The following is a 115,343-nucleotide window of genomic DNA, read 5'->3' on the forward strand; positions in this document are numbered from 1 at the left end:
AGTCGACTATTTTTTTGAGAGTCGACTTGCATGGCTGTTCGGATCGCCCATAAGGTCCTGGCGTACCACCCCACCAGTCAGGGAGACTTCATGGCCAAGGTGTCGATCACCGGTCCCGGCGAGGGCGAGCTCATCGTCAACGGCCCGTCGACCATCCGGATCCTCGAGGACGGCAGCAACACCAACCACCGCCTGGGGATGGGTGAGATCACCATCCCGCCGCACACCGCCGGCCCTCCGCAGCACCGCCACGCACAGCACGACGAGGGCTTCTACATACTTTCGGGCAGCGTGCGGTTCACCGTCGGGCAGGACGACCACGACGCCGGAGCCGGTACGTGGGTCATGGTCCCGCCGGGCGCACCGCACACGTTCGCCAACGTGAGTGACGAAACGGCGGTCATGCTCAACACCTTCACTCCGGACCTGTACGTGCAGTACTTCCGTGACCTCAAGGCGATGGTCGAGTCCGGGCAGCCGTTGTCACGCGACGCCGTCGCGGAGGTCTGGACGAAGTACGGCACCGAACCGTCGACCGAGTACGCCTCGTGAATCTTCTCCTGGGGGCCAACACTGTCGCCGCGGTCGCCAGCATCGCTTTCGCGCTGGTGGGAGGTGTACGCCCGGCGGCGCTGAGCGAGAGCGGTACGCCGACCGCCGGGGAACGCTTCTACGGCTGGATGTACGCGACCCGGGGAGTGCCACTGGGGGTGGCGGCCCTCGTCGCACCGCTCGCGTGGTCGGGTCCCGCCAGTTCGCTCATCCTGTGCGCGGCCGCCGCGGCCCAGGTGGGCGACGCCGTCATCGGAGTCGCCACCCGGAAATGGACGATGATCGCGGGCGCCTCGCTCCTGACCGCCGTACACGTCGCAACCGCTGTCGCCACCACGTGAGCGCGGCTCACTCGCGACAGGAGACCGGAGAAGCTCCGCAACCGGCGCCGCTGATCGTGGTGCCGGGGCCCAGCCCAGTCCCATGTGCCGGGCCCGGAGGAACACGTGTTCACGGGACGCTGACGGAGAGACGCCGCCGTTCCGTCCGCCCCGAAGAGACACGCGCTCAGGCCGGGGGATGCGGGCTTCTGTCGCGCCGTCACCGGGGTGGTGACGCTCGACCGGACCTCCGCCCGGGCTTGGTGTGGCGGGGGTCACGTCGGGGGTAAAACCTGCGGCCCGGCTCGGGCGTCTGGTGGGTGTGAGATCAGTCAGCGCGGTGACGCACGGGCCGGACGAGGAGCGCCTCGTCCGGTCGATGCGTCCCGGCGCCAGGCCCACCACGCGGAGCCGCCCCCCGCGGCGGCTCCTCGGCCGGCGGTGCCCTGCATCAAGGTGCGGGCGGCCGTCAGTGGTGACGTCGGCGACGCGCCGCGGCGGCCCGCGTCGGAGTTCGGACACGTACCCCGGCCATCGCGCCCGCGGTGCTGTCCGTCCGGGAGACCGCTGTCCCGTAGACGGTCGGTCTGCCCGTGTGCGGCTGGTCCTCGCGCCCGGCACCTGTGTCGTGATCGCCCGCAAGGGCGCGTACGCCGTGCCGGGAGCCCATCGTCGACCATCGGAAAGGACCACCACATGATGCCCGCGGTGAGCGCGGCCGACATCGCACCGACGCCCTACGCCTGGGAGATCCGGGCCACTGGGCTGAAGGTCAGGGTCGGCAGGAAGAAGATGGCCGTCGACGGGCTCGACCTGTCGCTGGGCACCGGCGTACACGGTCTGCTCGGGCCCAACGGGGCGGGCAAGACCACCCTCATCCGGGCGCTGGCCACCGTGCTGCGCCCGGCCGCGGGCACGCTGGAGTTGCTCGGCGAGTCCGTGGGCGGCATGGGCGAGCACCGTGCGCTGCGCCGCCGGACCGGCTATCTGCCGCAGGAGTTCGGCTACTACAAGCGTTTCACGGTGCGCGAGTTCGTCGAGTACATGGCGTGGTTGAAAGAGGTGCCCAAGGCGGACATCCCCGCGGCGGTGCAGCGCGCCGTGGAGCGGGTCGGCCTGGCCGACCGTGCCGACAAGCGGATGAAGACCCTGTCCGGCGGCATGGTGCGGCGGGTCGGCATCGCCCAGGCCATCGTCAACGACCCGTCGGTCCTGCTGCTGGACGAGCCCACGGTCGGCCTGGACCCGGCGCAGCGGCTGCGCTTCCGCGAGCTGCTGCAGGAACTGGGCAAGGACACCTGCGTCGTCGTCTCGACCCACCTCGTGGAGGACGTGGCCGCCGCCTGCACCGATGTGGTGCTCTTCGCCGAGGGGAGACTGGTCTTCCAGGGCACCCCGGACGATCTGGCGGCGGCCGGCGGCCCCGAGCACGTGGGCGACAGCCCGCTGGAGCGCGGCTACTCGGCACTGCTGCGGGGCCCTGGCCAGGGAAAGGGCGCCTGGTGAACCGCGTGCTGCGCACCGAGCTGAAGCGCTCCGTCGCCCCGTGGGCCGGTGCCGTGGTCCTGGCGACGGCGCTGGCGTTCCTGTACCTGGTGAACGCCGCGTGGGGGGAGGGCACCACGGCGTGGACGGCCCAGTGGACGTCCATGGCCCTGTGGATCCGCGGCCTGCTGTTCTACCTGTGGCCGCTCGCCGTGGGTCTGGGTGCGTTGCAGGGCCTGCGCGACCACCGTTCGAAGATGTCCGAGCTGCTGTCGAGCACACCGCGGCCGGTCCGGCACCGGGCGGCGGTGCCGGCGGGCGCGACGGCGATCACGCTGGCCTCGGCCTTCGCGCTCCTCGTCCTCCTGGGCGCGGTCCAGGTGTTCGCCAACACCGAGTACACGCACCTCGGATGGCTGCCGATCTCGCTGGTGGGGGCGCTCTCGCTGGTGGCGGGGGCCGTGCTCGGCATGGGGGCCGCGCGAGCCCTGCCGTTCGTGCTCACCCCGCCCGCGCTGGCCATGGGCGCCTTCGTCTTCACGGCCCTCATGCACACCACGCTGGGACGGACGGAGACGGACACGGCGACAGGGATCCCCATCACGGAGCCGAACCGGCTCTCGCTGCTGTCACCGGCGGTGCAGGAGGTGCGCGACGCGCTTGTCACACTCTCCCTCTCCGTGCACGTCGGGCAGACGATCTGGCTGCTCGGCATGGCCGCGACCGGCTTCGCGCTGCTGGTCGCCGCCACCCCGCGCACCCGGCTGATCGCCCTGGCACCCGTCCTGGCGGGCGCGGCGATCGCCCTGCTCGTCCTCCCCTCCGACCCACGCCGGATGTACGTCCTCGACAAGGCCGCCGCGGAGTTGGTGTGCGACGGCCCGGTGTGCGTGACCACAACGCAGCGGGCACACCTCACCGACCTCGCGGGCCCCGGAAAGGAGGCGCTGCGCCTGCTGCACGGCGCGCTGGGCGACCAGGCGCCGGTCTCGGTCCGGGAGAACGCCACCGTACCGCCGGAGGGTTCCACACCGCGGTGGTCCCGCGAGACCGTGCTCTTCGACTTCGACGACGACATCGTCGCCGCCGCGCGGGGTGAGGAGCTGACCTTGGCCCTGATCGCCAAGGGCATGGTGCCGGGGTGCTCCCCCGTCGGCTGGAGCGGCACGGGCGGAGAGGACATCGCGCGGACCGTCGCGGTGGGCTGGGTCCTCGGGGACCTCAGGTCGCTGCCCGGCACGGACTTGGCGGACTTGCGCCGCCAGTTCGACATCGACGCCCGCGAGGTGTGGAAGGACCTCGAGGCACTGCCGCGGGCCGAGCAGCGCTCGCGGATCGACGCGATGCGCGCCGCCGCGTTCTCCTGCGAGGGAGACGCGCTCGACGCGCTGTCCGGCGGTGCCTCCCGGTGAGATGGCTGAGGCTGTACGCGCGCTCGCGACAGATACCCGCGTCGATCGCGGCGGTGGTGATCGGCGCGGTGGCGGTGTGGGCACTCGGCCGGGACGGGGGCGAGGGGCCCGGCGATCCGCGGCTGCCCGTGCTCGTCCTCGCCGCGGGCGCGATGGCGGCCTCGATCGGGCTCAGCGGGCAGGACCTCGCGCTGGACCGGACGGCCGCGATCCGCTGGGTGCCCCGCAGAGCGGCGCACGTGCTGCTCGCCGGAGCGGTCGTCGCCGCGGTGCTGCTGGCCGTGCAGGCGGTGGGCGGGGACATGGCCACCACCGCGTTCGTCGTCCGGGACACCGCGGGGCTGATGGGACTGGCCGCCCTGGGCGCGGCGCTCTCGGGCGGCCAGTACGCGTGGACGCTGCCGTTCGCCTGGCTCTCGTTCACGTTCTTCGCCCCGCCCCCGACGAGTACGCCGATGCGGATGGCGACCTGGATGCTGCTGCCGCCCGGCACGGCGGCGAGCACCTGGACGGCCCTGGTGCTGGCGGTCGTCGGCACCGCGGCCTACGCCGTCGGGGGACCGAGGCGGTAACCGGCTCGGGACACGGCCGGGATCGTGCGCGGCCCCGACCTCGTGAGCGCCGCGGCCCCGCCGCGGCGCTCAGTGGTGACGTCGCCTGCCGTCTCAGGGGCCGGCGCGCAGTGCGTCACGGCCTCTCGTACCGCCTCTTGACGCTCTTCCGCCCCGTTGCCAGACTGACGGCCGCGCCGTAGAAAACGCTTGCTGCAGCAGCGCTCGACCCGCGCTCGCCGTGCCGAACGCCTGGCCGCCCCAGGTCGAGTCGCTCACGACGGCCACCTGCTCCGGTGACCACACCGACGCGTACGGAACGGGCGTCGGCACGCGGTGGGAACGGGACGGGAGAACCGCGGAGGACGACGACCACGGACGCGAGCACAGCACGCTTGTCCCTCTGGCCCCGCAAGCGCCCCTCCCCCCACAGGAGAAGACGACATGGAAAAGCACAGAGCCACGGACCGCCGTGCCGGCACGGCGGCAACCGGACGCGGGAGACCGGGCGTTGTCCTGTCCTCCTTGGCCGCTGTCCTGTTCACCGGCGCCGCCGCGCTGACGGGTCCCCCGAGCGCGGCGGCGGATCCGGCCGCCGACCCGGCTCCCAGGCGCGCGGCGGCGTGCGGCGACGGCTCCTACCAGGCGGAGGCCGTGCTCAGCGGCAACACCTGGACCGCCCGGCGCGGCAGCGGTGTGGTGTACACCGGAACGGACATGCGCGCCGCGGTTCAGGCGGCGGTCAACAGCCTCACGGCGGGCCGGACTTCGAAGGAACGGGTCGTGGTGCGGGGCTCGGGCTCCATCGGCGCGGGTTCCAGGATCTCCCTGCCGAGTTACACCACGCTCGACGTCTGCGGCACGATCAACGTCACCGGGTCCGGTTCCGGTGACCAGGCGCCCGTCTACGCACGCGGCGCCCGCGACATCGAGGTCCAGAACCTCAGTGTGACGGGCACCCCGCTGTACGGCATCTTCATGCGCAACGTCCAGAACGTCGTGCTCGGCCGGATCGACATGCGCCTCGCGGCCGGTCTGGGCGTACGCATCGACAACCGGGGCGACACCACCCAGTGGACACGGAACGTCCGGATCGACAACGTCTACGTGTCCGGCGCGAGCAGCCACGCCGTGGAGACGTACGGAGTCGACGGCCTGACCATCGGCACGGTCACCGCCCGCGACGTGGGCGAGTCCGGCCTGCTGCTGAACCAGACCGTCAACGCCACCGTCACCAAGGTGGACGCGGACGGCGCCGGTGCGGGCACCGGCTACGCGGCGTTCCGTATGGCCAACCGCAACGGGCGGGTGGGCAGCGGCTATCCCACCAACATCCGCGTGGGCGAGGTCGTCGCCCGCGGTGGCGGACGCGGGGTCTTCTGCGTGTCCGAGAGCGGTGGCGCGGTCATCGACCGCGTCAATCTCTCCGGAACCGGCAACAACGCCATCCTGATCGAGAACTGCTACAACGTGAACCTCGCCGCGCAGAGCGGCAGTGTCACCGGCGGCGGGGAGATCCGGCTCGCGGCCCGCTCGGAGTTCGCCAACAACTCCGACATCACCGTGCAGAACCTGACGGTGACCGACTCTCAGATAACCGAGAACCCCTGCGGCATCAATACCACCTTCCGCAACATCAGGCTTGTCAACAGCCGGCAGAACATCTGCTAGCCGGACCGCTGTTGGGCGAGGTCGCGCGCATCCGGCGTCGTCCGTCCCTGTGGCACGGGGGCGGACGACGTCCGGTGCGCGGGTGCCCGGCCGACGGGCCCGGGGCGTCCACGTGGATCACCCGTACCCGGTCGGCATCCGTCGGAGCGGCGCCACGGCGCCGGCCGGGACCTCTCGCGGGCTCGGGCCGCCGGCACGGCGGGGTCCACGCCATCGCGGCGGCCATCACCGCGTGCAGGGCGTCGTACCTCCGCTCCGCGCGCCTCGCGTTTGCCGCATTCGCCCCATCTGCCGTGTCGGACGCGCCCACCTCACGAACACCGTCACCCGCACCCGCACCGTCCTGGTCGGCCCCGTGAGTACTGCGACCAGGTCAGGCCGGTCGGCCGACAGGAAGCAGAAGCCCGCCGCGGCCCACGGCCTACGTGCGGGCGCACACGCGGCACATCCGTGCCGAGGCCGCCACCATGCCGTGCGCGACGGCCGTGAGCCCGCAGGCGAACGTGATGAGCGGCCAGTTCCCGGCGGACGGGGAGGCGATGGCGAGGGTGAGCGTGGCGAGAACCATGGCCACGCCGGCTGTCGTCCCCGTCCACGCGACCGCCAGGGGCAGCCCCCGCGGCACCGGCAGCCGACGGGCGAGCGGGCCGGTCGCGGCCAGCGTCACCACGGCGAGCAGGGCGGCGACTGCCGCCACACCGGCCAGCTGAACGGCCAGCAGCCGGGCCGGGCCCGGCAGTTCCCGGCCCGGGCCGTCGCCGGCGGCCAGGAGCGGGTACCAGCAGACGATCAGAAGAGGGGCGCTGAGGACGACGGTCCGGGCAGTGTGCCGGGTCTGCGCGACGGTCAGTTCCCGCTGGCAGCTCGGCGCGACCTCGTCGACCGTCCCGAACTCCCGCACCGCGAGGTCGACGGCCCGACGGCGGGGCGTCCCCTGCCGCGTGTGCGCCTCCGCCGCGTCCGCGAGGCCGTCGCGCATCTCCTCGACCATCCGGGCCTTCGCCCGGGCCGGTCCGCGCAGGGCCGCCGCCAGCGTCGCGGCGTACTCCTCGACGGGGTCGGCCCGTCGGCCGGCGCCGCTCATACGGCGTGCCCGGGACGGGCGACGGGGTCCAGGACGGACCCGATCGCCGTCGTGAACTCGCGCCAGGCCGTCCGCTCCTCGGCGAGGCCGGCCCGTCCCGCGTCGGTGAGTTCGTAGCAACGCCGTCTCCGCTCCCCGACCGACTGCCAGTTGCTGCTCAGCAGTCCGAGCCGCTCCAGCCGGTTCAGTGCCGGGTAGATCGTGCCCGTGCGCAGTTCGAGCGCGCCTCCGCTGCGCCGCTGCACCGCTGTGATGATCGCGTAACCGTGCAACGGGCCCGGCTCCAGCACGGCCAGCAGCAGCCCGTCCAAGTGTCCCCGTACCGCGTCCGACTTCATGAGTAGGCAGCCTACCTATCGAAGCCATAGGCGTGCTATCTATTGGCAGCCAATATATGCATCCGGAGGGGTTCCATGACCAAGCTGCTGCTGTCCGTGCACGTTCTCGCGGCGATCCTGGCGATCGGTCCGATCGCCGTGGCCGCCTCCCTCTTCCCCCGCTACGCGCGGCAGTCGGCACCCGGCGGCGAGAACCGCGGGAACGGCGAGAACCGCGGGAGCGGCGGGAGCGGCGGGAACACGGACGGACGTGACGCCAGCGCGGACGGACGGGCCGCCGGGATCGCCGCGTTCCTGCACCGGGTCTGCCGGGCTTACGCGGTGGTGGGGGTCGTCGTCCCGGTCTTCGGCATCGCCACCGCTGTACAACTGGACGTGCTCACCGACGCCTGGCTGATCGTGTCGCTCGTGTTGACCGCGATCGCGGCGGGGGTCCTGGCGCTGGCGATACTGCCCCAGCAGGAACGCCTGCTGGAGCGGCCCGCGGACACCGCCGACGAGGGGTCCGGGTCCACCGCGGCGGAGGCCGGCCCCGCGGCGGCCCGGCTCTCCGCGCTCACGGGCGTCTTCAACCTTCTCTGGGCGATCGTGGTCGTCCTCATGATCGTCCGCCCCGGCTCGACCACCGGAGCGTGACACTGCCCGGGTCTGTCGGCGGTGACCACCGACGACTGGGCCCGCGCGGTCCCGGGAGAGAGTCACTGCCGTGCGTCGCGCAGCACGAGAATGTACGTCGCGGTGAGCGCGACGGCACGGTCCTTGTCATGTGACAGGTCCGCGAGGGCACGTGCCGTCATGTCTCCCGGGATCCCCGCGAGGGCCTGTGTCAGCCGTCGGCGTGCGGACGACCCAACGGTGCCGTGGGCCAGGTCGACGAGGACCGCAGCGATCCGGTCCGCCAACGCGGGTTCGCTCGCCAGCGTGGTCAGCGCGTCGGCCGCGTCGGCGTCGTTCCTCCCCTCGACGATCAGGTCGATGAGCGTGGGGACCGCGTCGGCCACGCCACGTGCCCCGAGCTCCAGAGCCGCGTAGCCGCGGACCACGATGTCCGGGTGCGTGAGGGCGTCCCGCAGCAGTGCGGTCGCCTGACCGTCCGGAATCTCGGCGAGAGACCGGACAGCGCGTTCCCGCACTTCGGCCTCGGGTGAACCGAGGCCCTCCGCAAGCAGTGCCGGCGCGTCCTCGCCCGATCGCGCCAGAGCCCAGCGAAGGGCTCCGGCGACGTTCGGGTCCGACTCGCTCAGCACGGCCTCGACCAGTGCGTCCACCGGCACGGGGACCGCCTCGACCGCGGACAGGGCCGCGCGCTGCCGCGCCCCCGCGCTCTTCGACCCCAACGCCTGGAGGAGCGCGACGGCCTGGAGGACGTCCTCCCAGCCGGCGGGCTCCGCGGCACCGATCCGACGGAGGCGGGTGAGCAGTGCCGTCTCCGCCGCGATACGGTCCCGCGTCCGGCGGACGAGGTCGTCGACGAGCTCCGCGGGCGCGAAGCCGGGATCGTCCAGCGCACGCCCGACGTCGCGCAGCGACAGCCCCAAGGACCGCAAGCTCTCGACGTGGAAGACGCGCCGGATGTCCTCGGCGGAGTACTCGCGGTAGCCGGCGTGGGTACGACCCGTCGGCCGCACGAGGCCGAGCGATTCGTAATGCCTGAGCATGCGGGCGCTGACCCCGGACCGCCGCGCGACATCACCGATCAACACCGCCTACCTCCCCTGCCGGCCGACCTCGCCGAGGGCCACGACGCGCTTCGCCTCCTCGGTCGCGAACTCGAACCCGGCATCCGGGTCGCGCCACAGCCGTTCCGTGGCGATCGCGTGCGCGCGCACGCGGGGATCGGGATCCGTCGTCGCCGCGCCCAACGTCGGCAGCATCACCTCCCCGAGCGAGATCAGCGCCCGGCTGAGGCTCAGCCGCGTCGCGTGTTCGCCCCGCCCGAGCTGTGCCGCCAGCACTACGACCAGCTCGCGCTCCTCGCCTTCGGGCACGAGCACGACCGCTGCCCGCCAGGCGCTCCTGGCCACCTCGTCGTCGGCGTCGGACAGCAGCGCCGGTGTGATCGCCGGCCACGCCTGCCGCCCCCCGATCTTGGACAGCGTGTGCAGTGCCTGGCTCCGCGCCTGAGCGCGGTCCGAGCGGACTTCTCCGAGAAGCACCGGGACCGTCAGCGATGCCGCGTGGCGGGTGAGTGCCCACGTCAGCATGTCGCGGACGTAGAACTCGGGTTCGACCGCACATCGCTCGACGAGCTTGCCGATGACCCCCGGGTCGGGGGTCGTGCCGGCCGCGAGCGCCGCCCGCAGCCGGACCGACGGGCTGTCGTCCTCCAGCCCCTGGAGAGCCCGCATCGTGTTCGTGTCCTCTTCCGGCATGGCCATCAGGACCACCTCCCTGGCCACAGTGAAGGCCTTGTCACCGTGTCAAGGTCAAGCGGAGCCGGGCCGTCCGGAGGCACGGTGTCACTTGAGCAGGTACGCCTTGATGACGGTCACGTCATAGGTGTTGCCCTGCTTGTCGGTGAGCCTCGCCTTGAACGACACCGACTTCGCGTTCTTCGGGTGGTTCAGGGCGAGACTCCTGGCACCGTCCTTGCCGGTGGCGACCGGGGCCTTGGCCCACTTCTTGCCACCGTCGTAGGACACCTGGACGGCAAGGGACTTCAGCCCCTTGCCCGCGGCCGGTCCCTGGAGGGACAGCGGCACGGTGACCCTCTTCCCGGCCTGGGCGGTGCTGGTCAGGTCCAGCTTCGGGTGGAAGCGTACGGTGGACAGCGGGAGCGTCACCGGCTTCTCGCCCGTGGTCCTCTTCGAGGTGAACGACCAGGCGGCGGAGAGCCGCGTGGTGACCCCGGCGACCGCGGTGGAGCGGGTGGCCTCCGTGCTGAGGCGGTACGTGGCGGAGGCCGCCGGCAGGCCGTCGGCTCCCGAGCAGAGCGGCCCCTTCTCGTCGATGATCTTCTTTCCGCCGACGGTGACCACCGTGCGCTGCGCGCTCACCTCGGAGCTGCCGGAGTGCCCGGCGCCATCGGTGAACTCGTTGACGCAGTAGTCGAGTTGGTTGTCCAGCCGACGCGCCACGTCCTCCCCGCCCACGCGGGGGCCGAACACACCGACGTTGTACGTCTTCGTGTAGGTCCCGCCCGCCACGTACTCCCTGGCCGGGTCGGACCTGAAGGACAGCCCGTAGTCGTCCTCCGTGGCGCCGTCCTGGCCGACGTTGAACTCCCAGGAGAAGCCCTTGGGCGTGGTGACGTACGTCTTCGCCGTGGCGGGCAGGGGGAACGACGCGGTGCCGGTCCCGATCCCGTAGCCCGCGTGGTTCCAGAAGCCGTTGACCGATCCCTTCGCCTTCTTGGCGGAGGCGCCGACCTTCAGGTCCACGCGGGCCAGTTCGGCAGGGGTCGCCCGGTGGGTGAGCCCCGTGTGGAGCGAACCGGTCCGGTTGTACAGCAGGTTGTAGCTCGTGCTGCCCTTCTGCCACACGCCGCCGAGCTGCGAGCTGAACTCCTTCGCGGGCACCGGGGCACCGACCTGGCCGGTCCGGTACCCCTTGAACGAGTCCAGGTACAAGGAGCTTCCGAGACCGCGGCCGCTCGCGTAGTCCGACTTGAAGACGTGGTACGCCTCCCCGGGGCGGGCGGACTCCGGCGCGGTGATGTTCACCGGCTTGGCCTGGCGCGCGTCGAAGGTGAGCGTCGTGTCCCGGGTGACCGAGAGCTTCGGCCGGGCCATCGTGGCGATCTCGGGTTCGGCGTCACCGCCGACCGGGGTCTCCACCGCGGCCGAGACCAGGAAGTCGCCCTTGGGCACCCGGAGGGTGGTGACACCGTCGCCGTCGGTGTCGGCCGGATCCTTCCAGAAGTCGGTGTCGTGTCCGTAGACGGTGGTGTCGGCGGTCTGCGCGGGCCTGCCCTTGGTGTCGATGAACTTCAGCGTGAGGTCGTACGACTCCACCTCGCGGTGCGCGCCGAACGTGGTGCGGACGCTCTGGCCGCCCTTGTCCGCGCGCGCGACGACCGCGCCGGAGAAGGCGCCGTCCACGTCACCGACGCGGGTGTCGGCGGTGAGGGTGACGCTCTCCGCGCCGCCCGCCGGCACGGTGACCCGCCGGGCCCCGAGCGCGAAGAAGCCGGCGGGGGCGGGGTCGCCCTTGGGGCCGACGGTCTCCAGCGACAGGTCGAGGGTGACGGGCTCCTTGCCGGTGTTGCGGTAGGTGAGGGACTTCGTCACCGGGGTGTCGTCGGTGTGCGGCCAGGGCTGCCCCCCGAAGCTCACCGAGGTCTGCTCGGACACCACCGTCTGGCTGATCGCGCGGGTCAGGTCGGTGCGCCCGGCGCCCTGCTGACCGGCCGTCAGTCCTGCGGTGGGCTTCGCGGACGCGGTGAGCGTCTGCTTGATGCGCTGCCCCGGCCAGTCCGGGTGCTGCTGGGCGAGCAGGGCGGCGGCGCCCGCGACATGCGGGGTCGCCATGGACGTACCGGACATCGACACGTAGCCGTCGGCCGCCGGGTCGCCGAGATCCCCCTGGGCCGCCTTCGCCGCGACGATGTCCACGCCCGGCGCGGTGATGTCGGGCTTCAGCGAGCCGTCGGCCGTCGGGCCGGTGGAGGAGAAGTCGGCGATCCGGTCCGCACGGTCCACCGCGCCGACGGTGAGGGCGGAGGCGGCGCTGCCCGGGGAGCTGATGGTCCCCTCGCCGGGGCCCTCGTTGCCCGCGGCGATGACGAAGAGGATCCCCTTCTCCGCGGAGAGCCGGTCGACGGCGGCCTCCAGGGGGTCGACCTCCGTGGTGTCCCCGCCGCCGAGACTCAGGTTGGCCACCTTCGCGCCCTGGTCGGCGGCCCACTGCATACCGGCGATGATGCCCGAGTCGTCGCCGAACCCGGCGTCGTCCAGCACCTTGCCGTCCAGGATCTTCGCGCCGGGCGCCACGCCCTTGTACGAGCCGCCCGACCGGGCGCCGCTGCCCGCGACGGTGGAGGCGACGTGCGTGCCATGGCCCACGTGGTCCACGGTGTTCCCGGAACCGGAGAAGTCCTTCTGGGCGATCTCGGCGTTTTTGAGGTCCGGGTGGGTCTCGTCGACGCCGGTGTCCAGGACGGCGACCTTCACTCCCGTACCGTCGTAGCCGGCCTGCCAGGCGGCCGGGGCGCCTATCCGCGGAACGCTTCTGTCGAGAGCGGCCTTGCGCCGGCCGTCCAGCCAGACCCGCTCGATGCCCGGTGCCGCCGTGCGCGCCGCGCCGGTCCGCGGGCCGGGGGTGGTCAGGGCCCGCCAGACCTCGGCCGTGCCGGCCTTCGGCGCGGTCAGCGCCTCGCCGCGCACCGCGGGCAGGGTCCTGCGCACGGCGACATCCGCCGCCGAGAAGGCCGCCTTCGCCCGCGCCTTCGAGGCGTTGTACGACACGATCAGCGGCAGTGTGTTCCGGTGCGCGTCGTCGTACTCGTCCTCGACCAGGGCGGTGACGTTGAACAGCCTCCGGTCCAGGGTGCCTCGGGCTATCAGCTTCGCCGCGTCGGACGGTATGGCGTAGGTCGCGCCCCCGGCCCGCTTGACGGCTATGCGGACGTGCTCGCGGCCCTCGCCGCGCTGGACGCGGGTCACTTGGCCCTTGGCGTCCAGGTGGACCCGGTCACCGGTGATCAGTGTGACGACGGAGGGTGCGGGCCGTTCCTGCCGCCCGGCGGTCGTGCCGTTCCCGGTGTCCCCGCCGGCGCGGGAACCGGAGTCCGTCGCTCCCGAGGCGGCCCCGGTCGTGAGCCCGGCTGTGAGCAGGGCGGCCACCACGGCCGCGCCTGCCCTGCGTGTGTTTCTCGGCAACTCTCCCCCAGGGATGAGGTATTGACAGGGTGAGATCGCCCTTGGGAGCGGAGCGGCGCCCGTGTACATACTCGGTATGCTCCGTCCCGCCCTCGGCCGCTTCCGAGTGGAAGGGCGGCAGAGGGGTGGCGTCCGCACGGAAGACGTACGACGGCCGCGTCGGGTTCATCCGGACACTGATCGAATTCCGGCAACTTCCCGCGTCGCGGGGGATCGCGGGCAGAGGACGGGCCGCGCGGCGGCCCGAACCGGGCGCCGAGGAGGCGGACGCGCGGCGGCCCGAACCGGGCACGGCAAGGGGCAGCCGCGCGGCGATCCCTGCCGCGGAGGGCTCCGCGTGCGGCGGCCCGCGTGCCCGTTCCGCCCCGTCCGGCCGCCCGTTTCCGGCAGTACGCGTGTCTGGGCCCGCAACTGGGCCCCCGGGCCCTGCTGATGGGCCCGGACCCATCCCTAATCTGCTCGGGACCCCCCTCGTCCGCTCGGACCCGGGACGGGCGACGCGTGGACAAGGAGTGCGTGGTGAGACGAGCCAGAAGCTTCCATGTTTGGCATGCTCCTGCCCGTAGGGACCGCGGGCAGGGCGGCACCGAGTACGCCGCGATGATAGGCGTCGTCTCTCTCGTCATCGCGGCGATCCTGGGCCTCACGATCCCCCAGGACGAGGCCACCGGCCTGAAGTACTGGGTGTGCCGCGCACTCAACCCGATGGACGGGGCCGGGGCGTGCGACAAGGGCGACGAGGCGGGCGGCCCCGGGGACGACGGCGGCGGGCCGGGGGACGACGGCACGCCCGGCCCGAACCCCGACGATCCGTTCCAGCCGGCCAAGTGCCTGCTCTCCTCCGAGGAGACCAAGACCACCGTCGTGGTCGAGGTCCTCTTCATCAAGATCAGGGGCTCCGAGTACGTCAAGGTGCAGCAGTGGTCCGACGGCACGGTCACACTTGAGCGCGTCACCGAGACCGGTGGCGGGGTCACGGCCAGCATCTCCACCGGCATCAAGGGCCTGGAGGACTGGGGCGGCAGCGCCTCGCTGAGCGGAAGCTACGTCAAGAGCAGCGGCAGCGGCGGACAGTGGCTGTTCAACGGGAACAAGACGGGCGACACCAACGCCGACCTCAAGGCCAACCTGGAGGACGCGAAGGAGTTCGCCGAGTATCTGAAGGCCCAGGAGAAGTGCAACAACAAGACCGGGGCCAGGGCCGCCGAACTCGGCATGATCTGCAGCCACGGCGCGAAGGACAAGCTGCCCGACCTCCCGCCGGAGAAGGCACCGGACGTCGACATCACCAAGTCCACCACGGAGAAGGCCGGCGGCGTGAGCTTCGGCAAGAGCTTCAAGAGCAAGAACCAGAAGAACGACAAGGGCGAGCCCAAGGACCTCGGCTCCATCAGCACCGAGGGGCTCAACGCGTCCATGACCGAGGACGTGGTGGTCATGCGCGCCAAGACCGGACCGGACGCGGGGAAGATCACCTTCATCTACACCTTCACCGTCAGCGGTGGCGGCGGCCAGGGCGCCCAGGCCAAGGGCTCCCGCATGCAGCAGGTGTCGGTCACCTACGACGCCGCGGCCTATGACGAGGAGGAGAAGAACGGCGACCCGCACCACCCCGAGAAGCTGACGATCACCACCAGCGAGGAGGCCGGCGCGGGCCCGGGCGCCAAGGCCGGCGCAGGTGCCAACGCCGGTCCGGTGACGATCGAGGTCGGCGGCGGTGGCGGCACCATCGAGTCCCAGGTACACGTCGAGTCGGCCGAGGTGGCGCTGGACAACGACGGGGACAGCAAGCTCGTGGAGGACTGGCTGCGCGGGCGCGGCGACTTCCCCGCCGGTGACGCGCTGCCCACCCCCTCGGACGCCGCGGAGGCACCGGACTCGGACACCGGCCCGCTGGAGCGGCTGCTGCACGACAAGGGCAAGCTCACGCGGATCGACTACAAGGCCAACACCGACTGGTGGAACGCCTCGGTGGGCATCGGGTTCGGCATCTCGGCGGGCAGTGTGACCGCGGGCTTCAAGCTCTTCGGCATCGACATCACGCACGAGGAGCGGGACCAGGTCATCACCGGCGACCCGACCTACGCGACGGGCCCGCAGAACGGCGGCGCCCGGCCGTGGGTGGAGTTCAAGAACTGCACCAAGACGGACCCGATCACCAGCTGACGACCCCTTCCCCGCCCGGCGTTCCGCGGCCATGTGCCCCGGCCACGCCCTCACCGACGTCTCCTCCCGGCCCCCCACCTCGGCGTCCCGCGTCTCATCGGCGCGGGACGCCGGGCCGCTTGGCCGCTTGGCCGCTTGGCCCTCGGTAACAGCATCGGCATCGGCATCTGTCGGCGTTGTCGTCGGCTGCCCGCTGGCGACTGCCGGCCTACGGAAGCACCGCGATGCCGTCCAGCTCCACCAACGCCTGTTCGTCCCAGAGCCGTACGACCCCGATGACCGCCATCGCGGGATAGTCCCGGCCCGCCAGGCGCCGCCAGACGCGGCCCAGTTCGGCGGCGTGGGCGCGGTAGGAGGCGACGTCCGTGGCGTAGACGGTCACCCGCGCGAGGTCACCCGGCGTGCCGCCGGCCGCGTCGAGGGCTGCCAGCAGATTGGCCAGGGACTTCTCGAACTGGGCGGGCAGGGTGTCCCCCACCACCCGCCCCTCGCCGTCCAGCGCGGTCTGCCCGGCCAGCAGGACCAGCCGGGTCCCGGTGGCGGTGACGGCGTGCGAGAAACCGGTGGGCGGGGCGAGGTGCGCCGGATTGACGCGCTCCAGGCTCATGCGTACAGCCCCTTGGCGACGACGGAGCGCTGCACCTCGGTGGCGCCCTCGTAGATGCGCGGGGCGCGCACCTCTCGGTAGAGGTGTTCCAGCAGGTGTCCGCGTTGGAGCGCGCGTGCGCCATGGAGCTGGACGGCGGCGTCGACCACGTACTGCGCCGTCTCGGTGGCGAACAGCTTCGCCATGGCCGAGCGGGCGGGTACGTCCGGCGCGCCGTCGTCGTACGCCGCTGCCGCCGCGTACACCAGCAGCCGGGCGGCCTCCGTGCGCGTCGCCATCTCCGCGACCTGGTGCGCGACGGCCTGCAGGTCCTTGAGCGGGCCGCCGAAGGCGGTACGCCGCCCGGTGTGCCGGACCGTCGCGTCCAGGGCGGCCCGCGCCATGCCCACGGCGAAGGCGCCGACGCTGGGGCGGAAGAGGTTGAGGGTGTTCATGGCGACCCGGAAGCCGCCGCCCACCTCGCCGAGGACATCGGCGCGGGTGACCGGTACGCCGTCGAAGGAGAGGGCCCCGATGGGGTGCGGAGAGAGCATCTCGATGGGCTCCCCGGTCAGGCCGGGCCGGTCGGCGGGGACGAGGAACGCGGTGACGCCCCGGGCCCGTGCGCCGGCGCCCGCCGCCTCCCCTGCCGCCCCTGTTCCCTTGGCCCTCTCCGCGTTCTCCACGTTCTCCGCGTACTCCGTCTGCTCCGCCTTCTCCGTCTGCTCCGCCTTCTCCGTCTCCTCGCGTTCCGTCCCGCCGGTCCGCGCGAAGACCACGTAGAAATCCGCCTCGGGGGCGTTGGAGATCCAGCGCTTCTCGCCGGTCAGCCGCCAGCCGACCGGTGTTCCGGACGACGTCTCGGACGACGACCCGGGCGATGTCTCGGGCGCCGCCCGCAGCGCGAGCGCCGCCGCGTCCGAGCCCGCGCCCGGCTCGCTCAGCGCGAACGCGGCCACCGCCCGCCCCGCCCGTACCGGGGGCAGCCAGCGCGCCCGTTGTTCTTCCGTGCCGGCCTGGACGATCGGGTGCGTGCCGAGCCCCTGGAGCGCCAGCGCCGTCTCCGCCTCGGTGCAGCCCCGGGCCAACGACTCGCGCACCAGGCACAGCTCCAGGGCGCCCGCGTCCAACATGTTTGAAAGCAGGCCCTGTTCGCCCAGTTCGGCGATCAAAGCACGGTTCACCCGGCCCGGTTCGCCGCGTTCCGCGAGCGGACGGAGCCGTTCCACGGCCAGGGTGTGCAGCCGTGCGCACCAGTCGGTCTGTGCCGGATCGAGCGAGAATACGGGCATGCGAGCCCCCACTTCCAGCGCCTCTATCGCGGACCGTTGACTGTCGTCACCTTCACGATACGCTCGTTGGGCGACCCCACCGTGAGAAGGGGGGCGATCCATGGCGCTGACGCCGTCGGCCCATCTGGACACCTTCGCGCGCGACCATCTCCCGCCCGTCGAGCAGTGGCCCCGTCTCCTCCCTCTCGCCTCCGGCCCGGACCGGCCCGACCACGACCACGACCGGCTCAACTGCGCCGTGGAGCTGCTGGACCGGACGGTCGAGCGGTTCGGCCCGGACCGGCCCGTGTTCCGTACGGCCACGACGGGGGCCCGTGCGTACGCCTCCGACGGCGGAACCCTCTGGACGTACGGGGACCTGCGCGACCGCGTCGACCGCATCGCGTACGTCCTGACGTCCGCCCTCGGTGTGGTGCCCGGCAACCGGGTGCTCCTGCGCGGCCCCACCACCCCCTGGCTCGCGGCCTGCTGGCTCGCCGTCCTCAAGGCGGGCGGCGTGGCGGTGACGGTCCTGGCACAGCACCGGGCGGAGGAACTGGCCACCATGTGCGCCATCGCGCGCGTCAGTCATGCCCTGTGCGACGCGCGGTCCCTGGCGGACCTGGTCGCGGCGCGGGTGCCGGGGCTGCGGATCACCCCGTACGGCGGGGACGGCGCCGACGATCTGCTGCGGCTGGCCGCCGACGGACCGGCGCGGCGGTACCCGGCCGTCGAGACGGCGGCCGACGATGTGGCGCTGATCGCCTTCACCTCGGGAACGACGGGCCGGCCCAAGGGCTGTGCGCACTTCCACCGCGATGTGCTGGCGGTCGCGGACACGTTCTCGCGCGAGGTGCTGCGCCCGGAGCCCGGCGACCTGTTCGCCGGCAGCCCACCGCTCGGTTTCACCTTCGGCCTCGGCGGACTGCTGATATTCCCGATGCGGGCGGGCGCGTCGGCGCTGCTGCTCGAACAGGCCCGGCCCGCCCAGTTGCTGGCGGCGGTGACCGCACACCGGGTGACGGTGCTGTTCACGGCGCCGACCGCGTACCGGGTGATGCTGGACGCGCTGGCGGGGACGGAGCCGTACGACATCTCCTCCCTCCGGCGCTGTGTATCGGCGGGCGAGAACCTGCCCGCCGCGACCTGGCACGCCTGGCGGGAGCGGACCGGCCTGCGCATCATCAACGGGATCGGCGCCACCGAACTGCTGCACATCTTCATCGCGGCGGCGGACGAGGCGGTCCGGCCGGGCACGACGGGGCTGCCGGTGCCGGGCTGGCAGGCGCGCGTGGTGGACGCGACGGGCGCGCCGGTGCCCGACGGCGAGCCGGGACTGCTGGCCGTACGCGGCCCGGTGGGCTGCCGGTACCTGTCCGACCCTCGCCAGCGGGAGTACGTACGGGACGGCTGGAACCTGACCGGCGACACCTATGTGCGTGAGCCGGACGGCTACTTCCGCTACGTCGCCCGCGCCGACGACATGATCATCTCGGCCGGCTACAACATCCCGGGCCCGGAGGTCGAGGACGCGCTCCTGGCCCACCCCGACGTCACGGAGGCGGCCGTCATCGGCCACCCGGACGAGCTGCGCGGCCAGGTCGTCGCCGCGTACGTGGTGCTCAGGCCGGGCGCGGCGCGGGACGAGCGGACGGCCGAGGCGCTTCGGCGCTTCGTCAAGTCGCGGCTCGTGCCGTACAAGTGCCCACGCGCGATCGTCTTCCTGGACGCCCTGCCGCGCACCCCCACCGGAAAGCTCCAGCGCTTCCGCCTGCGCGCGGCGGACACGTACCGCGGCACGCCCTAACATGATCACGTGGCCGAGCAGCACACCCCCCGTTCCCTCATCGTCACCCTGTACGGCGCGTACGGCCGCACACCGGACAACTCGCCCGTGCCCGTGGCGGAGTTGATCCGGCTGCTGGCCGCCGTCGGCGTGGACGCGCCGTCCGTCCGCTCCGCGGTCTCCCGCCTCAAGCGGCGCGGCCTGCTCCTGCCGGAACGTACGGCGGACGGCGCGGCCGGGTACGTCCTGTCGGAGCAGGCCCGGCAGTTGCTCGACGACGGGGACGGCAGGATCTACGCCCGGCCGGCGCCCCGGCTCTCCGACGGCTGGGTGCTCGCCGTCTTCTCCGTTCCCGAGGCCGAGCGCTACAAGCGGCATCTGCTGCGCTCGCGGCTCGGCCGGCTGGGCTTCGGCACGGCGGCGCCCGGGGTGTGGATCGCGCCGGAGCGGCTGTACGAGGAGACGCGCAACACCCTGCGGCGGCTCGGTCTCGATCCGTACGTCGATCTGTTCCGGGGTGCGCATCTGGGTTTCGAGGCGACGGCGGAGGCGGTGGCCCGCTGGTGGGACCTGCCGTCGATCGCCGAGCGGCACGACGCGTTCCTGGCCGCGCACGAGCCGGTGCTGCACGCCTGGGAGCGCGCGAGCGAGGGAGGCGACACGGCGGCGGCTGCGTCCGAGGAGGCGTACCGCGACTATCTGTTCGCGCTGGACTCCTGGCGCCGGCTGCCGTACGCGGACCCCGGGCTGCCGGCCGAACTGCTGCCCGCCGACTGGCCGGGCGAGCGCTCCGCCGCCGTCTTCTCGCGCCTGCACACGCGACTGCGCGCGGCCGGGCTGGAGTTCGTCCGGCGACGCGCCGCGGCCCCGGGGTGAGCCGCGGCCCCGGGACGACGCCGACGGCCCCGGTGCCGGGCAGCACCCGGCACCGCGCCGTTCAGCGTGGGGCGAGCCGTGGACCGGGCGCGGCGGTGCGGCCCGTCGGCGGGGGCCGGCTGCCGGCCCGGTAGGGAGCCGGCCAGGGCACCGCCGGGCCGCTGTACCCCTGCTCGGCGGCGGCGTGCAGCGTCCAGTGCGGGTCGTACAGATGCGGCCGGCCGAGCGCGCACAGATCGGCGCGGCCCGCCAGGATCAGCGAGTTCACGTCGTCCCAGGAGGAGATGGCGCCCACCGCGATCACCGGTACGGACGCGGTGGAGCGGATCAGCTCCGCGTACGGGGTCTGGTACGAGCGGCCGAACTCCGGCCGTTCGTCCGCCACCACCTGGCCGGTGGAGACGTCGATCGCGTCGGCACCGTGCTCGGCGAAGGCGCGGGCGATCCCGACGGCCTCCTCGGGGGTGGTGCCGCCCGGCGCCCAGTCCGTGGCGGAGATCCGGACCGTCATGGGCCGGTCCTCCGGCCACTGGGCGCGTACGGCGTCGAAGACCTCCAGGGGGAAGCGCAGTCGGCGCTCCGGCGAACCGCCGTAGGCGTCGGTGCGCCGGTTGGTGAGCGGGGAGAGGAAGCCGGACAGCAGATAGCCATGCGCGCAGTGCAGTTCCAGCAGGTCGAACCCGCTGCGCCGGGCCCGCCGGGCGGCGGCCGCGAACTGCTCGCGCAGTTCCGCCAGTTGCCGTCGGTCGAGCTGGTGCGGGACCTGGCTGACACCCGGCCGGTACGGGAGCGGGGAAGCGGCGACGAGCGGCCAGTTGCCGGTGGGCAGCGGCTCGTCCATGCCCTCCCACATCAGCCGGGTGGACCCCTTGCGCCCGGCGTGGCCGAGCTGGACGCCGATGGCCGTGCCGGGAGCCGACGCGTGCACGAAGTCGGTGACGCGGCGCCAGGCGTCGCCCTGCTCCCGGGTGTACAGGCCCGTACAGCCGGGGGTGATCCTGCCTTCGGGGCTGACGCAGACCATCTCGGTCATCACGAGCCCGGCGCCGCCGAGCGCGCGGGAACCGAGGTGGACGAGGTGGAAGTCGCCCGGAACGCCGTCGCGCGCCACGTACATGTCCATGGGCGAGACGACGACCCGGTTGCGCAGGGTCAGCGCGCGCAGCCGCAGTGGTGTGAACATCGGCGGGGTGCCGGGCGGGCAGCCGAACTCGTCCTCGACGGACCGGGTGAACCCGGGGTCGCGCAGCCGCAGGTTGTCATGGGTGACCCGGCGGCTGCGGGTGAGCAGCCCGAAGGCGAACTGGCGTGGCGGCCGGCCGGTGTGAGTGGCCAGTTCCTCGAACCAGCGCAAACTGGCCAGCGCCGCGCGCTGGGTGGACGCGACGACCGGGCGGCGCTCGCGCTCGTACGCGGCGAGCGCGGCCGGCAGGTCACGTTCCTCCTCCAGGCAGGCGGCCAGCGCCAGGGCGTCCTCCATGGCGAGCTTGGTGCCGGAGCCGATGGAGAAGTGGGCGGTGTGGGCGGCGTCGCCGATCAGGACCGTACGTCCGTGGCTCCAGCGTTCGGTGACGACGGTACGGAACGCGGTCCAGGCGGAAGCACGGGCGGCGCCGGGTGTGGGGGATGCGGCCGGGCGGGAGAGCAGCGGGCGCCCGCCGAGCGCGTCGGCGAAGACCGCGGCACAGCGGTCGGCGGACGCGCGCTCGTCGAGTCCGGCGAACCCGGCGGCCCGCCAGACCTCTTCCCGCATCTCCACGATGACGGTGCTGCGGCCCGCCGTCGCGCTCCGCTCGTAGGGGTAGCCGTGGAGCTGCATCACGCCGTGGTCCGTCTCGGCGATCTCGAAGCGGAAGGCGTCGAAGGCGCGATCGGCGGCGAGCCAGATATAGCGGCAGCGGTGGGTGGTGACCGTGGGGCGGAAGATGTCGGCGTGGGTGTGCCGGGTGCGGCTGTGCACCCCGTCGGCGGCGATCACCAGGTCGTGGGCGGCGGCGAGTTCGGCGGCGGGCGGGGCCTCGGCGCGGAAACGGAGCCGGACGCCGAGCCGGGCGCAGCGCTCGTGCAGGATCCGCAGGAGCGCGACCCTGCCGAGGGCGGCGAAGCCGTGGCCGCCGGAGGTGAGGGTACGGCCGCGGTGGACGATGTCGATGTCGTCCCAGCGCACGAACGCGTCCTGGAGCGCGGCGTGCACGGCGGGGTCGGCGTGGGCGATGCCGCCGAGGGTCTCGTCGGAGAGGACGACTCCGAAGCCGAACGTGGCGTCGGGCGCGCCGCGCTCCCAGACGGTGATCTCGCGCTCGGGGTCGAGCCGTTTGAGCAGGGCGGCCGCGTACAGCCCGCCGGGCCCGCCTCCGATGACGGCGATTCGCCGGACGGCTGCGGTCATGATCAGCGGCCCTGCCACCTGGGAGCGCGTTTCCCGGTGAAGGCCGCGTGGAATTCGGCGTAGTCCTCGCCGGTCATCAGTAACGCCTGGGTGGCGGCGTCGAGTTCGACGGCGGCGGCGAGCGGCATGTCCAGTTCGGCGGTGAGCAGCGCCTTGGTCCGCGCGTACGCCAGGGCGGGGCCGTCCGCGAGGTGCCGGGCCAGCTCGGCGGCGCGCGCGTCGGCGCCGCCCTCGCCGGTCAGTTCGCTGATCAGGCCGATCCGTTCGGCCTCCGCGGCGCGTACCGGCTCGCCGAGCATCAGCAGCCGGGTGGCGTGCCCGAGCCCGACCACGCGCGGCAGCAGATAGGCCGCGCCCATGTCACCGCCGGACAGGCCGACGCGGGTGAAGAGGAAGGCGAACCGCGCCGAGGGGTCCGCCACCCGGAAGTCGGCGGCGAGCGCGAGCACGGCGCCCGCGCCGGCGGCGGCCCCGTGGACCGCCGCGATCACGGGGAAGGGGCACTCGCGGACGGCCCTGACCACCTGCCCGGTCATCCGGTTGAAGGCGAGGAGCCGCGCGGTGTCCAGGGCGAGGGTGGCGCCGATGATCTCTTCCACGTCCCCGCCGGAACAGAATCCGCGCCCCTCCCCCGCCAGCACCAGGGCGCGTACGGAGCCCTCCCGGGACAGCTCGGCGAGGAGGTCGCGCAGATCGGCGTAGGCGCCGAAGGTGAGCGCGTTCAGTTTCTCCGGCCGGGCGAGGGTGACGGTGACGACACCGGCTTCCCGGGTGACGCGCAGGTGGCGCCAGGTCCCGGTGGGCGAAGCGGATCCGGTGAAGTGCCCCGGGGAGGCGCTCCGGGCTCGAGGCGCCGTTGGGCGTTCCGGGGACCGGTCCTCGGACGGGCTTTCCAGGGCCGGGTCCTCCGACCGGCCCGGATCCTCCGACCTACCCGGGTCCTCCGGCCGAACCGGGTCCTCCGGCCGGCCTTCCGTGCGGTGGCTCATGGAGTACGGCCTCCTTCAGCGGATGCTGCGGACGCGCTGTCGCCCGGTGCCGGTCGCGGCGGTACGGACCGCGCCGGTACGGGCACGTCGTGCCGGGTTGCTCATGCCGGGTGTGCGCACCGCCCAGGTACGTACCACCGGTACGCGCCGCCCGCCGCCCGCCGTACGCCGTACGCGAACCGCCGGGGCCGGGCGCGGGGCCGAACTTCCCCGACCGTATCACTCGTGTGTGACTATCGTCACGAGTGCGCGATACGTCCGCGACGCTTCCGTGACATGTCCGTGAGATGACGTCCGTAGGCTGCCGAAGGTCCCTGTCGCCGCGGGACGGAAGTCCTCCGCCCGGCAGGCCGCAGCCTCTTGCCCCCGCGCTCCCGCTCCGTATGGTTGACCCGAGAGTAATGTGCCCATTCGCACCCCGACGCCCCTTGCGCCCCCGATCGGACCCGCCACCATGCCCGAAGCCGTAGGCTCCTCCCCCTGGCGAGTCACGCTTCCGCACAGTGCCGAAGCCGTGCCGCTCGCACGCGCGCTGGTCCGTACCGCACTCGCGCATCTGGAGGAGCCGACCCACAGCCATACGGCGGAGCTGCTCACGGCGGAGCTGGTCGCCAACGCGATCCAGCACACGGACGGCGGGCAACCCATCGAACTCGTTGTCGAACTGCTGCCCACTGGCTGTCAGGTGGAGGTTCACGACGGCGACCCGGCCCCGCCGGGGGACCTGGCCCACCCCGGGTCCATGCCGGATCCCCTGCAGGAGAACGGCCGGGGTCTGCTGTTGATCAGCACGCTCAGCGAGGCGTGCGGCCATCGGCCCACGGATCAGGGCAAAGCGGTCTGGTTCACGCTCCCCACGCCTGAGGCCTGCTGAGCACAGGCGCGGCGGAGCGGCTGGGCAGCCGGGGGGCCGGGGCTGCCGGACGGGCTGGGCCGGTAGGTCTCGTGGAAGAGGTCGGCGGCGCCGTCCGGCAGCAGAATCGGGCGGCCCCGAGTCGGCCGGTGGGCTCGGCCGGTCAGTCGCGGGCCAGCGTGGCGACCAGCACGGCCTTGATCGTGTGCAGCCGGTTCTCCGCCTCGTCGAAGACCACCGAGCGCTCCGACTCGAACACCTCGTCCGTGACCTCCAGGGCGGTCAGCCCGTGGCGCTCGTACAGCTCCCGGCCCACGGCGGTGCCCAGGTCGTGGAAGGCGGGCAGGCAGTGCAGGAACCTCACGTCCGGGTTGCCCGTCGCCCGCAGGACGTCCATGGTCACGGCGTACGGTCCGAGGGCCGCGATCCGCTCGTCCCAGACCTCCTTCGGCTCCCCCATCGACACCCAGACGTCGGTGGCCACGAAATCGGCCCCGGCGACGCCCTCCTCGATGTTCTCCGTCAGGGTGAGGCGCGCCCCGCTCTTCCCGGCGGCCGCGTCGGCGAGCGCCCGGACCTCCTCCGAGGGCCAGTAGGCGCGCGGCGCGACGATCCGTACGTCCATGCCCAGCAGCGCGCCCGTGACGAGGTAGGAGTTGCCCATGTTGAAGCGGGCGTCGCCGAGGTAGGCGTAGCCGATGTCCGTCAGCGGCTTGGCACTGTGCTCGGTCATCGTGAGCACGTCCGCCAGCATCTGGGTGGGGTGCCACTCGTCCGTGAGGCCGTTGAACACCGGCACGCCCGCGTGCGCGGCCAGTTCCTCCACGGTCGCCTGGGCGTCTCCCCGGAACTCGATACCGTCGAACATCCGGCCGAGCACCCGGGCGGTGTCCTTCGCGGACTCCTTGGTGCCGATGTGTGAGCCCGCCGGGTCGATGTACGTCGTCGCGGCGCCCTGGTCGGCCGCCGCCACCTCGAAGGCGCACCGCGTCCGGGTCGAGGACTTCTCGAAGATCAGCGCGATATTCCGGCCGCGCAGCCGCGGCACCTCGGTGCCGGCCTTCTTCGCGGCCTTGAGTTCGGCGGCCAGTTCGATCAGGCCGCGGAACTCCTCGGCGGTGAAGTCCAGCTCCTTGAGGAAGTGGCGGCCTGCGAGGTCTATCGCCATGGTGGCTGCTCCTGTGGCGCGAGGGTGCGGGGCGGGGTCGCGGAATCATGAGGCCACGACAATGGAACCATATACGAGGCTCTGTATCGCTATACAGCGACCGTCCGGGCGATCCCGACGTCGTCGCCCTGAGCCTTCCCCCGGAGTCTGCCTGAGCCTTCCCCTGAGTCCTTCCCCTGAGCAGGAGAGCGGGGAACGGGAGCGTCCCGGTACCGGAAGAGGAGAGTTCCGGTCACTGACCCGGCGCCGCGCCTCGCATGTCAGCTGAGCTCGGCGCCGTACACGTGGTCGACCGTCATCGTCATGAGCACCCTGCGCTCGGACACCATCACCGACCGGTACTCCTCCCAGTCCGGGTGCTCCCCGGCGGCGGCGCGGTAATAGTCCACCAGTGCCTCGACCTCGGGGCCATGGGGGTCGGTTCCCGGCCCGACGAGTGTCGCCACGCCCTCGGCGGTGGCCCACGCCCGGCCGTCGGGCCTGGTGACCTCCAGCGTGGCCCGGGGGTCCCGGCGCAGATTGGCCGTCTTGGCGCGTCCCTCGGTCATCGAGACGCGGATGACACCGGCCTCCTGGTCGTAGAAGGGCAGGACCGGGGAGAGCTGGGGGCGGCCGTCCGACTTGATCGTCGCGAGGACACCGAGCCTGCTCTCCGCGAGGAGCGTGCGCGGGGTGAAGGAGGAGGCGGTCATATACGGGCCAAGTCCCGGGCACACGCGGGTATTCCCGCCCGGCCGTTCGGGCCCCGCGGTCGTGCGTGACCGCACCCGGTGCCGACGCACGTGCCGACCGCACGTGGCCAACCGGTGAAGCGACCCCCGCGCGCCGTGCGCGCCACGCGACGCCGGACGCAAGAGAGCGGTTGGAGCGGCTCGCCGCGGGAGCCGTGCCGTCCGTGGGCAGGACCGGGGCCCGTGCCTCCCCTGGGCGGAACCGCCTGCGCGGGGCCCCGGCCGGGCGGCCGGCCGGAAGGCCCAGCCGGGAGCCCGGCCGGAAGGCCCGGCCGGGCGGCCGCCACCGCGCGACCGAGCCGCACGCGCGACCGGGGCTTCGCCCCGGCGCGTCTCGGCCCCCGCCCACCGGCGGCTACGCGGCGTCGCGCTCGACGGGGCAGCTCATGCAGCGCGGGCCGCCGCGGCCCCGGCCCAGCTCGCTGCCGGGGATCTCCAGGACCTGGATGCCCTGCCTGCGCAGGTGCGTGTTGGTGGTGACGTTGCGCTCGTATGCGACGACCACCCCCGGCTCCACGGCGAGCACGTTGCAGCCGTCGTCCCACTGCTCCCGGGCCGCCGAATGCACGTCCTGGGTCGCGGTGAGCACCCGGATCTCGGGCAGGCCGAGAGCCGCCGCTATGGCGCGGTGCATGTGCTCCGGCGGGTGGTCGGTGACCTTGAGCTCCCGGCCGTCGCCGCCCGGTTCGATGGTGTACGAGCGGAGCATGCCGAGCCCCGCGTACTGGGTGAACGTGTTCTGGTCCACCATCGTCATCACCGTGTCGAGGTGCATGAACGCGCGCCGCTTGGGCATGTCGAGCGCCACGATCGTGGTGGCGGAACCGGCGGCGAACAGGCCGCGCGCCAGCATCTCGACGGCCTGCGGGGTGGTGCGCTCGCTCATCCCGATCAGTACGGCGCCGCGGCCGATGACCAGGACGTCACCGCCCTCGATGGTGGACGGGTAGTCGTCCTGCCCCTCCGACCAGTGGTGGAAGGAGCCCGCGGGCGCGGCGGCGCCGGCGAAGAGCGGGTGGTGCTTGTAGATCGCCTCGAAGTGCACGGTCTCGCGCTGCCGGGCCGGCCAGCGCATGGCGTTGATGGAGACCCCGTCGTAGATCCAGGCGGAGGTGTCCCGGGTGAAGAGGTGGTTGGGCAGCGGGTCGAGCAGGAAGTCGTCCAGGTCCATCGCGTGGAACCGCACGGAGACCGGCTCCTCGAACCGCTCCAGGAACTCCCGTTTGGTCATCCCGCCGACCAGCGCCTCGACCAGCTCGGCCGTCGGCAGCCCGTCACAGACCTCCCGGAGGTGGCCGGTGGCGAGCGGGCCGTACTCCTTCTCGTGGAACACCCGGTCCAGCACGAGCCGCCGCGCCTCGGGGAGGTCCAGCGACTCGCGCAGCAACTCGCCGAAGAGATGGACCTCCACCCCTCGGCCGCGCAACAGCTCCGCGAACGCGTCGTGTTCCTCCTGGGCCCGGCGCACCCAGAGGACGTCGTCGAAGAGCAGTGCGTCCTTGTTCGCGGGGGTGAGCCGCTTCAGTTCCAGACCGGGCCGGTGGAGGATGACGCGGCGCAGCCGTCCGGTCTCGGAGTCGACGTGGAATCCCATGCCCCCATCGTGACGGGATCACCTGGCCAGCACCACCACCAGGGCCACGATGGCCAGTACGAGGATGCTGCTCAGCGCCATGAAGACCAGCCGGCCGTCCTCGGTCGCCGATACGCGCGGCTCCCGGGCCCGGCCGGGCGGGGCGGACGGTGGAGTGGACGGCGGGGCGGACGGTGGCGGTGGCAGGGGGGCCGCCGGCCGCGCGGACACCTGGGCGGGCGGTTCCGCGGGAGGCTCGGTGGCGGACCCGTGGCCCGGGGCCTGGCCAGGGCCGTGGGCCGGGCCGGCAGCGTCGGCCGGCCTCCCCGGCTCGTAGGACTTGTGGAGTTCGGCGGGCTTCCCGGTCTCGTCCGGGGCGAAGGATTCCTCGTACGTCGCGCGCCTCTCCTCCCGCCCCTGGTGCTCGTACGACCGGGGCTGCTCGTGCGAACGGGGCTGCTCGTACACCGATGGCCGCTGCTCGTACGCCTGGTCCCGCGCCTGGTCGTACGGTTCTTCGGCGCGTGCCGGCGGGCGCGCGCGCATCGGTTCGTGGGACCTGGGCGTCTCGTGGGAGCGGAATTCGTACGGTCCGGACTCCGGCCCCGGCTCCGGCTCCGGCTCCGGCTCGTAAGGGTTGGGCTCCACCTGCGGGAAGGCGGCGGGCGGCGGCTCCGGCAGCCGTCCCTCCGAGCCGTGCCACGCGGCGTCGAGCAGCGCCAGCCAGACCTCGTCCCGTAACTTCGCGCCGTCCTTCGCCTCCAATATCTGCCGCACCGCGGAGCGGCCGACCGGGTCCTGCCCGCCGGCCAGCCGGGGCAGCAGCGCGACGAGCCGCGTGCTGTTCCGCGGCTCGCGCGCGAGGGGGCGGACGGCCCAGAGGTACAGCGCGGCGGCGTTCGCGGCCTGGGTCTCGTCGGACGGCCGGCCCCCGTACGGCGGCCAGGGGAGGCCGGCCGCGAACAGCCCCCGCTCCAGCACGGCGTCGCACAGCGCCTGCCGGCGGTGCTTGTTCCACTCGCCGTAACGGGAGGCGATCTCCTTCACCAGCGCCGTGACGGCCACGTAGGGCAGACCGGGCTCCCGCACGGCGGCGATCAGGTCCCCGTCGGAGCTGCCGCGCACGGCGCCGCTGACGTTCCGCGGGATCTCCCCGGGCGCGGCACCGGACTCCTCCGGGGCCCGCAGCACGGCGTGCAGGCGCGCGGCCTTGACGGTCGTACGGCGGCGGCGCCAGGGCACCAGGCTGCCGCGGGCCGACTCCATCGGCCAGTCGGGCTGTACCCGGCGCAGGAGCGGCGGCGCGGCGGGGACCGGGGCGGTGGGGCGCGGCGGGTCCTGCCGTACGGGCCCGGGGCGGTACGGGCCGGAGGGGCCGGGCGGCCCGCCCCGGGTGTCCCGTCCGAAGGGCTCCGGCCGGACCGGGCCGGTCTCACGCCCCGTCGGCCGGACGGGATCCGGACGCCCGGCTTCCTGGCGGGAGGCTTCGGACGGCTTCGGCCCCGGGCGGAAGGGATCCCGGCGCGGCGGCCCCGCCACGCCCTGGTTCGAGGACGTGCCCGGATCGGACGGCACGCCCGGACCGGACGACGGGCCCGGGTCCGAGGACGCGCCAGGGCCCGAGGACAGGGGATCGGGGCGGCCGGAGTCACGGCGGAACCCACCCGGACGTGCCGCCCCGGGCCATCCGCGCCCGCCGGATTCCCGGCCCCCCGACTCCGGGTGGCCGGGGCCGTTCCGGCGCGCCCCGCCCGGCCGCCGGTCCGGGTCCGGGTCCAGGTCCGGGTCCAGGTCGGGGTCCGAGTCGGGGCCCGAGTCGGGGCCCGAGTCGGGGCCCGAGTCGGGGGCCACGTCCGCGTCCGGGCGGCCGGGGAGTCCCCGGGCCGAATCGGGAACCGCCCGCGGCGGTTCCGGACGTTCGGCATCACGCCCGGGCGGCCCCGAGCCCGTACGAGACGGATCCTCGCCCCCACGGGGCGGATCCGGAACCGCCCGGGGCGAGCCCGGGACCGTACGGAACGGTGGATCCTGGCCCGCCCGGGACGGCCCCGGAACCCCACGCGGCGGGTCCGGCAACTCGCCGTCACGCCGGACCGCGTCAGACCGCCCGTACGCGTCCGAATCCCCGCGCCACGGATCCGGACGCCCGGCATCGCGCCGAACCGGGCCCGAGCCCCCGCGCGGCGGGTCCGGGCGCTCGAAGTCCCGCCGCGTCGGGTCCGGACGTGCGGGGCCCCGGCGCGGCAGGTCCGGCCGGCCCCCGTCCGGCCGGTAGAGCCGGCGCGGACGGGCCGCCAGGCGGTCCAGCGCCTCCGCGGCCATGTCCAGCAACGCGCCGTCGTCGAAGGGCGACCGCGACCGCGCGACCGAGGCCAGCGCCTTGGCGACCTCGTACTCGCGCTCCTCCCCCTCCTCCGCCCCGCGCAGATAGTGGTCGACCAGCCATGCCGCCACCTGTTCCGCCCGGTCGCCCAGTCGCTCGCGCGGGTCCGTCCGCGTCCACTCCGTGCGCTGCGGCGCGGGCCCGGGCCAGCGGCGTACGAAGACGAACCGCAGCGCCCGCGTCTCCGCCGTGTCATGCGTGGCGAACGTCCAGCCGGCCGGGAGCAGCCCCCGGAAGATCCCGTACAGCCCCCACAGCACCCGGAAGGCGCTGTCGCCGCCCCGCCCGTCCAGCACGGTCAGCTTCTGGCTCGGCCGGCGGAGCAGTTCGCCCGCCACCGCCGCCAGCGTCTCCTCCTCGTCGGCCAGTCCGCGCATCAGCGCGCGCCGGCCCCGCTCGGCACCCGCCAGCAGCGCCGCCACCCTGACCTTCGCCAGGTCGCCCCGGACATCGCCGAGCGGCAGGTCACCACCCTCCCACCGCCAGTGGTGCAGGCCGAGAGAGGTCTCCACGTCCAGGGTGTCGGACGCGCCGATCAGCGCGTGGCAGACCGTGCTCGGCTGTCCGTCCGGGTCCGGCCAGGCGGCCCGGTGGATCAGCAGGACGCTGCCCTTGCTCTCCAGCCGGATCAGGGCGGGCACGGTCTCCGCCGCCGTCGTCCGCAGCAGCGGTGCGATGTGGCCGAAGATGGTCTCGGCCCGCTCCCGCTCGCAGGACCAGGCCACCGGTCCGAAGCCGGTGGTGCCGAGCGTGTTGTCGGCGTCCCAGCGGAAGACGATCTGGTCGACCGACTCCTCATGACGGGCCATCAGGTCCCCACCTCACTCAGTTCCGCCGCGGGGAGCAGCCCGCACATGGCGAAGATCGACAAAAGGGGTGCGAGGACCCGCCGTGGCCGGACGCCGTGCGGGAAGGTCCCGCCGCGTTCCTGCGCGCCGGTCGCCGCCACGAAGTGCAGGGTGCAGCGCGCGCAGTCGTCGAACGGCTTCAGCCAGGCGGGGCTGCCGTGGTGCGCGGCGAAGGCGTACACGTCACGGCTCTCCGCGCGGAAGGTCTCCTCGTCGAGCGACACCGGCAGGGCCCGGCCCAGCCACCGGTCGACCACCGGGTCGAAGCGGACGAGATCGCTCTTGTTGAGCGCGACGGCCGCCGGGGCGGCGATGTACGGGCCGGTGCGCGGGACCCGGTTGAGGACGGTGGTGAACGCCTCGTCGCCCAGGTCCCGTTGCTGGAGCCGGGTCCGCGCGCGCACCGGGTCGAGCGTCCGCAGCCGCAGCGCCCGCAGCGGGTCGAGCACGAAGACGAACGCGCCCACGCCCATCAGGAAGCTGGTCACCTCTCCGTTCTGGGCCAGGTCCTCGCCCGCGAGGTCGAAGAAGACGACCGGCCGGGTCCCGGCCGGTCCCGTGATCAGCAGACCGTCGGTGAAATGGGCGAAGGACGCCTGCCCGGTCCGCTCCAGCACCTTGCCCCGGTGCAGCGGCTGGACCCGGTCCCGCAGGAACTCCCGGTGCGTCTCCGGGTTGAGGGGCAGGCTCTTGAGGCCGTACGGCTCCAGCGCGCCCTGTTCGATCTCGCCGAGCATGGCCGCGAGGAGGTGGCTCTTGCCCGCGGCCGAGCTGCCGACGAGCGCGATGGTGAGCGGTTCGCCGTTGGTGAGGTACGGCACGGGGAGGTAGTGCGGCGCGGCCGCCGGCGCGTGCGGGCAGGTCTGGTACGCCTGGCGCAGCGCGTCCTGGCGGTGCATGGGGCGCCGCTCCGCGCTCAGGTCCAGCGGGTTGGCCACCTTCTTGGAGTCGAGGGTGACCAGCCGGCTCTCGTCGTAGGAGACCGGCAGCAGACAGTGCGGGCAGAGGGTGGGCCGCCGGACCGGGGGCGGGGGTTCGGGGGCCGGCTCAGGGGCGGGCTCGGGCACCGCGGCGGAGGCACCGCCGGTCAGCCAGGAGCGCAGGGAGCGGCGGGGCGGCGGGGATTCGTAGGCGGCCTCCGCCCAGTGCTCCTCGGGCTCCTGACCGCGGTTCAGTTCCTGGCGTTTCTTGGCGCGCTGGGCGTCGAACTCGGCGCGGGCCCGGCTCAGCGGGTCGGCCGAGGACGACGCGGCGGCCAGCGGGTCCGCCACGTTGAGCAGCCGCATCAGGTCCGCCGCCAGGGGCCGCCCGTCGGCGTACGGGGCGAACGCCCCGCCCTCGTCGAGCGCTGCCAGCCGACGGAACTCGCGGAGGTCCGGCGGCGGGCCCGAGGCCGCCCCCGGCCGCCCGGCCAGCAGGAAGTAGACGAGCTGGGCGACGGACCACAGATCGTCGCGGGTGTCGGTGGTGCCCACCCCCTCGCGCTGCTCGGGCGAGGCCCAGGGCGCGGTGCCGTAGGCCGCCCGGGGCTCACCGGTGCGCAGGACGGCGTACGGCTCGGCGAGCCGCACATGGGTCCCGTCCCAGCGGACGGTGTACGGGGTGATCGCCCGGTGGACCAGTCCCACGTGGTCCAGCAGGCGTACGGCCAGGACGAGTTGGGCGATCACCTGCTGCTGCTCGGCGACGGTGAGCGTCCCCTGGCGCCGGGCGATGGGCTCGCCGTCCGTCGCCCGGTAGAGGACGAAGGGCTCCGGGGCCTCCAGGTCGAAGCCGACGAGACGGGTGAACACCTCGCCGTACCGCTCCGTCCCGTACCGCCGCTCCAGCGCGACCCCGGCGCTCACCTGGCGTTCGAACGCCGCGTACGCCGCCGGGTCGCCCTGCGCGTCGGCGGGCAGCCGGTACTGGAGGACGCGCCACCCCTCGCCGAGGGTCACCGGGCGGACCAGCAACGGGGCGGGGCCGCCGGGCGCCCGCCGGTCCCCGTGGAGCAGCGCGGCGAAGCGCACGGCTTCGCCGCCGTGCGTGCTGAACTCCAGCTCCACCTTCTCGGCCCGGGTGTCCGCGCGTTCGTCTCCCGAGGTCATGACTCCTCCCCCTGCCCCCACCGTTCCCGTCGCTCCTCCTGCTCCGGTCGCTCCTCGTGCCCCCGTCGCTCCTCCCGCTCCCGTCGTTCCGACTGCTCCCGTTGCTCCCGTTGCTCGCCCCGGACGGTTCTGACGATCCCGGACCGCAGCGGCACCAGGCGCAGGACGCCCGCGTGCCGGCCGCCCGGGGTCCAGACCACGTCCTCGCCCGCCGTGTACCAGCCGTCGTACGGCAGGTCCGCCTCGGTGCCCCGGCGCATGGCCTCGGGCGCGAACCTGACCTGACGTACCGCTGTCGGGTCCTTGGAGAGCATCCGCCGGTGTTCGGCCGCGCACAAGGGCACGGTCTCGTCGGCGCCCCCGGTGCCACCGTCGGGACCCAGCAGCCGCCCGGCGCGGTCGGCGGACACGCCGAGCAGTTCGGCGGCGCCGGGCCGCCGGCCCGGCTCGCGCGCGAAGAGCGGCGCGGAGGTTGCGCCGTCGCGCTGGAGCAGCGCGTGTTCCGCGTCCAGCACGTCGGTCATGGGCGCGCGCAAGGAGGCCCGGCCGGCCTGGGCCGGGTCGGCCTCGACCGCCGCCCAGTGGGCGGCGAGGATGGCGAGGGCGCCGTCGGCGAGATCGCCGTGGAGGGTGTCCACGAGGGCCGCGCCGCCGTCGCCGCGTTCGCGTTCCAGCCAGGGCGGATCGGCCGCGGGACCGGCGCCGCGGGGGTCCCGGGGCCACGGTCCGCGGGCACGTCGGGACGGACGTGACCGGCCGGCGGGCCAGGCTCCGTCCTCGTCGGAGACGTCGTACTCCAGCGGGCCGTCGGCCGGTTCGTCGTACGCGTCCCGGCTCGGCGGCCGGCGCTCCCCGGCCGCGGCGGCGGTCTCCGCACGGCCGTCGTCGGTGGCGCCGCCCCTCAAGTCCCCGCGCGCCCGGTCGTCGTCCCCCCGGGCGGGCCGTGCCGTCCGGCCCTCGTCGTCCCAGCCGCCGTCCCCTCGTGACCAGTCGGTCCCTTCCGACCAGCCGTCATCACCGTCACCACCGTCGGCGCCCGGCGGCCAGGCGCCGGCGGGGGCGGCGGCACGGCCGTCACCGGGGCGGTCGGGGCCGGACCGTTCGTACCACCCGTCGTCCCGGTAACCGTCTTCGTCGTCCTGGGGGCCATCCTGGTAGCCACTCCCGTTACGGTGGCCCCGGTCGTCCCGATGGCTCCCCTCGTCCCGGTAGCCACGGTCGGTCCGGTAGTCACGGTGGTCGTAGTCACCCCGACCGTCCCGTTCGCCCCGATCACCCCAGTCGTTGCTGTCGTTGCTGTCGTCCCGATGGTCCCGGTGATCCCGGTGGTCACCGTCGTCCCGTGTGGTCCCGGAGCGGGTGACGCTCGCCGACCAGCCGTCGTCCGCCGCGCTGTCACCCCAGTTGTCCCAGCTCCAGGGCTCGGCGCCGGCCTGTCCGCCCGCGCCCGTCGCCGTGTCCGTGACGGTTGCCGGGGCCGCCGTCCAGCCGGCCGGTTCCGCGCGGGTGCCACCGGTGATCCGGTCCTCCGCCGTCCCGGCCAGGTCCCGTACGAGCCTGGCGACCGCGCGCGCCCCGTCCGAACAGTGGTACCGGGCATCCGCGAACAGCCAGTCGTGGACGACCGTCCGGGCCAGCAGGTCGTCGATCTCGGTGAGTGCGCGCGCCGCCCACCGGACGTCCGTACGCGTCCACCACTGGTCGACCGCGGCCGACCAGTCGCGCAGCAGCAGCGCCCCCAGCCCGGCCACGGCCACCACAAGGGCCGTCGCCCCGGCCCAGACCGGCACCTCGGTCAGCCGGCCGGTCACGGCTCCCGCGGCCCCGCCCGCCAGCCCGGCGAGCAGCCGGAGGCCCGAAGGGGTGCTGCCGCCGCCGTCCAGCCTGCCGTCGTACGAACGGTTGGGCCTGCGCCGCAGCATGAGCAGCGTCAGGGCCGCCGCGACGACCCCGACGGCCGGCCCCAGCACCCAGCCGGGCCCCGGCCACAGTCCCGCGAGGAGCGCCAGCAGGAAGACCGGTGCGACCTGGCCGAACGCCGAGCCGCGCAGCCGGAACGGCACGGGCGAGGCCAGGTCGTCCAGCCGCCCGGGCGGACAGATCTCGTCCAGCCTGGCGAGCCGCGCCGCGCTGCCCGCCGGGGCGGACAGGTCGGACAGCGCGCCGAGGCGGGCCGCCACGGACCGCAACGGCAGCCCGAACTCGATCAGCCGCTCGGTGTACGTGCGCAGCCCCGGGCCCACCGCGCCCCGCGACGCCTCGGGGATCTCCGGCAGGTCGATGCCCCGTTTCAGCAGGCGCCCGCGCTGGTCCGGACGGAGCCGGTCGCCGCCGCCGTCGCTGAGGGCTCCGGCGATCACGTCGCGGTAGCCGCCGAGTTCGTCGGCGAGCCGTTCCAGCCGCTCGGGCAGGTCGACGGGGCGCGCCCGCCGGCCGGGCAGCCGCCCGAACAGCCCGGAGAGCCCGCGCACCCGCTCGTATCCGTCCTCGGCGTCCTCCAGCGCCCGGCCGCAGGCCCGCTGCCGGGTCTCGGCCGGCGCGCCCGGCACCAGCCAGGAGCGCCCGGCGAGGCTCCGGGGCATCGTGTGCCCGAGCAGGGGGGCCAGGGCGGCCGGGACCGCGTCGCCCGCGCCGGGACCCGAGCCCGGGGTGCCCTCGGCGACCAGAGCGGGGGTCGGGATCTCCTGACCGGTCAGCCGCTCCAGGGCCTGGCGCCAGGCACGGGTCCTGGCCTCCTCCGTCAGATCGTGTTCGAGCACCCGGGCGGCGGGCACGCCCACGCCGTGCAGGACGTCGGCGAGTTCGGTGAGCACGGCGTCGAAGACCAACGGCTCGCCGAGGAGTTCGAGCAGCGGACGCAGCGCGTCGTCGTCCTCCGGTCCGTCCGTCTCCGCCCCGCGCACCGGGCCGGCGCCCGCGTACGCCTCCGGGATCCACAACACCCCGGCGGTCGGGGGCCGCAGTGCGTGCGGACGGCCCAGGGCGCGCAGGTCCCGGCCGCCGACCGCGAGGCAGAGCACCTGCGCGGGTCCGTGTTTGTAGAGCCGTTCGTAATGGAGCTGATGGGCCACCAGCCGGGCGGCGTCGTCGAGTACCAGGAAGCGCCGGACGTCGGACGACCTCGCCCGCGCCAGCGCCTCGGTGACCGGGTCCTCGGCGGTGCGGTCGTGGCCGTGTCCCGAACCACCGTGGGGGTCGTCGTGGGGCACGGCACAGTGGCGCAGGTCGAGGAGGACGACCCCGGCGGGCGGTCGGCGGTCCCTGCTCACAGCCCGGTTCCCTCCTGCCCGTTGTCCCACTTCGTGCTGCCGGTGCCGGTACCTCTGCCGCTGCTGCTGCCGGAGCCGCGGGAGGAGTCCGTACCGGGGTCGCTCTCGCCCCAGTCGTCGACGTCCCAGGGGTCGGCCCCGGCGGGCGACTCCGGCGCCTCCTGATGGCCGGCCGCCGCGCGGTCGCCGTGGCGGTCGCGTTGGTCGTGGCCGTCGCGGTCACGATCGCGATCGGCGTATCGATCACGTTCGTCGTAGCGGTCACGTTCGTTCACACGGTCGCGGCCGTCGGTTCGGTCCCATCCGTCGGACCGGCCACGCCCGTCGGAACCGTCCCGCCCGTCGTAGTGATCCCGCTCGTCGTAAGACTCGCGCGCCCCGTGAGACTCCCGGTTCACATACGGCTCGCGCTCCTCCCGTACCTCGCGAGACCCGTACCGCTCACGCGTCTCCCGGTTCGTGTACGGCTCACGCGCGTCGTCGTAGCGGTCCGGCGACTCGTGCGCGTCGCGCCCCCCGTAGGCATCAGGCCCCTCGTACGTATCCCGGTCCCCGTACGCGTCCCGACCCTCGTACGCGTCCCGACCCTCGTACGCGTCCCGACCCTCGTAGGCGTCCCGACCCTCGTAGGCGTCCCTCGGCGGCGACGGTTCACGCCTGTCCCGACGGTCACGCGGCTCACGTGGGGGGCGCGACGCCTTGCGTTCACGGGGCTCGTAGGAGTCATACGACTCGTACGGCTCGTACGGCTCGTACGGCTCGTACGGCTCTTCCGTCCCGTACGAGTCCCACGCTCCGTCCGCCGTGTCCGCCCCCTCCGCCCTTCGTGACTCCCGCACCCCACGCGGCTCCCGCTCCCCGTACCGCTCGCCAGGCTCACCGCGCCGGGGTGCCGGGCCCCTCCGCGGGGCCTGCGGGTCCGACGGCGAGGGCCGTCCGGCCGCCCCGCGCCGGCCGTTGCCACGGGGCGGCGGCGGCACGGCGGAACCGCCGTGTGCCAGCCGCTGGTCCAGGGCCCTGAGCGTCGGCCGGGTGGGCCGGGAGGCGCCCGGGAAGCGCAGGTCGAGCGCCCCCTCGAAGGTCTTCTCCCAGAAGTCCCGCAGCGGCAGCAGCCACTCCTCGTCCTCCGCGGTGAACCGTCCCGTCAGCTCGTCCAGCAGCCGCCGCTGACGCGGCGCCACCTCGTGCACGAGCTTGCGGAACAGCGGCGCCGGCGCCACGGGGGTGGTGGTGAGCCCGGCGGGCTGCGCCCGCATCAGCCGGTCGCAGAAGTCCTCGATGATCTGGCCCTCGACCTCCAGCAGCGCCCACTTCTCGTAGGCGCGCAGCAGGCCGGCCCAGCTGGAGACGTGTCCGTCGAAGGTCTCCAGGTGCAGGGTCATGGTGGCGGAGTCGCCGTCCTGGAGCCGGATCCGGATCCGGTCGGGCGAGGCGGGGTCCCCCTCCACGTCGACCCGGCCGTTCCACATCGCGCACAGGACGCGGTGCAGGATGCGCCGCCGGTCGTCCTCCGTGCTGGCCAGCCAGTCGTCCCGGTATCCCAGCCGCTGCCGCCAGTGCAGGAAGTCGTCGCCGCCGGACGCGTCGCGCGCCTCGGACCACTGGCGCAGCGCGTGCCGGACCTCGGAGACGTCGGTGAGGCTCATCCCGCTGCGGAACAGCACGACCGTGATGGCCTCCGCCTCCACGGCGCGGAACTCCGGTGTGATGCCCGGGTCGCGGGGCAGGTTCAGCTCCTGCTCCAGGTACCGGGCGGCGCGGGCGTCCGCCTCGCTCTGGGGGTGCACGATCAGCACCTTCAGCGGGCCGCTGCCGTCCGGGGTGAACCCGACGGGCAGCAGGCCGGCGAGCTGGGAGCGGAACTGTTCCAGCCACCGGCCGTCGACCGTCGCCTCCGCCTCCTCGTCCCCGGCCGCGGCCCGCAGCAGGACACCGAGGGACGGCAGCAGCGGCCGGTCGTCCAGCACGCTCGCCTCGCCGAACAGCGCCTTCACCCGCCGCTCGACCACCTGCTTGATCTCCTTGACCGCCGCGCGCGGGGAGCGGCGCACGGCGTCCAGCGCCCGCTGCCAGTCCTCCGGTGTGATCAGCCGCGCCAGCAGCCCGGCGGCGCTCGGGTTGTCCGACAGGCTCTCGTGCTGGGCGAGCCGGTCGAAGACGTCGTCGTAGAAGGCCCGGAGGTTGTTCTGCGGGGGCAGCAGGTACGACACGCCCGTGCGGTCGTCGCGGTAGAGCTCCTTGCGCCGCTCGGCGAACAGCTTGCGCTCGCTCTCCTCGTGCGCGCGCAGCGCCCGTACCAGCTCGCCCACCTCCTTCAGGGCGCGCACCAGCGGGGGCCGCCACCGGGACTCGTGGTCCTTCCAGGCCCGGTGCCACTGCCGGTTGGCACGCCAGACGTACCACGCGTCCTGCTCGTCCAGCGCGTCCTGTACGTCCGGGTCGCCCCAGCGCGCGGGGACCATGCCGGCCGCGCTGCGCCTGATCCGGGGGATCGGCGGCGCGGAGGGTTCGACGCCGGGGGGCCGTTCCGGGTCGTTCTTGCGGTTCTCCAGCATCCCGGCGAAGCCCACCTCGGCGGCCCGCTGCGGATGGCCCGGCAGCCCGGAGAGCACCCGCTCCAGCCGGAACGGGCCCAGCAGGGCGAGCAGTTCACGGGCCCCGCTGCCGGGCTTGAAGTCCTCCACCAGGCGCGGGATCTCCCGGTCCAGCTCGCGGTCGAGACGGCCGATGCCGTCCTCCATGTCACCGATCCGGTCGCGCAGCGCCTGGCTGATGGCCTTGCCGCCCTTGGGCAGCGGGTCGGGCGGCGCCACCTCGGGCGCCTCCCGTGTCCACAGCCGTCCGATGCCGGAGCGGTCGAACATCTCCCGGACCAGGTGGGTGCCGTCGTCGTCGGCGCGCCGGGCGTCCTCGGCCATCCCCCGTACGGCCTGGGCCAGCAGCCGCCCGGCGACGATCTCGGCGAGGTCGTCCACGGGAACGGTCAGGGAGGCGGCGAGGCTGGTGGACATCCCCCGGTAGCCGATGCCGGACCGGGAGGGCGTGGAGCGTTCCACGCTCTTGTTGACGAAGCTGGCGGCGAAGGACTGGTGGTCCCCCTCGGTGCGGCCCTGGGTGTTCTCGTCGCCCAGTTCCGTGCCGATGAGCGACATCACCATGGCGGTGATGGACCGGCGCAGGTCCTCCGGCCGGATGCCGGAGGGCCGGCTGAAGAGGAAGGCGGTCTGCACCGTGGAGGGGCGCAGCACCACCTCGCCCTGGACCGGGTAGCGCACGCCGAGCGAGCCCCGCTGCTCCACGTCGCCGAAGTCGGACTGCGCGTCGGGCACGTTCTGGTCGTCGACCAGCCGGGACAGGTCCACCAGGGCCCGCGCCGAGTTGAGCTCGGCCTCCCGGCCGCCGCCCGCCTCGGGCGGGAACGCCGAGGGCATCACGACCAGCGGGTAGATCTTCAGTCCCGGCACCTTGGCGGTGCGGAACTCGTGCCCGATGAGGTGGATGAAGTCGTAGAAGATGCCCGCGCCCGTGCCGCCCGCCACGGAGAACGCCACGAACACGTCGCAGCCGCGGATCTGCCGGCCGCCCATCTCCCGCAGGTCACCGGCCGCGTTGGCGATCGTGCCGATGGCGGCGCGCAGTTGGCGCAGCACCGGCTCCAGGCCGTTCCGCAACGTGCCGAACAGCGCCGCCCTGCCCACGGTGGGCAGCTGGCCGGCGCCGTTGTGCAGGGGTGCCACCCGGGGCTGTCTGTCCTGCGGGGGCAGCCAGTCGTGCGTCTCGTCGTGCAGCGCGACCCGGAGCATCCGGGTCACCTCGGGCGAACTGTCGTAGTGGGCGGGCAGCAGGTCGTGGACGGCCCGTGCGGTACGGGCGTACGCGGCGGCCTCGGTGCCCTTGGCGGACAGGTGCGGCAGGCGGGTCAGCTCGGCCTCGCTGAAGTCGGCGTACACGAACTGGAGGCAGTCCGGGAGCTGGAACGGCGCGCGCCGGCCGTCGGACGCCAGTTTCGTACCGTCGGGACCGCACAGCTCGCGGCGCAGGCCCCGCTCCAGCTCGGCACCGATCTTGCCGCCGGTGCCGCCCAGGCCGACGAAGAGCATGGGCTGATAGATCTTCATGTCGTCTCCCGTAGGGCCGCCGCCGTGTCCCGGCGGCGGCCCGTCGTCACTCAGAACTCAGAACTCGGAACTCGGTCGCCGCGCTCAGAAGTTGGGGTCGAACCGGCCCGGCGAACCGGCGGCCTGCCCGTCCGAGCCGGCCGGGCCGCCGCTGTCGTGACGCCGGCCGCCCCCTCGGCCCTCGCCCCGGCCCCGGTCGTCCCTGGCCCGCTCGTCGCCGCGGCGCCCGTCCCGGCGGCTCCCGTCGCCACGGCGCCCGTCCCGGCCGTCCTCGGGGCGGCCGTCGCCGTCCCGGCGCGTCGCGGCGCCGCGACGTCGGCCGCGCAGACCGCCCCAGCCGCCCCAGCCGCCCCGACGGCGCTCCTGATCCCGGTCCCCGTCCCGGTCGCGGCCCCCATCCCGGTCGTCGGCGCGGGCGGTGTCCCGGCTCCCGGCGCCGGCCCCCTCGCGGTCCCTGCCCCTTTCTCCGTACCCGTCCCGTTCCCCGTACCTGTCCCTCTCTCCGTACCCGTCCCCGCCGACGGCCCGGTTCCGGTCGGCGGGCCGGTCCCGACGGCCCGTACCGGCGCCGGCGCTACGGGAACCACGGGCACCTCGGGCACCTCGGGCGTCCTCGGGCCCGCCGGCCGTGCGCCGGTCGTGGACCACCAGTTCCAGCCCGTCGCCCAGTCCCGCCGGTTCTCCCGCCCGCAGCGACCGTTCCCTGCCCTGGCGCGGCCGGAGCAGGAATTCCCCCGCCGCCGTGCGCCGCAGCCGGTACGCGCCGCCCTGGCCGGACCCGGCACGGGCCAGCGACGGTGCCGCCCCCCGCGAACGGTCCACCACGAAATGGAACGCCCCGCCCGGACTCTGCCCGGAACGCACGGTCAGCTCGTCCGGCCGGAGGCCCTCGCCGCGCAGTTCCAGCCGTACGCCCGTCAGGTCCCGTCGCCTGCGGAGCGCCGTCATCCGCACCCCCAGGAAGACGGCCACGGCCAGCGCCAGGGCCGCCGCCGCCAGCACCGCGCCCCACCACCGGTCCCACCAGGTGGGCGTGGGCTCCACCGGCACGCCCACGAAGACGGTGTCCAGGGCGCGCCCCTCGTCGTCCGTGTCGGTGACCGTGATCCGGCTGCCGATCTCACCGATGGGGACACCGGAGCCGAGCGTCAGCCGGAGCGGCACGCTCCGCTCCTCCCCCGCCGCCACCTCGACGGTGCCGGGGCTGATCCGCAGCCCGCCGCCGGGCGGCGGGTCCGTGACGGCCAGCCGCAGCCGGTGCGTGCCCTGGTCCTTGTTGCTGACGTCCAGGGTGCCCTCGATCACGCCACCGGGGTGGACGCTGTCCCGGGCGACGGTCAGGGACGCCGCGACGGGCGACGTCCCGGCGGAGATCCGGGCGTTGAGCGGCCGGTGGTCGCCGGTGACGCCGGGTGCCGTCATCTCGGCCGTCAGCGCCAGGTCCCCGTCGGCGGAGGACGGGACGGTCAGCCTGCCGGTGAACCGCACGTCCCCGGCGCGCGCGTCGGGCGCCTTGCCGTCGTCCGAGAGCGGCACGGTCACCGCGTCGAAACCACTGCCGGACAGCCGCGCGGCGACCTCGACCCCCTTCAGCTCGTCCGGATCGTCGATGACGACGCCGCGCCGCGTCTGCATCCGCACCTCGACCACGGCCCGCTCTCCGGGGCGCGGAGAGGCCGGGTCGAGCGTGACGGCCGAGCGCAGCCGGCCCTGCCAGATGGCGCGGACGGCGACTTCACGGCCGCGGTGTCCGTCCGGCGCCTCCAGGTGGACCCGCCACTTGCCGGGGCGCGGGTTCTTCACCCGGAGCGCCTCCACGGGGCCGTTCTGCCCGGTGGCCTCGAACGTCGAGCCGTCGTACGAGCCGCGGGTGGGCACCTTGCGGCCGCGCGGGTCGTAGTACGTCGCGGTGACCTTGGGGTCGTGCTTGCTGACCGTGATGGAGCCGTCCGTGGCGATCTTGGGGATCGTCACGGTCAGGTCCGTGGGCGGCTTGCCGACCTCGCCCTGGACGACCTGGGCGCAGCGCGCGGCGGCGAAGGTCTCCTGGAGCACCTTGTCGATCTCGGCCGAGCTGTCCACCACCCGCATCCGGGGCGTCGCTGACGGCAGGTCGGCGCAGCCGCCCCGGAATCCGCCGGCGGCCATGTCACCGAGCGCGCCCCGGTCGATCTCCTGGCCGAAGCCGAGCGGCCAGATCTGGACGGACTCCTCGCGGGCCCGGCCGAGTTCCTCGGTCAGCTGCTTGGCCGCCTCGGCCTGCCGGCTGGCCGCGTCCGGCCCGTACTCCGGGCTGTCCCGCACGTCCAGCCGGCCGTCGGTGAGCAGGAAGACCACCTTGGGCGTGGCGGGCCTGCCGTCCTCCCCGCCCAGCCGGTTGACCGCCTGGCGCAGGGCGGCCGGGAAGTCGGTGCCCGGCCCCATCCGCTCGCTGTCGCGGCGGGACAGCTCCTTGACGCAGTCGCTGAGGCGGTTGCGGCCCGCCGCGTCCACGACGGTCGGTTCGCAGACCTCGCGCACCGCCGACTGTCCGGGCTTCTCGGAGCTGCCGAAGCCGATGACCGTGGCCCGGGACCGCTCGGAGATCTCGCCCTGGCCGATCAGCGCGGCGGCCTCCACCTCCCGCGCCAGGTCCTTGTCGGAGAGGCTGGAGGACTGGTCGACCACCACGGCGAAGTCGATCGGGTCGGCTCCCTCGGCCGCCGCGCGCGGCAGGCCCGGCGCGCCCGTCGCGCTGCCGGGGCCGGCCGCCGTCTGGGTGAACACGGCCGTCAGCGCCAGCAGGAGCCCCGCCGACGCGCGCGCGCCGAGCGCCGCGCGGGCGCCGCGTACCGCCCGTGCACCACGTGGCACCCGGGCGCCGTGTGCCGCCCGTGCCGCCCGCGTCTTTCCCGTTTTCGTCGTTGTGTACCTGTGTCTCGTCGTACGGCTGTACGGCTCCGTGTGCGGGGCGTCCCCACCGGTCGGTGTGGCCCCCGTGGCCCCGGCGTTCATGCGTCCTCCCAGTCGTCGAAGTCGGCACTGGGCCGGGAGTCGCGCCGTGCCGCCCCCCGTTCGGCACGGCGCTCCCGGTCCTCCTCACGGCTCAGCCGCTCCCGGCGGTCGCGCTCGGCGCCGGACTCGACCCTGGTGGGGCGGTAGACGCGCGGTTCGTCGTCGTCCCACGGCGGCCGTTCCGGCTCCGGGGCATGTCCCCCGTAGGAGCCGCGGACCCGGTCCCGGCCGGTCTCCCGGTCCCTGTCGCGTCCCCACCCGTCGTCGGCCCAGCCGTCGCCCGCGTCCCGGCCCGCCTCGCCGCCCCGGTTCCCGGGCGCCGCGCGGTCCGGGTCCCGGTCGCGGTACGAGGCGCGGCCGTCATCCGGGCGCCCCTCACCGTCACGGCCCTCGCCGTCACGGCTCACACCGAGACGGTCCTCGCCCGAGCGGCCGCCGCCCGGACGACGGTCGTAACGGCGGTCGTCGTACCCTCCGTTCCCACCGTTCCGTCCGTCCCGCCCATCCCCTCCGGAGTCGTACCGGTCGTCGTCGCGGCCGTCCCGCCACCGGTCCCGGGTGGCCGCCTCCAGCTCCCGCCGCGACGGACGTTCCGTCAGCAGCCGGTCCGACACTCCCCCGATCACCGCCCGGCCGCTCTCGCGCAGGTACTGGAGCATGTCGTACATCTGGTCCCCGATGTCGTGCCGCTCCAGGTGGCCGGTGTCCAGCAGCCGGTTGAAGAGGTTCAGGAAGTCGGCCTGGCCCTGCCGCCGTTCCTCCCTGATGGCCTGGCGGATCTCCCACTCCTTCTCCGGGTTCTTCGCCATCAGGCTGATGATCTCGGCCTCCTCGCCCCTGCGGAGCACCGCTTCCAGCTCGGCCGCCCGCTCCCTGACCAGCCGGCGTTCCGCGGCCTCCCGGCGCCGGTCCGCCTCGGCCTGGGCCTCGTCCCTGGTCATGTCCAGGTCGATCTCCTCGACCTCGCTCTTGCGCCGCCTGACCGTGTCGCTCAGGTCGACGAACACATGGATCCGCAGCCGCAGCCCCAGGTCACGGCCCAGGTCGATCCGGCCGCCCCGGAGCTCGTCCTGGATCGCCTCGTCGGCGCGCTGCGCCTCGGTGAGGCGGAAGCGCCGGGAGACCTGGCGCAGCTCCTGGAGGAGTTCGCCGTACAGCAGTTCGCTCACGTCCCACACGCCCTTGCGGACGACCTCGACCGGGTCCTCGACCTCCCAGTGGGCCTCCACCCGGGTGTCGAAGAACTGCGCGTCGCCCGCGGCGGGCAGCGCCAGGTCGAACACGGTGACGTTGCGGCCGAGCAGTACCTCGAAGACGGTGTACGGCGGACGCAGCATCGGCCGGTCGTGGTCCTCGCGGCGGTCCGGCCACACCACGCTGTGCCCGCCGTTCGAGTAGAGCAGGACCGCGGCGATCTGGCCGCTCTCGCGCCGGTAGGGCGGCCGGCGCTCCCGTACGAGCGGTCCCGCCGGGCTCTCCCAGGACGACGCGTCCGCGTCGTCCCCGGACGGAGGCCGGCCCTGCCACTGCCCCTGGCCCTGTGCCGGACCCTGTCCCCGGGCCTGCGGCGGGCCGCCGTACGCGTCGGGCGCTCCCTGCGGTGGGAACGGCCGCTGCCCGTCCTGCCGCTCCTCGTACTCCGGCTCCCGCCGTTCGTACCGCTGCCCCTCCTCCTCGTACTGCCCCTGACCGTACGGCTGCTGGGCCGGCCGGCGCTGTCCGCCGCCCTGGCGCGGGTAGGGCCGGCCCTGCTGCCCCTGGCGGCCCTCCTGTCCCGGGCGGCCCTCCCGCTGCACCTGCCGGCCCGGTCGCGGTCCCGGGCGGCCCTGCTGCTGCCCCGGCCGTCCCGGCTGTCCGTACTCGTCCCCGTACCGCGGTGACGCGTTCATCTCTCTGCTCCTTCTCCCACCGCGTCCCACATCCGGCGGGCGACGTCCTTGTCCAGCGGTTCGTCGGGGTCCCTGACCAGTCGGGCCAGCAGATGGCGCAGCCGGTCCCGGTCCCTGCGCCCCACGGCCAGCCGGCTCAGGAAGCGGCACACGGTCCACAGCGGGTCGTCGCTTTCCCGGCCGGCCCGCCCGGCCTCGCCGTCGCGGCCGGCGTCGCCGTCGCGGGCGTCCCCGTGGTCGCGGCTGTTCCTGTGGCCGGCCCTGTGGTCCTGACCGTCTCCGCGGTCGCGGCCGTCCCCGTCTCCGCTCCTGTTCCTCTCGTGCTCGTCGGCCGCCTGGCGCAGCAGCGCGGCGAGCGCGTCCTGGGCCACCGATCCGGACCGGGCCGTCGCCAGCGCGCGCCGTACCAGAGCCGCCAGCGGTCCGGTGAACTCGGGCCGGACCGTCAGCAGTCCGGTGGCGAGCATCCGGTCGCCCTGGCCGTCCAGTTCGGGCACGTCCTGGAGGCCCCACAGGTACGTGGTGCGCGTCCTGAGCGCGCCGATGACGGCCAGCAGCGCCAGCGTGACGGTCGGCCGGCGGCCGTCGTGCAGCCAGTCCTCCAGGCGGCGCAGTACGGTCTCCGGCTCCGGACCCGCCAGCAGCCGCGTCACACTGAACGACGCGTCGGCGAGCAGGTCCGTGCCCCGGTCGTCGTCCTCGTCGTCCTCGCCCAGACGGACCGCCTTGCCGAGCGCGTCGAGCGAGGCGGTCACGGACCCGGCCGCCATCCCGTAGCCGTGGGCCAGGACCGCCGCGGTGCGCAGCTCCGCGCTGTCGCTCTTCGCCCACGACTTGAGCAGGCTGCGCACACCGGACCGTGCGGACGGCTCCCGCGACGCCTCCGCCAGCGCGGTCGCGGCCGACATCTGCTGCACGGCGCTGTCGGACGCGGCCATCGGATCGATCATCTCCCCGACGCCGTAGGCCAGGTCCCACGAGCACAGCACGCCCGCCGCGATGGAGGCCCGCACCCACAGCACGGGCCGCGGGTCGTCGCACAGCGCCCGCAGCCAGCGCACGACGGGCCCGCGTGCGTTGTGGTGGCCGAGCCAGACCTCCCGCAGCACGGCGGTGGCCAGCGCGTCGCCCTGGAATCCGATCGCGCGCACCGGGATCTTCGCGTCCCCGAGGTCCAGCTCGCCGTCCCCCAGTACGGACCGGGCGACGGCGGGGCGGGCCTCCGCGTGCGTGCCGAAAAGCCGCCGCCCCACGGCGGTCCCGGGGTCGAGCGTCACCGCCAGCTCCCAGGCGAGCTGCTCGCCGGCCTCGGCGGTCAGGCTGTACGACGAGCCGTGGAAGACGGCGACGGCGATCCGGAACGCGGCCGCGCTGAGCGTCGGCAGCGCCTCGGGCAGGGTGCCGGGCCGGTCCGCCCCGGCGAACCAGGCCCGCGCCTGCGCGCGGACGAACGTCGTGCACTCGTCCAGCAGTTGTTCGTGCGTCAGCTCGCCCCGCAGGCGGCGGGCCAGCAGTTCCGCGAACCGGGCCGCCTCGCCCGGCCGCAGCTCCCGCAGCCCGAGGGCCGCCTTGACGTCGTCCCGGCCGGCCAGCGCCCTGGCCTCGTCGAGCGCGGTCTCGGGCGCGTCCCTGAGAAGCACCTCCAGGTGGCGTCGGAGCACCTGCCCGGAGGGCGGTGACGGGCAGGCGACCCCGTACCGGCCGCGCAGCAGCCGGTCGGCCAGGTCGCCGCTCTCCACCAGCACCACGCCGTACGCGCCGGACCCGGCCAGCAGGCCGCGGAACCGGTCGAGGTGCAGCTCGGTCAGGACGGGCGCGCGGACCCGGGCGCGGCCGCGGCCCTCGGCGGGCTCGGTCTCCTGGCCCGGCCCGTCGTCGTCCTCGATCTCCAGGAGGTGGCCGTGGCCCTCGGTGACGGCGGTGATCTCGTGGACCCGGCTGCTGGGGTCCAGCCGGATCACCCGGTTCTCCGTCAGTTCGGCGAGCAGGGCGAGCGCCGTCGCCGTACGGCCGCTGCCCGGCTCCCCGCACAGGACCAGCAGTCCGCGTTCCCGCAACCGGTCCTTCATGTGCCGGTAGCCGTCGGTCTGGCAGTAGATCTCGTCCAGGCGCGCCAGCTCCTCGGCGTGTACGGGGCCCTGGACCATGGCGGGGCCGCCGCCGGCGCCGTACTGGCTGATGAACGTGTTGCCTTCGAAGTACTGGCCGTCCGCGCCGAAGCCGACGGCCCGCCCCGCGTGGCCCGCGGCGAACGCCAGGCGGGCGGCGTGGGCCGTACCGGCGCCGCCGATGCCGCCTGAGCCGCCGGAGCCGCCGAGCGGATTGCGGCCGGCCTGGTCGAAGGGGTTGGCCTCGGGCTGTTCCGGCTGGCCGTCGCCCTCCTCGTCCGGCTGCGCGGGGCCCGAGGAGCCCCCCTTGCCCGCTGAGCCGCCTCCCGCCTTGCCCGCGGGGGCGCCCTGTTTCGGTTCCTCCTGCGGAGCCTCCGGCTCCGGGGTCTCGTCCTGGTCGCTCACGATCGCTCACCGGCTTCCCGGCCCGGGGCACCGGAACCACCGGCGTCGTCGGCGCCCCCCGAGCCGTCGGCACGGCCCGGGGCCCGGTCCTTGCGGAACCCGGTGAAGTTGTGGATCACGTTGTTCTCGAGGTACATGAAGTCGCCGTGGGCGGTGATCTGTCTGCCACCGGATCCGGCACCCGAGCCCGTGCCCGAGCCCGTGCCCGAGCCCGCGCCCGTGTCCGAGCCGGGGCCCGGGCCGGGACCGGAAGGCGTACCGGTCCCGGCCCGAGGTGGCGGCGGGCCGTCCCCCAATGCCGGCCCACCGCCGGTCCGGTGCGGTAACGGGTCCTCCCCGGGCGGCCCTGACGGCCGCGCGGCGGGTGGACCGGTCAACCGCGGGATGTGGAACCAGGCGCGCTCGTCGGTCTCCTTGGCGCTGACGCGCTCGCTCCAGTAGTGCTCGGGCTCGATGTAACGCCCGCCCTCCGCCACCACGTTGGCGTACAGCCATTCGGAGACGACCAGCAGCAGGTCCGCGTCGGGCGCGTCGGTCATCACGCGCTTGGCGGTGGAGCTGTCGCACAGCCGGCAGGCGAGGTCCACGGCCCTGCCCACCAGCCCCCTGCCGTCGTCGAACACCGGTCCGGCGTTCATGCCCACCCGCAGGCGCAGCCGTTCCCCGGTGCCCGCGTTGTGTTCGCGCAGGGACTGGTACAGGGTCTCCAGCCAGCGCCCGACCATGAGCGTCGGCGGTGTGGCCGGGTCGAGGGCGGCCAGGATGCCGTCCCCGCGGTCCTCCTGGTGGACCCGGCCGGAGGCCCGTACGCCGACCGACCCGAACGCCTCGCCGAAGACCCCGTACAGGCCCTTCCGCATGCGCTTCTTGGCCTCCATCCCCAGCGAGCCGGACCCTACGGCGTCGCAGAAGACCACCAGTCTGTTGACTGCTCCCACGCTGTTCACTGATCCCCCTGTGCGGTGGTGACAGGTCAAGCCTGGCCGCGCTGCGCGGCCGGCGATGTAGCCGTTTACACAGTCGGCGGAGTTTTTCCGGACCGTCCTCTGCCCGGGCCGGTTCTGCCCGGCCCCGTTCCGCCCGGGCCGTCCTTCCCGGACACGGTCCCCGGGCCCGTACCGGGCCGGGGGTGGTCCGGCCGGTCTCCCCGGCCTCCCCGCTCCCGGTCCCCGCGCGCCTGCTGCGACCGTCCCTCCGCGAGCAGTCGCAGCAGGTGTATGTCGGTGACGACGAGTTGCCGGTTGCCCGTCCGTACGACGTCCTGTTCGCGCAGCAGCCGCAGCGCCTTGGCGACCGCCTCCCGGGTGGCGCCGATCGCCGCGGCGAGATCGTGCTGGGGCAGCGGCAGTTCGACGCTGGTCCCCTCGTTGCCGGTCCGGCCGACCCGCTCGGTCAGCTCGACCAGCCGCGCGGCGAGGCGCTGGAGGACGGAGCTGGAGGCGAGCGACCGGCGTTCGACGTCGGAACTGCGCAGCCTGGCGCTGAGCTGACGCATGATCAGGGAGGTGGCGTGCGGACGCGCGGCGAGGAAGCTGCGGAACCGCTCGCCCGACACCGCCGTCGCCTCCACCCGGCTCAGTGCGGTCACGGACGCGCTGCGCGGCCCCTGGTCGAAGGCGGCCATGTCGCCGACCACCTCGCCCGCGCCGCGCAGCGCCAGTATGAGGCGGGCGCCGCGGTCGGTGTCGACCGAGACGACGGACCAGCCCGAGCGCAGGGCGAGGACGAAGGTGGTCGTGTCCCGCTCCCGCATCATCAACTCGCCGGGCCGGTAGACGCGACGCGTTCCGAGCGCGTGCAGGGCCGCGCGGTCCTGCGGGGTCAGGGCGTCAAGAAACGAACGATTACGTTCGAAAAGACTCATCCCGACCCCCCGTGCGGCACGATCCGGGCCCAGCGCCAGGACCGCCCCTACCTGCGGCGCAATCCTCCCCGTTCCCAACTACCCGTGGAGCGGGGGACATTGACGGCCCAACGCCGCGATGGCGCAAAAACGGTATGGGCCATGTCACACCCCCGTCAACGTGACCATGATGCTCCTCCGGCGCTCCCGTTTCCGGGGAAACGGCCGATTCGTCTCTTGTTCGAGACTGTCGAGGAGGAGCCGTGGGGAGAGTCGCCGGGACGGGTGTGACGTGATGTTTTCAGAGAGCCTTATGTGACGAATGTGGCGGCACCCAGGCGCCCGGCCACCCGTGCCACGAGGCCGGTGTACGTCCTGTGGGCCGCCGAGGTTCACCACTTCACCGCCAACCCTTCACGGGCCCGACTCGGCCCGGGAAGGCGTCACACCCGCCCGGACGCCCGCCCGCCCCGCCGCCCCCGAGCCCGCCGTTCCCGGACCGCGCCACCCGGTCGGTGCCGACGAACTCCGACCGACGGGCTCCGTGCTCCATGTCCCCGTGCTCGCCGTCGACGGCATCAACGCCCCCTTCACCGAGCGGTGACTCCTCAGCCTCCAGGCAACGGGCGACGCGGGATCCGCTGCATCATCCCGGACAAGGCCGACCACGTCCGCAACCGGCAGAAACTCGGCTCCCACGGCGGTCGGCCACCGAAATTCGACAAGACCGACTACCGCGAGCGCCACGCGGTCGAGTGCGGCATCAATCGTCTCAAGAGGCACCGGGCGGTTGCCACGAGGTACGACAAGCTCGCGGTCCGCTACGAGGCGGCCGTTCTCGTCGCGGCCATCAACGAGTGGCTGTGACCCGGATCGTTGTGAGAATGGGCAGGCAGCCTGTGGAGTTCGCGGTGTTCAGGGGTTGATGGTGTGTTCGGTGAACTGGCCGCAGGAACGGAATCCCAGGCGGCGGTAAACGGGCTCGCCGTCGGTGGACGCCTGCAGCACCGCGATGCGGTGCTCTCGGTCGCGGGCCGTGTGGAGTGCGGCGAGCGTGATGGCACCGCCGTAGCCGCGTCGGCGGTGGGCGGCCAGGGTGCAGATGTTGTAGATCCCGGCAACCCCCGCGTGATGAAACACTTCGGCCGAACAGACCGGACGGCCGTCCACGTAGCCGACAAGGTAACGGGCCGGAGAGTGTTCGGCCAAGGCCTGCGGGGCAGCCTGGGCGAAGAAGCGGCGGACTGTGTCAGAGGGCGGGGTCCAGTTCGCGGCGAGAACCTCGGCGTAGTCGGCGAGTTGTTCGGACGTGGCCACCGTCTGGATGTCCAGTCCTGGGGCGGCGGGCAGCGGCAGGGTGTCGTCCAGTTCGGCCCACATCGCCGTCTCGTGTTCGGATGCCGGCAGACCAGCCGTCGTCAGGCGGGCGGTGAGGTCCGGTGGCCTCGAGGCGGGCCCCACCCACCAGGAGAAGGGGCGGCCGGTGCGAGCCAGGGTCCGGGCAGTCTCGGTGATACGTGCCGTAGCGGTGGTGACGGTGAAGCGGGCCGCAGCAACGATGTTGAAAGTGTCATCGTCCAGGCTGCTGTCGGCGACCAGGAGGTCATCAGTCTCCGTAACGGTCGCACCGCTCATGCTCCGATGCAGGTGACAGGCATGTTCCGCCAGATTCTGCTCCATCCTGTCCGTCAAGTCGGCGTCATTGAGAAAATGGACATTCATAACGAGTGATCCCAGCATGACTGGGCGTAGGTTGCACGTGATTTTGGATCGCTCGCCGGCGGTGTCACGTCGGCGACCAGCACATTCGATACACGCCCTGGCCGACGCCGGAGAGCACGGGCTGGTCGACCGCGATGAAGAACTGCAACATGGACATCGCGCACAGCATCAGCCATGCGCGCGCAGAGGACGGGCTGTGCCCGCGTGAAGAAAGGCTGTCTCCGGCCAGCCGACTCCGGCCGACGGGCGCCCGGACACGGACGCCCGTCGGCCGGAAGGGGGCGACGGGTCACAGGCGGGGGTCCACCGGCTCGGACTCCAGGGCCAGGACCGCGAAGACCGCCTCGTGCACCCGCCACAGCGGTTCGCCGTCCGCGAGCCGGTCCAGGGCCTCCAGGCCCAGCGCGTACTCCCGCAGCGCCAGCGAGCGCTTGTGACCGAGGAAGCGGTCGCGCAGCCGCTGGAGGTTGTCCGGACGGGTGTACTCGGGGCCGTAGATGATCCGCAGGTACTCGCGGCCCCGCACCTTGACGCCCGGCTGTACGAGCCGTCCCTTCCCGTCGCGTACGAGCGCCTGGAGCGGCTTGACGACCATGCCCTCGCCGCCGCGCTCCGTCAGCTCCAGCCACCAGTCGGTCCCGCGGCCCACCGACGCGTCGTCTCCCGTGTCCACGATCAGCCGCCGGGTGGCCTGGAGCAGACCGGTCCCGTCGTGCTCCGCCAACCGGTCGAGCCAGGCCAGCTGGTGGTCGTGCGGAACGGCCGCGAGGCTGCGGCCCTCGACCGCCAGCAACTGGAACGGCGCGAGCCGGACACCGTCCAGACCGTCCGTCGGCCAGCAGTAGCGCCGGTACGCCGCGGTGAACGCCGCCGCGTCATCCGCCCGGGACCGCTGCGCCGCCAGCAGGTCACCGGCCGCCACTCCCCGGGCCACCGCGGCCTCCAACGCCCCTGTCACCACCGGGAAGGCCGCACCGGCGGCGGCACCGACCGCGGCGTACCGGGAGCGCAGCAGTCCGGCCGCCTTCACCGACCACGGCATCAGCTCGGCGTCCAGCAACAGCCAGTCCGTGTCGAGTTCCTGCCAGAGCCCGGCGGCGGTGACGGCGTCGCGCAGCCGCCGGAGGATCTCCTCGGTGACCGCCGCGTCGTCGAAGAAGGGGCGGCCGGTACGGGTGTGGACGGCGCCGGTCGGGCCGCGGACGCCGAAGCGCTCCCGCGCCGTCGCCGCGTCCCGGCAGACCAGCGCGACCGCGCGCGAGCCCATGTGCTTCTCCTCGCACACCACGCGCTCCACCCCGTCGGCCCGGTACTGCGCGAACGCCTCGGCCGGGTGCTCCAGGTAGCCTTCCCGGCCCGACGTGGCGGTCGGCGCCATGGTGGGAGGCAGGTACATCAGCAGCCGGGGGTCGAGAGCGAACCGGCTCATGACCTCGAGCGCCGCCGCCGCGTTCTCCTCCCGCACTCCGATCCGCGCCATGTGGCGGGTCTCCACGATCCGCTTGCCGTGCACGTCGGCGAGGTCCAGCGGACGTCCCTCCCGCCCGCCGGGCGCCTCGGTGGTCAGCGGCCTGGCCGGTTCGTACCAGACCCGCTCGGCCGGTACGTCGACCAGTTCGCGCTCCGGCCAGCGCAGCGCGGTCAGCTTCCCGCCGAAGACCGCTCCGGTGTCCAGGCAGATGGTGTTGTTGATCCACGAGGCGTTGGGCACGGGCGTGTGGCCGTAGACCACCGCGGCCCGGCCCCGGTAGTCCTCGGCCCAGGGATAGCGCACCGGCAGGCCGGACTCGTCGGTCTCGCCCGTGGTGTCGCCGTACAGCGCGTGCGAGCGGACCCGGCCGGAGGTGCGGCCGTGATACTTCTCGGGCAGCCCGGCGTGGCAGACGACCAGTCTGCCGCCGTCCAGGACGTAGTGGCTGACCAGCCCTGAGATGAACTCCCGTACCTCGGCACGGAAGGCGTCGTCCTCCTTGGCCAGCTGCTCGACGGTCTCCGCGAGGCCGTGCGTGTGCCGCACCTCGCGTCCGGCGAGCAGGCGGCCCAGCTTGTTCTCGTGGTTGCCGGGTACGCACAGGGCGTTCCCGGAGGCGACCATCCCCATCACGAGCCGCAGCACACCAGGGGTGTCGGGGCCCCGGTCGACCAGGTCGCCGACGAACACCGCCGTCCGGCCCTCGGGGTGGCGGCCGTCCACGTAACCGAGGCTTCCGAGCAGGGTTTCGAGCTCGGAGCGGCAGCCGTGGACATCACCGATGATGTCGAACGGGCCGGTGAGGTGGGTGAGGTCGTTGAAACGGCGTTCGAGGACGATCCGGGCGCCGTCGGCCTCCTCCGCTCCCCGCAGGACATGTACCTTGCGGAAGCCCTCGCGCTCCAGGTGGCGCAGAGAGCGGCGCAGTTCGCTCCGGTGCCGCTTGATGACCCGACGGGGCATGCCGACCCGGTCGGCCCGCCCCGCGTTGCGCGCGGCGCAGACCTCCTCCGGCAGGTCGAGCACGACCGCGACCGGCAGGACGTCGTGCTCCCGCGCGATGCGCACCAGCGCCTTGCGGCTCTCGGCCCGCACGTTGGTGGCGTCCACCACGGTCAGCCGTCCGGCCGCGAGCCGCTTGCCGACGATGTAGTGCAGCACGTCGAAGGCGTCGCCGCTGGCGCTCTGGTCGTTCTCGTCATCCGCGACCAGTCCTCGGCAGAAGTCCGAGGAGATGACCTCGGTGGGTTTGAAGTGCCGTGCCGCGAAAGTGGACTTGCCGGATCCGGTGGCGCCGATCAGCACGACGAGCGAGAGGTCGGGCACGGACAGCCGTCGCGCGGCACGGGGTGCGGGCGCGTCGTCGTGCCTGTTTCCGCTCCCGTTCTCGTTCGGGCCCTTGTTCACCGCGTCGTTCGCCCCATCGAAACGGTCGATGCCGCTCATGTCGTCCTCCTCCCTGCCACGTCTGTTCCGCCCGTCGCGTCCATCGCTTCTGTCGCGCCCGTCCGCCCCGTTGTCGAAGCCGACACCGATGCCGATACCGGTGTCGGTGACGCCGTCGTCGCCCCGGCCCCGTCCCGCCGGTCGCTCACCCGGGTGAACACGGCCATCTGCGTGGGCGGTCCCACCTCCGGGTCGTCCGGGCCCACGGGGGCGTACGTCACGCCGTAGCCGTACCGTCCGGCCACCGCCCCCGCCCAGGCGCGGAACTCCGCCCGGGTCCACTCAAAACGGTGGTCGCCGTGGCGGACGTGGCCGGCCGGCAGTGTCTCCCAACGCACGTTGTACTCGACGTTGGGAGTGGTCACGACGACCGTCCCGGGCCTGGCGGCGCCGAAAACCGCGTACTCCAGGGCAGGAAGTCTCGGTGGATCAACGTGTTCCACGACCTCGCTCAGCACCGCCGCGTCGTACCCGCCGAGTCGCTTGTCCGTGTACATGAGCGAGCCCTGGGTCAGGGTGAGGCGGGCTGCCTGGCGCTCGCCCATGCGGTCCAGCCCGAGCCGGCGCCCGGCGATGGTCAGGGCCCGTACCGAGACGTCCACGCCCGTCACCCGTGTGAAGCGAGGGTCCCGCAGCAGTTCCCGGACCAACTGGCCCTCCCCGCAGCCCAGGTCGAGCACCGTGCTCGCGTCGGCGTCCCGCAGTGCGGTCAGGATCGCCTCACGTCGCCGCACGGCGAGCGAGGGTTCCTCACGCTCGGCGGGGCCGGCCCCGGGTACGGGGACGGCGGTACCGGTACCGGCAACGGCACCCGCGGGAGCCTCGGCCCGGCCGCCCGAGCCCGTGCCCGCGTCGGGCGCCACCCGCACATCCGCTTCCGCCCGCACGGCCGCTTCCGCCGGTGCGTACGCCTCCGCCTCCGCGCCCCCGACCAGGTCCGCCGCCACGTCCGCCGCCAGGTCACCGTCCGCCGACTCCGCCGTCGGGCCGGCCACCGCGTTGTCGATCGCCTCGACCTCCACCTCCTCGGCCTCCGCCAGCCGTACCAGCTCGAGGAGTTCCATGGCCTGCCGGGTCAGGGACCAGCGGCGAGCCAGGTAGCGGCTGGTGATCAGCTTCTGCTCGGGGTGCTCGGCCAGCCATCCCTCGCCCGCCCGCAGGAGCTTGTCCACCTCGTCGGGCGCGACCCAGTAGTGCTTGGCGCCGTCCAGCACCGGCAGCAGGACGTACAGCTGGCGCAGCGCGTCCGACAGGCGCGACTCCCCTTCCAGGACGAGCTGTACGTACCGCGACTCCCCCCACGCCGGGAACCGCTCGTCCAAGGCCACCGGAGATGCCTCCACCGTCGCCCACCCCAAGGGCTCGAAGAGCCTGGCGACCAGCTCCGCGCCACCGCCGGCGGCCACCGCCGGCACCTCGATCCGCAGTGGCAGCGGATTCGCCGCACGCTCGGGCATCGCCTTGCAGTCGCCGCGCATGGCGCTCTTGAACACCGTGCTCAGCGCGACCGCGAGCAGCGACGACGCGGCGTAGGGGCGGTCGTTGACGTAACTGGCGAGCGCCGCGTCGGGCGCGCCGCCCCGGCCTTTTCCCTTGCCCTTGCCGCGCCGTACCAGGGCCACGGGATCGATCTCCAGCAGCAGCGCGGCGGTGCAGCGCTCGGCCGACGCCTCGGGATACAGCACATGCGCGGTGCCGTGGGCGGTGTGGTACGTCTGGGCCCGGTCGGGATGCTTGTGCAGCAGAGAGCCGAGATCGGTCGCGGGACGTCCAGGGGATCCGGTGGTACTGATCGTCAAGAACACTCGCCGAGTATGGCCGTGCGTTCTCCGGCGGGACGAAGGGTTTTCGGGCCCGCCCACGCTCCGGCGCGCTCCCGCGGGCAAGCCCGGAACCGACCACAACCGCCGCGTTTCAGCGTGCGCGCCCCGGCACGCTGGGTAGCCTCGCCAGATGAGCGGAAGCGAAGACGGTGCACGGACCACCCCGGAGATCACCCCGGCCGGCCGGCCGCTTCTCGACCCCGACCAGGTCAAGCACCTGGAATTCGTCCAGTCCGTGATCGCCCGTCTCAGCAACAACTCCTTCCTCGTCAAGGGGTGGACCCTGACTCTGGCCGGTGCCCTGCTGGCGTTCGCCGCGAGCGACGCCGGCTGGCCGGCGGCGGGTACGGCGCTGATATCGCTGGTCGCGTTCTGGTTCCTGGACGGCTATTTCCTGTACCGGGAACGGCTGTTCCGCATGCTGTACGACGACGTCCGACGGCCGGCGAGGCCGGAGGCGGGCCTACGGCCCGAGGGGCCCGGACACACTCCCGTGGAGCCCTTCTCCATGGACCTCACGCCTTACACCCACCGCACGCGCTGGCACCGGGCGGCCTTCTCCACGACGCTCTCGCTGTTCTACGGCGGGCTCGCGGTCGCCCATCTCGTCGTCCTCGTCGCCGTCCTGCTCAGCTGATCCCGCTCGGCTGAACCCGCTCGGTTGCCCGGGCCGTTGTCCGCCCCCCGGCCATCGCTCAGCCGACGGCGGAGCCGCCGTCCGCCCGGATTTCGCCCAGCACCGCCCGCAGCCGTTCGGCCGTCGTGTCCATCCGGGCCGCCTCCGTGGCGGTCCTCGGCGGCCAGAAGTCGCCCATGCGATCGCCCTCGTAGCGCGCCACGACATGCACGTGAAGGTGCATGACGGTCTGGGTGGCCGCCGCGCCCGCCGAGTTGATGAGGTTCAGCCCGTCGGGCCGGAACGCCGCACGCACTCCCCGGGCCACCCGTAGCGCGCTCGCCGTCAGGGCCGCCGCCAGGGCGTCGTCCAGCTCCCACAGGTCCGCTACGTGCCGCCGGGGGACGACGAGCACATGCCCGTCACCGACCGGGTTCACGGGGATGAACGCGAGCGTGTCCCGGTCCTCGTCGACGATCCGGGCCGGTGCGGTGCCCGCCACGATCCGGCAGAAGACGCAGTCGGTACCGGCGGCGGCCCGTCGGCCCGTCAGGTCGCCGGCCACTTGGCCACCGCCGCCTCGACCCGCCCGCGCACCGGCCGGGCCTCCTCCTCGCCCGTCTGCTCGGCGAAGGCGTCGGCGACGGCCCGCAGGACGTCCGGGGTGCGCCGCCGCAGCGCCGCGTTGACCAGGGCGGTGACGCGCGTGTGCACTCCTCCGCCGTCGGACAGCGCGTTCAGCCGCTCGGGACGGATCAGTGAGTGGATGGATTCCATGTAGACGTCCCACGCGTCGCGGGTACGGCAGACGTCGGACTCCAGCAGCAGTTCGATGAACTCCCGCTTCTCCACCGGACTCATGGGCACCGCCGTCCCGGGCGGCACGGTCGACACGGCCGTCCCGGTCGTCCCGGCCCTCCTGGCCTCCGGTGCGCCCGCCTGCGGAAGGCCGACGGCAGCCGGTTCCGTCCCCGCCACCTCCGAGGCGCCCGGCGTCCCCGCCGCCCCCGCCGCCGTGGGGCCGGGCGTACCCGGGGCGCCCACCGGACCGAACGCGGGCGCCATCGCTCCCGTACCCGCCGCGTCCAGTTCCGGCAGCGGCGTCCCGGAGATCTCCAGCATGTAATCCGTCAGCTCCACCACGAACTTGTGGTACGCCCGCGAGTCCCCCCGCATCACATCGATCAGGCAGCTGTCCGCGTACGCGTCTCCCAACCGTGGTGTCCGGTACTGGAGATCGGAGACGGGACCGGGCAACGGCCGGTTCACCGGCACCCAGAACAACGGCAGTACGGCGACGGGCTCCGGGCCGCCCGGCGGGGTCGCCCGGCGGATCCGCTCCGTCATGACGGCCCATTCCCGACCGCACCACTCGCTGTCGAAGTAGTCGTCGGAGAGCAGGGCGACCAGCACTCTGGTGGTCCGCAACGCGTCCACCAACTGGGGCCGCCAGCCGCTCCCGAGCTTCAACGACACCGTGTCGAGGAATCCGTCGCTCGGCGCGGACCGGCCCCGCTTGATCCGTACTTCCTGTTGCAGCCTGGCGTGGAACTTCGCCACCAGCGGACTGTCCGCCCGCCGTACCGCGTAACTGGTGAAGAAGAACGGCTGGCCTGTCATGGACCCTCCCCGTTTCCGCCATGTTTATCCCGTGATGTTATCGGTCGGTACGCACCGGCACACGTGATCCGCGTGTGTTCCGCGTGCGATCCGCGTGCGATCCCCGGCGAGCCCGTCGGCGGGGTGGGCGGGGCCGCTCTCCTCCGGCATACCCGATCGGACGGGGCACAGGATGTCGGGTCCGGCAGGGCACGGCCTTCCTAACGTTGTGGGCGTGAGGGAAGGAGACCGAGGTGCTGGAGCGGCTGAACGAGGCCCTGGAACACGTCGAGTCGCATCTCGATCAGCGGATCGAGGTGACCGAGCTGGCGCGGATCGCCGTGACGTCGGAGTACCACTTCCGCCGGCTGTTCTCCGCGCTGGCGGGGATCTCGCTGTCCGAGTACGTCCGGCGCAGGCGGCTGACCGTCGCGGGGGCCGAGGTGCTCGCCGGGGAACGGACGCTGCTGGAGATCGCGGTGCGCTACGGCTACGGCTCGGGGGAGGCGTTCGCGCGCGCCTTCCGGGCCATGCACGGTGTGGGGCCGGGCGAGGCCCGGCGAGCGGGTGCCGCGCTGAACTCCCAGCCACGGATGTCCTTCCGCCTCGTCGTAGAAGGGAGCAGCAGCATGCGATACCGGGTCGTGGAGAAGGAACAGTTCCACGTGGTCGGCAAGAAGGTCCGTGTCCCGCTCGTCCACGAGGGGATGAATCCGCGCATCGCGGAGTTCATCCGCGGTATCGACAAGGAGACGATGCGGCGTATCACCGCCCTGTCCGACCAGGAGCCGGAGGGCATCCTGGGAGTGAGTGACGACATCGACCCGAGTCGGGCGGAGGGAACGGAACTCGACTACTACCACGCGGTGGTGACCGGGTCCGCCGGTCCCGAGGGCCTGGACGCGCTCGTCGTCCCGGCGGGGACCTGGGCCGTGTTCGAGAACTCCGGGCCGTTCCCGCAGGCGCTCCAGTACCTGTGGCGGGACGTCTACACCCAGTGGTTCCCGTCCAATCCGTACCAGAGCAGGCCGGGGCCGGAGATGCTGCGCACCCGGCTCTCGCGGGACGCGGCACACGCGGACGCGGAGCTGTGGATCCCCGTGGAGCGGACGGCGGTCTGAGTACCGGGCGCGGCGGCGCCCCGTCCGTGGGGCGCCGCCGCGCCGAAGACATCGGTCACGAGGACCGTCCGGCTCAGCGCAGCTGGGACTGGACCTCGTGGGAGATCAGCTCAAGCTGGTCGAGATCGTCCAGGTCCATGAACTGGAGGTAGATCCGCGAGGAACCGGTCTCCTCGTAGCGGCCGATCTTGTCGACCACCTCGGCCGGTGAGCCCGCGAGCCCGTTCGTCTTCAGCTCCTCGACCTCGCGGCCGATGGCAGCGGCCCTGCGGGCCACCTCGGCGTCGGTCTTGCCGACGCACACCACCAGCGCGTTCGAGTACACCAGCTCGTCCGCCGCGCGGCCGATCGCTTCGGCGGCGGTACGGACCCGGGAGAACTGGCGCTCCGTGTCCTCGACCGAGGCGAACGGGATGTTGAACTCGTCCGCGTACCGGGCGGCGAGGCGCGGGGTTCGGGTGGCGCCGTGGCCGCCGATCAGGACCGGGACCTTGTTCTGCGCCGGCTTGGGCAGGGCGGGCGAGTCGGTCAGCTGGTAGTACGTGCCGTCGTACGAGAACGTCTTGCCGATCTCCGTTTCCCACAGGCCGGTCACGATCGCCAGCTGCTCCTCCAGCCGGGCGAACTTCTCCTTGGGGAACGGGATGCCGTAGGCGGTGTGCTCCTCCTCGAACCAGCCCGCGCCGAGGCCCAGCTCGATCCGGCCGCCGGACATCTGGTCCACCTGGGCGACCTGGATGGCCAGCACACCCGGCAGCCGGAACGTGCCCGCCGTCATCAACGTGCCCAGCCGGATCCGGCTGGTCTCCCGCGCCAGGCCGGCCAGGGTGATCCACGCGTCCGTGGGGCCGGGCAGCCCGTCTACGTCACCCATCCGGACATAATGGTCAGAGCGGAAGAAGGCGTCGAAGCCCAGGTCCTCCGTCGCCTTCGCGACGGTCAGCAGTGTCTCGTAGGTCGCCCCCTGCTGGGGCTCGGTGAAAATTCGAAGATCCATGTCTCCATCCTGCACCGTCGCGTCGGCAGCGGGCTCATCCGGACCGTGCCGGTCAGCGCACTGTCGGGCCGTCCCACTCCCACTCCCAGCCGCTTTCCCGGTCCCTCGCCCGCTCCTTCTCCCGCTCGCGCTCGCGCTCCCGCGCCGCCAGCCGGCGCAGGATGCCGCCCACCCGGTCATTGGACTCGTCGGCGGCGTCCATCGCCTCGATGCACTGCCAGTACAACCCCTCCTCGTCCGTGTCGCACGCGACCGCGACCAGCGCGATCCCCACCTCTCCGAGCAGCACACCGAGCGCCGTCAGGGTGCCCCGGGGGTCGGACACGCCGGTGAGCTGAAGGGCGCGGACATCACCGAGGCGCAGCCCCGGCTGGTCCGGTAACCCACAGCCCCGGCCGCCCGCCTCGCCTAGTTCCCGGGCCTCACCCCTCAACTCCTTCGGACCGGCCGACGCCAGTTGACTGCCGATCGCCTGGGCGAGGGCCTGCGCCTGCCATGCCTCCGCGATGACCTCCAGTGCGTCAGCGCTTTTGGCCAGGGCATGCCGACTCACACCGATGAGCCGTTCCGCATCCATCCGCAGCCCCCGTTCGTACGACAATCCTGCCCACTTACTCCACTACCCAGCGTGAGGTACTGGCAACAGAAAGGCCAGAGCAATGCGGAAATCTGTGGACAGCAGGCTCGTTGTGCATACCTCGGCCACTCCGGAGAGTGACGGTCAGTGTGAATCGCCGGGATTGCCGGGCCGTTCCACGGGGAAGCGCGTCTCATTCCGGTCCATCTTCGCGGCGAGCGCGGCAAGCGGGTCGACACCGAGAACCCCGCACAGTTGCAACAGATACGCGAGGACGTCGGCGATCTCGTCCGACACCCGGTGCGCCGATCCGGGGTCCGCCATCACGCGCGCGGACTGCTCGGGCGTCAGCCACTGGAAGATCTCCAACAGCTCCGACGCCTCGACACTCAGCGCGGCCGCGAGGTTCTTCGGTGTGTGGTACCGCTCCCAGTCCCGGGCGGCCGCGAACGCGGCCAGCCTGCGCTGGAGTTCCGCTACATCCAGATCGGTCATGCCTCCATCATGATCCTGACCATGGGATGCCACGCCCCCCGTCGCCGCCCACGCTCGGAACGCGACGCCCGGCCCCGCACGTCGGCCCCACGGCCCCGTGCCCCAGGTCTCACGTCCGGGACCGATGACGTGCTCCGGCCCCCTCGCGGACCCGGAGCACGTCATCCCTCTCGGCACGTCATGCCATCGGGACACATCACGTCCCGAAGCACGTCATGTCCCGGGCCCCGTCAGGGGCCGTCCGCCGCCAGTTCCTCGGCCGCCGCGCCTTCGACCTCCATGCCCACGGGCGCCAGCAGGAAGACGTTCTTGTCGACCCGGTGCATCCGGCTGCCGAGGCCGAAGACGACCCCGCTGCTGAAATCCAGGATGCGCTTGGCCACATCGGTCTCGGCGGCCGTCAGGTCCAGCAGCACCGGGATGCGCGCGATCATGTGGTCCGCCACCTCCCGCGCGTCCGCGAAGACCTGCACCCGCAGGACGACGAGGCGGCGGCTCTCCGCCGCGTGGTCCTGGGGGACGGTCCGGTGGTCGGCGCGCGAAGGCCATTCGTCACGGCCGCGCAGGGGGACGACCTGGGCCAGGCCCTCCCACTGCTCGTCCGTGACGTCGTACCTGCCGTACCTGCTCACCGGACCACCTCGCCCGCACACTGTTTCCGCATCGGGCCATTGTCCCCCGCCTCACCCGTTCGGCCCATCAGCGACACGGTCCCCGGTACGGATCGACCCCATCGGGTCCTGTTCCGCACCCGGGCGACGGTCCCGGCGTGCGGAGCGGAGCAGAGCGGTCCGGACCGAACCGGGCCGGGCCGGGCCCGACCGGACCAGGCCGACGGCCGACGGCCGGCAGTCGGCGGCCCGCCGTCACTTCCGCACAGACGCCCGCTCGACCACCAGTCCCTCCGGCGCGTCGACGCGCGCCGTGCCGTCCGCGTCGACGGCGATGCCGAGCGGGCGTCCGCCGACCTCCAGCCCCGTCACGGTCAGCGGCCGGTACTCCTCGGCGAACGCCGGCGCCACGGTCAGCCTGCCCCCCGGCACGTCCGCGTCCAGTCCCAGCACCGAACTGAGCACCATGACGGACGAGGCCGCCGCCCACGCCTGCGGCCGGCAGGACGCCGGATAGGGCGAGGGCCGCGCGCCGGCCGCGGCACCGTGCCCCGCGAACAACTCGGGCAGCCGCGCGTCGAAGCCCGCGGACGCGGTCAGCAGCCCCGCCGCCAGCGGCGCCGCCGCGTCCGGGAACCCGGCCCTGGCCAGCCCGTGCACCGCGATCGCGGTGTCGTGCGGCCAGATCGAACCGATGTGGTAGCCGTACGGGTTGAAGCCCGCCGCGTCGCTGCTCAGCGTCCGCAGCCCATGGCCGGAGTCGAGGTCGGACCCGCTCAGCCGGGCCGCCAGCAGCACGCTCTCCTCGTGGTCGAGCAGGCCCGTGCCCAGCAGGTGACCGAAGCCGGAGGTGACCGAGTCCACGGGCCGGCCGTCCCGGTCGAGCGCGACGGCGGGGTACGGTCCCCGCTCGTCCTCCACCCAGAAGTGCCGCCGGAAGCGCTCGGCCAGCCGCTCGGCCCACTCCTCCCACGCGTCGGCACCGGGCCTGCCGAAGGCGCGGAGCAGCGCGGCGCCGCCCCGGGCCGCCTCGTAGGCGTAGGCCTGCACCTCGCACAGCGCGATCGGTGAGGCGGCGAGGCGGCCGTCGCGGTACCGGATGGAGTCGCCGGAGTCCTTCCAGCCCTGGTTGGCGAGGCCGCGGCCGGTCCGGTCGATGTACTTGAGGAAGCCGTCGCCGCCCGCGTCGCCGTGGTCGCGCATCCACGCGAGCGCGGACTCGGCGTGCGGCAGCAACTGTTCGACCTGTTCCGGGGCGAGGCCCCAGCGCCACGCGTCGTGGAGCAGTGTGATCCACAGCGGAGTGGCGTCGACGGTGCCGTAGTAGACGGGCGGCAGGGAGAAGCTCTCGTCGAACGTCTGGGTGGCGCGCCGTACTTCGTGCAGGATCTTGCCGGGCTGCTCCTCGGTGGCCGGGTCGACGGCCGTGCCCTGGCGGCGGGCGAGCGTACGCAGGGTTCCGGCGGCGAGGTCCGTGCCCAGGGGGAGGAGCATCCGGGCCGCCCACAGGGAGTCGCGGCCGAAGAGGGTGAGGAACCAGGGGGCGCCTGCCGCCAGGAACTGGTCGGCACGCCCCTCGGGCGCGGCGGGTCCGACGGCGGGCCGGGCGCCGGGACCGGTCACGCCGCCGGAACCCGTCACGCCGTCGGGGCCCGTCACACCGTCGTCGGAGCCCGTCGGGCCGCCGGGACCGGCGTGGTCCGTCAGGCGCAGCCGGTCGAGGTCGGCTGCCGACTGGCTCAGCCAGTGGTCGAAGCGCCGGTCCGCGCTGCGCAGTACGGGTGTGCGCCAGGGCACACTGTCCGCCGGCGGCGCCGGGAACTGGTCGCCGTCCTCATGTGCCGCCGCGCAGCGCAGTTCGGCGCTCCAGGACGTCCCGGGCGCCAGTTCGATGTCGTAGGTGAACCGGCCGGCCGGCGCGTCCAGGACGTCCGGCTCCGGGGTGCTGACCAGGGCGACGTCGAAGGCGTCCCTCGACCAGCGGAGGCCGCCGTCGGCGGCGGTGGCCGGTGCGGTGGTCAGCCGGTGGCCGGACTTGACGCCCTCCATCAGGGCGAGGTCGGTGGCGGCCGTGACGTGCAGCCTGAACCGTACGTGCCGCACGCCCGCGTTGGTGACCTCCAACGTCTCCTCCAGGCGTCCGGGCGCGACGCTCCGCCGCCGGTGCAGGGTGACCGCGGGGTCCGGGGTCACCTCGCCGAGGCCGCGCAGGACCGCCCGGAAGGCCGCCCGGTCGGCACCTTGAAGCGCTCCCACCACCGGCGCGAGGGCGATGCCCTCGGCCTCGACGGTCAGCCGGGCCAGCGCGCGGCGGTCGCCGTGGTAGAAGCCGTCGGCACCGCCGCCGATCTGCCCGTCCGCGTGCGAGATCGCGAAGCTCGGCGCGTACAGCGTGACGCACGCTTCGTGCAGGAAGGGCTGCAGGCCCTCGGCCGTGGGCCCGGCCCCCGCGACCGAGTTCGTTATGTCGTGGGTCTTGACAGTGGTGTCCAAAAGAGCAGAACCTCTCAGGCATTGGAGCGTTCCAAGAACCTTAACGACGACTTCACGCCGCTGACAACGCCTTTGGAACGCTCTAATAAACTCACCAAAGAACACAACGCCGAACACGACGCCACACAGAACACGCAGGGCCGCACACGGCCGCACACCCGCGGCCCGCGGCCCGCAGCCCGCAACAGAGAGCCGAGCGCACACCGCGCCCGGCGCGCACGACCGGTTCACGGAGAACACCCATGCCCCGCTCCACCAGCACCTCTTCGCCCAAAGCCGGGCCGGTGACCCTGGCCATGGTCGCGCGCCGGGCCGGGGTCTCTCCGCAGACCGTGTCCAACGCGCTCAACTCCCCGGACCTGCTGCGCCCGGAGACCCTGGAGCGCGTCCGCCGCACGGTCGACGAGATGGGCTACCGTCCGCACCGCGCCGCCCAGGCGCTGCGCACCCGCTCCAGCAAGCTCATCGGTTACGGCATCCGCCCCACCCCGCACGGGACCACGACCCCGGTCATGGACCGCTTCCTGCACGCGCTGTCCCAGGCGGCCGACGAGGCGGGCTACCGGATCCTGCTGTTCGCCTCCCCGCCCGGCAGCGCCGGTCTGGAGGGCCACGAGGAACTGCTCGACCTGCACCACGTCGACGGTTTCGTGCTCAGCGGCACCGAGCGCAGCGACCCGCGCCAGGGGTGGCTGGCCAAGCGGGGCGTGCCGTTCGTGGGCTTCGGCCGCATGTGGTCGGGCCGGCAGATCGGGGACTGGGCCGATGTCGACGGCGCCTCGGGCACGGACGCGGCGGTGGAACACCTGATCGCCCTCGGGCACCGCCGGATCGGCTTCCTCGGCTGGCCACACGGCTCCGGCGTCGGCGACGACCGGGCCGACGGCTGGCGCCGCGCCATGCGCCGGCACGGTCTGCCGGTACGGGGGCGGAGCGCCCGGAGCGCCGACGACCTCGACGCGGCGCGCGCCGCCGTGGGGCCGCTCCTCGACGCGGGCGCGACAGCCGTGGTCGCCGCCAGTGATGTGCTCGCGCTCGGCTGCTACCACGCCCTGCGCGAGCGCGGGGCCAGGCCGGGCGCGGACGTCGCGGTGGTCGGCTTCGACGACTCGCCCACCGCCGCGCTCCTCTCCCCGAGTCTGACCACACTCGCCCAGCCGCTGGAGGCGGTCGGCCGCGAGTGCGTCCGGCTGCTGCTCGCCCGGATGGGCCGGCCCACCGCCCCGCCCGAGCGGGTCCTGCTCGAACCGTCCCTCGTCGTGCGCGACAGCACCACCCTCGTACCCGCTCCGGACGACTGAGCACCGCGCTCCACCGGCCCGGCTCCCTCGGACCGGCCCCCTCGGCCCCCACCCCACCCCTTCGGACCGGGCCTCATCGGCCCCTGACGAACCGCGCCCGCACCACCCAATGGATTCATGGAGGAATTCATGGTCACCCGCACGGCTGTCGCCGCCCTCGCCACCTGCGCGGCACTGCTGGCCGCCACCGGCTGCTCGTCCAGTTTCGGCAGTGGCAAGGAGGCGGAGCAGGACAAGAGCGAGAAGCAGCGGCTCCGAGTGCTGATCGCCACCTCCGGCGACGCCGAGACCAAGGCAGTCAAGGACGCCGCCGCCGCGTACGCCGCGAAGTCCGGCAACACGGTCACGGTCGAGATCGCCAAGGACATGAACCAGCAGCTCGCCCAGTCCTTCGCCGGGCACAAGCCGCCGGACGTCTTCTACGTCAACTCCGACCAGTTCGCGAACTACGCCAAGGGCGGCTCGCTCCACGCCTACGGTGATCGGATACCGGACGCGGACGACTTCTCCGAGCAGCTGCGCGCCTCCTTCTCGTACGACGGGAAGCTGGTGTGCCTGCCCAAGGACACCTCCACCCTGGCGCTCGCCGTCAACACCGACCTGTGGAAGAAGGCGGGGCTGACGGAGAAGGACTACCCCAAGACCTGGCAGGACCTGGAGACGGTGGCCGGCAAGCTCACCGGCGACGGGGTCACCGGCCTGGTCACCAGCGACGAGTACCAGCGGCTCGGCGTCTTCATGAAGCAGGCGGGCGGCTGGCTCACGGACGCGGACCAGACGAAGATGACCGCCGACACCGCGCAGAACGCCGAGGGACTGAACTTCGTGAAGTCCATGCTGGCGTCGGGCTCGATGAAGTTCGCCAAGCAGGTGGACACCAGCTGGGGCGGTGAGGCGCTCGGCAAGGGCAAGGCCGCCATGACCATCGAGGGCAACTGGCTCGAAGGCGGGATGCGGCTCGACTACCCGGACGTGAAGTACGCGGCGGTGCCGCTGCCCGCCGGTCCGGCCGGCCCCGGCACGCTGGCCTTCAGCACCTGCTGGGGCGTCGCCGCCGAGAGCGCGCACCAGGCCGCGGCCGTCGACCTCGTGACGTACCTGAGCTCCGCGGACCAGCAGCTGAAGTTCGCCGACGCGTTCGGTGTGATGCCCTCGCGCACCAGTGCGCTGGCGGCCTACGCGAAGCAGGAGCCGGCCGCCAAGGCCTGGGTGGACGGCAGCGCCTACGCGCAGGGGCCGGTGACGATCGCCGGCTTCGACAAGGTGCTCAGCCAGTTCAACACCGACCTCCAGTCGCTGCGCACGGCGGACCCGAAGAAGATCCTCGCCGATCTCCAGCGCAACGGCGAACAGGCGATCGCGAAGGGCGAATGAGCCCGATGTCCTTCCGCACGACACGCACGGCCCGTACGCGCGGTACGCCGGGTACGCCGGGTGCCTCCGGTACATCCGGCACGCCGGGCGCATCCGGTACGGACGCGCGGACGGCCTCCACCACGGGCCGGAAAACCTCTCGCACCGACGAGAGCTCCCGAACGACCGGCTCATCGGGCGAACCTGACACGCCCGGTGGGACCGGTTCGACCGCGACGTCCCGCGCCCGCGCCCCGCGCGCGGGGCGTCGCGGTGAAGGCGCCTGGGGCTGGCTGTTCGTCAGCCCCATGGTGCTGATCCTCGGCCTGTTCCTGGTGCTGCCGATCCTGATGGCACTGTGGGTGAGCCTGCTGCGCTGGGACGGGCAGTCCAATCCGTTCAGCGCCCAGGCCGACTTCGTGGGCCTGGACAACTACCGGACGCTGTTCACACAGGACGGACTCGACCGGACGCTCTTCGCGACCGCCCTGCGCAACAACGCCTACTACGTCCTGCTGACCGTGCCCCTCCAGACGGGACTGGCGCTGCTGCTGGCCCTGATCGTCAACCAGAAGCTGCTGCGCGCGCGGGGAGCCCTGCGCACCGCCTTCTTCTTCCCGTCGGTCACCAGCTCCATCGCCGTGTCCACGGTCTTCCTCTTCCTGTTCCAGGGCAGTGGCGCCGTCAACACGCTGCTGTCCTGGATCGGGGTGAAAGGCCCGAACTGGTTCGCGGACTCGCGCGGTGTGCTCTCCCTGGCCCTCGGCGGCCTCGGCCTCGTCGATCCGGACCGGCCCACGGGGGCGCTCGCCGAGCACTCCTTCATGGGCCTGTCCTGGTTCGAGTGGCTGTCCGGACCGTCCGTGGCGATGTGCACGATCATCCTGCTGGCCGTGTGGACCACCTCCGGCACCTTCATGCTGATCTTCCTCGCGGCGCTCCAGGACATCCCGAGGGAGCTGGAGGAGTCGGCCGCGCTGGAGGGCGTGAACCGCTTCCAGATGCTGCGGTACGTGACGCTGCCCGCGCTGCGTCCCGTGCTGTTCCTGGTGCTCACCCTGGGGCTGATCGCCACCTGGCAGGTCTTCGACCAGGTGTACGTGATGGGCCAGGGAGCCCCGGGCAACACCACGCTGACGCCGGCCTTCCTGTCGTACTCGGCCGGATTCGACAACGCCGACTTCGGCCAGGGCGCGGCCATCGCGTTCGTGCTGCTCGTGCTGATTCTGTGTCTGACCGCGTTCCAGCGCTGGGCGCTGCGGGAGCGCGGCACACGCACCGGGAGGAACCGATGAGTGCCAGGACCGCCGCCGTGGAGAAGGCCGACCGGCGGTCCGGCCGGGACGCGCGGGTCCGCGAGCGCCGGGCCGTCCGGGACCGGGGCCGCCCCGTCCTCGGCCGGTTCCCGCTCCCCCTGCGGGTGCTGGGGTACGGACTGGTGGTGGGGATCGGGCTGCTGTACCTGCTGCCGTTCGTGCTCCAGCTCGTGACCGGGTTCAAGACGGACCCGGACGCCGCGGCGAACCCGCTCTCGCTGTTTCCCTCTCCCCCGACGACCGCGGCCTACCAGCGGCTGTTCGGGCTGAGCGAGTCGGCGGACGGGGTGCCGTTCCCGCGCTGGCTGGGGAACTCGGCCTTCGTGGCGGTGCTGGTCACGGCGGGCCGGGTGCTGTTCAACTCGATGGCGGGGTACGCGCTGGCGCGGCTGCGCTTCCCGGGCCGCTCGCTGCTGTTCGGCTTCGTGCTCGCGGTGATGGCGGTGCCGCCGGTGGCCCTGCTCATCCCGAAGTTCCTGGTGCTCAACACCTTCGGGATCTTCGACACGTACTCCGCCATGGTCCTTCCCCTGCTGGTGGACGCGGCGGGCATCTTCATCATGAAGCAGTTCTTCGAGTCGGTGCCGCCGGAGGTCGAGGAGGCCGCGCGGGTGGACGGGGCCGGCGTGTTCCGGATCTTCTGGTCCGTGGTCCTGCCGATGGCCAGGCCCGCCCTGATCACCGTGACGATCCTGGCCTTCCAGGGCTCGTGGAACGAGTTCACGCACTTCCTCGTGGCCACCCAGTCCGGCCAGTACGAGACGCTCACCACGGGACTCGCGCGGTTCGTCTCGGGCGGGCTCGGCGGCGGTACGCAGTACCCGCTGAAGCTGGCGGCGGCCCTGCTGTCGACGCTGCCGGTGGCGGCGTTGTTCTTCTGCTTCCAGCGCTACTTCGTGAACGGCGCCAACTCCGGGGCGGTCAAGGAGTGAGCGAGCACCGGGCGCGGCTTCGGCCGTGGGGGTGAAACACCCCCGGCCGTGCCGGTGCGGTCGGCGCTCTCCGGCGGCCCGCTGGCGAATGTGTCGGTGCGAGGCCCGCGGCGGCGCGGGGCGCCGAGAGAGACGGGGTACGAGATGGGTCGTCCGGAACAGGCCGGCGCCCGGTGGGTCCGCGAGACCGCCGGGCGCCCGGGCGGCCGGTGGCGGCGGCCCGCCACTTCGCCCTCACCCGACGTATCGTCCACGTCCGCGGCGGCGCGTGGCACCGCCCACGAGATCGCGGCGCTGAGCGCGGCGGCTGCGCTGGAGAACCTGGCGGTCTCCGTCCACCGGACCGCCCGCTCCCTGCCGTTCGTCAGGCACGGCGGACGCGCGCTCACGGACGTCCTGGACGCCGCGCGCCGCCATCACGAGGAGCACGCCAGGCGGTTCGACGCCGCCGCCGTCCGGGCGGGCGGCAGGGCACGGCGCGGTACCGACCCGGCCTACGCCCGGCCGGTCGAGCGGTCGTTGCGCGCGGTACGCACCCCGATGGAGTTGATCAAACTCCTGCTCGCGCTGGAGGACCTGGCCGCGCGGACGTACACCAAGGACATGGGCGAGGTCGACGACCCCCGGCTGCGGCGGCTGTTCGGGTCCGTCGCCCCGGTCGAGGCCCAGCACCGGGCGGTGCTGCTGGCTCTGGAGGCCCTGTCCGCGGCGGGGGACGACGCTCTGACCGCGCTGCCCACGGACGCCGCCGGTCTGCCGGCGTCCGTGGGCGACGCGGGCTTCCCGGAGACCTTCTGTCCCAGCACGCCGCCCGCCCCGGCCGCCCTGGCCCTGCCGGTCGCGCCCCTCTCCGCAGGCGGGGCGCGATGACCCGGGACCGTGGAAGCGATCCGTCCCGGCGTACGGGCAGGACCCTCATCACCGGCACCGGCACCGGCACAGACGCCGACACCGACACCAGACCCGGCCCGGGCCCCGCCCCCGGTCCGGGCCGACGGCTGCTCCTGCGGGCGGCCGGGGGCATGGGGGCCGGACTCCTGCTGGGCGCCTGCGCGGCCGAAGGACTCCGGACGGCCGGGGCACCGGCCACCGGACTCCCGAGCACCTTTGGGTCACCGGGTGCCCTGGGGGCGGTGGGAGGACCGGGACCATCAGGAGCCTCGGGGACTCCAGGAGCCCCCGGGGCCCCCGGATCGCTCTCGTCTCCCCCACCGCCGGCGCCGCAGTCGGGCGCGGACGCCACCTACACCGGTGATCTACGGCTCGTCGCCCTGTCGGCCGCCCTGGAACACCAGGCCGTGGGCGTCTACGCGGCGGCGCTGACCACGCTCAGAACGGGCCGGCTGGGCTCCGTACCGGCCGCGCTGGAATCCTTCCTCACCAAGGCCATGGCCCAGCACGCCGACCACGCCACGGCGTGGAACGGGGTCCTGACCGGCGCGGGCCGGTCGCCCCTCACCGGCGTCCCGCTGTCCAACCAGCGGGAGGTCGCCTCGGCCCTGGAACACGCCGGCCACGTGAGCGATGTCGCCAAGCTGGCGCTCCAGCTGGAGGAACAGGCCGCGCAGACCTGTCTCTTCGCGGCGTTCGAGGTCAAGGACCCCGCGGGCGCCAGGACCGCGGCCACGGTCGCCCCGGTGGAGGCGATGCACGTGGCGGTCCTGCGCCTCCTGCTCGGCCGGCCCCCGGTCCCGGACGCGCTCCTGCCCGTCGACCGGGCGGCCGGGCCGACCCTCCTGACCGTGTGAGAACCCGCCCGTCCGCCGGACCGTCCGGCGGGCGCCGGGGTGCGGACCGTACCGGTCAAGCGCTGGTGGAAGACTTGGCGGGTCCGTCGCACCACCACCGGAATCGAGACCTCCGTGCGCCACCTCCCCCCGCCCCGCCTCCGCAGACCCTCCTCGGCCGGGCTCGCGGCGCCGCTGGTCGCCCTGGCACTCGTGCTGACCGGGTGCTCGGCGAGCGCGGATCCCGGAAAGGACCCGGCGCCCCAGGGCGGCGCGGAGGCGAGCGGCTCCGGGGCGGGCGCCGACCGGGACACCGGTGACGGGGAAATACGGCCGCCGGAGGCCCGCGCGGCGTTCGACTACCAGCTGGGCGGCCCGTACGAGCCGCCCGAGGGCGTGACGACGGTCGTCAGGGACCGTACGGCGAAGCCCGCCCCCGGCGCGTACAACATCTGCTACGTCAACGGCTACCAGACCCAGCCGGACGCCGTCGACTGGTGGCACGAGAACCACTCGAGCCTGCTGCTGCGTGACGCGGACGGCGAACTCGTCGTCGACGAGGACTGGGACGAACCGCTCCTCGACACCTCCACCGCCGAGCGGCGCGAGGAACTGGCCCACTACGTCGGCGGCTGGATCGAGGGCTGCGCCGAGAAGGGCTTCGACGCCGTCGAGATCGACAACCTGGACTCGTACCTGCGCTCGGACGATCTCCTCGACCGCGATCAGGCCGCCGCCTTCGCCGAGCTGCTGGCCGACCGCGCGCACCGGGCGGGCCTGGCCATCGGCCAGAAGAACGCGGCGGACATGGTGGGACAGCGCGCCCGCATCGGCTTCGACTTCGCCGTGGCGGAGGAGTGCGCGCGCTACGACGAGTGCGACGCGTACGCCGACGCCTACGACGACCGGGTCCTGGTGATCGAGTACCGCGCGCAGGACCTCACCACGGCGTGCGACCGGTGGGGCGACCGGCTGTCGATCGTGCTCCGGGACCGGGATGTCGTCCCGGCCGGGGAGAAGGGCCACGTCAACGAGCGCTGCGCCTGACGTCCCGCGGCCCGCGCGCGCCGCGACGACCACAAGAACGGAAGCCTCCTAACCCCGGTGGCCGGGCCATCGGGGGAAGCGGGAACCACGGCGGCCGGGCGGCGGCGGAGAATCACGGGGCGAGGACGGACGAGGAGGAGACGGGGCCGGCCCCGGGGGCCGGACCCTGGGCCCGCCCCCGGGCGGGGTGTCCGTGGGCGGGTGCAGCCCCTCCTTGTCGTAGCGGGTGGCGGCGACGGCCTCCACCAGTTGTTCGTCGGTGAAGCCCTCGGAGCCGGGTATCTGCGGCACGAAGCCGACCAGGACCCCGTCCTCGACGACCTCCGCCCGCAGTCCCAGGGACTCGTCCGTGTCCCAGACGGCCTCGCCGCCCTCCATGAGCACGACCTGTATCCCGAACTGGTACACCCCGAGGTGGGCCGTGTGCGCCATGACGCCCCGGGCCCGCAGCGCCGCCACGAGTCGGCCGGCCCGTTCCTCATCCATTCGACGGCCTCCCCGGTGTCCGAGACGGCCGGGACACGGCCGCCTTCAGGCGGATATGAGCCATGGCATTCATGGTAGGCCGACACGCCGACGGCGCGCCTTCCCGTCGCTCACGCACGGCCGCCCGCCCCGCGGCCCCGCGTCACCGGCCGCCGTGTCAGCCGCCCCTTGTGCCACCGGCCCTTGGTTCACGGTCCACCGGAGCCGGGCCGTACGGGTCCGCTCGTGGACGGCCGTACGACCCGGTCCCGGCGACGCCCGGCCGCGGGGCCGCGCTTCCCTACCGGCCCCCCAACGCGGCCGGGAGCCCTTTCAGCCCGACGCCTGCGCCGGGATGCGGGCGCCCGCCCAGTCCCGTACCTCCGGCTCGGCCAGCGAGCGGACCCACAGGTCCACCAGTTCCAGCGTGGGCTCCCCGGGCCGCGGCCCGACGCCCAGGACCCGCAGGCCGGCCCGCTGCGCGGCCAGGATCCCGACGTGCGAGTCCTCGACCGCCAGGGTCTCGGCCGGATCGGCGCCGCACAGCCGCGCGGCCGTGAGGTAGACGTCCGGCTGCGGCTTGGGCCGGATCTCGTCGTCGGGCACCACGATGTGCGCGAAGTGCGAGCGCAGCCCCGCCGTGCCGAGGCAGGACTCCACCACTTCCCTCGGGCAGTTGCTGGCGACGGCCAGCGGCGCGAACGTGGCCGCGTCCGCGACGAGTTCGCACGCGCCGGGCATGGTCACGGGAGCGCCGGTGACGAGGTCGACGAAGTGCGCGAGCAGCTTGCCGGTCATCTCGGCGGTGAGTTCCGGGCGGCCCGCCTCGGTGGCCATGAGGCGCCCGCACTCGGTGTAGTGGAGTCCCTTGGCCCGCTCCGCGAAGGTCGGCGACGGGGTGGATCCGTACTCGTCGAGGACGCGGACACGCGCGTCCTGCCAGTGGATTTCGGTGTCCATGAGAGTGCCGTCGCAGTCGAAAACAACGGCCGCGGGAGTCCAGGAAAGGATGCGTCGGTCTGTCATCCGCTTTGCTTTCTGTTCAGCGAGCCCGGAAAGCGGCAGCGCCGGCCGGCGCGACGACGCGGAGCAGTGCGGGCACGTGGGTTACCCGCTGACGAGCGGGCGCGGTTCCGGGCGGGCACGGCCCTTTGCCGAAGGCCAGTTCCCGTGACCCAAGAACATAACGATCGCTACGTTAGAGAATCCGACTCTCGGTAGTCAAGGATTCACATTAAGTGTCTCTATCTGATTATTCAGGTTTTCATAGCGCAGGACGCCGAAAGCTTTCTGTTGCCCGTCCTGGAGAAACCGGAAGACGCAGGCCGTGTCGCGCGGAACGCACAGGACGCGTGCGGGCGGCCGGTATTCGACGAAGCGCGCGGCGGTCAGCCGGCCCGCGGTCGGGCGCAGCAGGACGCCACCGCTTTCGAACGCCGCGGCCTGGCGGGCGGCTTCCAGCAGGACCATGCCCGGCACATGGTCGGTGGGGTGGTCGAAGAAGAACGGATGGTGCGGGTCCACGGGCTCCACCAGGACCGGGTGCCCGTCGAGCCGGCTTCCGCCGGACCGCTTCCCGTCGGCCCGCTCCCCGTGCGACCGCTTCCCGTCGGCACGGCTTCCGCCGGCCCGGCCTCCGTCCGTCCGGATCACGAGGTCGCGCGGCCCGGCCGCCCCCACGCGGCGCGGATCGGGGCGGGCGTGGCCGTCGGACCGGGCCGGGAGGGGCGCCGCGCCGTGCGCCCGCCCCTCCCGTACGGCCTCGTACCGTACGGGGTCCAGGAACCGCGCGCCGCCCCCGGCCCGGGCGAAGAGCACCCCGCCGGCCAGGCAGGAGACGTGCAGCCGCAGCCCGAAGACCGTCCCGTCGGAAGCGCGGCGCACCTCGCTCGCCCGTACGAGACAGGTGACTCCGGTCGCGCCGGATTCCGCGCGCGGTTCGGTCATCGGGTCGATGGCGTACCGCAGATCGGTGATGAGCGCGTGCGCGTCCGCCGAGACCGCGAAGTAGCGCAGCGGAATGTAGATGCCGAGCTGACGGAGTGTCTCCACGACCATCAGCGGGCTGTGCCGCCCGTCGCCGTCCCGCGGAAAGGTGGGGTGGGACCGGGGCCAGCAGGCGGCGGCCACGTACCGGCCGTCCGCCAGCCGCCGGACATCGGTGAGCAGCACCTCCGCCACGGAGGTACGGTGCACCAGCTCGCGGGCGACGGTGCGTGACCACGACAGCGGCCGGGTTCCCTCGACGGGACCACCCACCGATATCTTCATGCGACAAGAACACCGCAATTCCGCGAGAAGCGCACCCCCGGACGCGTCCGTCAGCCCCCGGCGAAAAGCGCTACATTGCGCTCTGTCATGACGGGCGGTCATTCATCGACCGGGGATGTGCGGGGGTATCCACGTGCGGGTTCGGGCTGAGCAGGTTCGTGCGAAAACGACGCGCAGGTTTCTCCTGGAGACGGCGGCACGCCTGTTCGACGAACGAGGGTATGCGGGGACCAGCATCAGCGATATCAGCGCGCGGTCGGGACGTACCAGCGGCGCCATCTACTTCCACTACGCGAGCAAGGAGAATCTCGCCCTGGCGATCGTGGAGGAACATTTCGCGACCTGGCCCGCGCTGATCGACCGCTACCGCGCCACCGGGCACCCGGCGCTGGAAAGGCTCGTGGCCCTGAGCTTCGAGGTGGCCCGGGCCTTCCGCGACGATGTGATCATCCGGGCCGGCTCCCGCCTCTGGAGCGAGCGCAGGGCCATCGACGCCGCGCTGCCGCGCCCCTTCGTCGGCTGGCTGGAGACGGTCGCCGAGCTGCTGACGGAGGCACGCGCGGAGGGCGACCTCGCGCCCGGGGTGCGTCCGCAGGTCGCCGCGTACGGACTGGTGTGCGCGTTCTTCGGGCTGCACACCGTCTCCGACGCCCTGGAGGGCCGCCGGCAGATCGAGGAGGAACTGCACGATCTGTGGGGGCTGCTGCTGCCCGCCCTCCAGAAGGACCCCGATCCCGCCGCGCTGCTCACACGGGTGTGCGGACGCAGCGGCGGCGCGTGCTGCGGGGAACCGGCGAACGGCGCGCGGGCGATGTCCTCCTGACCCGCCGCCTCCCCCCCGGCCCGTCGCGGCTGCCCTCTCGCCCCCTGCCCCGGAGCCGGGCCGGCCTTTAGGGTGACGGCATGACGAGCGCACCCCGTGCCTTCGAGGCAGGATCGCCGGAAACCGAGTCCGCGCGCCGTATCGGCGTCATGTTCGACCGGGAGCAGCGTCCCGAGGACCTCGCCGCGTTCGCCGCCGCGGCGGAGGACCTCGGCGTGGACGACGTGTGGGTGGTTGAGGACCTTGCCTGGGCCGGGTCCGTCTCCTCGGCGACGATCGCCCTGGCCGCCACCGAGCGGCTGCGGATCGGCATCGGCATCGTGCCCGCGCCCCTGCGCAACCCCGCGCTGCTCGCGATGGAACTGGCCACGCTGGCCCGGGTGTACCCGGGCCGTCTGATCGCGGGGATCGGGCACGGCGTGGCGGACTGGATGGCCCAGGTCGGCGCCGCCTCCCCGGCGAAGCTGGCGCTGCTGGAGGAGACCATCACCGCGGTAAGGGGCCTGCTCTCCGGCGAGCGCACCACGGTGGACGGGCGGGCGGTCCGCGTCGACGGCGTCCGGCTGGTCCATCCGCCCGCCGTACCGCCGCCGCTGGTGGCGGGGGTCGTACGGCCCCGGTCGCTGGAGCTGTCCGGCCGGGTGGCGGACGGCACGGTCATGGCCGAGGGACAGGGGCCGAAGGCGATCGAGGCCGCGCTCGCCGCCATCGCCAGAGGACGGGCGGCGGCCGACGCTCCCCGCCCGCACGAACTCGTCGTCTTCACCCACCTGTGCGTGCACGACGATCCGGACCGGGTCGCCACCGCGACCGCGCCGGTGGTCGAGGAGTACACGGCATGGCTGGGCGTCCCGCCGCAGGACGTCTTCCTCGCCGCCGGTGACGCGCCCGCGGCGGCGCGGCGCATCGCCGACCTGTGGGGTGCCGGCGCCGGCACGGTCGTGCTCCGCCCGGTCGGCGAGGACCCGCTGGGCCAGGTGCGCGCCGCGCTCGACGCGCTGAACGCGCCGGGGGCGTGACCGGTCCACACGACCGGCCCGCGCGAACCGGTCCATGTGAACGGCCTATGTGAACAGCCCATCTGAACGGCCCACGTGAACGAGGGGACGATGCGCACGGCCGGCACACACGGATCGTTCACGGGGACGCCCGTCAACGGTTCGCGGACGGCCCGGACGCGGCCCCGCCCCGGCCGCCGGGCCGGTCAGGCCCCCAGGTGCGGTGGCGCGGTCCGTACGGGCCGCTCACGGACGAAGGCGGCGCGCAGCGCGTGGTACGGCTCGCCCCGCCCGAAGAAGTTCTTGTGCGCCAGCTCCAGTTCCTCCACCCGGTAGGCGGCGAGCGGCTTGACCGCCTCGTCGCGGTCCCGCGCGGCCTTCTTCGCCGCGATCCGCTCCTGCACGTCCACCGTCGCGGCGAGCGCCCGCGCCTGCCGGACGGTCTCCGCCGCGAACTCCCCCGGCGCGACGTCCAGGACCCGGTCCACCAGCCCGATCCGCCTCGCCATGGCCGGGGTCACGGGGATGGCGCGCTGGGTGAGGCGTACGGCCGCCGGCCGCCCCACCCGGCGCGGCAGGCTGTACGTCCAGTACTCCGAGCCGTGCAGCCCCATCCGCCGGTAGTGCGGATTGAGCAGTGAACCGCCCCGGCACCAGACCTCGTCCGCCGCCATCGCCAGCATCGCGCCGCCCGCCGCCGCGTTGCCCCCGATCGCCGCCACCACGAGCCGGTCCGTGGTGGTCAGGATCCGTTCCACCAGGTCGTGCATCGCGTTGACGTTGGCCCAGGACTCCTTGGCGGGGTCGGCCGCGGCCTCGATCACATGGAGGTGCAGCCCGCCCGCGAACACGTCCCGGCCGCCGCCCAGTACGAGCACCGACGTCGGCCGTGACCGCGCGTAGCGGTAGGCGTCGGAGAGCCGTCGGCAGTGGTCGGTGCTCATCGCACCGCCGGGGAAGGCGAACCGCAGGAAGCCCACCGGGCCGTCCTCCGCGTAGCGGATGTCGCTCCAGGTCCGCCGGTGCTCCGGCAGATGCAGCGGCGCGGGCGCCTCGGGCAGGCCGGCGAGGGCGTCCGGCCGGGCGCCCAGCGCCAGGGTCGCGGGGAGCTTGAGGGGCAGGGGCCCGCCCGCGCGGCGCCCGCGCCGCAGCTCGGGGATCCATACGGCGCCGTCCACGGTCGCGCGGCAGACGGCGCCGGCGCGGGTGGCCAGCAACGCGCCGGGCACGCCGCGCAGTTCGTCCTCCGGGTGGCCGCCGTGCAGGAACCATTCCTCGCCGCACAGCGTGTCCAGCACCCCCGGCCGGGAATCCGCCGCCCGCAGCTTCCTCACCACCGTGGCCGTCGTGTCCTTCCGCCAGTCGACACCTCGTACCCGCTGGTCCAGGTACGGCCGAGGGCGGTCGGGAGCATCCTGTGGCGCGCCGGGCCGGGGCCTCGGCGGGTGGCCGCCCGACGTACGGACGTCGACGGCGCGCAGCACGGCCGTCAGCGCGGCGTCGGAGATCTCGTTGCGGTACAGGTCGCTCTTGCCGGCCGGCGGCAGCGGGCAGGGGACGAAGGCCCAGACCGGGCCGCGGTCCATCTCCTCCTCGGCCTGACGCACGGTCACCCCCCAGGTGGTACGTCCCTCGTGGATCGCCCAGTCCAGGCCGGAGGGGCCGCGGTCGCCCGGCGGGCCGGGGTGCACGATCAGGCAGGTGTGCGCCGAGCGGACGTCCCGGGGGATGTCGGCCTTGAGCATCGGGGCGATGATCAGCTCAGGCGCGTGCCGGCGTACCGCGTCGCGCAGGGGATCGTCCCCGACCGCGAGATGGACGTCGAGGCTGTGGCCCCGGTCGGCCAGTTCGGCGTAGACGCGCTGCGTCAGGCTGTTGAAGGCGCTCGCGAGGAGCAGGATCCGCATGTCGGCCTCCCGGACCCGCCGTGCCCCCGGTGATGTGGAACAGGGAAATGGGAAGTGGAGAAGGCGCGCTTCGGGAAGAAGGCGAACTCGGGACGAGCACGTACGTCGGGGAGCGGGGCACGGCAAAGAACCATCGTGTCCTCGTGGGCACCGGTCATGGCGGGGACTCGCCCCGCGTTCCCCCGTCCGGGCGACGGACCGCGGTACGCCGATGACGTGCCCGGGCACCCCCGGGCGTGGGAAAGGACCACTCCTGTGGGTGGTCTTCCCCGTCCTCGCCCCCCGTCGCGGAAGTAATGCGGCTATCACGGGAGGGCCTGGGCCAGGCCATGTCAGGGCGGGTCGCGAAAGTTCCGCCCCGAGCCGCTTCGACCTCCCGAGGAGAGACGTGCATGCCCCGTGCCGGTGAGCTTCCCCACTACCCGTTCGGTTTCCGCGGCGACGAGCTGGCGGACGCGTTACGGGGCTTCCTCGCCGACGCCCCGGTCACCCGTGTGGTGACCAACGGCGGCTGGCCGGCCTGGCTGGTGACCGGGTACGCCGCGGCCCGCGAGGCCCTGAAGGATCCCCTGCTCAGCCGGAGCAGGGCCGCGGATCCCGCGATGCCGCGGGAGGAGAAGGATCCGCCGCCGCTCACGGTCGTCGGCACGATGCACCTGCTGCGCGGGGCCGGGCTCCGGGAGGAGGCCGTCAAGGGCATGGGGCCCAGGCAGCCGCACGTGTCCCTGGAACGGGTGCGCGAGATCGCCGACACCCTGCTCGCACGGATGCTCGCCCGGGGCGAACCCGCCGATCTGGTGGCCGACTTCGCGCTGCCCTGGGCCGCCGAGGTCACCTGCGAGCTGCTGGGCCTGCCGGTGCGCGACGCCCCGGAACTGGCCGGCTGGTTCGGTCTGCTGGCCACGGGAAGGGCGATGGAGGAGCATCTGTTCGACGACTGGACGAAGGCGATGCGCCACTTCGAGGAGCGGATGGCCGTCATCGGCACGGACGGGCTCCTCGGCCGCCTGGTCACGCTGAACCGCTCCTCCGACCGCCCGCTCGGCCATGACGACCTCGTCGAGATCGCGGTGTTCCTCTTCCTCTCCGGGCTCGGCAACCCGGCGGCCTTCCTGGCGCTGTGCGCGCTCGTGCTGGCGCGTGACCACGAACTGGCCGCCCGGCTTCGCCGGGAGCCGGAGGCCCTGCCCCGGGCGCTGGAGGAGCTGTACCGGTGGTCGGTGATGCTGGGGGACTCCATCACGCGGGTCGCCGCGGCGGAGACCGTGGTCGGCGGAGTCACCGTGCGGGCCGGGGAGTTGGTACTGATCTCGACCGACGCCGCCAACCGTGACCCGGCGGTCTTCGACCACCCCGACCGCCTGGACATCGACCGTCCGCCGGTGCCGCACCTGCGGTTCGGCCAAGGACGGCACTTCTGCCCGGCCGCCGCGCTCAACCGGGCCCAGACCGAGAAAGCCGTACGGGCGCTGCTCGACGCGGTGCCCGGGCTGCGGCTCGCGGTCGCTCCGGAGGAGATCCGCTGGCGCGAGGACCACGCGGTGCTGCTGCCGGAGGCCGTTCCGGTGCGCTGGTGACGATTCCGGTACGGCCCCGGGCGCCCCGGTTCCGGAGCACGGTGCCCGGGGCCGGGACACGGGTGGTACGGCCCGGGGCCCTGAACCGTCCCGGCGGGTACGGTCGCGAAGCCGGTGCGGCAGGGGCCGGCCCCGTACCGCACACGAGCCGGGCCGGGCGGCGGCGTGGTCGCTCCGCCCGGTCCCCCGGCCCGCGGCGCCGCGCGCCGGCTATCCCGCGGACGCTCCCGCGGTCTCCGGCTCCGCCGACCCCACCGACTCCACCGACTCCGCCAGGACCTGGACGGCCCGAGCGGCCTCCCGTGACACGGCGTCCATGGCCGGTCGCGGGCGGGGCATGTAGCCCGAGGTGAAGAAGAACTCCAGATAGCGGTCCAGGAGCGCAGTGTCGACCGGCGGGCAGTCGAAGCCGCTGCCCGCCAGGGCCTCTTCCGTGTTGCGGCGGCTCAGCCGGGGGAAGATGTCCTCCAGATAGAGCTCCTTGACCGAGATGTCCCCCTTGTTCACCCGGTCCACGCACAGCGACACGAACGGCGCGGTGGGGCTGGTCGGGTTCACGGCGACATGGCGCACCAGCTCGCCCACCCACTCCTCGTACGGCAGCATCGTCATCTCGCAGCCCGCCGCGCGCATCCGGGCCAGCACGTCGCCCAGGACGGCCGGGCGCGGGTTGGTGTGGTGGTAGACGCGGCCGGTCGCCGGGTGCCGGGTGGCGATGTGCACGACGGACTCGGCGACATGGTCGACCGGCACGAAGTCCATGGGCAGCGCGATGTCGGGGGCCAGGCCCGTCTCCGCGATGGTCTTGAACAGCGAGCAGATGGCGGTCTCCGTGTTGCAGGCGCCGTGCAGCCGGTCGCCCGTCACCTCGTACGGCCGGTGGACGGCGACCGGCAGTCCCTGCCGGGCGGCCCGGCCGAGCAGGCCCTCGGCGACCCACTTGCTCTCCGCGTACCCCATGGTGAGGCGGTCCGCGTGGGCCAGCGGGACGTCCTCGTCCACCTCGCGGCGGCCCTCCGCGCCGAACCCCGCGAGGACGGCCACGGTGGACAGGAAGTGGACCGGCACCCGCCGGCGGGCGGCCAGCCTGACGATCTCCCGGGTGCCGTCCACGTTGGCGGCCCGCAACGCCGTGTACGGGTAGAGGAAGTTGACCTGGGCACCGTTGTGGATCACGAGGTCCAGGCAGCCCGCCAGCTCGGCGGTGTGCTCCGGGCTCAGTCCGAGCCGGGGCGCGGCGAGGTCGCCGGGGAAGCAGACCAGCCGTCGCCGCGCGGCCTCGTCCGCCTCCAGCCCGTAGCGGGTGAGCGCGGCCAGCACGCGCCGCTCGGCGTGGGCGGGACCCGAGGCCCGGACCGGGCAGTGGATCCGCGCCGTCGTCTCCCGCAGCAGCCGGTCCAGCAGGAAGGCGCCGACGAATCCGCTGGCGCCGGTGAGCAGGACGTCCGCGGGGTCTCCCGGGCGCGGCTCGGGCCCTTCGGCGGGCGGCAGCGTGAAGCCCAGCTCGGTCTCGCGCTCGAAGTCGATGTCCGCGCCCGGGCCCCCCGCCCCCGTCCGGCCAGCGCCCGCGCCGCCGCCCCGGTGCGCGCCGACGGCCGTCGCGTACCCCTCCAGCGTGGGATCGGTCAGCAGCGCCCGGATGAGGGTGCTGCCGAGGGAGGCGTCCAGGCCGAGCAACGCCAGCGTACGGGTGACCACTTCGGCGGCCAGCAGGGAGTCGCCGCCGATGTGGAAGAAGTTGTCCGAGGGGGCGGGGCGGACGCGCAGCACCAGCTGCCACACCTCGGCGAGGGCGTCGAGCACCCCCGTCACCTTCCCGGCGGGCGTGGTCCGTGCCGCCGTCTTCGCCGTCCCGGAGCCCTGGACGGATCCGTCGGCCGGGGCCTCGCCGGCGGGGCCCGGCCCTGCCGGCGGCTCCGCCGCCGTCTCGGCCAGCAGGCGTTTGCGGTCGACCTTGCCGCCGCTGGTCACCGGGAACCGGTCGCGGGGCACCAGGATCGGCACCGCCTGGGCGGGCAGCCACTGCACGCAGTACCGCCGCAGCTCGTCCACCGGCACCGTGCCCCCGGGGCGCGCCGGGGTGAGGTAGGCGGTGAGGGCGCCGGCGCGCAGTTCGACCACCGCCTCGCCGACCTCGTCGTGGCAGCGCAGCCGGGTCTCCACCTCGTCCAGTTCGATGCGCTGGCCGCGCACCTTGACCTGGCGGTCCAGCCGGCCCCGGTAGACGAGCAGTCCCTCCTCCGTACGGACGACCCGGTCGCCGGTCCGGTAGAGCCGGCCGCCCGGCTCGTGCGGGGCGTCGACGAAACGCCGGGCCGTCAGCTCGGGGTCCCCGATGTACTCCAGGGCCAGGCCGTCGCCGCCGACGTACAGCTCGCCCTCCTCGCCCGGTGCGGCGGGGCCGCCGTCCGCGCGCAGCACATGGCAGGTGGAGGCGGCGAAGGGCCGGCCGATGGGGACCGACTCCTCCTCGCCGGTGAGCTTCGGCAGGACGTGGGCGGTGGAGACGACGCTGTTCTCGGTGGGCCCGTAGAAGTTCACCAGGGTCGTCTGCGGGCACGCCTCCTGGACGGCCCTGGCCAGGGCGGGGTCCATCGCCTCGCCGCCGGCGGAGGCGAACCGCAGCGGTTCGAGCGCCGCGGGGCGGGTCCTGGCCACATGGTGGAAGACGCTGGTGGTGAGGTAGGCGACGGTCACGCCCTGGGCCCGGAAGCGGTCCTCCAGGGCGGCCGGGGAGAGCAGTTCGGCGCGGTCCACCAGCACCAGGCAGGCGCCGCCGAGCAGGGCGCTCCAGATTTCGATCGTGGAGGCGTCGGAGGAGAGTCCGTAGCCGTGCAGCACCCCGTCGCCCGGTCCGGGCGGGGTCAGTTCCGCGTCGGCCAGGACCAGTTGGGCGACGCCCCGGTGCGGGATGGCGACGGGCTTGGGCCGGCCGGTGGAGCCGGAGGTGAACATCACGTACGCGCGGTCGGTCGCGCGCGCGGCCGGCAGCGCCGTACCGGCCGGGGGCCAGGGCACGGCCGCCCGCTCGCCCGCCCCCGCCGGACGGCCCGCGGACGCGTCGCCCCCGGACGCTCCGGCCGCGACGGGGTCGACCCCGATCAGGGTGCGCAGGCCGCGGATGCGGCGGGTGCCGCCGGGCAGGACGACGGCGGTGTGCACGCCCGCGTCCTCGGCCATGGCCCGCAGCCGGGCCGGCGGGTGGTCCTCGTCGAGGGGGACGTAGGCGCAGCCGGCCTTCAGGACGCCGAGGAAGGCGACCAGCGCCTCCAGGGAGCGGCTGCCGCACACCCCCACAACGGATCCCGGTGCCACGTGCGCGGCGAGCAGCCGTGCGGCGAGGCGGTCGGACAGGGCGCCGAGTTCGCCGTAGGTCAGGACGGTGTCCCCGTACCGGGCCGCGGGCGCCTCGGGCGAGGACCGGGCCCGGTCCTCGAACAGCTCGGGCAGGCTGCGGTCGCGCGGATAGACGCGCGGGGGCGGACCGGGGAGCCGGGAGTGGGTGGACAGGCCCGTGCGGATGTCCGGGCGGGGGAGCGTGTTGCTCATGCGGAGATGCCTTCCGGCAAGTGGGGGGGCGGATCAGCGGTTGCCGTCGGAACCGGCGAACTCGGCGGCGAAGGCCGCGAAATCGGCCGTGCGCCAGCGCTCCGGACGCATCCGGAGCGTGATGTCCTCGGTGAGCTGGTGGGCGGTCGCCGTCAGGTAGTCCCGAGCGTCGTCGGACTCCAGGTAGCGGTGGGCCGTGGCCTCGCGCTCGGCCGCGTCCGCCGGGTCGGTGACCGAGACGACCGGGCCCTCCACGCTGACGTACCGGTACGGCGCCGTCTCGTCCTGCACGCAGAGGCTGAACCGGCCGGTCTCCTCGACCAACCGGGTCTTGACCGCCGACCGGGCGGTCTGCACGACCACGTCGCCGCCGGGCTCGTACCGGTACCAGACGGGCACGAGCAACGGCGCGCTCTCGCCCCGGGTGTCCGTGACCCCCAGGACGCCGACATGGACGTCGGCCAGGAACCGCTCCCGCGCGTCCCGTTGCATGGCAGGCACCATCGGCAAGCCTCCGCATCTCGTAGACAAACGTCTTGCCGATACCGGTATGCCCTGACCAAACTCAGAAGATCCGGGAATTAACTCTTTCGGATGTTTAAAGCTATTAAATCCCTTATATGGCAAGGCGAGAGGAGCGGACGGCCCGGCCGAGCGGAGGTGGACTCACTTACTGTATGCATTCGAGTACATATGGCAACCGAGGGAACAGGAGCCGGATGTGACACAGGTGGCGGACGCGTCCATGCCAGCAGCGTGTGCCGAGTCGGGCGTGGCGAGGGTCGGGGTGTTCTGCGGGGCCCGGCCGGGCGCCCGGCCCCAGCACCTCGAACTGGCCGCCGAGTTCGGCGGGGCGCTCGCACGGCGCGGGTCGGGGCTCGTCTACGGCGCGGGCGGGGTCGGCATCATGGGCGCCGTCGCGGACGCCGCGCTGGAGGCGGGGGCCCCGGTCACGGGGGTGATCCCCCGGCAGCTGTACGAGCGGGAGCGGCCGGACGAGTCGCGCGCCGAGGTGATCGTCGTGGAGACCATGCACGAACGCAAGGCGCTGATGTACCGGCTGGCGGTCGGCTTCGCGGTGCTGCCCGGCGGCTTCGGCACGCTGGACGAGCTGCTGGAGGTGGCGACCTGGAACCAGCTGGGCATCCACCGCAAGCCGCTCGTCCTCGTCAACCGGGGCGGGTTCTTCGACCCGCTGCTCACCCTGCTGGACAACATGGTCGGCGACGGGTTCATCAGCCCGGACGAGCGCGTCGTCATCCAGGTCGCGTCCGAGGTGGAGGAGGCGCTGGACCGCCTGGTCGATCCGGCGGAGGGCTACGAGCCGTCGGAGGCGCCGGGCGACGCGCCGAACGCGCCGGTCTCCTCGATCGTCCCGCCGAGTTCGGCCCGGACCTCCTCCATGGCCGCGCGCGGCTCCGCCGAGAGCACCCAGCGCTTGCCCACGAGGTAGACCCCGCCGTACGCCTGCGCGTAGGTGAGCCAGTCCTCCTGGCCCTTGTCCGTGTCGAAGGTGAGCATCACGTACTGGCCGCTGTCCGTCCGGCACACGCCTTGCCGGTAGTCGAGCGTCTTGCCGCGCTCCTCGGGCTCGCAGCCGACGACCTCCGCCAGCTTCTCCATGCTCGCGGGCTTCGGGGGCTCGGCGGCGTCGTCCGACTCGGGCCCGGCGGAGGGGGACCCGGCGCGGGCCCCGGAAGCGGACCCCGGCGTGGAGGCGGACGCCGCCGCCTTGGGCGTGTCATCCGAGGTCCCGCCGCAGCCCGTCAGCACCGAGGCGACGGCCAGGGCCGCGATCGCGGCCGTGTGGCGACGGACATGACGGGTCATCGGCGCGCTCCTGATCCCACGGGGGTACGGCTCCGCCCCGTCATACGTACGGAAGGGGCCGCGCGTTCACCGGTGCCGGTGGGGAGCCCCCGCGTCCGGACCACGCGGCCCGCCGCGCACGGCGACGGCCGTACGGTTCCGCCGTGCGGCCGTCCGTGACGCGCCGCCGTCCGTGACGCGCCGGGCGGGCTCCGTCCGGGCCTCCGTGACAGGTGGGCGGAGCCGGCGCCGCGTCAGGTCACCGACGAGTCCGCGCGGCGGCCAGGAGCGGCGCGGCGTCGCCGCGCCGTACCCCCGTCCGACGCGGCGACGCCTCCCCCGTTCCCCCGTTGCCCCGTTGCCCCCCGTTTCCCCCGTGTGGCCTGGGGCCCACCGTCGATCGGGTGCGGGTCACGCTGTGCCCGTCCGCTCGACGCTCGAACACTGTCGCGCGTGCGGGCCGACCGGATCCAGGGTTTGCCCCCAGACGCAATGCCCCTGGCCGGGCCGGCGCCCCCTCGACCGGCCGGCCCGGTCCGGCGTCAGCCGGGCAACGCGCCGTTGAGCAGCGCTATGCCGAGCGGGGTGATCCGGTGCCGTACGGATCCGCCGTACCGCTCGCTCGCGACCAGCCCGGCGTCCCTGAGCACGCTGGTCTGGCGGCTGACGACCGGTGCGGCGACCCCGACCCGCCGGGCGAGGTCCGTCGTGGTCCCCTCCACCGCGCAGGCCTCCAGGACCGTGGCCCTGGTCCTGCCGAGCAGCGCGACGACGGGGACCGCCCGGGCCGCGTCCTCCCCCGCGTACGCCTCGTCGTCCAGGCCGGAGAAGTCGGGTGTCAGCCGGCCCGCCAGCCGTGGCGACAGGGGGTAGACGAGGACGGGCGGCAGGTCGGTGTCCAGCAACGTGATGGGCTGAATACGGCAGAAGTACGACGGCACGAGCACCAGGCCACGGCCGCCGAGGTGGATGTCCTGGTCGGCGTAGACGGGCAGTTGGAGCACCGGGGCCTGCCACTCGGCCCTCGGGTGCAGCTCGGCCAGCAGCCGGTCCACGCCGCCGCCGAGCAGGGCCTGCGCCCGCCGGGCGCGGTCCGCCTCGGTCTGGGCCCGGATGGCGCCGGCGTACGGCGCGAGGGCCAGGCGGTGATACGTCCTCAGCGCCTCGCCGAGGCGGCGCAGCGCGGCGGGCTCGCCGTCCCCGAGCGCCCGCGTCCAGGCGGTGGGCGGGCTCTCCTCCGCCAGGTTCGAGAACTCCGTCCGCAGCCGGGCGCGGGGCGTGGACAGCACCCGGTCCAGGCCGGCCTCGAAGCCCTCCTCCGCCCGGCCGGGGGTCAGGAAGTCCGGCGAATAGCCCCAGGGGCGGGCCAGTTCGGTCAGCAGCCGCACGGACGTCGAGCGCGCCGCCGGTATGCGTAACCGGCGGCGCCACTCCGCGAACGCCAGGGAGTCGGCACCGCGCTCCTGCATCGCGTGCAGGCTCAGCAGCACCTCCCAGAGCGGATCGACTCCGTCGGCCACGGTGACCTTGCGCAGGTCCTCGCCCGTGAAGTGGATGCGCAGCACGGCCGTCACCGCCCCCCGGGACGTCGGTCCGGTCGGGCGTGTCGGGCGTGTCGGGCGTGTCGGAGCCACGGATCCCGCGGGTCCCGTGCGTCCGGAACGGCGGTGGTCGGACTCGGACGTCTCATGGCACTCTCCTCGCTCGGTGCGCGGTGGGCCTGGAGGCCGGGGCCGGGGGGCCGGTCGTGCGATTCTCGTACGGCTCGGGGGTGAAATGCACGGCGCACGCGCCGGATGACCGGTGTCGCACGGGCACATGGCCTCGGGCCCGGCCGCCCCGGCCGTCCCCGCCTGCCGGACGACGGCGCGCGCCGGCCGCCCCACCGTGGAGCCCCCGACCTGTTCAGGAGTACCGAATGCCGAAGAACCGTCGTACGCGGCCGTCCCTCTCCCGCGGCGCCGCGCTGTGCTGCCTGCTGGCCGCGGGGCTCGGCGCGGCGGGCGCCGCGCCGGCCCTGGCCGATGACGTCCCCGTGGTGGTGACGGGGAAGTGGGCGACGGGCGCGCCGTCCGAGGCCACCTGCCCGAAGGGCACCGAACTGGTCGGCGGTGGCTACGAGTCGGAACCCATGGCCCGGCCCGACGGAGCGCCGGCGGGCCCGGTCGACATGAACGCGCCGTCCTCCCGCGTCCCGAACACCTGGGTGGTCCGGACGTACACCGGCAGCGCGCGGGCATACGCACTGTGCGAGAGGGACTGATCACGGAGCGCCGTGAAAAACGCATACCCCGGCATGCGCAGTTCACGGGGGAACTCGTGCCGGACGCTCTGGGAACCGTGTGGCACTCGATGCCAGGCTCCGGGTCATGCCCCGCCGCTGGGCCTCGTAGAACGGAGACAACCGGTGCAGACACGGGTCCTGGGTCCGCTCGCCATCGACTACAACGGCATGTCCATCGTCCCGACCGCCAACAAGCCCAAGCAGATACTCGCCCTGCTCGCCCTCCGCCCCGGGCACGCCGTGCCGGTCGGGGCCCTGATCGAGGAGGTCTGGGGGGACGCCGTACCACGCAGTGCGGCCACCACCCTGCAGACGTACATCCTGCAACTGCGCCGGCGGATAGCCGCCGCCCTCGGCTCCGACGGCGACCGGGGCGGCCCGTCGCCCAAGGACGTCCTGGCCACGGCGTACGGCGGCTACCGCCTCGTGGCCCCCAGCCAGGGTCATGACCTGGCCGAGTTCCAGGACCTGTCGACCCGTGGGATCCGGGCGCTGGAGACGGGTGACGCGCACGCGGCGTCCACGCTGCTCGGTACGGCGCTGGCGCTGTGGCGCGGCGCGGCGCTCGCGGACGTGCCCAAGGGGCCCGCCCTCGAACTCGAGGTGATCGGCATGGAGGAGGCCCGGCTGACCGTGCTCGAACAGCGCATCGAGGCGGATCTGCGGCTGGGGCGGCACAGTTCCCTGCTCCCCGAGCTGCGCATGCTCAGCGCCCGCCACCCGCTCAACGAGAACCTGTGCGCGCAGTTGATGACCGCGCTCTACCGGGCGGGCAGCCCGTGGCGCGCCCTGGAGGAGTTCCGGCGGCTGCGCGGGCGGCTGAACGGGGAGCTCGGCGTCGAGCCGACCCCGGGGCTGCAGCGGCTGCACCTGGCGGTGCTCAACGGCGACCCGTCCCTGGAGGCCGTCACGAGGACCCCGCTGCGGAGCGCGAGCTGAGCCGTCGGCCGGCGGCGGTGTTCCCGGCCCGGCCGGCGGCGGTGTCGCCGGGCCGGTCCGCGAGCGCGGGCACGGGTGCGGGTGCGGGTGCCGTAGGCGCCGGAATCGTACGCGACCACGCGGTACGTGCCGCCGTCGCGTGGGCGCTGGTCAGGTGGGCCGCGCTCACGTGGTAAGAGGTGCCGGCACCACCGGCATCACCGGCATCACCATCGATGTATACGCGGACCTCCCGCGTGGTGAACGACCAGCCGCGCGGTCCGCTCGGCGAGGGCCCGCCGATCGCGTCGAAACCGATGCCGCGCAGGGACACCCGCAGTCCGGTGCCCAGCGCCTTGACGTACGCCTCCTTCAGCGTCCACAGGCGCAGCACGGCGTCCGCGTGGTCCCGCGCGGGCAGTCCCGCGAGGTGGAGCAGCTCGCCGGGGGCGCACACCCGGCCGGCCAGCTCCGGCCCGGTGGGCCGCCCGGCCCGTTCCGTGTCCACTCCCACCGGACCGAGCGCGCTGACGGCGACGGCGAGCAGCCCCCCGGTGTGGCTGAGGCTGATGCCGATGTCCGGCCGGTCCGGCAGCACGGGCCGGCCGAGCGGGGTGCGCGCGAGCCGTACGCCGGTCCACGGGACGGCGAGGAGCGTGCCGACCGTGTGACGGAGCAGCCGGCGGGAGGCGAGGAAGCGGCCGCGCGCGGCGGCGCTGCGCTGGGCGCGCACGCGGGCGGTCTCCTCCGCCGACAGGGCGGTGAGCGCGTCGGTCGCCCACGCCTCGGCCGCGCCGTACACCACCACGCGGCCGGCGCCGGCCCAGGCGTCCTGGACCGGGCCCCAGGGCCCGGCGGGGGTGACCCGCCGGTACGGGATCACTGCCGTCTCCCTCAGACGAGCTGGTCGTGGTCGATCTGGCGGGAGCGCGTCAGCACGGCGCCGCCCTCGACCTCCAGGACGTCGTTCACCACGCAGCTGGGGGCGATGAGCGGCTTGCCGCCCGGCCTGGTGGTGACCACGAGCGCGTACACCGTGGAGCGGAGCGAGCCGTCGTCCAGCGGTTCCAGCACGACGTGGTTGAACCAGTGGCGACGCTGCACGGGGTCGCCGTCGAACCGCTTGTGGAACTCGATCAGTTCGGCGACGATCCCGTCCCGGCCGACGGCCGGCTCGGCGCCCGGCGAGTGCTGGAAGGTGCCGTCCTTGGTGAACGTCGCCGCGTAGTCCTCGAAACGGCCGCCGTCCAGCGCCTGCATCTGGCGCGCGTAGAACTGCTGGACCCGTGTGTAGAGGTCGGTCGACACGCCCGTGTTCCCGGTCGCCTGGTCGCTGTCGGTCACCTGATTCCTCCCGCCGCTGATGTGCCTCGTCCTGCGCGTCCCGGTCCCGTCCGGGGCCCTGTCCGACGCGGAGCACATCGTCGTACCCGCCGCTCGAAAACCGATGGAGGACCGGTACGGCGGCCGGTTCAAGCCGGTTGCGAGCGGGCCGTGTTGCGGTGGGCGCGCGGCGCGGGGTCCCTACGCGCGCCCGCATCCGCGCGACCGAGGAGAACAGCAGCATGGAGCGAGAATTCAGCAGGCGAAGAGTGCTCGGCGGGGCCGCGTCCGTGGCCTCCGCCGCGGTGGCGGCACCGTTGCTCACGGCGGGCGGCGCCGCGGCGGCCCCGGGTGCCGGGGAGGCGGCGGAGGCCGCGACGAGCCCGGCGGCGCCGGTGCGGGTGCTGCCCGACGACCCGCGGTACACGGAGCTGACCACCGGCCAGAACCGCCGCTGGGTGGGCACTCCGGACGAGGTCCGCCTGGTCTCCACCACCGAGCAGGTGGTGGCCGCCGTCGACGAGGCGGTGCGCGGCGGCAAGCGCATATCGGTGAAGGGCGGCGGTCACTGTCTCGCCGACTTCGTCTTCCACAAGGACATCGACCTGGTCCTGGACATGTCCCTGATGAACCGGGTCTCCTTCGACGAGGAGCGCGGCGCGTTCGCCGTCGAGGCCGGCGCCACGCTGATGAACGTGTACGACGCGCTGTACAAGGGGTGGGGAGTCACCATCCCGGGCGGCATGTGCTACTCGGTCGGCGTCGGCGGGCACGTCTCCGGCGGCGGCTACGGACTCCTCTCCCGGCTGCACGGCCTGACGGTCGACCACCTGCACGCCGTGGAGGTCGTCGTCGTGGACCGCTCGGGCCGGGTGCGCAGTGTGGTGGCCACGCGGGAGGCGAACGATCCGAACCGCGACCTGTGGTGGGGCTGCGCGGGGGGCGGTGGCGGCAACTTCGGTGTGATCACCCGCTATTGGTTCCGTACGCCCGGCGCCACCGGCTCCGACCCGGGCAGGCTGCTGCCGAGGCCGCCCGAGGAGGTGCTGGTCCAGGCGCTGTCGCTGCCCTGGGACCAGCTCGACGGCCGGGGCTTCAGGCGGCTGGTGCAGAACGTCGGCACCTGGTTCGAGAAGCACGGCTCGCCCGACTCGCCGTACGCCTCGCTCGCCGGCGCCCTGCCCTTCACCCACCGCTCCAGCGGCGGGATCAGCATGTTCGCTCAGATGGACGCGACGGTGCCGGACGCGGAGAAGCTGTTCCGCGCCTACCACACGCACATCCTCGACGGTGTCGGGGCGACCGCCGAGGCCGCGGTCCGCCCGATGGGCGAACTGGGCGCGCTCCCGGAGCTGGCGGAACCCACCCGGCTGCCCTGGCTGCGGGCCACCCGGCGCCTCGGCACCAGTTCCCCGATGGTCACCGACCCCGCCATCCGCGGCCACCACCACTCCGCGTACGTGCGCAGGGCCGTGCCCGACACGCACATCGACCGCATCTACGAGTGGCTGAACAGCGACAGCGTCGACAACCCGATGGCGATGGTCATCCTGCACCTGGTGGGCGGGGCCATCGACCGGGTGTCCCCGAGCGCGACGGCGGTGGCCCAGCGCGACTCGCACTTCAAGCTGCTCTACCAGAGCATGTGGCAGGACCCGGCGGACGACGCCGCGAACATCGCCTGGACCAACGGCGTCTTCCGGGCGGTGTACAAGGAGACCGGCGGGGTGCCCGTCCCGAACGGCGTCACGGACGGCTGCTACATCAACTACCCGGACACCGGTGTGCACGACCCCGACGCCAACACCTCCGACTGGTCCTGGCACCGGCTCTACCACAAGGACAACTACCCGCGGTTGCAGCAGGTCAAGGCGCGCTGGGACCCGCGGAACGTCTTCCACCACAGCCAGTCCGTCGAACTGCCCACGACATGACGGCGACGGGTCGCCGTCCGGAATCGGGAGTGAGTGCTCTGACATGTCCGTAGAAACCCTGCCGGCCGGTTCTCCGCCGGGAACGGGACTGCGCGAGGCGGCCGCCGACCCGGCTCGGGTGGCGGCGGCGCACGCGGTCCGCGCCGACGCCGAGGGCCGGCTCGCGCCCGAGTCGGTCAAGGCCCTGCTCGCCGCCGGGTTCGCCCGGCACTTCGTGCCGCGCCGCTGGGGCGGCGCGGAAGGCGGGTTCGGTGAACTCCTCGAAGCCGTCGCCCTGGTGGGCGAGGGCTGTACCTCCACGGCCTGGATCGCCTCCCTGGGCGCGCAGACCGGCCGGATGGCGTCGTTCCTGCCACCGGAGGGCTGCGCCGAGGTGTGGAGCGAGGGCCCCGACACCCTGCTCGTGGGCGGGCTGGTCCCCTCGGGAACGGCCACCTGGACGGACGGCGGCTGGCTGCTCGACGGCGCGTGGCCCTATGTGAGCGGCGTCGAGTTCTCGGACTGGGCCCTGCTGTGCGGCCGGGCGTCGGGCGGGCCGGGCGGCGCCGCGGACCCCGACGGCGGCGCGGGGGGCGAACTGCGGTTCTTCGCGGTGCGCCGCCAGGCGTACCGGATCGAGGAGACCTGGGAGAGCGTCGGCATGCGGGCCACCGGCAGCCATACGCTGGTGGCGCGGGACGTCCTCGTCCCCGCGCGGCTGTCGTTCGCGCACGCCGACCTGATGCGGGGCCGGGAGAGCGGGCCCGCGTGCGTCCGGGTCCCGCACAAGGCGGTCAACGGGCTCGCGTTCGCCGGGCCGGTCCTGGGCGCCGCGCGCGCTCTGGTGGGCGGCTGGACGGACTGGACCGCGCCGCGGCCCGAGGTGGTCAGGGCCGGGGCCGAGGTGGACGCCGCCCAGTTGCTGCTGGAGCGGGCCGCCGCCGAGGCCGACCGGGGCCGGACGGGGCGGCTGCCGACCGCGCGGGCGACCCGGGACTGTGCCGTGGCGGCCGAGCTGCTGACCACGGCGGCCACGCGGGTGGTGCGGGCGTACGGGACGCGCGGCCAGTCCGCGTCGCATCCGGCCCAGCGCCCGTGGCGTGACATCACGTCGGCCACGACCCATGTCGCGCTCGGCTTCCCGGCGGCGGCCGAGGGCTTCCGCGGCGCGGCGGCGGCCGCGGCCGGTTCGTAGGAGCAGCCGGTACGGGAGGTGGCGCCGTTCGCTCGCGCGGACGGCGCCACGTCGGCGTTCCCGCGCCTCGGCGCTCCGGACACGGCAGGTGGGGCGGCCCCCGGCCGGGCCGCCCCACCTGCCGTGTCACGTCCGGGCCTCGGGCGGACCGGGACCCGGGTGTCAGCTGCGTACCGCCGCCACGTGCTCCAGCGTGGTGCGGCTGTTGCGGCCCAGCGCGTCGCGGACGTAGGCGCGCGCGTCGGCGAGCGTGGCGTCGCCGCCCAGGACCTTGGTGACCGCGTCCGGGGCGAGCACGACCACGTGCGTCGCCGTCGCCACGGCGCCCGACGGCGTGTCGGCGAAGGTCCACAGCCCGCTGTGCCCGGTCATCAGCTCGGGTGTGGCGACCTGCTTGTAGCCGATCCACCGGCCCGGCCGGCACACCCGCAGCGAGCGCGTGGTGTGCTGGGCGCCGTCGGAGGTGACGGTGTCCATCTCCAGCTCCTGCACGCCGGGTTCGGGCTCGACGAGCTTCACCCGGGCGACGTGCGGGAGCAGTTCGGGCCACCGGTCGGCGCGGTCGACGAAGGAGTACGCCTCCGCCGCCGTACCGGCCAGTTCGACGGTGTCGGTGAAGGAGAAGACCAGTTCCTCCACGCCGTGCCCGCCGGCGGCGAGCCGGCCCAGCGCGCCGAGTTCCCGGGCGCTGTTGCGGTCGAGTGCGGCCGAGACGGCGGCGACGGCGTCCGGGTCGTCGTCCACCACGGTGAACCGGTGCCGCAGCACGATCTCCGTCTCCCCCGTGGGCAGCTCCCGGAAGAGCCAGCCACCGGACATGGCGGTGACGGGCGGGGTGCTGTGGTCCTGGCGGAAGGAGACGTAGCGCCGTACGGGGTCCAGTACGCGGCGTGAACTCCAGTGTGCCACCCGGCCGTTCACCTCGGCCCAGATCTCGAAGCGCTCGGACCCGGGCGAACGCTCCAGGTGTGACACGTGCACGGTCGGCTCGAACACGGCGGGCCAGAGCGTGGCGTCCGCGACGAGACCGTACAGGACGCCGGCCGGCGCGTCGACGGTCAGGGTGTGCTCGGTGCGATGAACGGCGGCAGAGGCCATCAGGGCTCCCAACGGTTTCCAGGGACTGAGAGGTCGCGCGGGCAGGTGGGGCGGCGTCGCGTGCCGACGGGCCGCGCCCGGCGTCGTCGTCGCCGGTCGACGACGCCGGGTCGCGGGCGGGCCGTCCGTCAGACGGCCGAGGCGGTGATGCCGTTCACGAGGTCCAGCAGCGCCCTCGGCGTGTCCGCCTCCGACGTGGCCTCCTCGGGCAGGCTGATGCCGTAGGCGCGCTCGATCCTCGCCGCGCTCTCCATCAGCGCCAGCGAGTCGTAGCCCAGTTCCTCGAAGGGCACGTCGAGGATGTCGCCGCTCAGGTCGACGGCGTCGCCCTCACCGGCGCAGGCGACGAGCGTGTCGCGCAGTTCTTCCAGGGTCATCTGTGCCATGGGTGTCGTTCTCCTCGTCATGTGGGGGTGGCAGGTGCGTGGGGGCCCGTGGCCCACCGGGACGCGCCGGGTGGACCGGGGCCGTCCCGCCGGGTGTCAGGGGGCGGTGACGACGATCGCCGAGTTGAACCCGTGCCGGCCACGGGCCAGGACCAGCGCGGCCCGCCCGCGCACGGCCCGCGGCTCGCCCAGGACCAGGTCGAGGCCGTAGTCGTCCGGTACGTCGGTGGTGTGCGCGGTGGCCGGGGCGACGCCGTCCCGCAGGGTGAACAGGGCGGCCGCCAGATCGGCCGGGCCGCCGCCGGCGTACATCCGGCCGGTGAGCGTCTTGGGCGCGGTCACCGGGACGCCGTACGCGCCGAACAGGCCGCGCAGCGCCTCGGCCTCGGCCCGGTCCAGCTCCGGTACGGCGGCGGCGTCCGCGTAGACGATCCCGATGTCGGCCGGTTCGAGACCGGCGTCGGCCAGGGCGAGTTCGGCGGCGCGCCGCAGGCCGGGCGGCCGTTCGCTGCCGGGCGGCGGGTCGAAGGTGGCCGCGTAGCCGGCGATCTCGCCGTAGACGGTCCCGGCGCCGCGCTCCCGGGCGGAGTCGGCGTCCTCCACGACGAGGATCGCGCCGCCCTCGCCGGGGACGTGCCCGCTCGCCGCGCGGTCGAAGGGCAGGTAGGCCCGCGCGGGGTCGGTGGCGGTGGTGACCCGTCCGCCGGCCAGCTGGGCGGAGTAGCCCCAGGGGTCGAAGGCCGAGTCGACTCCGCCGCTGACCACCAGCGGGGTGCCGCGCCGGACGGTGCGGCGGGCGTGGCCGACGGCGTCCAGGCCGCCCGCCTGCTCGCCGACGAGGGCCGCGCTCGGGCCGCGCATCTTGTTGCGGATCGAGATCTGGCCGGTGTTGACCGCGTAGAACCAGGCGAAGGACTCGTAGACGCTGACGTACTCGGGCCCCTCGTCCCACAGTTTGCGGAACTCCCGGTGGGTGAAGTCGAATCCGCCCTGCGCGGTGGAGGTGACCACGCCCATGTCGTAGTCGGCGAGCCCGGCCTCCCCCGTCTCCCCGGCCTCCTGGGCCACCCCGGCGTCCGCGAGCGCCCAGTCCGCCGCGACGACGGCGTAGCGCGTGGAGACGTCGGTCTGGGGCAGCAGCCGGCTCGGCAGGTGCTCCCGGGCGTCGAAGTCGCGGATCTCGCCGGCGAGCGTGGCGGGGTAGCCGGACGTGTCGAACCGGCTGAGCCCGGTGATGCCGCTCTCGCCGGCGAGCAGGGCCTTCCAGTACGCCTCCGCGCCGAGCCCGCACGGCGCGACGACGCCGATGCCGGTGACGACGGTACGGCCGGACCGGGCCGCCGGGGCGGCGCTCGTGCCCGCGGCGGTGCCCGGGTCCGGGACGGACCGGGTCGTGCCGGGTGTCGTGGGGGAACTCATGCGGTGGCCACCTCCGGCTCGTGCAGCACCATGGCGCTCTGGAACCCGCCGAATCCGCTGCCGACGGTCAGGACCGTGTCCACGCGCCGCTCACGGGCCGTCAGCGGGACGTAGTCCAGGTCGCACTCGGGGTCGGCGGTGTGCAGGTTGGCCGTGGGCGGCACCACGTCGTGCCGGATGGCCAGGACGGACGCGGCGATCTCGATGGCGCCGATCGCGCCCAGCGAATGGCCCACCATCGACTTGATGGAGCTGACCGGGACGTCGTAGGCGTAACTGCCGAGGCTCCGCTTGAACGCGGCCGTCTCGTGCCGGTCGTTCTGCTTGGTCCCCGAGCCGTGCGCGTTGACGTAGTCGACGGCGGTGCGGTCGAGCCGGGCCTCGTCGAGGGCGGAGCGGATGGCCTCGGCCATCTCGCGGCCGTCCTTCTTGAGGCCGGTCATGTGGTAGGCGTTGCTGCGCGTGGCGTAGCCGCCGACCTCGGCGTAGATGCTCGCCCCGCGGGCCCGCGCCGCCTCGTACTCCTCCAGGACGAACATCGCCGCGCCCTCCGCCAGCACGAAGCCGTTGCGGGTGCCGTCGAAGGGACGGGACGCGCTGTCGGGCGAGTCGTTGAAGGTCGTGGTCGCCTTGATCGCGTCGAAGCAGGCGACGACGATCGGGGACACCGGTGTGTCGGCGGCGCCGGCCACCACCGTGTCCGCGCTGCCCTCGCGGACGAGCTGGACGCCGTACCCGACCGCGTCGAGACCCGAGGTGCAGCCGTCGGAGACCATGGTGACCGGGCCTTCCGCGCCGACCTCCCAGGCGATCTCCGCGGGCATCACCCCGGGACTGAGGTAGTCGAACATGTACGGGGACAGGTGTGCCGGGTCGACCAGCCATTCCCGGCCGGCGTCCGACATGACCAGGTACTCGTTCTCCAGGCTGGTGGCGGAGGCCACCGCGCTGCCCAGGGACACCCCGATCCGGTGCGGGTCGAGCGAGCCGAAGTCCAGGCCGCTGTCCGCGACCGCGTCCTTCGTGCACGCCACCGCGAACTGGGTCGCCCGGTCCATCCGCCTCAACTGGCGCGGGGTCAGCCCCTCCGCCCGGCCGTCGAAGTCCGCCTCGCCCGCGACGCGGGACCGGAAGGGCGACGCGTCGAAGAACGAGATGGCGCGGGTGGCCGTACGGCCCGCCGTCAGCAGGTCCCAGAACTCCTTCGTCCCGGAACCGCCCGGTGTCCGCACACCGATCCCCGTGATCACCACCCGCCGGGTCACCGCCCGGCTCCTGCGCTGCTAGGCATGGTCCACGAGCCCCTTCCTCACCCCTGACGTACTTGACACGGGCAACCCTCAGGGGATCCGCTAGAGCCTGGCTCGGACCGGAATGGGGCTCAGCATGAGGGGAGTGCGCAGGTCTCGTCGGCCGCGGCCGGGACACCTGGAAGGCGGGCGCAGTATTTACCTCCCGGATACGGGGCATCCACAAACACGCGTGCGGTTTTCCACGATGATGGGGCAGTTGTCACGGTGTGGGGGAGGGTATGGGCAAGTTATTCGAGGATGCGCCCCTGTCTTGGACAGCGGTGCTGGTCATCTCGGGACTGCAGTGCGGTGTGGCGCTGTCCGCGCTCAACCAGGAGATGGGAACGGCGCGCGGGGACCTTCGGGTGTTGCTGGTGGCACTGGGCACGCTCGTGGCCCTGCTGCTCCTGCAGAGCCTGCACAGCGCTCCCGCCGCCCGCCGTATCCACCGCCCGTACGTGATCTGTACGCTCACGCTCCAGACGGCGCTGACGTATCTGCCCCCGCTCCTCGTCAATCTGGAGTGGCACGGTCTCGGCGGGTTCGCCGCCGGTTCGGTCCTGGCCGTCCTGCGTGACCGCAAGGGAGTGGCCGGACTCGCCATGGTGGCGGTGTGCGACTGGGCGGCCTGCCGGTACGGCGGACTGTCGTACATGGAGACAACCTTGTCAGTGCTGGTCACCATCGCCGTCGGGGTGGGGGTGGCGACGCTGATCCGGACGACCTGCCGGCTGGCGTCGGTCCACCGGGCCGAGGCCAGCGCGATACGCAAGGCGCTCCAGGAGGAACGGATGCGCATCGGCCGCGACATGCACGACCTGCTGGCGGCCCGGCTGACGTTCGCCGTCCTGCGCGGGGAGCTGGCCTCCCGGCACATCGGCAGCGAGGACGAGCGGGCGCGCTCCGAACTGCGCGGGGTGCTGAAGCTGACCCGGGGCGCGCTGTCCGACCTGCGGTCGCTGGCGCACAGCTTCGGGGAATTCTCCCTGATCGGCGAACTGGACCACGCGCGGGCCCTGCTGGGCGGCGTGGGCGTGTCCGTGACGGTGCACGAGGCCACCCGGATACCGCCGGGCGAGATCGAGACGGTCTTCGCGGTGGCCGTGCGCGAGTCGGTCACCAACATCCTCCGGCACAGCGAGGCCCGGGCCTGCTGCTTCCTGGTCTACCGCAGACAGAACGAGTACGTCCTGTCCGTCGTCAACGACGGGGCGGAGCTGCCGCCGGGGCCGGTGGAGGCGACGCACGGACACGGACTGGCCAATCTCGCCTCGCGGGCCGCGGGTACTGGTGGCACGTGTACAGCGCGGTGCACCCCGACCGGCATGTTCGAACTGACCGTGGTCTCGCCGCAGCGGGCGCCGGCCCGCACGGCGGTCCCCATCCCGCTCCCCGGTCCTGGCACGTCGTGCAAGGAGACGCCGCGCCGGGACGACTACGCGCCCCGGGCGGGGTGAACCGGGCCGCGGCGTCCTCAGCGGCCTCGCACGGTGCCGGTCACGGCACGGGGCTCGGGTCCCGGGCGTCCCGTGGCCCTGTGCCCACCGGCGCCGACGGCCCGGTGAACACGGCGGCCCCGCGCCGACCGGCACGAGCACACCTCGACCGCACCTCCATCGCCCGCTGCCAGGCTGCCCGCACCGGACCGGACAGGACCGGCCGGGATCGGCAGCCACGGAGGCGGCATGACGACGGTGGCCCCTGAGACGTTCAGGGAATTCTTCGGCTCGATACCCACCGCCGTGGCGGTGGTGACCACGACCGGCCGTGACGGTGAGCCCCGCGGTTTCACCTGCAACGCGTTCTCGGCGATCAGCCCGGACCCGCCGCTGCTGCTGGTGTGCGCGGACCGCAACTCCCGGACGCTCCCCTCGCTGCTGCTGCGGCGCGCCTTCGCGGTGCACCTGCTGGCGGACGACGGCGAGGAGATCGCCCGGGTCTTCGCGGGCCGGTCCCAGGACAAGTTCGCGGGGCTGGACTGGCTCCCGGGCGAGGCGGTGCGCGGGGTGCCGATCCTCGGCAGCGGTGTGCTGGCGTACGCCGAGTGCACGCTGCTCCGCGCGGTGGAGGCCGGGGACCACCAGCTGCTCATCGGCCGGATGGAGGCGGCCCGGGTGCTTCCCCGTCGGCCCGTGCTGTACCAGGGGGGAAGCTTCCGGGCCTGGGACGGCCTGGCCGGACGGGGGGTTCAGGCGTGACAGGCCGGGAGCCCGCCGTGGAACTCGGCCATCTCGCCGAAGAGGAGGGGCATCTGGGCGGGGTCGCCGACGGCCTGGCCCCGTTCCTCGCCGTACGCCCGGTGCAGGTTGGGCACCAGCCGCTCGGCGTCGATCCACTCGGCGTACGGACCCAGGTCGGCGGCCCGGGCGGCCTGAAGCGGGCTGAGCCCGGCCGCCGCCCCCTCCCGCGCGAGGCGCTGAATCAGCGTCAGGTATCCCGCCGCGGCGTCGATCACCTCCGGCCCGGCGACCGGGCCGTGGCCGGTGACGACCGTCAGGGCACCGAGCGCGCGCAGCGCGGCGAAGGCGCTCAGCGAACCGGCCACCGATCCCATGGGGCAGAAGGGGGTCACCCCGGACATCAGCAGGTCGCCCGTGAACAGGACCCGCTGCTCCGGCAGCCATACGACCGTGTCGCCCCTGGTGTGCGCGGGGCCGAGGTGTATCAGCTCCGCCACGGTGTCACCGACGTGCAGCGTCAGCCGGTCGGCGAAGGTGACGTGGGGCAGGACGACCTCGACCGCGCCCCAGGTCACCTCGGGCCACAGGGTGGTCAGGTTCAGTCCGATCGCGGCCATCTCCGCGCGTGCGCCCTCGTGTGCCACCACCGTGGCTTCCGGGAAGACGAAGTTCCCGAAGGTGTGGTCGCCATGGGAGTGGGTGTTGACCACCGTACGCGGCGGGGCCCCGGCGACACCGAGCACCGCGTCCCGCAGGCTCCTGGCCCGGGACTCGGTGGCCGCGGTGTCCACCAGGGCCGACTGCCCGCCGGAGACGATCAGGCCGGAGTTGTTCAGACACCAGCCGCCGTCCGGCCGCACACAGGCGAACACGCCGTCGGCGACCTCCTGGAGCCGCGACTCGCGCGTCCCGAGTTCCACAGTCATACGGGCCTCCTCCTCGACATTCTGGATCTGACCCATCGTCGGCTGAGCGGATGGAGGCCCGCTTGAGCGGCGTGTGGTGGCGGGCTCGGACGGTCGCGGCGATCGCGACCGTGGCCGCGGGGCCCGTCAGGCCAGGTGGTCCGGCGAGAGGGTGCGCGAGCGCATCAGTATCCCGTCGTCGTCGATGAGCAGGACGTCGTGCACGAAGGCGCTGGTGACGAACTCCGGGGTGGAGCCCGGCCGGGTGTTCACCACCAGGGCGTAGAACCTGGAGTCGAACGCCCCGTCGTCCCGCGGCTCGAGGACGAGCTGGTTGAACCAGTGGCGCACCTGTACCGGATCGTCGCCGCCCACCACGGAGTTGTCGGTGAGCAGGGCACGTATCGTCTCCCGGCCGACGGCCGGCTCCAGGCCCGGCCCGAACGCGAAGACGCCGTCCTCGGTGAAGGTGTCCGCGTAATCGTCATGGCGTCCGCTGTCCTGCGCGTGCATCTGGCGGGCGTAGAACTGCTGCACCCTTAAGTAAAGGTCCGTGGTCACGGTCTTGTTCGCGGTCATCCGCTCATCGCTTTCTCTCGGCCTGGGACGGACGAGGGCCCATGGTCGTCCGGCGCGCTCGAGATCCGCCCGAACCGGTGACCGGCGGCCGGTGACGTCCCGGCTGCACGGAGTCTCCAGCAGGGCTCGACCGGTGCCCGGGAACCTCTGCCGAGGCGACCGACCCTCACACCACGGAGGATGTTACTCATGACCGCGACCGCACCCCCGCTGGCCCTGGTGTCCGGAGCGACCAGCGGCATCGGCCTGGAGATCGCCAGGCGGCTGGCGGCCAAGGGCAACCGCGTCTTTCTCTGCGCCCGGGACGAGGCGCGGCTGACGGCCACCGTCAAGCAGTTGAGCGAGGAAGGCCACGAGGCCGACGGCGTCGTGTGCGACGTCGCCGACCCCGCGCAGATCCACGGTTACGTCTCCACCGCCGTGGAGCGGTACGGGCCGGTGGACATCCTGGTGAACAACGCGGGCCGCAGCGGCGGCGGGGCCACCGCGCAGATCCCCGACGAGCTGTGGAACGACGTCATCACCGTCAACCTCACCAGCGTCTTCCTGATGACCAAGGAGGTCCTGACCACGGGCCGGATGACGGAGCGGGAGAGCGGACGCATCATCAACATCGCGTCCACGGGCGGCAAGCAGGGCGTGGTGCACGCCGCGCCGTACTCCGCCTCCAAGCACGGCGTCGTCGGCTTCACCAAGGCCCTCGGCCTGGAGCTGGCCCGTACCGGCATCACGGTCAACGCCGTCTGCCCGGGCTTCGTGGAGACGCCCATGGCAGAGCGGGTGCGGGAGCACTACGCCGGCATCTGGAACGTCAGCGAGCAGGACGCCTTCGACCGCATCACCGCGCGCGTGCCGATGGGGCGCTACGTGGAGCCGCGCGAGGTGGCGGCCATGGTCGAGTACCTGATCGGCGAGGACGCCGCGGGTGTCACCGCCCAGGCGCTCAACGTCTGCGGCGGACTGGGGAACTACTGATGCCCCAGGACACGGCGGAGGCCCCCGTCGCGCTGGTGACCGGCTCCTCCTCCGGGATCGGGGAGGCGATCGCGCGCCGGCTCGGGGACAGCGGCTACCGGGTCGCGGTGAACTCCTCGCGCTCGGTCGAGGCGGGCGAGAAGGTGGCGGCCTCGCTGCCCGACGGCCACTACGTCCGGGCCGACGTGGCGGACCAGGAGCAGGCCGAGGCCCTGGTCGCGGCGGTGGTGGAGCGGTTCGGCCGGCTCGACGTGCTGGTGAACTCGGCGGGCCGTACGAAGGCCATACCGCACAAGGACCTGACGGCGGCGACGCCCGACGTGTGGCGCGACATCCTCGGCCTCAACGTCATCGGTACCTGGCAGACCACGGTGGCCGCCATGCCGCACCTGGCCGCCACGGGGCGGGGCGCCGTCGTCAACATCTCCTCCATCGCGGGCACGCGCCCGGCCGGGAGCTCCATCCCGTACGCGGTGAGCAAGGCGGCGATCGACCACATGACGCGGCTGCTCGCCAAGGCGGTGGGTCCCGACGTGCGGGTGAACGCCGTGGCCCCCAGCCTGATCGAGACCCCGTGGACGGCGGACGACCCGTTCTTCGCGCCGATCGCCCAGTACGTGCGGGAGAACGCGCCGCTGCGCCGGGTCGGGGTTCCCGAGGACGTCGCCAGGACCGTCGCCCTGCTGCTGGAGTCGACGTACACCACCGGCCAGGTCGTCCTGGTCGACGGCGGCTCACACCTGCTCTGATCCCACCGACCCAGGGAGTCCGGCGCCATGCGTCTCGCAGTCAACCTCACTCACCAGGGCGCGTCGGAGCTCGCCCGCGCCGCGGAACGGCTCGGCTACGCGGCGGCCCTCGCCCCCGAGGGGTACCGCTCGGACGCCGCCAGCCTGCTGGGGCTGGTCGCCGGGCAGACCCGGCGCATGGCGCTGATCTCCGGTGTGATGCAGATCCCGGCCCGGCCGCCGGGGCTCGCCGCGCTGACCGCCGCGACGCTCGACTCGCTGAGCGGCGGCCGGTTCGGTCTCGGCCTCGGTGTCTCCAACCCCGATGTGGCCGCGGGCTGGTACGGGGCCGGGTCCGACCGGCCGCTGGAACGCACCAGGGAGTACGTGGAGATCGTCCGGCGGGCCCTGGCCGGCGGTCCGGTGGAGTACGAGGGGCGGCACTACCGCGTCGGCGGCCCGGCGCCGGTCCACCTGCTCACCGAGGGTTTCCGTCCGGACCTGCCCGTCTACCTGGCGGCGGTCGGGCCGCGCAACCTCCGGCTCGCCGGGGAGATCGCCGACGGCTGGATCGGGGTGTTCACATCGCCGGACGCGGTCGCCGACGCCGTCGAGGCGATCGGCGAGGGGCGGAAGCGGGCGGGGAAGGACCTGGCCGGCTTCGACGTGCTGCCCAGCCTGCCCACGGCCGTCGGTCCCGACCCCGCCACGGCCGCGGACCAGCTGCGCGGCCAGTACGTGTACCTGCTGGGCATCGGTGACGCCGAGCGGAACATCTACTGCGCGATGGCCCGCCGCATGGGGTACGGGGACGCGGCCGGCGAACTGCGGGCGCGGCTGGCCGCCGGGGACCGGGCGGGGGCCGCGGCGGCGCTGCCGCTCGACCTCATCGACCGGACGGCGCTCATCGGGCCCGTGCCCCGGATCGCGGCGCGGCTGGCCGAGTACGCCGCGGCGGGGGTGACCACGCTGGGCGTCATGGTCTCGGCCGCCGCGGCCACGGTGGAGGGGCGGCTGGCCATCCTGGAGGACTGCGCGGCGGCGCTGGAGCAGTCGGGCGTGGCGGGGTGAGGCGGCCGTGGCCTCACGGCCCGGCGGTGGTGCGGCGGTCGTGTTCCTCCTGCGCGGCGAACACCGTGAGCGCGTTCTGCCGCACCCAGGCGAGCATCGCCTCCAGCGGCAGCGCCGCGCCCTCCCCCAGCGGCGTCAGTTCGTAGCGCACGCTCGGCGGCACGGTGGGCAGCACCTCCCGGGAGAGCAGTCCGTCCCGTACGAGCGTGCGCAGGGTCTGCGCCAGCATCTTCTCGCTGATGCCGTCTATGAGGGTGCGCAGTTCGTAGAAGCGCAGGGGGCCGTCCCGGAGCGCCACGAGGACCAACAGGCCCCAGCGGCTGGTGAGATGGTTGAGCACCTCCCGGCCGGGACAGTCACTGTTGAATGCGTCACACGGGTCTCGCGGCTTGCCCGCCGTGAGCTGAGAACTATTCAGCATGCACTGAGCTTACCTTCAGGTAGGCCCTTTCTCGTAGTTAGCCATGGAGATTACGGTCGAATCATGAGCTCTCAGTCCGTCAGCAACGACACGTCCAAGACCCGGACGATCGACCTCGACCTGTGGTCCGACTTCGTCTGCGCGCACTGCTATTACGGCACCCTCCGCGTGATCAACGCGGTCGCCCAGCAGCCCGACCCCGATGTCTTCAAGCTGCGCTGGCGCAGCTTCGAACTCGACCCCCGGCCCGCCGAGGCGCGCCCCAAGGGCGATCTGTACGACTACCTGGCGCGTTTCAACGGCAGCCGTGAGGCGGGCCGCGCGGCCATGGAGATGATCGGGGCCATCGCCAAGTCCGACGGTCTGCCCTTCCACGCGGACAAGGCGCGTCCGGGCAACACCGTCGACGCCCACCGGCTGATCCACCTGGCCGGGGCCGAGGCCCCGGACCGGCAGACCGAGATCGCGCGGCGCTTCTACTCCGCCTACTGGACGGAGGGACTGCCGATCGCCGACCACGACGCGCTCGTGGAGATGGCCGAGAAGACCGGTCTCGACCCGGAGCGCGCGCGGGAGGTCCTCGCCGGTGACGAGTTCGCCGACGAGGTGGCGCAGGACCTGCAACTGGCCAGGCGCCTGGGCGTCATGGGGGTGCCCACGGTCGTGGTGGACCGCCAGTGGGCGCTGAGCGCCGGCATGCCGATGGAGTCGCTGTCCGCCCAGCTGACCCGGCTGGCCACCGAAACCCGGGAGGCGTGATGACCACCCGGACCGAGGCGGGCTTCACGGCCGTCGTCACCACGCGGGTGGACGGACCCGAGACCCAACGCACCGTGGCGGACCTCTTCCTCAAGGGCGCCGAGGGCTGGGTACGGCACCGCACGGGCTTCCTCTCCGCCACCGTCCACCTCAGCACCGACGGCACGCGGGTCGTGCTGACGGCCGACTGGAAGGACGAGGCGAGCTACGACGAATTCTTCGAGACGGACACGGACCGGGCGGCGCTCGGCCGGGAGATGCAGGCCCTTCCCGGGTTGGTGTCCGGTCCCGAACTCACCCGCTGCACCCCCTACCGCACCATCGTCGCCGCCACCGGCGAGTAGGACGGCGAGCAGGACACAGGGCGGGGCCCGTCGGCCGGCGTCAACCGCCCGGCTGCGGGGCCCTGTCCAACGGTGGCAGCCAGCCCGCCTCGCGCGCCAGGCGCACCGCGTCCAGCCGACTGCGCGCCCCGAGCTTGGTGACACAACTGCTGAGGTAGTTGCGGACCGTGCCGGTGGAGAGGGACACCGCTCTGGCGATGTCCCGTACCGCGTACCCCTTCGCCGCCCAGGTGAGGATCTCCGTCTCACGGGGGGTGAGGGGATTGGTGTTGGTCTCCCAGACCGCGAGCATCAGCTCGGGGTCGATGACCCGACCGCCGGAGGCCACCCTCCTGATGGCCGAGGCCAGTTCGCCGGGTGCGGCGTCTTTCATCAGATAGCCGCCGACATGGTGTTCCATGGCCTGGCGCACCGTGGCCGGCTGGCCCAGACTCGTCAGCAGGAGGGTGCGGCACCGCGGTACGTGTTCGTGCAGCAGCGCCGCGACCTCGATCCCGTTGCGGTCCGGCAGGTTCACATCCAGCACGGCCACGTCGGGCCGGTGCTCCAGAGCGAGCGGCAACACCTGGCGGCCCTCGCCGGTGTCGGCGACGACACGCATGTCCAGTTCGCCCCGTAACAGCTCGATGAGCGCGCCCCGTATCAAATGCTCGTCCTCGGCGAAGAGAACGCGTATCACTGGACCTCCCCGGCGACATCCTGAGTGATGGGATTACCGTACGACACAACATCCCCCGTCCTCCGTCTTCAGCCCGGGGCGTGCGGACACGCGTGCGGGCAGGGAAAAACGGCTCGGCACCCGTCGCCGGTGCCGAGCCTTTGTCACCGGTCGTCAGGCGGAGGCGAGGGCCGCGGTGAAGAGCCAGACGCGCAGCGGATCGGGCTTCTCGACATCCCACAGGGGCGGGACGGGGCGGCCCACGGCGGCCAGTTCGTCCACCAGTTGGTGGTACTCGCCCCGCCAGCCGTGGGACTTCAGCCAGACGTCCGGGGTCACCCCCGGGCCGCCCCGGTCGGAGGCCACGCTCAGCTCGATCAGGGCCCGCTCGTCCTCGTCGGCCGCGGCGACGTCGTCGATCCGGGTGCGCCGGCTCAGGTACTCGCCCCCCAGGGCGCTGCCGGGGGCGGACGCGGCGGTGATGTCCCTGAGCAGGCCGTTCGCCTCTTCCGCGGTGAAGTACATGAACAGCCCCTCGGCCATCCAGGCGGTGGGCTGGTCCGGGCAGAACCCCGCGACACGCAGCGCGCCGACCCAGTCCTCCCGCAGATCGACGCCGACCGGGACCCGCTTGACGACCGGCTCGGCTCCGTGGCGGGCCAGGACGCCGTCCTTGTAGTCCAGCACCGCGGGGGTGTCCAACTCGTACATCGCCACGTCGGAACCCAGGGGCAGCCGGAAGGCCCGGGCGTCGAGTCCCGCCCCGAGCTGGACGATCTGCCGGCACCCGGCGGCCACGCGCTCCTGGAGGTACCTGTCGTAGAAGGGAGTCCTCGCCACGAAGGAGCCGCCGAGGCTGTTCCACAGATCCGACGACCCGTCGTCCCGGGCCGGCCCGAGCCTGGGCAGCTCCGAGCCGTCCCGCGTGGATATTCCCAGGGCGTCGCCCACGAATTGTGCCGCCAGCTCGTCCACGAACAGCGGCGCTTCCCGCCGCATTTCCTGGGCCCGGGCATATGCGGCCATCAGAGCCGTTACGCCGACGCCGTCCGGAAGGTGTAGTTGCGTCATTTTGCCACCCTTATCTCGGCAAACCGAAGGCTGCGCTCAATTATCACCGGCGACATAGCGGGAGTACACAGCTACCCGATACCGATAGTACGTGTCACACATCACACAGGCGATTCACCGGAATTGCAGCAGAAGTCGAGCCGAACTCCACCGGAAGCCGGGCGTCAACCGCGCCACCTGGACATATGTCGGCGACGTAACGCGCGTGTGCCGGATACCGGAACAGTGACGGCGCACGGCCGGACCCATTGTCAAGGCGGCACAACGCGTGCCCGCGGTCAGGATCGAGCCAAATCGGATGCCGCCGGCGACGAGCATAAGCGCGACTGCGACAACCACAAAGGATTCACCATCCCGAAAGACGGCCGTCAGCCGGGAAGCGAAATTTCCGATGAGGGGTTTGCGTGAGGTTCGAGGGCCCGGCTCAATCCGGGAGATCGATCAAGCGGCCGCGAGCAGCCGGCCGACCTGGCCGAAACCATGCGCTCCGCCCAGCGACGCGACAGATCGGCCACCCGTACAGTAGTCGGAGCCCTACGCGCGCACGCTGTTCGTGAACCAACTGCCCCTCCTGGGCGACGAGCAGATCGAGGCCCAGTGGGCGGCGCGCGCGGAACGGCAGCGACTGCTGCGGGACCGGCCGAGCACGGCGTTCAGCTTCATCCTGGAGGAGCACACGCTGCTGCGGCGCACGGGCGGCGCGGAGGTGACACGAGGGCTGATCGACCACATCGCCTGCTGAGGCGAATGCGAGGGGAACTGTGAGCTCGTCGGAACTGGCTTGGTTCAAGAGCAGCTACAGCAGCGGTGGCGACGGCGACTGCGTCGAAGTGGCCCTGTCCGTACACGCCACGGGCCGGACCGGGACGGTCCACGTACGCGACTCCAAAGTGCCGCGGGGTCCGCGGCTCGTCCTCGCTCCTGACGCGTGGGCCGGCTTCCTGTCGGACATGCCCAAGCGCCGGCGCTGACGTCACCCGAGGCGCCGGTCAGGATTCTCCCCGCGTCCGGCTCAGGTGCTCCAGCAGTGTGCCCAGCACCGGGTTGTCGTTGTTCTTCCGCCAGACCAGGCTGAGTTCCACGGGTTCGGGCGTCGGCAGCTCCACCGGCTTGAAGACGATGTCGGCGTAGCGCAGCCGCGCCGTGGCCTCCGGGACCAGGGCCACCCCGAGGCCGGAACTGACCAGGGCCAGGATGCTGTGGACCTGGCTCAGGTACTGGGAGAAGACCGGCGCGACCCGGGCGGCGTTGAAGATGCTGATCAGCAGCTCGTTGAAGTAACGGGCCTCGGTGGGCGAGTACATCAGCAACTGCTGTCCGTCGAAGTCGGCGACGCTCAGCGGCCCCGGGCGCTCCGCCAGCGCGTGCCCCAGGGGCAGCGCGGCGAGCAGCCCCTCCCTCCCGGCCGGCCGGGACGTCAGGTCGGGGCCGGTCATCGAGGGCCGGCCGAGCCCCAGGTCCAGGCGGTGCTCCGTGAGGGCCTCCAACTGGTCGCGGGTGACCATCTCCCGCAGCACGATCTCCGCCCGGGGCACGGCCTCGCGGGTGGCCTCCAGCAGGGCGCCCAGCATCGAGTGGGCGCTGGCCGCGGTGAACCCGATGGCGATCGTCCCCGCCTCCCCCACCGAGACCTGCCGGACGGCGAGGGCCGCGTCCTCGGACTGGCGCAGGATCCGGCGGGCCTCGGTCAGGAAGGCACGGCCCGCGGGGGTCAGCCGGACCGACCGGTTCGTGCGGTCCAGGAGTTGGACCCGCAGCTCGTTCTCCAGCAGCTGGATCTGCCGGCTGAGGGGCGGCTGGGTCATCTTCAGCCGCGCCGCGGCTCGCGTGAAGTGCAGTTCCTCCGCGACCGCCACAAAGCTGGTCAGTTGGGTGAGCGTGAACAACGACGCCCTTCCGGCAGTGCTCCGGCCATGCCCCCGTGATGCCCTTCCCGTATCAATCCATCCAAATTTTATGTTAGACGGAGATCGTTCGACCACCTAGCTTCTAGGGACGGCCGGGAGAGCTTCGCCCGCCCGGGACACCGCGACAGGCCGCCGCGAAGGGGCGGGCCGTCGCTCCGCCCGTACAGAGGAGCCGTAAGTGGTGAGCACACCGAACACGACGACACCCGCCGCTCTCCAGCGGGGTGAGGCGACTCTGGACGAGATAGCCGAGATCAGGCTGTCGTCGGTCTTCCTTCCGCTGGCGACGCCCGTCAGCGACGCCAAGGTCCTGACCGGACGGCAGAAGCCGATGACGGAGGTCGCGTTCCTCTTCGTCGAGATAGGCACGGCCGAGGGCCACCGGGGCATCGGCTTCAGCTACTCCAAGCGCGCCGGCGGCCCCGGGCAGTTCGCCCATGCCAAGGAGATCGCGCCCACCCTGCTCGGCGAGGACCCGAGCGACATCGCCAAGCTCTGGACGAAGCTGGTGTGGGCGGGCGCCTCCGTCGGCCGCAGCGGGCTGGCCACCCAGGCCGTGGCGGCCTTCGACGTCGCCCTGTGGGACCTGAAGGCCACCCGGGCCGGCCTGCCCCTGGCCAAACTGCTGGGCGCCCACCGCGACTCCGTCCGCTGTTACAACACCTCCGGCGGCTTCCTGCACACGCCCACCGAGCAGGTCCTGGAGAACGCGTCCGCCTCGCTGGCCCAGGGCATCGGCGGCATCAAGATCAAGGTGGGCCAGCCGGACGGCAAGGCGGACCTGCGCCGCCTCGCCGCCGTACGGGAGCACGTGGGCGACGACGTGCCGCTCATGGTGGACGCCAACCAGCAGTGGGACCGGGCCACCGCGCAGCGCACGGGGCGCGCCCTGGAGGAGTTCGGCCTGGTCTGGATCGAGGAGCCCCTGGACGCGTACGACGCCAAGGGCCACGCCGCGCTCGCGGCCTCGCTGGACACCCCGGTCGCGACCGGGGAGATGCTGGCGAGCGTGGCCGAGCACTGGGAGCTGCTGCGCCACGACGCGGCGGACATCATCCAGCCCGACGCGCCGCGCATCGGCGGCATCACCCAGTTCCTCAAGCTCGCCGCCCTGGCCGAGCATCAGCAGGTGCAGCTCGCACCCCACTTCGCGATGGAGATCCATCTCCATCTGGCCGCCGCCTACCCGTTGGAGCCGTGGGTGGAGCACTTCGACTGGCTGGAGCCGCTGTTCAACGAGCGCCTGCGCATCAGCGACGGCCGCATGCACGTCTCCTCCCGGCCGGGGCTCGGGATCACCCTCAGCGAGCAGGCCCGCGCCTGGACGCGGGAGGAGCAGGCGTTCCGCGCCCGCTCCTGACCCGCGCACGCCTTCCCCCCGCGTACGCCTTGCCCCGCGCGTGCGTCTTTGCCCCCGCACACCCATTGACCCTTCTGGGTCACCCCTCTAACCTCGGTTCTCATACATGAACGATAAACATGTCAATGGAGATCAGTTCATGACTCTGAGCAAGGCGGCCCAGGACACGGCCCGGCGGCTGGCCGACGGCATGGCGCGCGGAGTGCTGTCCTTCCCCCTCACCAGCTTCCGGCCGGACGGTGGTCTCGACCTGAACGCCTACCGCGCCTACCTGGCGGGTCAGCTGGCCACCGAGCCGGGCGCGATCTTCCCCGCGTGCGGCACCGGGGAGTTCACCGCGCTGGACGAGGACGAGTACGGCCAGGTCGTCGCCGCCGCGGTGGAGGTGGCCGACGGCCGCGTACCGGTGGTCGCGGGCATCGGCTACGGCTGGGCCCAGGCGCTGCGGTTCGCCCGCCGCGCGGAGGAGGCCGGCGCGGACGCCGCGCTCGTCCTCCCCCACTACCTGCTCAAGGTCCCGCAGGACGGCCTGGTGGAGCAGGTGCGCCGGATCGCCGCGGGCACGCGACTGCCGCTCATCGCCTACCAGCGCGACCAGGTGGCGTTCTCCGTCGACGGGCTGCGGCGCATCGCGGAGATCCCCACGGTCATCGGCCTCAAGGACGGCCACAGCGACCTGGACCGGCTCCAGCGCCTGACCCTCGCCGCTCCGGAGCACCTGCTGTTCTTCAACGGGGCCGCCACCGCCGAGGTGCAGGCACGCGCCTACGCCGCCGTCGGCGTACCCGCCTATTCCTCGGCCGTGCACGCCTTCGCGCCCGAGATCGCCGATGCGTTCTTCACCGCGACGCGGAACGGCGACGACGCGCGCATGGACGCCCTGCTGCGCGGTTTCTACGTGCCGTTCGTCCAGCTGCGCGACCGGGTGCCGGGCTATGCCGTATCGCTGGTCAAGGCCGCCGCGCGGCTGCGCGGCAGGCCGGTGGGACCGGTGCGCGCACCGCTGGTCGAACCCGGCCCCGAGGACCTCGCCGACCTGGAGAAGCTGCTGGCCGACGGGCTGGAACTGGTGGGCGCCACAGGCTGAACCGCCCCGCCGTACACCTCCGGCCGGGGCCGGACCCCGCGCACCCGCACACCGTCCGGCCCCGAGCCGTACCGGCCCTCACCGACGAGGGCCGCGGCGCGCACACCCGACAAGGCCGCTGTCCGAGCGCGGTTCACACGCAGTTCAAAGGGGAACTGACACATGCCTCTCGTCATCGTCGGAATCAGCGTCCTGATCCTGCTGTTCCTCATGACCAAGCTGAAGCTGAACGGCTTCATCGCCCTCCTCCTGGTGGCCGTCGGAGTCGCGCTGGTCGAGGGAGTCTCCTACGAGAAGATCCCGGAAGTCCTCGCGGACGGCGTCGGGGGCCAGATCGGCGACACCATGCTCGTCGTCGGCATCGGCGCCATGGTCGGCCGCGTCATGGGCGACTCCGGCGCCGCCCAGCGAATAGCCGACAAGCTGATCGACAGCTTCGGGGTGGGCCGGGTCCAGGTGGCCATGGTGGTCACGGCCATGCTCATCGGCGTGACCATGTTCTACGAGGTCGCCTTCGTCATCATCGTCCCGGTGGCGTTCACGATCGTCCGGGTCACGGGCAAGAACCTGCTGTGGGTCGGGCTGCCGATGTCGATCGCCCTGTCGACCATGCACAGCTTCCTCCCGCCGCACCCCGGCCCCACCGCGGTCGCCGCCTCCTTCGACGCCTCCGTCGGCCGGACCCTGTTCTACGGCCTCTTCTTCGCCGTGCCGTTCGGCGCGCTGATCGCCCTGGTGTGGCCGCGCCTGCCGTTCGTCAGGAAGATGAACCCCTCGCTGCCGAAGGGCCTGGTCTCCGACCGGACGTTCAGCGACGAGGAGATGCCGAGCATGGCCTGGTCGCTGTCGGTGGCCCTGTTCCCGGTCGTGCTGATCGCCGGTTCCGCGGTGTACGAGATGGCCGTGTCCGAGTCCAACCCGGCGCTGCCGTTCGTCACCTTCATCGGCGCGGGGCCGATCGCCCTGCTGCTGGCCCTGCTGCTGGCGATCTGGGCGTTCGGGCCGCGCATCGGCCGGTCGCTGGCGGACGTCAGCGCGTCCTGCACCTCGGCCGCGCAGGCGATGGCCATGATCCTGCTGGTGATCGGGGCCGGCGGCGCCTTCAAGGGCGTGCTCGTCGAGGCCGGGATCTCCGACTACATCAAGGACCTCACCTCCGGCTGGTCCATCTCCCCGATCCTCCTCGCGTGGCTCATCGCGGCCATCCTCCGCATCGCCCTCGGCTCCGCGACGGTCGCCGTCGTGACGGCGGCCGGCGTGGTGCAGCCCCTCCTGGACGGCAGCGGAGTCCACCCCGAGCTGATGGTCCTCGCCGTCTCCTGCGGGTCCATCGCCTTCTCCCACGTCAACGACCCGGGCTTCTGGATGTTCAAGGAGTACTTCAACCTCTCGGTCCTCGACGCCATCAAGGCGCGCACCACCTACACCACCGCTCTCGCGGTCCTGGGCCTCGGTGGCGTCCTCGCCGTCGAGGCCGCGCTCGAAGCGCTCAACGTATGACCGCCCTCCCCACCGACACGGACCAAGGACGTCTCGAGCCATGAGCCAGCCGACCATCACCGCGTTCTCCGTCTATCCGGTCGCCGGCCGGGACTGCATGGAGCTGAACCTCTCCGGCGCGCACGGCCCCTACTTCACCCGCAATGTGGTCGTCCTGACGGACTCCGAGGGCCGTACGGGCCTGGGTGAGGTACCGGGCGGGGAGAAGATCACGCAGACCCTGCGCGACGCCGAGCCCCTGGTCGTCGGGGCGAGCGTGGGCGACTACAAGCGCGTCCTGCGCGAGATCGGGGGCCGGTTCGCCGACCGCGACACGGGCGGACGCGGCGCGCAGACCTTCGACCTGCGGACCACCGTCCACGCCGTCACCGCGGTCGAGTCGGCGCTGCTCGACCTGCTGGGCCAGCACCTCGGCGTGCCGGTGGCGGCGCTCCTGGGCGACGGTCAGCAACGCGAGTCCGTCCGGGTGCTGGGGTACCTGTTCTACGTGGGCGACCCCGGCCGCACCGACCTGGAGTACGCCCGCGAGCCGGAGTCGGACGTGGAGTGGTACCGGATCAGGCACGAGGAGGCGCTCACCCCCGAGGCGATCGTCCGCCAGGCCGAGGCCACCTACGACCTGTACGGCTTCCGCGACTTCAAGCTCAAGGGCGGTGTCCTGGAGGGCCGTGAGGAGGTGCGGGCGGTGCGGGCGCTCAAGGAGCGCTTCCCGGAGGCCCGGATCACACTCGACCCGAACGGCGCCTGGTCGCTGCGCGAGGCCGTCGAGCTGTGCCGGCCGCTGGTCGGCACGCTCGCCTACGCCGAGGACCCGTGCGGGGCGGAGGCGGGCTACTCCGGCCGCGAGATCCTGGCGGAGTTCCGCCGCGCCACCGGCCTGCCCACGGCGACCAACATGATCGCGACCGACTGGCGGCAGCTGACCCACGCGCTGGCCCTGCAGTCGGTGTCGATCCCGCTGGCGGACCCGCACTTCTGGACCATGCAAGGCTCGGTACGGGTGGCGCAGTTGTGCGAGGCGATGGGCCTGACCTGGGGATGCCACTCCAACAACCACTTCGACATCTCGCTGGCCATGGTGACCCACTGCGGGGCCGCCGCCCCCGGGGAGTACAACGCCCTGGACACGCACTGGATCTGGCAGGAGGGCCTGGAACGGCTCACCACCGCCCCGCCGCGGATCGTCGACGGCCGGATCGCGGTTCCCGACGCGCCCGGGCTCGGGGTACGGCTCGACATGGACCGGCTCCTGGCGGCGCATGAGCTCTACCGGGAGAAGGCCCTGGGCGCCCGGGACGACGCGGTGGGGATGCGGTACCTGATCCCCGACTGGACCTTCGACGGCAAACGGCCCTGTCTCGTACGCTGAACCGGCGCCGGAGCCGGGGGCGGGGCAGGGCCCCGGGCCGGGCGGCGGGCGTACGGCGGCCCCGTGTCACACGGCGACGCGCACACGGCGCGCACCGCGGCACACGGGGCCGCCGTACGGTCAACCGCCCGCCCGCGCCGTGGACTTCGAACCGCCCGTGAAACGCGGTCCGTCCGCACCACCCCGCGGGCGCCGGACGCTCCAGTGACGCATCGAGGGCCGTTCCACACCGATGTGCAGCAGCCAGGCGAGCAGCAGCGTCACGGCGAAGCAGCCGGTGATGACGAGGAAAGCCGTCGGTGTGTCCCAGGAGTTCTCGACACCGAGCCACTTGCGCACCGACAGGAGCACGATCAGGTGCACCATGTAGAAGGCGAAGGAGATCTCCCCCAGCCACACCATCACCCGGCTGCGCAGCAGGCGCGACCTGCCGCCCAGATCCGCCAGCGCGCCCGCCGCGACCACCAGGACCACCGGGACGATGGTCACGGCGGACTGCGCGAAGACCTGCGGAAGTCGCAGGGCCAGCGCGTAGGCGAGCACGAGCAGCGCGGTGGCCGGGAGGAGCCGGATGCCGGGCCACCGGCCCAGGATGACCAGGCGGGCCGCGAGAATGCCCAGGACGAACTCCATCAGCCGCAGCGGGGGCAGCGTGTAGCTGAACCAGAACTGGTACTCCATGGAGACGTACAGATGGGCGATCGTGGCGACCGCGAACATTCCGGCGACCATGCCCGCCGCCCACCACCACAGCCGCCGTGCGTCAATGCGCTGGATCATCGGCAGCAGCAGCGGGAACAGCAGGTAGAACAGCGCTTCGCACGAGATGGACCAACTGGGCGAGTTGGCGGCGAAGATGACGGCCGGGTCCGGGATCCAGGACTGGACGAGGAACACGCCCGGCAGATCATCGCCGACGGCGAACGCGCCGCCGGTGAGGAACACCAGCCCTGCCGCGTACGTCACCACGTGCAACGGGTAGATCTTG

General features: G+C 73.2%; 90 protein-coding genes and 3 pseudogenes (1 of these 93 running past the window's edge). 42 read left to right on the forward strand and 51 right to left on the reverse strand.

Features of this window, described 5'->3' with window-relative positions; translation table 11 throughout:
• Positions 1 to 90: 90 nt before the first annotated feature.
• From IG02_RS0110880 to IG02_RS0110905, 6 genes are all read left to right on the forward strand, one after another.
• Complete coding sequence (locus IG02_RS0110880) at positions 91 to 552, forward strand: cupin domain-containing protein (RefSeq protein ID WP_030744794.1); 462 nt, start codon at positions 91 to 93, stop codon at positions 550 to 552.
• Positions 549 to 893 (forward strand): hypothetical protein, encoded by a 345-nt coding sequence (locus tag IG02_RS0110885; protein ID WP_030744796.1) that lies wholly within the window; start codon positions 549 to 551, stop codon positions 891 to 893. The genes IG02_RS0110880 and IG02_RS0110885 overlap by 4 nt, the downstream gene beginning before the upstream one ends.
• Before the next feature lie 678 nt (positions 894 to 1,571).
• Positions 1,572 to 2,378, forward strand: coding sequence for an ABC transporter ATP-binding protein (locus IG02_RS0110890; protein ID WP_037802777.1), 807 nt, complete (start codon positions 1,572 to 1,574; stop codon positions 2,376 to 2,378).
• Positions 2,372 to 3,769 carry a hypothetical protein gene (locus IG02_RS0110895; RefSeq protein WP_030745514.1) on the forward strand — a complete coding sequence of 466 codons (1,398 nt, stop codon included), beginning with the start codon at positions 2,372 to 2,374 and terminating at the stop codon, positions 3,767 to 3,769. The genes IG02_RS0110890 and IG02_RS0110895 overlap by 7 nt, the downstream gene beginning before the upstream one ends.
• On the forward strand, positions 3,766 to 4,341 hold the full coding sequence (locus IG02_RS0110900; RefSeq protein WP_030744801.1) for a hypothetical protein: 576 nt from the start codon (positions 3,766 to 3,768) through the stop codon (positions 4,339 to 4,341). Before IG02_RS0110895 ends, IG02_RS0110900 begins: the two co-directional genes overlap by 4 nt.
• A gap of 423 nt (positions 4,342 to 4,764) precedes the next feature.
• Positions 4,765 to 5,991, forward strand: coding sequence for a hypothetical protein (locus IG02_RS0110905; RefSeq protein ID WP_051764828.1), 1,227 nt, complete (start codon positions 4,765 to 4,767; stop codon positions 5,989 to 5,991).
• 421 nt (positions 5,992 to 6,412) lie between these two features.
• Here the strand turns inward: IG02_RS0110905 and IG02_RS0110910 are convergent, their stop codons facing one another.
• Together IG02_RS0110910 and IG02_RS0110915 are read right to left on the reverse strand one after the other, a co-directional pair.
• Complete coding sequence (locus IG02_RS0110910) at positions 6,413 to 7,075, reverse strand: permease prefix domain 1-containing protein (protein ID WP_030744807.1); 663 nt, start codon at positions 7,073 to 7,075, stop codon at positions 6,413 to 6,415.
• On the reverse strand, positions 7,072 to 7,413 hold the full coding sequence (locus tag IG02_RS0110915; RefSeq protein WP_030744809.1) for a PadR family transcriptional regulator: 342 nt from the start codon (positions 7,411 to 7,413) through the stop codon (positions 7,072 to 7,074). Before IG02_RS0110915 ends, IG02_RS0110910 begins: the two co-directional genes overlap by 4 nt.
• A gap of 75 nt (positions 7,414 to 7,488) precedes the next feature.
• On the opposite strand from IG02_RS0110915, the gene IG02_RS0110920 reads away from it, so the two are divergent.
• Positions 7,489 to 8,049 (forward strand): hypothetical protein, encoded by a 561-nt coding sequence (locus IG02_RS0110920; RefSeq protein ID WP_030744810.1) that lies wholly within the window; start codon positions 7,489 to 7,491, stop codon positions 8,047 to 8,049.
• 62 nt (positions 8,050 to 8,111) lie between these two features.
• On the opposite strand, the gene IG02_RS0110925 is transcribed toward IG02_RS0110920, so the two are convergent.
• The 3 genes from IG02_RS0110925 to IG02_RS0110935 form a co-directional block, all read right to left on the reverse strand.
• Positions 8,112 to 9,116, reverse strand: coding sequence for a HEAT repeat domain-containing protein (locus tag IG02_RS0110925; RefSeq protein WP_030744811.1), 1,005 nt, complete (start codon positions 9,114 to 9,116; stop codon positions 8,112 to 8,114).
• Between the two features lie 3 nt (positions 9,117 to 9,119).
• The gene (locus tag IG02_RS0110930) at positions 9,120 to 9,791 is read right to left on the reverse strand and encodes a HEAT repeat domain-containing protein (protein ID WP_030744812.1); all 672 of its coding nucleotides are present in this window, start codon (positions 9,789 to 9,791) and stop codon (positions 9,120 to 9,122) included.
• Between the two features lie 81 nt (positions 9,792 to 9,872).
• Positions 9,873 to 13,232, reverse strand: coding sequence for a S8 family serine peptidase (locus IG02_RS0110935; RefSeq protein WP_051764829.1), 3,360 nt, complete (start codon positions 13,230 to 13,232; stop codon positions 9,873 to 9,875).
• 600 nt (positions 13,233 to 13,832) lie between these two features.
• On the opposite strand from IG02_RS0110935, the gene IG02_RS42120 reads away from it, so the two are divergent.
• Positions 13,833 to 15,398, forward strand: coding sequence for a hypothetical protein (locus tag IG02_RS42120; RefSeq protein WP_030744818.1), 1,566 nt, complete (start codon positions 13,833 to 13,835; stop codon positions 15,396 to 15,398).
• Between the two features lie 208 nt (positions 15,399 to 15,606).
• Here the strand turns inward: IG02_RS42120 and IG02_RS0110945 are convergent, their stop codons facing one another.
• Positions 15,607 to 16,005, reverse strand: a complete 399-nt coding sequence (locus IG02_RS0110945) for a RidA family protein (protein WP_030744820.1) — start codon at positions 16,003 to 16,005, stop codon at positions 15,607 to 15,609.
• Complete coding sequence (locus IG02_RS42725) at positions 16,002 to 17,276, reverse strand: acyl-CoA dehydrogenase family protein (protein WP_030744822.1); 1,275 nt, start codon at positions 17,274 to 17,276, stop codon at positions 16,002 to 16,004. Before IG02_RS42725 ends, IG02_RS0110945 begins: the two co-directional genes overlap by 4 nt.
• Before the next feature lie 100 nt (positions 17,277 to 17,376).
• Between IG02_RS42725 and IG02_RS0110955 the strand changes: the two genes are divergently transcribed.
• Entirely contained in the window at positions 17,377 to 19,062 is a 1,686-nt protein-coding gene (locus tag IG02_RS0110955) for an AMP-binding protein (protein WP_030744824.1), read from the forward strand.
• A 9-nt stretch (positions 19,063 to 19,071) separates the two neighbouring features.
• Positions 19,072 to 19,917, forward strand: a complete 846-nt coding sequence (locus IG02_RS0110960; protein ID WP_030744826.1) for a PaaX family transcriptional regulator C-terminal domain-containing protein — start codon at positions 19,072 to 19,074, stop codon at positions 19,915 to 19,917.
• Between the two features lie 61 nt (positions 19,918 to 19,978).
• Here the strand turns inward: IG02_RS0110960 and IG02_RS0110965 are convergent, their stop codons facing one another.
• Entirely contained in the window at positions 19,979 to 22,306 is a 2,328-nt protein-coding gene (locus IG02_RS0110965) for a bifunctional salicylyl-CoA 5-hydroxylase/oxidoreductase (RefSeq protein WP_030744828.1), read from the reverse strand.
• A gap of 2 nt (positions 22,307 to 22,308) precedes the next feature.
• Positions 22,309 to 23,295 (reverse strand): enoyl-CoA hydratase family protein, encoded by a 987-nt coding sequence (locus tag IG02_RS0110970; protein ID WP_078854379.1) that lies wholly within the window; start codon positions 23,293 to 23,295, stop codon positions 22,309 to 22,311.
• 454 nt (positions 23,296 to 23,749) lie between these two features.
• Here IG02_RS0110970 and IG02_RS0110975 point away from each other — a divergent pair, with 454 nt between their 5' ends.
• On the forward strand, positions 23,750 to 24,169 hold the full coding sequence (locus tag IG02_RS0110975; protein ID WP_030744832.1) for an ATP-binding protein: 420 nt from the start codon (positions 23,750 to 23,752) through the stop codon (positions 24,167 to 24,169).
• Positions 24,170 to 24,311: 142 nt separating this feature from the next.
• On the opposite strand, the gene argF is transcribed toward IG02_RS0110975, so the two are convergent.
• From argF to IG02_RS0111035, 12 genes and pseudogenes are all read right to left on the reverse strand, one after another.
• Positions 24,312 to 25,316, reverse strand: coding sequence for an ornithine carbamoyltransferase (gene argF / locus IG02_RS0110980; RefSeq protein WP_030744835.1), 1,005 nt, complete (start codon positions 25,314 to 25,316; stop codon positions 24,312 to 24,314).
• Positions 25,317 to 25,576: 260 nt separating this feature from the next.
• Positions 25,577 to 26,008 carry a PPOX class F420-dependent oxidoreductase gene (locus tag IG02_RS0110985; RefSeq protein WP_030744837.1) on the reverse strand — a complete coding sequence of 144 codons (432 nt, stop codon included), beginning with the start codon at positions 26,006 to 26,008 and terminating at the stop codon, positions 25,577 to 25,579.
• A gap of 394 nt (positions 26,009 to 26,402) precedes the next feature.
• Complete coding sequence (locus tag IG02_RS0110990; protein ID WP_030744840.1) at positions 26,403 to 27,641, reverse strand: arginine deiminase; 1,239 nt, start codon at positions 27,639 to 27,641, stop codon at positions 26,403 to 26,405.
• Between the two features lie 18 nt (positions 27,642 to 27,659).
• Entirely contained in the window at positions 27,660 to 30,812 is a 3,153-nt protein-coding gene (locus tag IG02_RS41495) for a hypothetical protein (protein WP_030744842.1), read from the reverse strand.
• Positions 30,812 to 32,941 (reverse strand): hypothetical protein, encoded by a 2,130-nt coding sequence (locus IG02_RS0111000; protein WP_078854381.1) that lies wholly within the window; start codon positions 32,939 to 32,941, stop codon positions 30,812 to 30,814. Before IG02_RS0111000 ends, IG02_RS41495 begins: the two co-directional genes overlap by 1 nt.
• Positions 32,938 to 36,210, reverse strand: a complete 3,273-nt coding sequence (locus IG02_RS0111005; protein WP_030744846.1) for a hypothetical protein — start codon at positions 36,208 to 36,210, stop codon at positions 32,938 to 32,940. The genes IG02_RS0111000 and IG02_RS0111005 overlap by 4 nt, the downstream gene beginning before the upstream one ends.
• Positions 36,207 to 40,328 (reverse strand): tubulin-like doman-containing protein, encoded by a 4,122-nt coding sequence (locus IG02_RS36205; protein WP_078854382.1) that lies wholly within the window; start codon positions 40,326 to 40,328, stop codon positions 36,207 to 36,209. Before IG02_RS36205 ends, IG02_RS0111005 begins: the two co-directional genes overlap by 4 nt.
• A gap of 84 nt (positions 40,329 to 40,412) precedes the next feature.
• Positions 40,413 to 43,181 (reverse strand): VWA domain-containing protein, encoded by a 2,769-nt coding sequence (locus tag IG02_RS0111015; RefSeq protein WP_063756759.1) that lies wholly within the window; start codon positions 43,179 to 43,181, stop codon positions 40,413 to 40,415.
• 137 nt (positions 43,182 to 43,318) lie between these two features.
• Entirely contained in the window at positions 43,319 to 45,211 is a 1,893-nt protein-coding gene (locus IG02_RS40545; RefSeq protein WP_051764832.1) for a hypothetical protein, read from the reverse strand.
• Positions 45,208 to 47,724, reverse strand: coding sequence for a hypothetical protein (locus tag IG02_RS36210; protein ID WP_063756760.1), 2,517 nt, complete (start codon positions 47,722 to 47,724; stop codon positions 45,208 to 45,210). Before IG02_RS36210 ends, IG02_RS40545 begins: the two co-directional genes overlap by 4 nt.
• Positions 47,721 to 48,662 carry an adenylate/guanylate cyclase domain-containing protein gene (locus IG02_RS41500; RefSeq protein ID WP_199813999.1) on the reverse strand — a complete coding sequence of 314 codons (942 nt, stop codon included), beginning with the start codon at positions 48,660 to 48,662 and terminating at the stop codon, positions 47,721 to 47,723. The genes IG02_RS36210 and IG02_RS41500 overlap by 4 nt, the downstream gene beginning before the upstream one ends.
• Positions 48,663 to 48,904: 242 nt before the next feature.
• Positions 48,905 to 49,588, reverse strand: a pseudogene (locus IG02_RS0111035) (Crp/Fnr family transcriptional regulator); the annotation flags it as partial.
• A 606-nt stretch (positions 49,589 to 50,194) separates the two neighbouring features.
• Here IG02_RS0111035 and IG02_RS0111040 point away from each other — a divergent pair.
• Positions 50,195 to 50,434, forward strand: a pseudogene (locus IG02_RS0111040) (IS5/IS1182 family transposase); the annotation flags it as partial.
• 48 nt (positions 50,435 to 50,482) lie between these two features.
• On the opposite strand, the gene IG02_RS0111045 reads toward IG02_RS0111040, so the two are convergent.
• The 3 genes from IG02_RS0111045 to IG02_RS39170 form a co-directional block, all read right to left on the reverse strand.
• The gene (locus tag IG02_RS0111045) at positions 50,483 to 51,247 is read right to left on the reverse strand and encodes a GNAT family N-acetyltransferase (protein ID WP_030744869.1); all 765 of its coding nucleotides are present in this window, start codon (positions 51,245 to 51,247) and stop codon (positions 50,483 to 50,485) included.
• Between the two features lie 331 nt (positions 51,248 to 51,578).
• Positions 51,579 to 54,206: a polynucleotide kinase-phosphatase gene (locus IG02_RS0111055; protein WP_078854385.1), complete on the reverse strand. Its 2,628-nt coding sequence runs from the start codon at positions 54,204 to 54,206 to the stop codon at positions 51,579 to 51,581.
• Positions 54,203 to 56,011, reverse strand: a complete 1,809-nt coding sequence (locus IG02_RS39170; RefSeq protein WP_078854386.1) for a 3' terminal RNA ribose 2'-O-methyltransferase Hen1 — start codon at positions 56,009 to 56,011, stop codon at positions 54,203 to 54,205. Before IG02_RS39170 ends, IG02_RS0111055 begins: the two co-directional genes overlap by 4 nt.
• Positions 56,012 to 56,159: 148 nt before the next feature.
• Between IG02_RS39170 and IG02_RS0111065 the strand changes: the two genes are divergently transcribed.
• On the forward strand, positions 56,160 to 56,666 hold the full coding sequence (locus IG02_RS0111065; RefSeq protein WP_030744875.1) for a hypothetical protein: 507 nt from the start codon (positions 56,160 to 56,162) through the stop codon (positions 56,664 to 56,666).
• Positions 56,667 to 56,724: 58 nt separating this feature from the next.
• Here IG02_RS0111065 and IG02_RS0111070 read toward each other — a convergent pair whose 3' ends face one another.
• The gene (locus tag IG02_RS0111070; RefSeq protein ID WP_051764836.1) at positions 56,725 to 57,210 is read right to left on the reverse strand and encodes an HIT family protein; all 486 of its coding nucleotides are present in this window, start codon (positions 57,208 to 57,210) and stop codon (positions 56,725 to 56,727) included.
• A complete protein-coding gene (locus tag IG02_RS43435) occupies positions 57,195 to 58,265 on the reverse strand; it encodes a toll/interleukin-1 receptor domain-containing protein (protein WP_030744879.1) in 1,071 nt (356 codons plus the stop codon). Before IG02_RS43435 ends, IG02_RS0111070 begins: the two co-directional genes overlap by 16 nt.
• Before the next feature lie 233 nt (positions 58,266 to 58,498).
• Between IG02_RS43435 and IG02_RS0111080 the strand changes: the two genes are divergently transcribed.
• Positions 58,499 to 59,365 (forward strand): AraC family transcriptional regulator, encoded by an 867-nt coding sequence (locus IG02_RS0111080; protein WP_030744882.1) that lies wholly within the window; start codon positions 58,499 to 58,501, stop codon positions 59,363 to 59,365.
• Positions 59,366 to 59,438: 73 nt separating this feature from the next.
• On the opposite strand, the gene IG02_RS0111085 is transcribed toward IG02_RS0111080, so the two are convergent.
• The 5 genes from IG02_RS0111085 to IG02_RS36215 form a co-directional block, all read right to left on the reverse strand.
• Positions 59,439 to 60,362: an LLM class F420-dependent oxidoreductase gene (locus IG02_RS0111085; protein WP_030744884.1), complete on the reverse strand. Its 924-nt coding sequence runs from the start codon at positions 60,360 to 60,362 to the stop codon at positions 59,439 to 59,441.
• Between the two features lie 52 nt (positions 60,363 to 60,414).
• Positions 60,415 to 60,939: a DUF6099 family protein gene (locus IG02_RS0111090; RefSeq protein ID WP_051764837.1), complete on the reverse strand. Its 525-nt coding sequence runs from the start codon at positions 60,937 to 60,939 to the stop codon at positions 60,415 to 60,417.
• Positions 60,940 to 61,083: 144 nt separating this feature from the next.
• Positions 61,084 to 61,434 (reverse strand): nucleotide pyrophosphohydrolase, encoded by a 351-nt coding sequence (locus IG02_RS0111095; RefSeq protein ID WP_030744888.1) that lies wholly within the window; start codon positions 61,432 to 61,434, stop codon positions 61,084 to 61,086.
• A 230-nt stretch (positions 61,435 to 61,664) separates the two neighbouring features.
• Complete coding sequence (locus tag IG02_RS0111100; RefSeq protein WP_030744890.1) at positions 61,665 to 62,066, reverse strand: cell division protein SepF; 402 nt, start codon at positions 62,064 to 62,066, stop codon at positions 61,665 to 61,667.
• 234 nt (positions 62,067 to 62,300) lie between these two features.
• Complete coding sequence (locus IG02_RS36215) at positions 62,301 to 64,538, reverse strand: glycogen debranching N-terminal domain-containing protein (RefSeq protein WP_037802734.1); 2,238 nt, start codon at positions 64,536 to 64,538, stop codon at positions 62,301 to 62,303.
• A 242-nt stretch (positions 64,539 to 64,780) separates the two neighbouring features.
• Here IG02_RS36215 and IG02_RS0111115 point away from each other — a divergent pair, with 242 nt between their 5' ends.
• The 7 genes from IG02_RS0111115 to IG02_RS0111145 all read left to right on the forward strand — a co-directional run bounded on the left by IG02_RS0111115 (position 64,781) and on the right by IG02_RS0111145 (position 72,214).
• Positions 64,781 to 65,839, forward strand: a complete 1,059-nt coding sequence (locus IG02_RS0111115) for a LacI family DNA-binding transcriptional regulator (protein ID WP_030744894.1) — start codon at positions 64,781 to 64,783, stop codon at positions 65,837 to 65,839.
• Positions 65,840 to 65,968: 129 nt separating this feature from the next.
• Positions 65,969 to 67,213, forward strand: coding sequence for an extracellular solute-binding protein (locus IG02_RS0111120; RefSeq protein WP_030744897.1), 1,245 nt, complete (start codon positions 65,969 to 65,971; stop codon positions 67,211 to 67,213).
• A gap of 287 nt (positions 67,214 to 67,500) precedes the next feature.
• Positions 67,501 to 68,487 (forward strand): carbohydrate ABC transporter permease, encoded by a 987-nt coding sequence (locus tag IG02_RS0111125; RefSeq protein ID WP_037802798.1) that lies wholly within the window; start codon positions 67,501 to 67,503, stop codon positions 68,485 to 68,487.
• A complete protein-coding gene (locus IG02_RS0111130; protein WP_030744901.1) occupies positions 68,484 to 69,440 on the forward strand; it encodes a carbohydrate ABC transporter permease in 957 nt (318 codons plus the stop codon). The genes IG02_RS0111125 and IG02_RS0111130 overlap by 4 nt, the downstream gene beginning before the upstream one ends.
• A gap of 144 nt (positions 69,441 to 69,584) precedes the next feature.
• Entirely contained in the window at positions 69,585 to 70,310 is a 726-nt protein-coding gene (locus IG02_RS0111135; protein WP_051764838.1) for a ferritin-like domain-containing protein, read from the forward strand.
• The gene (locus tag IG02_RS39175; protein WP_234314701.1) at positions 70,307 to 71,188 is read left to right on the forward strand and encodes a ferritin-like domain-containing protein; all 882 of its coding nucleotides are present in this window, start codon (positions 70,307 to 70,309) and stop codon (positions 71,186 to 71,188) included. The genes IG02_RS0111135 and IG02_RS39175 overlap by 4 nt, the downstream gene beginning before the upstream one ends.
• A gap of 114 nt (positions 71,189 to 71,302) precedes the next feature.
• On the forward strand, positions 71,303 to 72,214 hold the full coding sequence (locus IG02_RS0111145) for an endo alpha-1,4 polygalactosaminidase (RefSeq protein WP_030744906.1): 912 nt from the start codon (positions 71,303 to 71,305) through the stop codon (positions 72,212 to 72,214).
• A 48-nt stretch (positions 72,215 to 72,262) separates the two neighbouring features.
• Here the strand turns inward: IG02_RS0111145 and IG02_RS40565 are convergent, their stop codons facing one another.
• From IG02_RS40565 to IG02_RS0111160, 3 genes are all read right to left on the reverse strand, one after another.
• On the reverse strand, positions 72,263 to 72,700 hold the full coding sequence (locus tag IG02_RS40565) for a hypothetical protein (RefSeq protein ID WP_063756762.1): 438 nt from the start codon (positions 72,698 to 72,700) through the stop codon (positions 72,263 to 72,265).
• 312 nt (positions 72,701 to 73,012) lie between these two features.
• Entirely contained in the window at positions 73,013 to 73,705 is a 693-nt protein-coding gene (locus tag IG02_RS0111155; RefSeq protein ID WP_030744910.1) for an HAD family hydrolase, read from the reverse strand.
• A gap of 195 nt (positions 73,706 to 73,900) precedes the next feature.
• Positions 73,901 to 74,950, reverse strand: a complete 1,050-nt coding sequence (locus tag IG02_RS0111160; protein ID WP_078854389.1) for an AfsA-related hotdog domain-containing protein — start codon at positions 74,948 to 74,950, stop codon at positions 73,901 to 73,903.
• A 115-nt stretch (positions 74,951 to 75,065) separates the two neighbouring features.
• Between IG02_RS0111160 and IG02_RS0111165 the strand changes: the two genes are divergently transcribed.
• On the forward strand, positions 75,066 to 75,773 hold the full coding sequence (locus IG02_RS0111165; RefSeq protein ID WP_051764843.1) for a ScbR family autoregulator-binding transcription factor: 708 nt from the start codon (positions 75,066 to 75,068) through the stop codon (positions 75,771 to 75,773).
• Between the two features lie 80 nt (positions 75,774 to 75,853).
• Complete coding sequence (locus IG02_RS0111170; protein WP_051764845.1) at positions 75,854 to 76,792, forward strand: LLM class flavin-dependent oxidoreductase; 939 nt, start codon at positions 75,854 to 75,856, stop codon at positions 76,790 to 76,792.
• A 185-nt stretch (positions 76,793 to 76,977) separates the two neighbouring features.
• On the opposite strand, the gene IG02_RS0111175 is transcribed toward IG02_RS0111170, so the two are convergent.
• Positions 76,978 to 78,678, reverse strand: a complete 1,701-nt coding sequence (locus IG02_RS0111175; RefSeq protein ID WP_030744919.1) for a hydrogenase maturation protein — start codon at positions 78,676 to 78,678, stop codon at positions 76,978 to 76,980.
• A 392-nt stretch (positions 78,679 to 79,070) separates the two neighbouring features.
• Here IG02_RS0111175 and IG02_RS0111180 point away from each other — a divergent pair, with 392 nt between their 5' ends.
• Positions 79,071 to 80,255, forward strand: a complete 1,185-nt coding sequence (locus tag IG02_RS0111180; RefSeq protein WP_030744921.1) for a cytochrome P450 — start codon at positions 79,071 to 79,073, stop codon at positions 80,253 to 80,255.
• 210 nt (positions 80,256 to 80,465) lie between these two features.
• Here the strand turns inward: IG02_RS0111180 and IG02_RS36225 are convergent, their stop codons facing one another.
• Both IG02_RS36225 and IG02_RS0111190 read right to left on the reverse strand, forming a co-directional pair.
• The gene (locus IG02_RS36225; RefSeq protein ID WP_063756763.1) at positions 80,466 to 83,804 is read right to left on the reverse strand and encodes an amino acid adenylation domain-containing protein; all 3,339 of its coding nucleotides are present in this window, start codon (positions 83,802 to 83,804) and stop codon (positions 80,466 to 80,468) included.
• Positions 83,805 to 83,837: 33 nt separating this feature from the next.
• Positions 83,838 to 84,296, reverse strand: coding sequence for a pyridoxamine 5'-phosphate oxidase family protein (locus IG02_RS0111190; protein ID WP_234314702.1), 459 nt, complete (start codon positions 84,294 to 84,296; stop codon positions 83,838 to 83,840).
• Between the two features lie 253 nt (positions 84,297 to 84,549).
• On the opposite strand from IG02_RS0111190, the gene IG02_RS0111195 reads away from it, so the two are divergent.
• A complete protein-coding gene (locus tag IG02_RS0111195; protein ID WP_078854422.1) occupies positions 84,550 to 85,257 on the forward strand; it encodes a TIGR00730 family Rossman fold protein in 708 nt (235 codons plus the stop codon).
• A gap of 898 nt (positions 85,258 to 86,155) precedes the next feature.
• On the opposite strand, the gene IG02_RS0111205 is transcribed toward IG02_RS0111195, so the two are convergent.
• Complete coding sequence (locus IG02_RS0111205) at positions 86,156 to 87,178, reverse strand: ArsR/SmtB family transcription factor (protein WP_030744930.1); 1,023 nt, start codon at positions 87,176 to 87,178, stop codon at positions 86,156 to 86,158.
• A gap of 353 nt (positions 87,179 to 87,531) precedes the next feature.
• On the opposite strand from IG02_RS0111205, the gene IG02_RS0111210 reads away from it, so the two are divergent.
• A complete protein-coding gene (locus IG02_RS0111210) occupies positions 87,532 to 87,876 on the forward strand; it encodes a hypothetical protein (protein ID WP_051764847.1) in 345 nt (114 codons plus the stop codon).
• 144 nt (positions 87,877 to 88,020) lie between these two features.
• Positions 88,021 to 88,836: an AfsR/SARP family transcriptional regulator gene (locus IG02_RS0111215; protein WP_030744934.1), complete on the forward strand. Its 816-nt coding sequence runs from the start codon at positions 88,021 to 88,023 to the stop codon at positions 88,834 to 88,836.
• On the opposite strand, the gene IG02_RS37740 is transcribed toward IG02_RS0111215, so the two are convergent.
• Both IG02_RS37740 and IG02_RS0111225 read right to left on the reverse strand, forming a co-directional pair.
• The gene (locus IG02_RS37740) at positions 88,805 to 89,698 is read right to left on the reverse strand and encodes a 4'-phosphopantetheinyl transferase superfamily protein (protein WP_051764848.1); all 894 of its coding nucleotides are present in this window, start codon (positions 89,696 to 89,698) and stop codon (positions 88,805 to 88,807) included. The genes IG02_RS0111215 and IG02_RS37740 overlap by 32 nt on opposite strands.
• A gap of 11 nt (positions 89,699 to 89,709) precedes the next feature.
• Entirely contained in the window at positions 89,710 to 90,159 is a 450-nt protein-coding gene (locus IG02_RS0111225) for a nuclear transport factor 2 family protein (RefSeq protein ID WP_267958502.1), read from the reverse strand.
• 221 nt (positions 90,160 to 90,380) lie between these two features.
• Between IG02_RS0111225 and IG02_RS0111230 the strand changes: the two genes are divergently transcribed.
• Both IG02_RS0111230 and IG02_RS0111235 read left to right on the forward strand, forming a co-directional pair.
• Positions 90,381 to 92,072, forward strand: coding sequence for an FAD-binding oxidoreductase (locus IG02_RS0111230; protein ID WP_078854391.1), 1,692 nt, complete (start codon positions 90,381 to 90,383; stop codon positions 92,070 to 92,072).
• Positions 92,073 to 92,115: 43 nt separating this feature from the next.
• Entirely contained in the window at positions 92,116 to 93,246 is a 1,131-nt protein-coding gene (locus IG02_RS0111235) for an acyl-CoA dehydrogenase family protein (protein ID WP_030744942.1), read from the forward strand.
• 162 nt (positions 93,247 to 93,408) lie between these two features.
• On the opposite strand, the gene IG02_RS0111240 is transcribed toward IG02_RS0111235, so the two are convergent.
• The 4 genes from IG02_RS0111240 to IG02_RS0111255 all read right to left on the reverse strand — a co-directional run bounded on the left by IG02_RS0111240 (position 93,409) and on the right by IG02_RS0111255 (position 97,414).
• Positions 93,409 to 94,344 (reverse strand): aromatase/cyclase, encoded by a 936-nt coding sequence (locus IG02_RS0111240; protein ID WP_030744945.1) that lies wholly within the window; start codon positions 94,342 to 94,344, stop codon positions 93,409 to 93,411.
• Positions 94,345 to 94,472: 128 nt separating this feature from the next.
• A complete protein-coding gene (locus IG02_RS0111245) occupies positions 94,473 to 94,730 on the reverse strand; it encodes an acyl carrier protein (RefSeq protein WP_030744947.1) in 258 nt (85 codons plus the stop codon).
• 96 nt (positions 94,731 to 94,826) lie between these two features.
• A complete protein-coding gene (locus IG02_RS0111250) occupies positions 94,827 to 96,149 on the reverse strand; it encodes a ketosynthase chain-length factor (protein ID WP_078854392.1) in 1,323 nt (440 codons plus the stop codon).
• Positions 96,146 to 97,414 carry a beta-ketoacyl-[acyl-carrier-protein] synthase family protein gene (locus IG02_RS0111255; protein ID WP_030744951.1) on the reverse strand — a complete coding sequence of 423 codons (1,269 nt, stop codon included), beginning with the start codon at positions 97,412 to 97,414 and terminating at the stop codon, positions 96,146 to 96,148. The genes IG02_RS0111250 and IG02_RS0111255 overlap by 4 nt, the downstream gene beginning before the upstream one ends.
• 308 nt (positions 97,415 to 97,722) lie before the next feature.
• Here IG02_RS0111255 and IG02_RS36235 point away from each other — a divergent pair, with 308 nt between their 5' ends.
• On the forward strand, positions 97,723 to 98,898 hold the full coding sequence (locus IG02_RS36235) for a sensor histidine kinase (protein ID WP_030744953.1): 1,176 nt from the start codon (positions 97,723 to 97,725) through the stop codon (positions 98,896 to 98,898).
• 228 nt (positions 98,899 to 99,126) lie between these two features.
• A complete protein-coding gene (locus IG02_RS0111265; RefSeq protein WP_030744955.1) occupies positions 99,127 to 99,639 on the forward strand; it encodes a flavin reductase family protein in 513 nt (170 codons plus the stop codon).
• Here IG02_RS0111265 and IG02_RS0111270 read toward each other — a convergent pair.
• Complete coding sequence (locus IG02_RS0111270) at positions 99,630 to 100,547, reverse strand: MBL fold metallo-hydrolase (protein ID WP_030744957.1); 918 nt, start codon at positions 100,545 to 100,547, stop codon at positions 99,630 to 99,632. The genes IG02_RS0111265 and IG02_RS0111270 overlap by 10 nt on opposite strands.
• A 126-nt stretch (positions 100,548 to 100,673) precedes the next feature.
• A complete protein-coding gene (locus IG02_RS0111275; protein ID WP_030744959.1) occupies positions 100,674 to 101,105 on the reverse strand; it encodes a nuclear transport factor 2 family protein in 432 nt (143 codons plus the stop codon).
• A 189-nt stretch (positions 101,106 to 101,294) separates the two neighbouring features.
• On the opposite strand from IG02_RS0111275, the gene IG02_RS0111280 reads away from it, so the two are divergent.
• From IG02_RS0111280 to IG02_RS0111290, 3 genes are read left to right on the forward strand one after another with little or no spacing between them, the layout of a single operon-like run.
• Positions 101,295 to 102,080 carry an SDR family NAD(P)-dependent oxidoreductase gene (locus IG02_RS0111280; RefSeq protein WP_030744961.1) on the forward strand — a complete coding sequence of 262 codons (786 nt, stop codon included), beginning with the start codon at positions 101,295 to 101,297 and terminating at the stop codon, positions 102,078 to 102,080.
• Complete coding sequence (locus IG02_RS0111285; protein WP_030744963.1) at positions 102,080 to 102,829, forward strand: SDR family NAD(P)-dependent oxidoreductase; 750 nt, start codon at positions 102,080 to 102,082, stop codon at positions 102,827 to 102,829. Before IG02_RS0111280 ends, IG02_RS0111285 begins: the two co-directional genes overlap by 1 nt.
• 27 nt (positions 102,830 to 102,856) lie before the next feature.
• Positions 102,857 to 103,879 (forward strand): LLM class flavin-dependent oxidoreductase, encoded by a 1,023-nt coding sequence (locus IG02_RS0111290; RefSeq protein WP_030744965.1) that lies wholly within the window; start codon positions 102,857 to 102,859, stop codon positions 103,877 to 103,879.
• A 13-nt stretch (positions 103,880 to 103,892) separates the two neighbouring features.
• Here the strand turns inward: IG02_RS0111290 and IG02_RS41510 are convergent, their stop codons facing one another.
• Positions 103,893 to 104,300 (reverse strand): winged helix-turn-helix transcriptional regulator, encoded by a 408-nt coding sequence (locus tag IG02_RS41510; RefSeq protein WP_030744967.1) that lies wholly within the window; start codon positions 104,298 to 104,300, stop codon positions 103,893 to 103,895.
• A 63-nt stretch (positions 104,301 to 104,363) separates the two neighbouring features.
• On the opposite strand from IG02_RS41510, the gene IG02_RS41515 reads away from it, so the two are divergent.
• Both IG02_RS41515 and IG02_RS0111305 read left to right on the forward strand, forming a co-directional pair.
• On the forward strand, positions 104,364 to 105,059 hold the full coding sequence (locus tag IG02_RS41515; protein ID WP_051764851.1) for a DsbA family oxidoreductase: 696 nt from the start codon (positions 104,364 to 104,366) through the stop codon (positions 105,057 to 105,059).
• Positions 105,059 to 105,403 carry an antibiotic biosynthesis monooxygenase gene (locus IG02_RS0111305; protein WP_030744971.1) on the forward strand — a complete coding sequence of 115 codons (345 nt, stop codon included), beginning with the start codon at positions 105,059 to 105,061 and terminating at the stop codon, positions 105,401 to 105,403. The genes IG02_RS41515 and IG02_RS0111305 overlap by 1 nt, the downstream gene beginning before the upstream one ends.
• 40 nt (positions 105,404 to 105,443) lie before the next feature.
• On the opposite strand, the gene IG02_RS0111310 is transcribed toward IG02_RS0111305, so the two are convergent.
• Complete coding sequence (locus tag IG02_RS0111310; protein ID WP_030744973.1) at positions 105,444 to 106,082, reverse strand: response regulator transcription factor; 639 nt, start codon at positions 106,080 to 106,082, stop codon at positions 105,444 to 105,446.
• Positions 106,083 to 106,235: 153 nt separating this feature from the next.
• Positions 106,236 to 107,132, reverse strand: coding sequence for an SAM-dependent methyltransferase (locus IG02_RS0111315; RefSeq protein ID WP_030744976.1), 897 nt, complete (start codon positions 107,130 to 107,132; stop codon positions 106,236 to 106,238).
• 526 nt (positions 107,133 to 107,658) lie between these two features.
• Between IG02_RS0111315 and IG02_RS0111320 the strand changes: the two are divergent.
• Both IG02_RS0111320 and IG02_RS0111325 read left to right on the forward strand, forming a co-directional pair.
• Positions 107,659 to 107,865 (forward strand): annotated as a pseudogene (locus tag IG02_RS0111320) (Scr1 family TA system antitoxin-like transcriptional regulator); the annotation flags it as partial.
• 28 nt (positions 107,866 to 107,893) lie between these two features.
• Positions 107,894 to 108,103, forward strand: a complete 210-nt coding sequence (locus IG02_RS0111325) for a DUF397 domain-containing protein (protein ID WP_030744980.1) — start codon at positions 107,894 to 107,896, stop codon at positions 108,101 to 108,103.
• 18 nt (positions 108,104 to 108,121) lie between these two features.
• Here IG02_RS0111325 and IG02_RS0111330 read toward each other — a convergent pair whose 3' ends face one another.
• On the reverse strand, positions 108,122 to 109,018 hold the full coding sequence (locus IG02_RS0111330; protein ID WP_030744982.1) for a LysR substrate-binding domain-containing protein: 897 nt from the start codon (positions 109,016 to 109,018) through the stop codon (positions 108,122 to 108,124).
• Positions 109,019 to 109,217: 199 nt separating this feature from the next.
• On the opposite strand from IG02_RS0111330, the gene IG02_RS0111335 reads away from it, so the two are divergent.
• From IG02_RS0111335 to IG02_RS0111350, 4 genes are all read left to right on the forward strand, one after another.
• On the forward strand, positions 109,218 to 110,399 hold the full coding sequence (locus IG02_RS0111335) for an L-talarate/galactarate dehydratase (RefSeq protein ID WP_030744984.1): 1,182 nt from the start codon (positions 109,218 to 109,220) through the stop codon (positions 110,397 to 110,399).
• Positions 110,400 to 110,538: 139 nt separating this feature from the next.
• Positions 110,539 to 111,486, forward strand: a complete 948-nt coding sequence (locus IG02_RS0111340; RefSeq protein ID WP_030744986.1) for a 5-dehydro-4-deoxyglucarate dehydratase — start codon at positions 110,539 to 110,541, stop codon at positions 111,484 to 111,486.
• Positions 111,487 to 111,648: 162 nt separating this feature from the next.
• Positions 111,649 to 112,986: a gluconate:H+ symporter gene (locus IG02_RS0111345; protein WP_030744987.1), complete on the forward strand. Its 1,338-nt coding sequence runs from the start codon at positions 111,649 to 111,651 to the stop codon at positions 112,984 to 112,986.
• A gap of 40 nt (positions 112,987 to 113,026) precedes the next feature.
• Entirely contained in the window at positions 113,027 to 114,355 is a 1,329-nt protein-coding gene (locus tag IG02_RS0111350; protein ID WP_030744990.1) for an enolase C-terminal domain-like protein, read from the forward strand.
• Positions 114,356 to 114,475: 120 nt separating this feature from the next.
• Here IG02_RS0111350 and IG02_RS0111355 read toward each other — a convergent pair whose 3' ends face one another.
• Positions 114,476 to 115,343, reverse strand: partial view of an acyltransferase family protein gene (locus IG02_RS0111355; protein ID WP_051764855.1) — the 3' portion only. It continues 380 nt past the right edge of the window; 868 of the gene's 1,248 nt are visible here — the last part of the coding sequence; its start codon lies off the right edge, out of view — the gene reads right to left on this strand; the stop codon is at positions 114,476 to 114,478.

The organism is Streptomyces sp. NRRL F-5135, from assembly GCF_000719775.1.
Classification (GTDB): domain Bacteria; phylum Actinomycetota; class Actinomycetes; order Streptomycetales; family Streptomycetaceae; genus Streptomyces; species Streptomyces hebeiensis.

Excerpts from the sequence above, each read along its gene's own strand:
- IG02_RS0110890 (WP_037802777.1), top strand. The coding sequence starts at position 1,572 with ATGCCCGCGGTGAGCGCGGCCGACATCGCACCGACGCCCTACGCCTGG.
- IG02_RS0110990 (WP_030744840.1), bottom strand. The coding sequence starts at position 27,641 with ATGGGATTCCACGTCGACTCCGAGACCGGACGGCTGCGCCGCGTCATC.
- IG02_RS0111270 (WP_030744957.1), bottom strand. The coding sequence starts at position 100,547 with ATGACTGTGGAACTCGGGACGCGCGAGTCGCGGCTCCAGGAGGTCGCC.
- IG02_RS0111120 (WP_030744897.1), top strand. The coding sequence starts at position 65,969 with ATGGTCACCCGCACGGCTGTCGCCGCCCTCGCCACCTGCGCGGCACTG.
- IG02_RS0111305 (WP_030744971.1), top strand. The coding sequence starts at position 105,059 with ATGACCACCCGGACCGAGGCGGGCTTCACGGCCGTCGTCACCACGCGG.
- IG02_RS0111290 (WP_030744965.1), top strand. The coding sequence starts at position 102,857 with ATGCGTCTCGCAGTCAACCTCACTCACCAGGGCGCGTCGGAGCTCGCC.
- IG02_RS0110915 (WP_030744809.1), bottom strand. The coding sequence starts at position 7,413 with ATGAAGTCGGACGCGGTACGGGGACACTTGGACGGGCTGCTGCTGGCC.
- IG02_RS0111000 (WP_078854381.1), bottom strand. The coding sequence starts at position 32,941 with ATGACCTCGGGAGACGAACGCGCGGACACCCGGGCCGAGAAGGTGGAG.
- IG02_RS0110970 (WP_078854379.1), bottom strand. The coding sequence starts at position 23,295 with ATGAGCCACCGCACGGAAGGCCGGCCGGAGGACCCGGTTCGGCCGGAG.
- IG02_RS40545 (WP_051764832.1), bottom strand. The coding sequence starts at position 45,211 with ATGAACGCGTCACCGCGGTACGGGGACGAGTACGGACAGCCGGGACGG.
- IG02_RS0111045 (WP_030744869.1), bottom strand. The coding sequence starts at position 51,247 with ATGGAGCAGAATCTGGCGGAACATGCCTGTCACCTGCATCGGAGCATG.
- IG02_RS0110975 (WP_030744832.1), top strand. The coding sequence starts at position 23,750 with ATGCCCGAAGCCGTAGGCTCCTCCCCCTGGCGAGTCACGCTTCCGCAC.
- IG02_RS0111165 (WP_051764843.1), top strand. The coding sequence starts at position 75,066 with ATGTGCGGGGGTATCCACGTGCGGGTTCGGGCTGAGCAGGTTCGTGCG.
- IG02_RS0110930 (WP_030744812.1), bottom strand. The coding sequence starts at position 9,791 with ATGGCCATGCCGGAAGAGGACACGAACACGATGCGGGCTCTCCAGGGG.
- IG02_RS0111280 (WP_030744961.1), top strand. The coding sequence starts at position 101,295 with ATGACCGCGACCGCACCCCCGCTGGCCCTGGTGTCCGGAGCGACCAGC.
- IG02_RS0111170 (WP_051764845.1), top strand. The coding sequence starts at position 75,854 with ATGACGAGCGCACCCCGTGCCTTCGAGGCAGGATCGCCGGAAACCGAG.
- IG02_RS41510 (WP_030744967.1), bottom strand. The coding sequence starts at position 104,300 with ATGCTGAATAGTTCTCAGCTCACGGCGGGCAAGCCGCGAGACCCGTGT.
- IG02_RS41515 (WP_051764851.1), top strand. The coding sequence starts at position 104,364 with ATGAGCTCTCAGTCCGTCAGCAACGACACGTCCAAGACCCGGACGATC.
- IG02_RS42120 (WP_030744818.1), top strand. The coding sequence starts at position 13,833 with ATGATAGGCGTCGTCTCTCTCGTCATCGCGGCGATCCTGGGCCTCACG.
- IG02_RS0111195 (WP_078854422.1), top strand. The coding sequence starts at position 84,550 with ATGCCAGCAGCGTGTGCCGAGTCGGGCGTGGCGAGGGTCGGGGTGTTC.
- IG02_RS0111065 (WP_030744875.1), top strand. The coding sequence starts at position 56,160 with ATGAGCGGAAGCGAAGACGGTGCACGGACCACCCCGGAGATCACCCCG.
- IG02_RS0110905 (WP_051764828.1), top strand. The coding sequence starts at position 4,765 with ATGGAAAAGCACAGAGCCACGGACCGCCGTGCCGGCACGGCGGCAACC.
- IG02_RS42725 (WP_030744822.1), bottom strand. The coding sequence starts at position 17,276 with ATGCCCGTATTCTCGCTCGATCCGGCACAGACCGACTGGTGCGCACGG.
- IG02_RS0111315 (WP_030744976.1), bottom strand. The coding sequence starts at position 107,132 with ATGACGCAACTACACCTTCCGGACGGCGTCGGCGTAACGGCTCTGATG.
- IG02_RS0111235 (WP_030744942.1), top strand. The coding sequence starts at position 92,116 with ATGTCCGTAGAAACCCTGCCGGCCGGTTCTCCGCCGGGAACGGGACTG.
- IG02_RS0111265 (WP_030744955.1), top strand. The coding sequence starts at position 99,127 with ATGACGACGGTGGCCCCTGAGACGTTCAGGGAATTCTTCGGCTCGATA.
- IG02_RS0111175 (WP_030744919.1), bottom strand. The coding sequence starts at position 78,678 with ATGCGGATCCTGCTCCTCGCGAGCGCCTTCAACAGCCTGACGCAGCGC.
- IG02_RS0111240 (WP_030744945.1), bottom strand. The coding sequence starts at position 94,344 with ATGGCCTCTGCCGCCGTTCATCGCACCGAGCACACCCTGACCGTCGAC.
- IG02_RS0111340 (WP_030744986.1), top strand. The coding sequence starts at position 110,539 with ATGACTCTGAGCAAGGCGGCCCAGGACACGGCCCGGCGGCTGGCCGAC.
- argF (WP_030744835.1), bottom strand. The coding sequence starts at position 25,316 with ATGGCGATAGACCTCGCAGGCCGCCACTTCCTCAAGGAGCTGGACTTC.
- IG02_RS0111190 (WP_234314702.1), bottom strand. The coding sequence starts at position 84,296 with ATGCAACGGGACGCGCGGGAGCGGTTCCTGGCCGACGTCCATGTCGGC.
- IG02_RS0111285 (WP_030744963.1), top strand. The coding sequence starts at position 102,080 with ATGCCCCAGGACACGGCGGAGGCCCCCGTCGCGCTGGTGACCGGCTCC.
- IG02_RS0110920 (WP_030744810.1), top strand. The coding sequence starts at position 7,489 with ATGACCAAGCTGCTGCTGTCCGTGCACGTTCTCGCGGCGATCCTGGCG.
- IG02_RS0111090 (WP_051764837.1), bottom strand. The coding sequence starts at position 60,939 with ATGGATGCGGAACGGCTCATCGGTGTGAGTCGGCATGCCCTGGCCAAA.
- IG02_RS36225 (WP_063756763.1), bottom strand. The coding sequence starts at position 83,804 with ATGAGCAACACGCTCCCCCGCCCGGACATCCGCACGGGCCTGTCCACC.
- IG02_RS0111085 (WP_030744884.1), bottom strand. The coding sequence starts at position 60,362 with ATGGATCTTCGAATTTTCACCGAGCCCCAGCAGGGGGCGACCTACGAG.
- IG02_RS41495 (WP_030744842.1), bottom strand. The coding sequence starts at position 30,812 with ATGGCCCGTCATGAGGAGTCGGTCGACCAGATCGTCTTCCGCTGGGAC.
- IG02_RS36205 (WP_078854382.1), bottom strand. The coding sequence starts at position 40,328 with ATGAAGATCTATCAGCCCATGCTCTTCGTCGGCCTGGGCGGCACCGGC.
- IG02_RS0111350 (WP_030744990.1), top strand. The coding sequence starts at position 113,027 with ATGAGCCAGCCGACCATCACCGCGTTCTCCGTCTATCCGGTCGCCGGC.
- IG02_RS0111115 (WP_030744894.1), top strand. The coding sequence starts at position 64,781 with ATGCCCCGCTCCACCAGCACCTCTTCGCCCAAAGCCGGGCCGGTGACC.
- IG02_RS0111125 (WP_037802798.1), top strand. The coding sequence starts at position 67,501 with ATGGTGCTGATCCTCGGCCTGTTCCTGGTGCTGCCGATCCTGATGGCA.
- IG02_RS0110910 (WP_030744807.1), bottom strand. The coding sequence starts at position 7,075 with ATGAGCGGCGCCGGCCGACGGGCCGACCCCGTCGAGGAGTACGCCGCG.
- IG02_RS39175 (WP_234314701.1), top strand. The coding sequence starts at position 70,307 with ATGACCCGGGACCGTGGAAGCGATCCGTCCCGGCGTACGGGCAGGACC.
- IG02_RS0111345 (WP_030744987.1), top strand. The coding sequence starts at position 111,649 with ATGCCTCTCGTCATCGTCGGAATCAGCGTCCTGATCCTGCTGTTCCTC.
- IG02_RS0111160 (WP_078854389.1), bottom strand. The coding sequence starts at position 74,950 with ATGAAGATATCGGTGGGTGGTCCCGTCGAGGGAACCCGGCCGCTGTCG.
- IG02_RS0110985 (WP_030744837.1), bottom strand. The coding sequence starts at position 26,008 with ATGACCGCCTCCTCCTTCACCCCGCGCACGCTCCTCGCGGAGAGCAGG.
- IG02_RS0111135 (WP_051764838.1), top strand. The coding sequence starts at position 69,585 with ATGGGTCGTCCGGAACAGGCCGGCGCCCGGTGGGTCCGCGAGACCGCC.
- IG02_RS0110955 (WP_030744824.1), top strand. The coding sequence starts at position 17,377 with ATGGCGCTGACGCCGTCGGCCCATCTGGACACCTTCGCGCGCGACCAT.
- IG02_RS0111275 (WP_030744959.1), bottom strand. The coding sequence starts at position 101,105 with ATGACCGCGAACAAGACCGTGACCACGGACCTTTACTTAAGGGTGCAG.
- IG02_RS0110945 (WP_030744820.1), bottom strand. The coding sequence starts at position 16,005 with ATGAGCCTGGAGCGCGTCAATCCGGCGCACCTCGCCCCGCCCACCGGT.
- IG02_RS0111130 (WP_030744901.1), top strand. The coding sequence starts at position 68,484 with ATGAGTGCCAGGACCGCCGCCGTGGAGAAGGCCGACCGGCGGTCCGGC.
- IG02_RS43435 (WP_030744879.1), bottom strand. The coding sequence starts at position 58,265 with ATGACAGGCCAGCCGTTCTTCTTCACCAGTTACGCGGTACGGCGGGCG.
- IG02_RS0111055 (WP_078854385.1), bottom strand. The coding sequence starts at position 54,206 with ATGAGCGGCATCGACCGTTTCGATGGGGCGAACGACGCGGTGAACAAG.
- IG02_RS0111245 (WP_030744947.1), bottom strand. The coding sequence starts at position 94,730 with ATGGCACAGATGACCCTGGAAGAACTGCGCGACACGCTCGTCGCCTGC.
- IG02_RS40565 (WP_063756762.1), bottom strand. The coding sequence starts at position 72,700 with ATGGATGAGGAACGGGCCGGCCGACTCGTGGCGGCGCTGCGGGCCCGG.
- IG02_RS0111180 (WP_030744921.1), top strand. The coding sequence starts at position 79,071 with ATGCCCCGTGCCGGTGAGCTTCCCCACTACCCGTTCGGTTTCCGCGGC.
- IG02_RS0111230 (WP_078854391.1), top strand. The coding sequence starts at position 90,381 with ATGGAGCGAGAATTCAGCAGGCGAAGAGTGCTCGGCGGGGCCGCGTCC.
- IG02_RS0111210 (WP_051764847.1), top strand. The coding sequence starts at position 87,532 with ATGCCGAAGAACCGTCGTACGCGGCCGTCCCTCTCCCGCGGCGCCGCG.
- IG02_RS0110880 (WP_030744794.1), top strand. The coding sequence starts at position 91 with ATGGCCAAGGTGTCGATCACCGGTCCCGGCGAGGGCGAGCTCATCGTC.
- IG02_RS0111095 (WP_030744888.1), bottom strand. The coding sequence starts at position 61,434 with ATGACCGATCTGGATGTAGCGGAACTCCAGCGCAGGCTGGCCGCGTTC.
- IG02_RS0111250 (WP_078854392.1), bottom strand. The coding sequence starts at position 96,149 with ATGAGTTCCCCCACGACACCCGGCACGACCCGGTCCGTCCCGGACCCG.
- IG02_RS0110965 (WP_030744828.1), bottom strand. The coding sequence starts at position 22,306 with ATGACCGCAGCCGTCCGGCGAATCGCCGTCATCGGAGGCGGGCCCGGC.
- IG02_RS0111155 (WP_030744910.1), bottom strand. The coding sequence starts at position 73,705 with ATGACAGACCGACGCATCCTTTCCTGGACTCCCGCGGCCGTTGTTTTC.